At 72.3% G+C, this 111,077-nt stretch carries 105 protein-coding genes and 1 pseudogene (1 of these 106 cut by a window edge); 58 read left to right on the forward strand and 48 right to left on the reverse strand.

Going from position 1 to position 111,077, the window contains the following annotated elements; translation table 11 throughout:
• The 9 genes from ACIRF8_RS12945 to ACIRF8_RS12985 all read left to right on the forward strand — a co-directional run.
• Positions 1 to 386: the 3' end of a phage tail protein gene (locus ACIRF8_RS12945; protein WP_404213966.1), read on the forward strand. 3,379 nt of this gene lie to the left of the window's left edge; the window shows 386 of its 3,765 coding nt (coding positions 3,380–3,765); the start codon falls outside the window, past its left edge; the stop codon is at positions 384 to 386.
• A 1-nt stretch (position 387) separates the two neighbouring features.
• Positions 388 to 3,063, forward strand: a complete 2,676-nt coding sequence (locus tag ACIRF8_RS12950) for a hypothetical protein (RefSeq protein ID WP_404213968.1) — start codon at positions 388 to 390, stop codon at positions 3,061 to 3,063.
• 8 nt (positions 3,064 to 3,071) lie between these two features.
• Positions 3,072 to 3,593 carry a hypothetical protein gene (locus ACIRF8_RS12955; protein WP_404213970.1) on the forward strand — a complete coding sequence of 174 codons (522 nt, stop codon included), beginning with the start codon at positions 3,072 to 3,074 and terminating at the stop codon, positions 3,591 to 3,593.
• Positions 3,594 to 3,602: 9 nt separating this feature from the next.
• Entirely contained in the window at positions 3,603 to 3,821 is a 219-nt protein-coding gene (locus tag ACIRF8_RS12960) for a hypothetical protein (protein WP_404213972.1), read from the forward strand.
• 14 nt (positions 3,822 to 3,835) lie between these two features.
• Positions 3,836 to 4,645, forward strand: a complete 810-nt coding sequence (locus ACIRF8_RS12965) for an N-acetylmuramoyl-L-alanine amidase (protein WP_404213974.1) — start codon at positions 3,836 to 3,838, stop codon at positions 4,643 to 4,645.
• Positions 4,646 to 4,658: 13 nt separating this feature from the next.
• Positions 4,659 to 4,889 (forward strand): hypothetical protein, encoded by a 231-nt coding sequence (locus ACIRF8_RS12970; protein ID WP_404213976.1) that lies wholly within the window; start codon positions 4,659 to 4,661, stop codon positions 4,887 to 4,889.
• A 2-nt stretch (positions 4,890 to 4,891) separates the two neighbouring features.
• Positions 4,892 to 5,158 carry a hypothetical protein gene (locus ACIRF8_RS12975; protein WP_404213978.1) on the forward strand — a complete coding sequence of 89 codons (267 nt, stop codon included), beginning with the start codon at positions 4,892 to 4,894 and terminating at the stop codon, positions 5,156 to 5,158.
• 30 nt (positions 5,159 to 5,188) lie between these two features.
• Entirely contained in the window at positions 5,189 to 5,455 is a 267-nt protein-coding gene (locus ACIRF8_RS12980; protein ID WP_404213980.1) for a hypothetical protein, read from the forward strand.
• Between the two features lie 758 nt (positions 5,456 to 6,213).
• A complete protein-coding gene (locus ACIRF8_RS12985) occupies positions 6,214 to 6,876 on the forward strand; it encodes an HAD family hydrolase (RefSeq protein ID WP_404213982.1) in 663 nt (220 codons plus the stop codon).
• Here the strand turns inward: ACIRF8_RS12985 and ACIRF8_RS12990 are convergent.
• On the reverse strand, positions 6,857 to 8,074 hold the full coding sequence (locus tag ACIRF8_RS12990; RefSeq protein WP_404213984.1) for a helix-turn-helix transcriptional regulator: 1,218 nt from the start codon (positions 8,072 to 8,074) through the stop codon (positions 6,857 to 6,859). The two genes, ACIRF8_RS12985 and ACIRF8_RS12990, sit on opposite strands and share 20 nt — an antisense overlap.
• A gap of 174 nt (positions 8,075 to 8,248) precedes the next feature.
• Here ACIRF8_RS12990 and ACIRF8_RS12995 point away from each other — a divergent pair, with 174 nt between their 5' ends.
• Both ACIRF8_RS12995 and ACIRF8_RS13000 read left to right on the forward strand, forming a co-directional pair.
• Positions 8,249 to 8,629: a hypothetical protein gene (locus tag ACIRF8_RS12995; protein WP_404213986.1), complete on the forward strand. Its 381-nt coding sequence runs from the start codon at positions 8,249 to 8,251 to the stop codon at positions 8,627 to 8,629.
• Positions 8,626 to 8,949 carry a hypothetical protein gene (locus tag ACIRF8_RS13000; RefSeq protein WP_404213987.1) on the forward strand — a complete coding sequence of 108 codons (324 nt, stop codon included), beginning with the start codon at positions 8,626 to 8,628 and terminating at the stop codon, positions 8,947 to 8,949. The genes ACIRF8_RS12995 and ACIRF8_RS13000 overlap by 4 nt, the downstream gene beginning before the upstream one ends.
• A 451-nt stretch (positions 8,950 to 9,400) precedes the next feature.
• Here the strand turns inward: ACIRF8_RS13000 and ACIRF8_RS13005 are convergent, their stop codons facing one another.
• Positions 9,401 to 9,616 carry a helix-turn-helix domain-containing protein gene (locus ACIRF8_RS13005; RefSeq protein ID WP_404213989.1) on the reverse strand — a complete coding sequence of 72 codons (216 nt, stop codon included), beginning with the start codon at positions 9,614 to 9,616 and terminating at the stop codon, positions 9,401 to 9,403.
• Between the two features lie 823 nt (positions 9,617 to 10,439).
• Between ACIRF8_RS13005 and ACIRF8_RS13010 the strand changes: the two genes are divergently transcribed.
• The 4 genes from ACIRF8_RS13010 (at position 10,440) to ACIRF8_RS13025 (ending at position 14,057) form a co-directional block, all read left to right on the forward strand.
• Complete coding sequence (locus ACIRF8_RS13010; RefSeq protein WP_404213991.1) at positions 10,440 to 10,616, forward strand: hypothetical protein; 177 nt, start codon at positions 10,440 to 10,442, stop codon at positions 10,614 to 10,616.
• Positions 10,617 to 11,137: 521 nt separating this feature from the next.
• Entirely contained in the window at positions 11,138 to 11,566 is a 429-nt protein-coding gene (locus ACIRF8_RS13015; protein WP_404213993.1) for an STAS domain-containing protein, read from the forward strand.
• An 83-nt stretch (positions 11,567 to 11,649) separates the two neighbouring features.
• On the forward strand, positions 11,650 to 11,835 hold the full coding sequence (locus tag ACIRF8_RS13020; RefSeq protein WP_404213995.1) for a CsbD family protein: 186 nt from the start codon (positions 11,650 to 11,652) through the stop codon (positions 11,833 to 11,835).
• Positions 11,836 to 12,032: 197 nt separating this feature from the next.
• The gene (locus tag ACIRF8_RS13025) at positions 12,033 to 14,057 is read left to right on the forward strand and encodes an NPCBM/NEW2 domain-containing protein (RefSeq protein ID WP_404213997.1); all 2,025 of its coding nucleotides are present in this window, start codon (positions 12,033 to 12,035) and stop codon (positions 14,055 to 14,057) included.
• A 230-nt stretch (positions 14,058 to 14,287) separates the two neighbouring features.
• Here ACIRF8_RS13025 and ACIRF8_RS13030 read toward each other — a convergent pair whose 3' ends face one another.
• A complete protein-coding gene (locus ACIRF8_RS13030) occupies positions 14,288 to 15,250 on the reverse strand; it encodes an ROK family protein (protein ID WP_404213999.1) in 963 nt (320 codons plus the stop codon).
• 217 nt (positions 15,251 to 15,467) lie between these two features.
• Here ACIRF8_RS13030 and ACIRF8_RS13035 point away from each other — a divergent pair, with 217 nt between their 5' ends.
• A complete protein-coding gene (locus ACIRF8_RS13035) occupies positions 15,468 to 16,502 on the forward strand; it encodes a LacI family DNA-binding transcriptional regulator (RefSeq protein ID WP_404214271.1) in 1,035 nt (344 codons plus the stop codon).
• Between the two features lie 52 nt (positions 16,503 to 16,554).
• Here ACIRF8_RS13035 and ACIRF8_RS13040 read toward each other — a convergent pair whose 3' ends face one another.
• The 5 genes from ACIRF8_RS13040 to ACIRF8_RS13060 form a co-directional block, all read right to left on the reverse strand.
• Positions 16,555 to 17,853: a DUF6986 family protein gene (locus ACIRF8_RS13040; protein WP_404214001.1), complete on the reverse strand. Its 1,299-nt coding sequence runs from the start codon at positions 17,851 to 17,853 to the stop codon at positions 16,555 to 16,557.
• A gap of 170 nt (positions 17,854 to 18,023) precedes the next feature.
• Positions 18,024 to 18,986 (reverse strand): electron transfer flavoprotein subunit alpha/FixB family protein, encoded by a 963-nt coding sequence (locus ACIRF8_RS13045; RefSeq protein WP_404214003.1) that lies wholly within the window; start codon positions 18,984 to 18,986, stop codon positions 18,024 to 18,026.
• A gap of 69 nt (positions 18,987 to 19,055) precedes the next feature.
• Positions 19,056 to 19,844 (reverse strand): electron transfer flavoprotein subunit beta/FixA family protein, encoded by a 789-nt coding sequence (locus ACIRF8_RS13050; RefSeq protein ID WP_404214005.1) that lies wholly within the window; start codon positions 19,842 to 19,844, stop codon positions 19,056 to 19,058.
• Between the two features lie 237 nt (positions 19,845 to 20,081).
• Positions 20,082 to 20,588, reverse strand: coding sequence for a flavin reductase family protein (locus tag ACIRF8_RS13055; RefSeq protein WP_404214007.1), 507 nt, complete (start codon positions 20,586 to 20,588; stop codon positions 20,082 to 20,084).
• A gap of 223 nt (positions 20,589 to 20,811) precedes the next feature.
• Positions 20,812 to 21,132, reverse strand: a complete 321-nt coding sequence (locus tag ACIRF8_RS13060) for a thioredoxin family protein (protein WP_404214009.1) — start codon at positions 21,130 to 21,132, stop codon at positions 20,812 to 20,814.
• A gap of 237 nt (positions 21,133 to 21,369) precedes the next feature.
• Here ACIRF8_RS13060 and ACIRF8_RS13065 point away from each other — a divergent pair, with 237 nt between their 5' ends.
• Complete coding sequence (locus ACIRF8_RS13065; RefSeq protein WP_404214011.1) at positions 21,370 to 22,098, forward strand: lysophospholipid acyltransferase family protein; 729 nt, start codon at positions 21,370 to 21,372, stop codon at positions 22,096 to 22,098.
• A 12-nt stretch (positions 22,099 to 22,110) separates the two neighbouring features.
• Here ACIRF8_RS13065 and ACIRF8_RS13070 read toward each other — a convergent pair whose 3' ends face one another.
• The 6 genes from ACIRF8_RS13070 to ACIRF8_RS13095 form a co-directional block, all read right to left on the reverse strand.
• On the reverse strand, positions 22,111 to 22,797 hold the full coding sequence (locus ACIRF8_RS13070) for a B3/4 domain-containing protein (RefSeq protein ID WP_404214013.1): 687 nt from the start codon (positions 22,795 to 22,797) through the stop codon (positions 22,111 to 22,113).
• An 8-nt stretch (positions 22,798 to 22,805) separates the two neighbouring features.
• A complete protein-coding gene (locus tag ACIRF8_RS13075; protein ID WP_404214015.1) occupies positions 22,806 to 23,405 on the reverse strand; it encodes a transglutaminase domain-containing protein in 600 nt (199 codons plus the stop codon).
• 89 nt (positions 23,406 to 23,494) lie between these two features.
• The gene (locus ACIRF8_RS13080; protein ID WP_404214017.1) at positions 23,495 to 24,565 is read right to left on the reverse strand and encodes a threonine aldolase family protein; all 1,071 of its coding nucleotides are present in this window, start codon (positions 24,563 to 24,565) and stop codon (positions 23,495 to 23,497) included.
• Between the two features lie 11 nt (positions 24,566 to 24,576).
• Positions 24,577 to 25,362 (reverse strand): SDR family NAD(P)-dependent oxidoreductase, encoded by a 786-nt coding sequence (locus ACIRF8_RS13085; RefSeq protein ID WP_404214019.1) that lies wholly within the window; start codon positions 25,360 to 25,362, stop codon positions 24,577 to 24,579.
• Positions 25,359 to 26,768, reverse strand: a complete 1,410-nt coding sequence (locus ACIRF8_RS13090; RefSeq protein ID WP_404214021.1) for a DUF6421 family protein — start codon at positions 26,766 to 26,768, stop codon at positions 25,359 to 25,361. The genes ACIRF8_RS13085 and ACIRF8_RS13090 overlap by 4 nt, the downstream gene beginning before the upstream one ends.
• A gap of 81 nt (positions 26,769 to 26,849) precedes the next feature.
• The gene (locus ACIRF8_RS13095) at positions 26,850 to 27,875 is read right to left on the reverse strand and encodes an alpha/beta hydrolase (protein ID WP_404214023.1); all 1,026 of its coding nucleotides are present in this window, start codon (positions 27,873 to 27,875) and stop codon (positions 26,850 to 26,852) included.
• Between the two features lie 156 nt (positions 27,876 to 28,031).
• On the opposite strand from ACIRF8_RS13095, the gene ACIRF8_RS13100 reads away from it, so the two are divergent.
• Positions 28,032 to 28,577, forward strand: a complete 546-nt coding sequence (locus ACIRF8_RS13100; protein WP_404214025.1) for an FABP family protein — start codon at positions 28,032 to 28,034, stop codon at positions 28,575 to 28,577.
• 153 nt (positions 28,578 to 28,730) lie between these two features.
• On the forward strand, positions 28,731 to 29,414 hold the full coding sequence (locus ACIRF8_RS13105; protein ID WP_404214026.1) for a glycerophosphodiester phosphodiesterase: 684 nt from the start codon (positions 28,731 to 28,733) through the stop codon (positions 29,412 to 29,414).
• A 3-nt stretch (positions 29,415 to 29,417) separates the two neighbouring features.
• On the opposite strand, the gene ACIRF8_RS13110 is transcribed toward ACIRF8_RS13105, so the two are convergent.
• Entirely contained in the window at positions 29,418 to 29,969 is a 552-nt protein-coding gene (locus ACIRF8_RS13110; RefSeq protein WP_404214028.1) for a GNAT family N-acetyltransferase, read from the reverse strand.
• Between the two features lie 80 nt (positions 29,970 to 30,049).
• Between ACIRF8_RS13110 and ACIRF8_RS13115 the strand changes: the two genes are divergently transcribed.
• Both ACIRF8_RS13115 and ACIRF8_RS13120 read left to right on the forward strand, forming a co-directional pair.
• Complete coding sequence (locus ACIRF8_RS13115; protein WP_404214030.1) at positions 30,050 to 30,442, forward strand: VOC family protein; 393 nt, start codon at positions 30,050 to 30,052, stop codon at positions 30,440 to 30,442.
• A 128-nt stretch (positions 30,443 to 30,570) separates the two neighbouring features.
• Positions 30,571 to 31,983: an NAD(P)/FAD-dependent oxidoreductase gene (locus ACIRF8_RS13120; RefSeq protein ID WP_404214032.1), complete on the forward strand. Its 1,413-nt coding sequence runs from the start codon at positions 30,571 to 30,573 to the stop codon at positions 31,981 to 31,983.
• Positions 31,984 to 32,004: 21 nt separating this feature from the next.
• Here the strand turns inward: ACIRF8_RS13120 and ACIRF8_RS13125 are convergent, their stop codons facing one another.
• Positions 32,005 to 32,541, reverse strand: coding sequence for a MarR family winged helix-turn-helix transcriptional regulator (locus ACIRF8_RS13125; RefSeq protein WP_404214034.1), 537 nt, complete (start codon positions 32,539 to 32,541; stop codon positions 32,005 to 32,007).
• Positions 32,542 to 32,575: 34 nt separating this feature from the next.
• The gene (locus tag ACIRF8_RS13130; RefSeq protein WP_404214036.1) at positions 32,576 to 34,288 is read right to left on the reverse strand and encodes an FUSC family protein; all 1,713 of its coding nucleotides are present in this window, start codon (positions 34,286 to 34,288) and stop codon (positions 32,576 to 32,578) included.
• A gap of 184 nt (positions 34,289 to 34,472) precedes the next feature.
• Between ACIRF8_RS13130 and ACIRF8_RS13135 the strand changes: the two genes are divergently transcribed.
• The 5 genes from ACIRF8_RS13135 to ACIRF8_RS13155 all read left to right on the forward strand — a co-directional run bounded on the left by ACIRF8_RS13135 (position 34,473) and on the right by ACIRF8_RS13155 (position 38,403).
• Positions 34,473 to 35,024 (forward strand): DUF5134 domain-containing protein, encoded by a 552-nt coding sequence (locus ACIRF8_RS13135; RefSeq protein WP_404214038.1) that lies wholly within the window; start codon positions 34,473 to 34,475, stop codon positions 35,022 to 35,024.
• A gap of 86 nt (positions 35,025 to 35,110) precedes the next feature.
• Positions 35,111 to 36,046 carry a M56 family metallopeptidase gene (locus ACIRF8_RS13140; protein ID WP_404214040.1) on the forward strand — a complete coding sequence of 312 codons (936 nt, stop codon included), beginning with the start codon at positions 35,111 to 35,113 and terminating at the stop codon, positions 36,044 to 36,046.
• 34 nt (positions 36,047 to 36,080) lie between these two features.
• A complete protein-coding gene (locus tag ACIRF8_RS13145; RefSeq protein WP_404214042.1) occupies positions 36,081 to 36,752 on the forward strand; it encodes a phosphatase PAP2 family protein in 672 nt (223 codons plus the stop codon).
• A 39-nt stretch (positions 36,753 to 36,791) separates the two neighbouring features.
• Entirely contained in the window at positions 36,792 to 37,490 is a 699-nt protein-coding gene (locus ACIRF8_RS13150) for an HAD family hydrolase (RefSeq protein WP_404214273.1), read from the forward strand.
• A gap of 205 nt (positions 37,491 to 37,695) precedes the next feature.
• Positions 37,696 to 38,403 (forward strand): TetR/AcrR family transcriptional regulator, encoded by a 708-nt coding sequence (locus tag ACIRF8_RS13155; protein WP_404214044.1) that lies wholly within the window; start codon positions 37,696 to 37,698, stop codon positions 38,401 to 38,403.
• Here ACIRF8_RS13155 and ACIRF8_RS13160 read toward each other — a convergent pair.
• Positions 38,391 to 39,896: an LVIVD repeat-containing protein gene (locus tag ACIRF8_RS13160; protein WP_404214046.1), complete on the reverse strand. Its 1,506-nt coding sequence runs from the start codon at positions 39,894 to 39,896 to the stop codon at positions 38,391 to 38,393. The two genes, ACIRF8_RS13155 and ACIRF8_RS13160, sit on opposite strands and share 13 nt — an antisense overlap.
• A gap of 74 nt (positions 39,897 to 39,970) precedes the next feature.
• On the opposite strand from ACIRF8_RS13160, the gene ACIRF8_RS13165 reads away from it, so the two are divergent.
• Positions 39,971 to 40,639, forward strand: a complete 669-nt coding sequence (locus ACIRF8_RS13165) for a DUF305 domain-containing protein (RefSeq protein ID WP_404214048.1) — start codon at positions 39,971 to 39,973, stop codon at positions 40,637 to 40,639.
• A 219-nt stretch (positions 40,640 to 40,858) separates the two neighbouring features.
• On the opposite strand, the pseudogene ACIRF8_RS13170 reads toward ACIRF8_RS13165, so the two are convergent.
• Positions 40,859 to 41,083: pseudogene (locus tag ACIRF8_RS13170) on the reverse strand (hypothetical protein); the annotation flags it as partial.
• A 185-nt stretch (positions 41,084 to 41,268) separates the two neighbouring features.
• Here ACIRF8_RS13170 and ACIRF8_RS13175 point away from each other — a divergent pair.
• Complete coding sequence (locus ACIRF8_RS13175) at positions 41,269 to 42,618, forward strand: NADP oxidoreductase (protein WP_404214050.1); 1,350 nt, start codon at positions 41,269 to 41,271, stop codon at positions 42,616 to 42,618.
• A gap of 110 nt (positions 42,619 to 42,728) precedes the next feature.
• On the forward strand, positions 42,729 to 44,117 hold the full coding sequence (locus ACIRF8_RS13180) for a nucleobase:cation symporter-2 family protein (protein ID WP_404214052.1): 1,389 nt from the start codon (positions 42,729 to 42,731) through the stop codon (positions 44,115 to 44,117).
• Here the strand turns inward: ACIRF8_RS13180 and ACIRF8_RS13185 are convergent.
• Positions 44,031 to 44,411, reverse strand: a complete 381-nt coding sequence (locus ACIRF8_RS13185) for an ArsR/SmtB family transcription factor (RefSeq protein ID WP_404214054.1) — start codon at positions 44,409 to 44,411, stop codon at positions 44,031 to 44,033. The genes ACIRF8_RS13180 and ACIRF8_RS13185 overlap by 87 nt on opposite strands.
• 104 nt (positions 44,412 to 44,515) lie before the next feature.
• On the opposite strand from ACIRF8_RS13185, the gene ACIRF8_RS13190 reads away from it, so the two are divergent.
• Positions 44,516 to 45,595 carry an NADH:flavin oxidoreductase/NADH oxidase gene (locus tag ACIRF8_RS13190; protein ID WP_404214056.1) on the forward strand — a complete coding sequence of 360 codons (1,080 nt, stop codon included), beginning with the start codon at positions 44,516 to 44,518 and terminating at the stop codon, positions 45,593 to 45,595.
• Positions 45,596 to 45,642: 47 nt separating this feature from the next.
• Here the strand turns inward: ACIRF8_RS13190 and ACIRF8_RS13195 are convergent, their stop codons facing one another.
• From ACIRF8_RS13195 to ACIRF8_RS13205, 3 genes are read right to left on the reverse strand one after another with little or no spacing between them, the layout of a single operon-like run.
• A complete protein-coding gene (locus ACIRF8_RS13195; protein ID WP_404214058.1) occupies positions 45,643 to 45,885 on the reverse strand; it encodes a non-oxidative hydroxyarylic acid decarboxylases subunit D in 243 nt (80 codons plus the stop codon).
• 31 nt (positions 45,886 to 45,916) lie between these two features.
• Positions 45,917 to 47,344, reverse strand: coding sequence for a non-oxidative vanillic acid decarboxylases subunit C (vdcC, locus tag ACIRF8_RS13200; protein ID WP_404214060.1), 1,428 nt, complete (start codon positions 47,342 to 47,344; stop codon positions 45,917 to 45,919).
• A gap of 2 nt (positions 47,345 to 47,346) precedes the next feature.
• Positions 47,347 to 47,949, reverse strand: coding sequence for a non-oxidative hydroxyarylic acid decarboxylases subunit B (locus ACIRF8_RS13205; protein ID WP_404214062.1), 603 nt, complete (start codon positions 47,947 to 47,949; stop codon positions 47,347 to 47,349).
• A gap of 84 nt (positions 47,950 to 48,033) precedes the next feature.
• Between ACIRF8_RS13205 and ACIRF8_RS13210 the strand changes: the two genes are divergently transcribed.
• From ACIRF8_RS13210 to ACIRF8_RS13225, 4 genes are all read left to right on the forward strand, one after another.
• Complete coding sequence (locus tag ACIRF8_RS13210) at positions 48,034 to 48,960, forward strand: helix-turn-helix domain-containing protein (RefSeq protein ID WP_404214064.1); 927 nt, start codon at positions 48,034 to 48,036, stop codon at positions 48,958 to 48,960.
• 36 nt (positions 48,961 to 48,996) lie between these two features.
• Positions 48,997 to 49,440, forward strand: coding sequence for an RrF2 family transcriptional regulator (locus ACIRF8_RS13215; RefSeq protein ID WP_404214066.1), 444 nt, complete (start codon positions 48,997 to 48,999; stop codon positions 49,438 to 49,440).
• Between the two features lie 74 nt (positions 49,441 to 49,514).
• Positions 49,515 to 50,705: a globin domain-containing protein gene (locus ACIRF8_RS13220; RefSeq protein WP_404214068.1), complete on the forward strand. Its 1,191-nt coding sequence runs from the start codon at positions 49,515 to 49,517 to the stop codon at positions 50,703 to 50,705.
• Positions 50,706 to 50,839: 134 nt separating this feature from the next.
• Positions 50,840 to 51,928 carry a WD40/YVTN/BNR-like repeat-containing protein gene (locus tag ACIRF8_RS13225; protein WP_404214070.1) on the forward strand — a complete coding sequence of 363 codons (1,089 nt, stop codon included), beginning with the start codon at positions 50,840 to 50,842 and terminating at the stop codon, positions 51,926 to 51,928.
• Positions 51,929 to 51,953: 25 nt separating this feature from the next.
• Here the strand turns inward: ACIRF8_RS13225 and ACIRF8_RS13230 are convergent, their stop codons facing one another.
• Positions 51,954 to 52,631, reverse strand: coding sequence for a uracil-DNA glycosylase (locus ACIRF8_RS13230; protein ID WP_404214072.1), 678 nt, complete (start codon positions 52,629 to 52,631; stop codon positions 51,954 to 51,956).
• Positions 52,632 to 52,795: 164 nt separating this feature from the next.
• Here ACIRF8_RS13230 and ACIRF8_RS13235 point away from each other — a divergent pair, with 164 nt between their 5' ends.
• Both ACIRF8_RS13235 and ACIRF8_RS13240 read left to right on the forward strand, forming a co-directional pair.
• A complete protein-coding gene (locus tag ACIRF8_RS13235; RefSeq protein ID WP_404214074.1) occupies positions 52,796 to 53,797 on the forward strand; it encodes an N-acetylglucosamine kinase in 1,002 nt (333 codons plus the stop codon).
• Positions 53,798 to 53,926: 129 nt separating this feature from the next.
• Positions 53,927 to 54,862: a sirohydrochlorin chelatase gene (locus ACIRF8_RS13240; RefSeq protein WP_404214076.1), complete on the forward strand. Its 936-nt coding sequence runs from the start codon at positions 53,927 to 53,929 to the stop codon at positions 54,860 to 54,862.
• 88 nt (positions 54,863 to 54,950) lie between these two features.
• Here the strand turns inward: ACIRF8_RS13240 and ACIRF8_RS13245 are convergent, their stop codons facing one another.
• The 5 genes from ACIRF8_RS13245 to ACIRF8_RS13265 all read right to left on the reverse strand — a co-directional run bounded on the left by ACIRF8_RS13245 (position 54,951) and on the right by ACIRF8_RS13265 (position 62,732).
• Positions 54,951 to 56,009, reverse strand: a complete 1,059-nt coding sequence (locus tag ACIRF8_RS13245) for a lactonase family protein (protein WP_404214078.1) — start codon at positions 56,007 to 56,009, stop codon at positions 54,951 to 54,953.
• 125 nt (positions 56,010 to 56,134) lie between these two features.
• A complete protein-coding gene (locus ACIRF8_RS13250) occupies positions 56,135 to 57,634 on the reverse strand; it encodes an FUSC family protein (protein WP_404214080.1) in 1,500 nt (499 codons plus the stop codon).
• Positions 57,635 to 57,850: 216 nt separating this feature from the next.
• Positions 57,851 to 59,455, reverse strand: a complete 1,605-nt coding sequence (locus ACIRF8_RS13255) for an amino acid ABC transporter substrate-binding protein (RefSeq protein ID WP_404214082.1) — start codon at positions 59,453 to 59,455, stop codon at positions 57,851 to 57,853.
• Between the two features lie 39 nt (positions 59,456 to 59,494).
• Positions 59,495 to 61,678 (reverse strand): hypothetical protein, encoded by a 2,184-nt coding sequence (locus ACIRF8_RS13260; RefSeq protein ID WP_404214084.1) that lies wholly within the window; start codon positions 61,676 to 61,678, stop codon positions 59,495 to 59,497.
• A 187-nt stretch (positions 61,679 to 61,865) separates the two neighbouring features.
• Positions 61,866 to 62,732 carry an NAD(P)H-binding protein gene (locus ACIRF8_RS13265; protein WP_404214086.1) on the reverse strand — a complete coding sequence of 289 codons (867 nt, stop codon included), beginning with the start codon at positions 62,730 to 62,732 and terminating at the stop codon, positions 61,866 to 61,868.
• 115 nt (positions 62,733 to 62,847) lie between these two features.
• On the opposite strand from ACIRF8_RS13265, the gene ACIRF8_RS13270 reads away from it, so the two are divergent.
• On the forward strand, positions 62,848 to 63,555 hold the full coding sequence (locus tag ACIRF8_RS13270) for a TetR/AcrR family transcriptional regulator (protein WP_404214088.1): 708 nt from the start codon (positions 62,848 to 62,850) through the stop codon (positions 63,553 to 63,555).
• Between the two features lie 69 nt (positions 63,556 to 63,624).
• On the opposite strand, the gene pulA is transcribed toward ACIRF8_RS13270, so the two are convergent.
• A complete protein-coding gene (pulA, locus tag ACIRF8_RS13275; protein ID WP_404214090.1) occupies positions 63,625 to 68,937 on the reverse strand; it encodes a pullulanase-type alpha-1,6-glucosidase in 5,313 nt (1,770 codons plus the stop codon).
• 253 nt (positions 68,938 to 69,190) lie between these two features.
• Between pulA and ACIRF8_RS13280 the strand changes: the two genes are divergently transcribed.
• The gene (locus ACIRF8_RS13280; protein ID WP_404214092.1) at positions 69,191 to 71,260 is read left to right on the forward strand and encodes a carbohydrate-binding module family 20 domain-containing protein; all 2,070 of its coding nucleotides are present in this window, start codon (positions 69,191 to 69,193) and stop codon (positions 71,258 to 71,260) included.
• Positions 71,261 to 71,318: 58 nt separating this feature from the next.
• Here ACIRF8_RS13280 and ACIRF8_RS13285 read toward each other — a convergent pair whose 3' ends face one another.
• The 4 genes from ACIRF8_RS13285 to ACIRF8_RS13300 all read right to left on the reverse strand — a co-directional run bounded on the left by ACIRF8_RS13285 (position 71,319) and on the right by ACIRF8_RS13300 (position 76,351).
• Entirely contained in the window at positions 71,319 to 72,980 is a 1,662-nt protein-coding gene (locus ACIRF8_RS13285; RefSeq protein WP_404214094.1) for an alpha-amylase family glycosyl hydrolase, read from the reverse strand.
• A 62-nt stretch (positions 72,981 to 73,042) separates the two neighbouring features.
• Complete coding sequence (locus tag ACIRF8_RS13290) at positions 73,043 to 73,963, reverse strand: sugar ABC transporter permease (RefSeq protein WP_404214096.1); 921 nt, start codon at positions 73,961 to 73,963, stop codon at positions 73,043 to 73,045.
• Positions 73,964 to 73,982: 19 nt separating this feature from the next.
• Complete coding sequence (locus ACIRF8_RS13295; RefSeq protein ID WP_404214098.1) at positions 73,983 to 74,978, reverse strand: carbohydrate ABC transporter permease; 996 nt, start codon at positions 74,976 to 74,978, stop codon at positions 73,983 to 73,985.
• 98 nt (positions 74,979 to 75,076) lie between these two features.
• Positions 75,077 to 76,351, reverse strand: coding sequence for an extracellular solute-binding protein (locus tag ACIRF8_RS13300; RefSeq protein WP_404214100.1), 1,275 nt, complete (start codon positions 76,349 to 76,351; stop codon positions 75,077 to 75,079).
• A 328-nt stretch (positions 76,352 to 76,679) separates the two neighbouring features.
• On the opposite strand from ACIRF8_RS13300, the gene ACIRF8_RS13305 reads away from it, so the two are divergent.
• From ACIRF8_RS13305 to ACIRF8_RS13330, 6 genes are all read left to right on the forward strand, one after another.
• Positions 76,680 to 77,774, forward strand: coding sequence for a LacI family DNA-binding transcriptional regulator (locus tag ACIRF8_RS13305; protein WP_404214102.1), 1,095 nt, complete (start codon positions 76,680 to 76,682; stop codon positions 77,772 to 77,774).
• 518 nt (positions 77,775 to 78,292) lie between these two features.
• A complete protein-coding gene (locus tag ACIRF8_RS13310; protein ID WP_404214104.1) occupies positions 78,293 to 79,480 on the forward strand; it encodes a hypothetical protein in 1,188 nt (395 codons plus the stop codon).
• A complete protein-coding gene (locus ACIRF8_RS13315) occupies positions 79,477 to 81,684 on the forward strand; it encodes a tetratricopeptide repeat protein (RefSeq protein WP_404214106.1) in 2,208 nt (735 codons plus the stop codon). Before ACIRF8_RS13310 ends, ACIRF8_RS13315 begins: the two co-directional genes overlap by 4 nt.
• Positions 81,681 to 82,238, forward strand: a complete 558-nt coding sequence (locus ACIRF8_RS13320) for a flavin reductase family protein (protein ID WP_404214108.1) — start codon at positions 81,681 to 81,683, stop codon at positions 82,236 to 82,238. Before ACIRF8_RS13315 ends, ACIRF8_RS13320 begins: the two co-directional genes overlap by 4 nt.
• A gap of 121 nt (positions 82,239 to 82,359) precedes the next feature.
• A complete protein-coding gene (locus tag ACIRF8_RS13325) occupies positions 82,360 to 82,842 on the forward strand; it encodes an Lrp/AsnC family transcriptional regulator (protein ID WP_404214110.1) in 483 nt (160 codons plus the stop codon).
• A 53-nt stretch (positions 82,843 to 82,895) separates the two neighbouring features.
• The gene (locus ACIRF8_RS13330; protein ID WP_404214112.1) at positions 82,896 to 83,615 is read left to right on the forward strand and encodes an HAD family hydrolase; all 720 of its coding nucleotides are present in this window, start codon (positions 82,896 to 82,898) and stop codon (positions 83,613 to 83,615) included.
• Here ACIRF8_RS13330 and ACIRF8_RS13335 read toward each other — a convergent pair.
• The gene (locus tag ACIRF8_RS13335) at positions 83,563 to 84,267 is read right to left on the reverse strand and encodes a TetR/AcrR family transcriptional regulator (RefSeq protein ID WP_404214114.1); all 705 of its coding nucleotides are present in this window, start codon (positions 84,265 to 84,267) and stop codon (positions 83,563 to 83,565) included. The two genes, ACIRF8_RS13330 and ACIRF8_RS13335, sit on opposite strands and share 53 nt — an antisense overlap.
• A 75-nt stretch (positions 84,268 to 84,342) precedes the next feature.
• Between ACIRF8_RS13335 and ACIRF8_RS13340 the strand changes: the two genes are divergently transcribed.
• Complete coding sequence (locus tag ACIRF8_RS13340; protein WP_404214116.1) at positions 84,343 to 87,474, forward strand: carboxyl transferase domain-containing protein; 3,132 nt, start codon at positions 84,343 to 84,345, stop codon at positions 87,472 to 87,474.
• Between the two features lie 30 nt (positions 87,475 to 87,504).
• Positions 87,505 to 88,506 carry a Ppx/GppA family phosphatase gene (locus tag ACIRF8_RS13345; protein WP_404214118.1) on the forward strand — a complete coding sequence of 334 codons (1,002 nt, stop codon included), beginning with the start codon at positions 87,505 to 87,507 and terminating at the stop codon, positions 88,504 to 88,506.
• 13 nt (positions 88,507 to 88,519) lie between these two features.
• Here the strand turns inward: ACIRF8_RS13345 and ACIRF8_RS13350 are convergent, their stop codons facing one another.
• From ACIRF8_RS13350 to ACIRF8_RS13360, 3 genes are all read right to left on the reverse strand, one after another.
• Positions 88,520 to 89,581, reverse strand: a complete 1,062-nt coding sequence (locus tag ACIRF8_RS13350) for an LLM class flavin-dependent oxidoreductase (RefSeq protein WP_404214120.1) — start codon at positions 89,579 to 89,581, stop codon at positions 88,520 to 88,522.
• A complete protein-coding gene (locus ACIRF8_RS13355; RefSeq protein ID WP_404214122.1) occupies positions 89,581 to 90,099 on the reverse strand; it encodes an SRPBCC family protein in 519 nt (172 codons plus the stop codon). Before ACIRF8_RS13355 ends, ACIRF8_RS13350 begins: the two co-directional genes overlap by 1 nt.
• Before the next feature lie 130 nt (positions 90,100 to 90,229).
• Complete coding sequence (locus ACIRF8_RS13360) at positions 90,230 to 90,727, reverse strand: winged helix-turn-helix transcriptional regulator (protein ID WP_404214124.1); 498 nt, start codon at positions 90,725 to 90,727, stop codon at positions 90,230 to 90,232.
• Between the two features lie 169 nt (positions 90,728 to 90,896).
• On the opposite strand from ACIRF8_RS13360, the gene ACIRF8_RS13365 reads away from it, so the two are divergent.
• Both ACIRF8_RS13365 and ACIRF8_RS13370 read left to right on the forward strand, forming a co-directional pair.
• Positions 90,897 to 91,754, forward strand: coding sequence for an AAA family ATPase (locus ACIRF8_RS13365; RefSeq protein WP_404214126.1), 858 nt, complete (start codon positions 90,897 to 90,899; stop codon positions 91,752 to 91,754).
• Complete coding sequence (locus tag ACIRF8_RS13370; protein WP_404214128.1) at positions 91,751 to 93,103, forward strand: VWA domain-containing protein; 1,353 nt, start codon at positions 91,751 to 91,753, stop codon at positions 93,101 to 93,103. The genes ACIRF8_RS13365 and ACIRF8_RS13370 overlap by 4 nt, the downstream gene beginning before the upstream one ends.
• Before the next feature lie 16 nt (positions 93,104 to 93,119).
• On the opposite strand, the gene ACIRF8_RS13375 is transcribed toward ACIRF8_RS13370, so the two are convergent.
• Positions 93,120 to 94,376, reverse strand: coding sequence for an amidohydrolase (locus tag ACIRF8_RS13375; RefSeq protein ID WP_404214130.1), 1,257 nt, complete (start codon positions 94,374 to 94,376; stop codon positions 93,120 to 93,122).
• 165 nt (positions 94,377 to 94,541) lie between these two features.
• Here ACIRF8_RS13375 and ACIRF8_RS13380 point away from each other — a divergent pair, with 165 nt between their 5' ends.
• The 4 genes from ACIRF8_RS13380 (at position 94,542) to ACIRF8_RS13395 (ending at position 99,048) form a co-directional block, all read left to right on the forward strand.
• Complete coding sequence (locus tag ACIRF8_RS13380; RefSeq protein WP_404214132.1) at positions 94,542 to 95,042, forward strand: two-component system response regulator; 501 nt, start codon at positions 94,542 to 94,544, stop codon at positions 95,040 to 95,042.
• A 120-nt stretch (positions 95,043 to 95,162) separates the two neighbouring features.
• On the forward strand, positions 95,163 to 96,494 hold the full coding sequence (locus tag ACIRF8_RS13385; protein ID WP_404214134.1) for a uracil-xanthine permease family protein: 1,332 nt from the start codon (positions 95,163 to 95,165) through the stop codon (positions 96,492 to 96,494).
• Entirely contained in the window at positions 96,491 to 97,816 is a 1,326-nt protein-coding gene (locus ACIRF8_RS13390) for an amidohydrolase family protein (protein ID WP_404214136.1), read from the forward strand. The genes ACIRF8_RS13385 and ACIRF8_RS13390 overlap by 4 nt, the downstream gene beginning before the upstream one ends.
• A gap of 221 nt (positions 97,817 to 98,037) precedes the next feature.
• Entirely contained in the window at positions 98,038 to 99,048 is a 1,011-nt protein-coding gene (locus tag ACIRF8_RS13395) for an isopenicillin N synthase family dioxygenase (RefSeq protein WP_404214138.1), read from the forward strand.
• Positions 99,049 to 99,063: 15 nt separating this feature from the next.
• Here ACIRF8_RS13395 and ACIRF8_RS13400 read toward each other — a convergent pair whose 3' ends face one another.
• From ACIRF8_RS13400 to ACIRF8_RS13415, 4 genes are read right to left on the reverse strand one after another with little or no spacing between them, the layout of a single operon-like run.
• Complete coding sequence (locus ACIRF8_RS13400) at positions 99,064 to 100,185, reverse strand: XdhC family protein (protein ID WP_404214140.1); 1,122 nt, start codon at positions 100,183 to 100,185, stop codon at positions 99,064 to 99,066.
• The gene (locus ACIRF8_RS13405; RefSeq protein ID WP_404214142.1) at positions 100,178 to 102,376 is read right to left on the reverse strand and encodes a xanthine dehydrogenase family protein molybdopterin-binding subunit; all 2,199 of its coding nucleotides are present in this window, start codon (positions 102,374 to 102,376) and stop codon (positions 100,178 to 100,180) included. The genes ACIRF8_RS13400 and ACIRF8_RS13405 overlap by 8 nt, the downstream gene beginning before the upstream one ends.
• On the reverse strand, positions 102,373 to 103,365 hold the full coding sequence (locus tag ACIRF8_RS13410; protein WP_404214144.1) for an FAD binding domain-containing protein: 993 nt from the start codon (positions 103,363 to 103,365) through the stop codon (positions 102,373 to 102,375). The genes ACIRF8_RS13405 and ACIRF8_RS13410 overlap by 4 nt, the downstream gene beginning before the upstream one ends.
• Complete coding sequence (locus ACIRF8_RS13415) at positions 103,362 to 103,916, reverse strand: (2Fe-2S)-binding protein (protein WP_404214145.1); 555 nt, start codon at positions 103,914 to 103,916, stop codon at positions 103,362 to 103,364. The genes ACIRF8_RS13410 and ACIRF8_RS13415 overlap by 4 nt, the downstream gene beginning before the upstream one ends.
• 256 nt (positions 103,917 to 104,172) lie before the next feature.
• On the opposite strand from ACIRF8_RS13415, the gene ACIRF8_RS13420 reads away from it, so the two are divergent.
• Positions 104,173 to 104,775, forward strand: coding sequence for a TetR/AcrR family transcriptional regulator (locus ACIRF8_RS13420; protein WP_404214147.1), 603 nt, complete (start codon positions 104,173 to 104,175; stop codon positions 104,773 to 104,775).
• A 9-nt stretch (positions 104,776 to 104,784) separates the two neighbouring features.
• Here ACIRF8_RS13420 and ACIRF8_RS13425 read toward each other — a convergent pair whose 3' ends face one another.
• On the reverse strand, positions 104,785 to 105,582 hold the full coding sequence (locus tag ACIRF8_RS13425; protein ID WP_404214149.1) for a LysR substrate-binding domain-containing protein: 798 nt from the start codon (positions 105,580 to 105,582) through the stop codon (positions 104,785 to 104,787).
• Positions 105,583 to 105,650: 68 nt separating this feature from the next.
• Between ACIRF8_RS13425 and ACIRF8_RS13430 the strand changes: the two genes are divergently transcribed.
• The gene (locus ACIRF8_RS13430) at positions 105,651 to 106,058 is read left to right on the forward strand and encodes a DUF5997 family protein (protein WP_404214150.1); all 408 of its coding nucleotides are present in this window, start codon (positions 105,651 to 105,653) and stop codon (positions 106,056 to 106,058) included.
• 23 nt (positions 106,059 to 106,081) lie between these two features.
• Here ACIRF8_RS13430 and ACIRF8_RS13435 read toward each other — a convergent pair whose 3' ends face one another.
• Both ACIRF8_RS13435 and ACIRF8_RS13440 read right to left on the reverse strand, forming a co-directional pair.
• A complete protein-coding gene (locus ACIRF8_RS13435; protein WP_404214152.1) occupies positions 106,082 to 107,320 on the reverse strand; it encodes an MFS transporter in 1,239 nt (412 codons plus the stop codon).
• Positions 107,317 to 107,886: a helix-turn-helix domain-containing protein gene (locus ACIRF8_RS13440; RefSeq protein ID WP_404214154.1), complete on the reverse strand. Its 570-nt coding sequence runs from the start codon at positions 107,884 to 107,886 to the stop codon at positions 107,317 to 107,319. The genes ACIRF8_RS13435 and ACIRF8_RS13440 overlap by 4 nt, the downstream gene beginning before the upstream one ends.
• Here ACIRF8_RS13440 and ACIRF8_RS13445 point away from each other — a divergent pair.
• On the forward strand, positions 107,885 to 108,406 hold the full coding sequence (locus ACIRF8_RS13445; RefSeq protein ID WP_404214156.1) for a GNAT family N-acetyltransferase: 522 nt from the start codon (positions 107,885 to 107,887) through the stop codon (positions 108,404 to 108,406). The genes ACIRF8_RS13440 and ACIRF8_RS13445 overlap by 2 nt on opposite strands.
• 26 nt (positions 108,407 to 108,432) lie before the next feature.
• On the opposite strand, the gene ACIRF8_RS13450 is transcribed toward ACIRF8_RS13445, so the two are convergent.
• A complete protein-coding gene (locus ACIRF8_RS13450; RefSeq protein ID WP_404214158.1) occupies positions 108,433 to 108,720 on the reverse strand; it encodes an ANTAR domain-containing protein in 288 nt (95 codons plus the stop codon).
• A 210-nt stretch (positions 108,721 to 108,930) separates the two neighbouring features.
• Here ACIRF8_RS13450 and ACIRF8_RS13455 point away from each other — a divergent pair, with 210 nt between their 5' ends.
• Together ACIRF8_RS13455 and ACIRF8_RS13460 are read left to right on the forward strand one after the other, a co-directional pair.
• Positions 108,931 to 109,890: a helix-turn-helix transcriptional regulator gene (locus ACIRF8_RS13455; RefSeq protein WP_404214160.1), complete on the forward strand. Its 960-nt coding sequence runs from the start codon at positions 108,931 to 108,933 to the stop codon at positions 109,888 to 109,890.
• 73 nt (positions 109,891 to 109,963) lie between these two features.
• Positions 109,964 to 110,389: an ANTAR domain-containing protein gene (locus ACIRF8_RS13460; protein WP_404214162.1), complete on the forward strand. Its 426-nt coding sequence runs from the start codon at positions 109,964 to 109,966 to the stop codon at positions 110,387 to 110,389.
• 33 nt (positions 110,390 to 110,422) lie between these two features.
• Here the strand turns inward: ACIRF8_RS13460 and ACIRF8_RS13465 are convergent, their stop codons facing one another.
• The gene (locus ACIRF8_RS13465; protein ID WP_404214164.1) at positions 110,423 to 110,845 is read right to left on the reverse strand and encodes a YjbQ family protein; all 423 of its coding nucleotides are present in this window, start codon (positions 110,843 to 110,845) and stop codon (positions 110,423 to 110,425) included.
• Positions 110,846 to 110,956: 111 nt separating this feature from the next.
• On the opposite strand from ACIRF8_RS13465, the gene ACIRF8_RS13470 reads away from it, so the two are divergent.
• A complete protein-coding gene (locus ACIRF8_RS13470; RefSeq protein WP_349817350.1) occupies positions 110,957 to 111,040 on the forward strand; it encodes a putative leader peptide in 84 nt (27 codons plus the stop codon).
• Positions 111,041 to 111,077 lie beyond the last annotated feature (37 nt).

Raw genomic sequence — 111,077 nt, forward strand, 5'->3', positions numbered from 1 at the left:
TGGTCACGGCCTTGACGCGGCAACAGAACAGCCTGGAGAAGTCCATGGACCGGCTGGCCGCCGCGATCGAACGGTCGGTGAAGCGTGCCATCGGCGGCAAGGGCACGGGCGGCATCATCGGCGCGGCGACCGGCGGCGCCCGCGGCGGCCTTACCTGGGTCGGTGAGCACGGCCCCGAGCTGACCCGCCTGCCGTACGGCTCGCGGGTCTATCCCGCGCACACCTCCCGCCGGATGGCCGGTGAGGCTGCCGGGCCGGGCGCGCCCATCATGGCCGTCATCCAGCTCGACGGGCAGACCCTCGCACGCGTGCTCATCGACCCGCTGCGCGGCGAGGTTCGCAGGGTGGCCGGCGGCAACGTGCAGCGTGCGCTGGGGGTGAGCTGACATGGTGTTCCCGCAGACCCCGCTGAATTTCACGGTCGAGCTTTGGTACGACGGCGCGTGGCAGAACATCACCTCGGATGTCCGCCACAGCGACAAGATCACGATCACGCGCGGGCGGCGCGCCGAGTCCGGACAGCCTGAGCCGGGCTCCTGCCGGATGACGCTACGCAACCGCGACGCGAAGTACACGCCCGGCAACCCCACCTCTCCTCTGTACGGAAAGATCGGCCGCAACACGTTGTTGCGCGTCATGGTCAACGGCGTCGGCCGGTTCGTCGGCGAGGTGTCCACGTGGCCGCCGCAGTGGACCGAGGGCGGCAAGGACGCGTGGGTATCCATCGAGGCCTCAGGGATTCTGCGCCGCATCGACCAGCGCAAGAGCCCGTTGCAGTCCACGCTCCGGCGCCGGATCACGTCCGATTCGTCGGTCCTCGGGTACTGGCCGATGGAGGAGGACGCGGGCGCGACGAGCGCGTACTCGCCTCTGCCCGGCGTGCCTCCGCTGCGTGTCTCCGGGTTCATTTTCGCCGCTGAGGACTCGCTCGCCGGATCGGCACCGCTGCCCTCTCTCATGGCGACGGCGTCCATGCAGGGAACGGTACCCGCGGCGACATCCACAGGCGAGTGGACGGCGACGTGCCTGTTCAACGTGGCATCCGCCCCTGCGGTGACAACGTCCCTGCTGGAGATCACTACGTCGGGTACCGCGGGCCGCCGCTTCCTTGCTCAGATGTTCCCGGGCACGATCCGGCTGACGGCGCTCGATCCGGACGGCGTAGAAACGATCTTGTTCAACTTTTCGCCGACCCAGTTCTACGGGGGCTGGGTGCGGCTGGAGGTCACCGCCAAAGAGATCGGCGGCGGCACCACCCGGATCCACTTCGGATGGCGTGTCCTGGCCAACGACTCGGGGTTCGGTGACGACTACCTGCTCGCCGGAACAAGCGGCACGGTCACGGGTGTCACCAGCAACTTCAGCCCCGCCATCGCGGGCGCGAAGCTCGGCCACCTCGGCGTGTTCTCCTCAGCGTCCACGCTGATCTACAGCAATGCTGAGAGCGGCTTCGTCAACGAGGCTGCACACACCCGGTTCCAGCGCCTGTGCACCGAGGAAGGCATCTCCTCAGTGCTGCTCGGTTCGGACGGTGCCCTGATGGGCCCGCAATCCCGGGGCCGTCTCCTCGATCTGCTCTACGAGTGTGCCGACGCGGACGGCGGCATCATCTACGAGTCGCGGGTCGAGGCCCGCCTCAACTACCGCACCCGCGCGTCCCTGTACAACCAGCCGCCGAAGCTGGCGCTCGATTACCGGCAGCACCTCATGCCGGGCCTCGCACCGGTCTCCGACGACCAGACCATCGTCAACGACTTCACCGTCTCCCGGACCAACGGCTCCAGCGCCAGGTACGTGCAGTCGACGGGCCCCCTGTCCACGCAGGACGCCCCGGCCGGTGTCGGCAAGTACGACCAGGCGGCGACGGTCAACGTGGCCACGGATGCGCAGCTCCCCGACATCGCGGCGTGGGAGGTGCACCTCGGCACGGTCGACGAGCCGCGGTACCCGACCATTCCCATCAACTTGGCACGCAACTACACGTTGGCCGCCGCCGCGATGGAGCTGGTCGCAGGCGACCGCATCACGATCAGCAACACCCCGTCCTGGCTGCCGCCGGATGGCGTCGACGTGATCGTGCAGGGCTTCACCGAGACGGTGGCATCGGACGAGTGGACGATACAGTTCGTCGGGTCTCCGGCGTCACCGTGGACGGTCGCCGATACAGGCACGCCTTCCACACCGGGGACGTGGACGGACACCGACGGGTCTGTCCTCGCTGTGGCGATGACGTCCGCGCAGACGACCGCGCTCGTACACACCACGAGCGGCCCCGTGTGGTCCACCAACCCCGTAGACATGCCCTGCGCCGTGCGCGTGGGCGGCGAGGTCATGCAGGCCTCGGCGATCGCCAGCGCAGGCCTGGACACGTTCACACGCACCGTGTCGTCCGGTTGGGGTACAGCGAACACCGGGCAAACGTGGGTGCTGGCAGGCGGGTCGGCGTCGGAGCGTTCCACCGACGGGACTCGTGGAGTCGTCACCATCCCGAACGCTTCGGTCAGCACCGCCCGGTTCCAGACCCTGGGGTTGACGCTCGACGACTGTGAGATCCGTGTCCGTGTCTCGCCCGGGCAAGTCTCGACCGGCAACTCGATGCTGCCCTCCGTCGTGCTCCGATACGTGGACTCCGCAACGAATTACCGGGCCCGGATCCATCTCGGGACGGGTGGGGCCATGGGCGTCTCCGTCACCCTGGGCGCCACCCAGCTCGGCACGGCGCCGCTCCCGTACACGTACGCGGCGAACGACACGTTCGAGATGCGGGCCCGAGTCGACGGCAACCGTGTTCGCGCCCGTGTCTGGCCGACCGCGTCTACCGAGCCGACGGTCTGGCACATCGACCAGACCGTCACCACCAGTCCCGTCGCCTCCGGCGCGGTCGGCGTCGTCGCGTCCGGCTTCTCCGGCAACACCAACACGAATCCGATTCTCACCTTCGACAACTTCGAGATCGTCACGCCACAGCTCTTCACCGTCACACGGTCCGTCAACGGCGTCGTGAAAGCCCAGAACGCGGGCGCGGACGTGCGCCTCGCCACCCCCGCGATCGTCGCCCTGTAGGAGGCGCCATGTCCCTGTACCCGCCCATCCCAGCCGGGAGCCGCATCACGTCCGGGCTCCTGTCGTCGATGCTGCCGCAGATCATGTGGAAGACGGTCAACACTGACCGCGCCGCGACAACGGCCTTCGCCGACGACCCCGATCTGACATGCGTGCTGGAGGCCAACGCCACCTACCACGCGATCTTCTACATCCACTTCGCGGCCCTGGATTTGGCCCGCTTCAAAACTATGTGGAACGTCCCCTCTGGCGTCAGCGGCAACCGCTCCGCGATGGGCCCCGATCAGGGCGTGGTCCTGTCGGGCACCTCGACCGGCGGCACCGGCCGCTGGGGTGTCCACAACTTCACGACGAGCGTGACCTACGGCACCCGCGATTCCGGATCGAACCAGTGTGCGGCGATCGAGGAGGCCGTCTTCACCACCACCGGCGCCGGGACGCTCGCCCTCCAATGGGCGCAGGTCACCAGCAACGCGACCCCGAGCCGCCTCGGCGCGGGCTCCTCGCTCCACCTCAGACGACTCGCCTAGGAGGCACACATGGCTGACCAGATGCCCTACCCGTACTACCGGCTGTCCGCGCAGGGACGGTCGGAGAGCGGCTTCACGTTGACGCTCCGCATCGAGGAGGGGGCGGGCGGGCCACTGCCCGGCATGACGACGGAGTCGGTCCTCGACGGCATCCGGCAGCTCCTCGCGGGTGAGGACGTGACGACGTCGCTGTCCCGCTCCGAGATCACGACCACCAACAGCCTGTAGAAGAGAGGTCCCTCATGGCCCGTATGCCCGGCGCGATCTGGCGCCCTGTCGTCAACGTCCACCCGAAGGGCACACGCGAGCGCAGAGGACTTGCGCTGCATGTGCAGGCGGGCAACAACTCGCCCTTCGGCTGGTTCAACAACCCGGCCTCGCAAGCTTCCAGTGACTTCTGGGTGTCGAAGAAGGGAGTCATCGAGCAGTACGTCAACACCGGTACCGACTACGCGTGGGCGCAGGCGGCCGGTAACCCGTACTACGCGAGCGTCGAAACGGAAGGGCACCCGTCGGAGCCGCTGACCGCTGAGCAGATCGAGGGCGTCGCCAAGATCTACGCGTGGGGGCACGGCGAGTTCGGATGGCCGTTCGCCGTCGTCAACTCGACCACGAAGCACGGTCTGACCTATCACGGCGCCGGGGGCTCCTCGTGGGGCGGGCACGCCGCCTGCCCGGGGGATCTCCGCAAGGGCCAGCGTTCCACGATCGTCGACCGTGCGCAGGTGCTCGCCGGAGGCTCGGCGCCCGCGACGAAGAAGGTGTCCCTCAAACACATCATCGCCGCGGTCACCGCCGACACCAAGGGCGCGCAGGGTCACACCACGTACAAGGCCGAGGCCCTCATCTGCGAGCAGGCCCTGTACGCGGAGGGCCTCCTCGCGAAGAAGTGGGTGGACGGCTCGCTCGGCACGTCGTTCGTGACGGGCTACGGCAAGTGGCAGCGCAGCAAGGCTGGCGGCTCGTACTCCGGTAAGGCCGCGGATGGCGTCCCCGGCCGTGACTCCCTGGCTCGGCTCGGTGCCCGGCACGGGTTCACCGTCACCGCCTGAGAGGACTGATCCGATGACTGCACCTCGTCTCTTCACTCTCGACCGCGATCGCGATGTCTCTGGCGTCTCCGGGACCGGCACGGTCGCCGACGGCGTCGTGTGGCCCGACGGCACCGTCTCGATCCGCTGGCGCGGGCCCCGTCCGTCCACCGTGTTCTGGGACTCCCTGGAACACGCCGAGTTTGTCCACGGCCACCAGGGAGCGACGCGCTTCATGTGGGCCGACACCCCGAAGGAGAACTGACCATGTCCGAGATCCACATCCCCCACGCCAACACCGTCGTGAAGACCGCGGCCAGCTACGGCCGCGACCTTGCCGAGCGCGTCGGCGCCACATTCGTCGTCGCTGCGGGCGGCATCGCCGTGGCCGCAGGCCCGGGCGACATGTTCCACGCCTCGTTCTGGCAGACCATGGGCGCGGCCGGGATCGCCGCGGCGGGCAGCCTCCTGAAGGGGTTCGTCGCCAGAGCGTTCGGCACCAGCAACAGCGCATCCCTCGCCAAGGGCGTCTGACCTGCCCCATGTTCACGCCCCGGAGGTGGTATGGACGCCGCCATGGTCACGGCCGTCGCCGCGCTGATCGGCGGGCCCGTGGCCGCGGTGGCGGCCATGTACGGCACCCGCGGCGCCACCAGGTCAGCCCGGGAGGGCAACGCAGTGAACGGCTTCAACAGCCTGACGGACCAGCTACAGGAGGAGCGGAAGGAGCTACGCGCCGACCTCGCGACCGTGCGCGCCGAACTGGCCGCAGAGAAGATGGAGACAGCCCGGCTCCGACTGCTCGTGCAGCAACTCGGAGGGACATCGTGACCCGCACCGAGCAAGTTCTGTACCGCTCGCGGCACTTGCTGTGGATGACGGCCGCGCTCCTCATGCTCGGGGGCGGCGTCGCACTGTCACTCCTCCTGATCCACCGCGAATCGTCGGCACGGCAAGAGGTGTCCCGCGAGGCAGACCTGCGCGGCGCCGCCGTGTCCACCCTCGCCGGGGACGTACGGACGCTGCGGTCGCAGCTCCAGGCCGAGGGGAAGACGCCGGCGGCCCCGGATCCGTCGAAGGCCGTCGATGATTTGCCTGCGCGTGCCGAGGTTCCTGTCCCGGTTCCGGGGCCTCCTGGCCCGTCGGGGAAACCCGGTAGGGCCGCGCCGACCATCACGCCTTCGCCGGGTTCGTCTGGTGCGCCCGGCCGTGACTCGACGGTGCAGGGTCCGCCGGGTGCGGACTCGACGGTGCCGGGTCCTGTCGGGCCGACTGGCCCGGCAGGGCCCGCCGGTCCGGTTGGCCCGGCCGGGCCCGCAGGGCAGGACGGCACGGACGGGCGAGACGGTCAGGACGGGCAGACGACGTGCCCCGACGGCTACTCATGGCAGGCCCCGGAGGGTGACCCGGACGCCCTGGTCTGCCGCCGTACGGACGCGCCACCGCCGGAACAGCCGGATCCGTCGGACGATACGCAGCCGCTCGCGGCGGCCCTGGACCCGACCAGACGCCAGTACGTATGAGTGTGGCCCTCATCGCCCTCGCGGGCGGTGGGGGCCGTTTCTTCATGTCCAAGTACTCTGCCGTCCATGATTCGCGCAGTGGTGTTCGACGTCGGTGAGTGCCTGGTGGACGAGACCAAAGAGTACGGAACATGGGCCGACTGGCTCGGCGTGCCTCGACATACGTTCGCGGCGATGTTCGGCGCGGTGATCGCACAAGGACGGGACTACCGCGAGGTTTTCCAGGAGTTCCGGCCCGGCTTCGACCTATACGCCGAGCGCGAGCGCCGTGCCGAGGCCGGGCAACCGGAGCACTTCGGCGAGGAGGACCTCTACCCGGATGTGCGTCCGGCGATGGCCACACTCCGGGCCGACGGCCTGTGGCTCGGCATCGCGGGCAACCAGACGGTCCGCGCAGGAAAGCTCCTGCGCGAGCTGTTCATGGACGACGTGGACTTGATCGGCACCTCGGACGACTGGGGCGCCTCGAAGCCAGACGCGCTGTTCTTCGAACGGGTCGCCGAGGTCGTACCGCACACCGTCGATGAGATCCTCTACGTCGGCGACCGCGTCGACAACGACCTTCGCCCCGGAGCGCAGGCGGGCATGCACACCGCGCTCGTCCACCGGGGCCCCTGGGCAACGATCCAGTGGAACACCGAGGAAGCACAGTCGCTGCCGACCTTCCGCATCGACAGCCTCCTCGAACTGCCTTCGCTCATTGCCGAGTTCAACGCGCAAGAGCACTGACTGTCGTCCGCCATCCGTACAACCGGTCATCGAGGTCACGGACACAGCGTTCGTTCTGGTACGGGGCGAGCGCGCGCCGTACCTCGGTGACCCGGTCCATCCCCGTCGCGTACCACGTGCGCTCGAGCTGCTCCAGCGCCTGCACCGCGTTCCGGCATGCGGCTTCCGGCTCGCCCGCGGCGGCCTCGACAGCGGCAAGATCACCAAGGAGAACAGCCCGCTGCTTCTCTTCAGTGGGCTCCAGTTGGTCGAGCGCGTTGAGGAGCGTGGTGCGCGCCTGCGGCAAGTGCCCGGCCGTCAACTGGGTGTTGCCCTTGAACGCGGCGAGACGTCCGGGCGTGAACCAGTCGAACCACTCCGGGACCTCGCCCGCTGCTCCGCCCGCGAGGGTCTCCTCCGCATGCCTGATCAAGTGGAGCGCAGTCGCTGTGTTGCCGCACCGGGTTTCGCACTCCGCCTCGACCGCGTCGAGCCACGCCCACAGTGCGGCCGGGGCCGGGCCGCGGCGCGCGTAGGTCCGCGCGGCGATCATCCGCTCGACCGCCTTGTCGCGCAGGCCCGCCCACCCGGGAATGAACGCGGAGTGCGCGAGGATTGCGGCGCCGAGGAGGACATCGTCGGCCTCGCCTGCCGCCTGGAGTGCGTGGGTGAGCGTCGCTGCGGCAGCGTCGGGCTCTTGCTGGTCGAAGAACTCGACACGCCCGGCGAGGAGATAGGTCTCCGCGAGCGCTGATGCGATCCGCCGCCGGGTCTCCCCGGCAGTCTGCGGGAGCAGGGCGCAGCCGAGGGTGGCGTGGGCGATCGCGGCCGGATGCAGCATCGATGGGGCCACCGACCAGTAAAGGCGGCGGTGCGAGCGAGTCACGGCCTCATAATCCCGGGCCACGGTTGCTGGCTGCATTGACGCTGCGGCCTCACTCGGCACGACGGCGAGCGCGCTGCCCACCGCGGCGGCGAGCATGACCTGCCGCGGCTGACCCACGTGGTCGGGTGCGAACCCAAGCTGTTCGAGTGTCTGTCCGAGCATCTGCGCGAGACGCTGGCCTACCTCCGGATGCGGGGTGGGTGGCGTTGCGCTTTCCCACCGTCGCACCTGCCTCACTCCGACGCCGAGCGCCTCAGCGAGTGCGTTCTGGCTCGTGTATCCGGCCGCAATCCGTGCGGACCTCAGGCGTACGTTTCCTGCGCTGCGCGTCATGGCGGGCACCTCCGTGATATGCCGCCAGTGTCGCCAACAAGGCCTCTGCCGTACAGGGTTCACGCCTTACGGGTGATCAAAAGCCCGGATCGCTTACGCAAAGAGGCCTCTTCAAGTCCTCGGAACTGCCGGTAGAGAGGGCCAGTCTGGACACCCACCAGACAGGAGCCCCGCATGGACGACTATCCACTCCGTACCGCCGGGGGCTGCTCGATCCAGCACGCGGGCGCGGCATGGGATGCCGTACGCGTGCCCCACGAGTTCGGCCTCCGCGCTCTCAGTATCCTCGGCCCCCGCACCGGCGCCGTCGTCGAGACCACCTGCTTTGTCTACTGGTTCGTGCCCGCGGGCACCGCCGATAGTTGGGACGTGGCTGGCACGCGCGCGGTGGGCAGGGGCTCGTGGGTGAGCGTGCCGCCGCACCGGCGTACGGAGGGGCCCGGCCCGCACTGGCGGGTGTGCCCAGCCGAGGAGGCGTGGTTGACCGATCCGGCCGGGCTCCGGGCCGCTCTTGATGATGCCCGCACGACGGCTCCCGTGACGGTGGCGTCATGACCAGCCTCGCCGAGACCCTGCTCGTACAGACCCCGCCCCTGAGCGGGTTGACCGAGGTACAGAGGTGCGGCCGCCACTGCGTATGGTGCGGTGCCGCTCTCCGCGCCGGGCGCAGTGTCGACCTCGGCGAGCGCGACGACGGGGCCGGCCGCCGCATCTTCCCGCGGGCCTGCCCGCCGTGCACGACGCTCAAGGCCTACCACCAGCTCATCAATCACGCTGCGACCTGCGAGCAGTGTGTGGACAACGCGGCGCTGTGCCCGGCCTCTGCCGGGATACGGCGCGCGCTGAAAGAGGGGCGGCGCCAGTGCCGTCGGTGACGTACTGCTATCGATGCGATCAGCCGATCCGGCCGGGCGAGGCCAGCCGGGCAGCGCTCGCCGTGTCGATGAGCGGCCCGGGCAGGGTCGTCTCCCAGCACGAGCACTGCCCGGTAGCCCCGGATGGTGCCGTTCGGGTTCTGCCCCGCGATCACCACTAGACCCCCGTCGCTGGGCTCGGCACGGAGCTTGACGACGGGAGGGCGGTCGCTCGGTACCTGCGATGCCGGGCGACCGCCGTTGCCCCCCGCCGTCTTCTTGCGCTCCTTCAAGGCGGCGGGACAGCGGGCCGCGCTTCACCGCGGCCCGCGCCCGGCTCGGTACCTCGGCAGGCCCCGAGCTGGAAGGGGCGGCCCCGCACCCTGTCCCGCGGGGTCGCCTCGCAGACTCCCGCGCCTTCCGGTGCGGGCGGGCGGCGGCGGTGTATGCGCGAGGGGCGTCGCCGCCCAACTCACAGAAGATCACGGAGCGGAACGTTGAGCGCGTGGGCGATAAGGAGGAGGTCCGCGAGGTTGGGAACGCTCGTCGCCGTTTCGAACCGGTGGATCGTTTTGTGGTCCCGACCGACGAGTTCACCAAGCTGGACCTGGGAGAGCTGCGCGTCAAGGCGGGCGGTGCGGATGCGTGCCCCGATAGCCCGGCGGCTGGTGGCTACCCAGTCGGGCATGGGGTCGAGTGGCACTGGACCACAGTTGAATGATCTTGACCGTAAGTCTTTACCTGGCCAGGTAAATCTTGTGATCTTGGGTAAGTGGGGCAGCAGACCGCTATCTGACCTCTACTCCTAGCCGAACAGTGCGCAGTCGAATCGCACCCCGTGCACTCAAAGCGCGGCCGGCTACCCCTTGCACGCACTGGCCTACGACGCTGGCCAGCGATTCAGTGGGGACCACCCCACACACACGCCCGGCGCGGGCCTAGACCCCGCACGCGCCATTGGGGCCGTTCGTCCGCCGTGAGTACCCCCTTGTCGGCGGACGGACGGTTATAACCGAAGGCCGACCGAAGGGAACCTCACTCGAACGAGTGAACGATTTTGCCGTGACGGATGTATGGGCCATGCGTTAGAAATAGTGGCCAGGGTGGGGCAATGTCCGCCTCCCCGGGTGGCAGCCCCGCCCTGGTCCCAGGCCCCCGGTTCGCAAAAGCGCCGGGGGTCGACGCATGCCTATGGGAAACAGATGGGAGAAAGATCTTGCCCACCAGGGCTAACAAAAGCTAACGAAAGCTAAGCCGGGCGAACAGGCAAGCCCCTGACTTCCTGCTCGGGCCCCTGACCTGCAAGGCCGATGGACGCACCGTTGACCCAGACGATCACGGTTCCCCCTCATCCATCGGCCCCCAGAGGCTTGCCCGCAACACCCCGCCCTGAAAACCAGCCGCAGATGAGGAGCGCGTCACCGGCCGAGGGAGACGGAAGGTCACACCGCGGTTCCTCACGGTTCATAACTCGGCAGCGCGTTGTCAGTGCGGCCCGCTAGTCTCTTCACATGATCCCCACCGAGAACCGTGCCCCCGCGCGGTCCGCCGACGAGCTGAACGAGCGGATCCGCGGCCTCATGGCGCGCTCCGGCGGCCGGTTGAGCGAGTCGCAGCGCCGCGAGTACGAGGTCCTGGTCGTGGAGTGGGCGGCGGCGGTACGCGGAGACATCGTGAAGGCCGCCTGACCCCGACGCTCGACCGCCTGACCCCGACGCTCGACCGCCTGACCCCGACGCTCGACCGGCAGACGCCGACACTCGACCGGCAGACGCCGTCGCGGGCCCGCGAAGCCGGGAATTTCGGTCGTACGGACCCCTGGGGCCCGGGAGGCCGGGGCGTCCACCGCTGCCCGGCGGCGGACCACCGGCCCATGTCCGGCCCCCCGGTTTTCCCGGTACGCAGTCAAGCGCAGCCGCACGGACGACGGAAGCGTGTGCGGGGCCGCCGTCGCGGCACACGCTTCACACCGGGTGTGCGGCGCTTTTGCCAGTGACCCCTTTAAAAGTCAAGCACTTCCCTTTTAATTCACCCCATCAAGTGATGTGAGACCGTCGGGAATCGTTACGCCACAACGCGGTGCGGAAAGTCCCGCTAGCGTGGCCGACCAGGCGCCCCAGCCCCCGGTGGCCTCCCGATTCGTTCGCACGCAACACGAGGCAGCGCGCGGCTCCCAGGAGCTGGACAAGTGCTCGGCCCGGGGGGACCGATGCGACAGGGCAACAAACAGGACCACCTCGACGACGGCTTCGGTGACTTCGGCGACTTCGACGGCATCGTCGATCTGAACGGGTCCGACGGCTATGTGCACGCACCCGTCGTGCACACCGACGGCGACTGCGCCGTCGTCGAACTCACCGGCGAGATCGATCTCCTCGCCGTCCAGCGGATGACCCCGCTGCTCGACACGGTGGCGGCGGGCCCCTATCGCGTCGTGGCGATAGACCTGACCGGCACCACCTTCTTCGACTGCTCCGGGATCTCCCTCCTGGTGCGCGCCCACCGCAGAGCAGCCGGCCGCGGCGGCCGGGTCACCGTGGTCTGCCGCCACCGCCTGACGCTGCGCATCATCGAACTCTCCGAGCTGACTCCGATCCTGACCCCGGTGGCGACCCTGGAGGAGGCCCTTCGTCCGTGACACTGCGTAGTTCTCCGGGATGCGGTTCGCCCGCGCCGCTCATAGCGTGACAGGCGTCCGTACCCACCAACCGAGGAGCCGTCATGGGCGAGAGCGCGATGGACAAGGCCAAGGGCAAGGCCAAGGAGATGGCCGGCAAGGCCACCGGCAACGAGCGCCTGAAGTCGGAGGGCAAGGTCGACCAGGCGAAGAGCGACGCGCGCAACGCCGCCGACAAGGCGCGCGGCAAGGCCGAAGGCATGCGCGACTCGTTGACCGACGACAAGTAGCAGCGCGCCACATGGGTCACCTTTAGCGAGCAGTGCTGTGTGTGCCCCCTCGTCACCGAGGGGGCACCGGCATGTCCGGCGCATCCACCGTTACCGCACCTCTTCCAACAGACTCCAACAAGGCCTACCGTAACGCGCGTCGATTGACACGTACATGCAGTAGTCCAGCTTGTTCGGGAGTTCGGAGGAACGTAACCATGCGTCGTCTTCCCACCCGCGCCACCGGTGCCGTCCGGCGAAGAGTCGTCACGACGGTGGCCGTGGCGGTGCTGTGCGCAGGCGGAGTCGTGGCGGTACCCGCGTCCGCCGATCCGCCGCCCGCCCTCGACGACGGCCTGGCCCTCACCCCGCCCATGGGCTTCAACAACTGGAACTCCACGCACTGCCGCGCGGAGTTCGACGAGACCATGGTGCGGGGCATCGCCGACCTGTTCGTCGACAAGGGCCTCAAGGACGCCGGATACCAGTACGTGAACCTGGACGACTGCTGGGCCCTGCCCGCACGGAACGCGGACGGCAAGCTGGTGCCCGACCCGGCCCGGTTCCCCCATGGGATCAAGGCGGTCGCGGACTACGTCCACTCCAAGGGCCTCAAGCTCGGCATCTACACGAGCGCCGGGACGAAGACATGCAGTGACGTGGGCTTCCCGGGCGCGCTCGGCCACGAGTACAGCGACGCGCGGCAGTTCGCCGACTGGGGTGTCGACTACCTCAAGTACGACAACTGCAACAACCAAGGGGTCGACGCGAAGCAGCGCTACACGACGATGCGCGACGCCCTGCGCGCCACCGGTCGTCCCATCGTCTACAGCATCTGCGAATGGGGGCAGAACAAGCCGTGGGAGTGGGCCGCCGACGTCGGCCATCTGTGGCGCACCACCGGTGACATCAGCGACAACTGGGGCTCGATGCTCTCGCTGCTCAAGCAGAACCTGCCGCTGGCCCGCTACGCCGGTCCCGGCCACTGGAACGACCCCGACATGCTGGAGGTCGGCAACGGCGGCATGACGGACACCGAGTACCGCACCCACTTCTCCATGTGGTCGGTCATGGCGTCGCCGCTGCTGATCGGCACGGACCTGCGCACGGCGTCCGACACGACGTACGAGATCCTCGCCAACCGTGACGTCATCGCTGTCGACCAGGACCCGCTGGGCAAGCAGGGTCTCGAGGTCTCCTCCGAGGGCGGGCGCTGGGTCGTGTCCAAGGAGATGCAGGACGGCAGCCGCGCCGTGGCCCTGTTCAACGAGACGGGCTCCGCACAGCACATCGCGACCACGGCGAAGGCGGTCGGGCTGCCCGCGGCCCCCGCGTACGTGGCCCGTGACCTGTGGCAGCACAGGAACGTCAACACCGCGGGCACGCTCGCCGCGACGGTCCCCGCCCACGGCACGGTGCTGCTGCGCGTGGCGGCGGACCCGAAGTGGGCCGCGTATCCCCCGGCCGCCGACGTCGCCCTGGACGAGGGGGTGTTCGCCGAGCCGGGCACGACGGCGAAGGTCTCCGGCGCGTTCACCGATCTGGGCCGCACCCCGGCCCGTGACGTCTCCGTCTCGCTGAGCGGGCCGGCCGGCGAGGGCTGGAAGGTCGTGGCGCGCGGGGCGACGAAGGCCCCGGTGGTGCCGGCCGGCGGCGCGTTGCGCACCGGGTGGACGGTGAGCGTTCCCGCGGGCACGGCGACGGGCACCTACGATCTCACGCTGCGCGCCACCTACCGCTCCCCGCACGGCACGAGGGTGACGAGCACGGTACCGGTGACGGCCGCCGTGGCGACGGCACCACCGCGCGGCATCTCGGCTCTCGGTGATCTCCCCTGGCTCGCGAGCACCAACGGGTACGGGCCGGTGGAGCGCGACACCAGCAACGGCGAGAGCGCGGCGGGCGACGGGAACCCGCTCACCGTCGGCGGTGTGGTGTACGCCAAGGGCCTGGGCGTCCACGCGAGCAGTTCCGTCGACTACTACACGGCCCGCGGTTGCGAACGCGTCACGGCGCAGGTCGGCGTCGACGACGAGAAGGGCACGAAGGGCACGGTCGCGTTCGAGGTGTGGGCCGACGGCCGCAAGGTCGCCTCGACCGGTGTGCTCAGCAACTCCGATGCCCCGCAGGCCCTTTCGGCCGATGTGACGGGTGCTCAGGTGGTCCGGCTCGTCGTCACGGACGGCGGCGACGGCATCGACTCCGACCACGCGGACTGGGGCGACGCGCAGGTGAGCTGCTGAGGTCGGAACCCGGCCGGGGGGGGGGGGGGGGGGGGGGGGGGCCCCCCGCCCCGGGGGGGGGGGGGGGGGGGGGGGGCGGGGCGGGGGGGGGGGGGGGGGTTGGGGGGGGGGGGGGGGGTGGGGGGGGGGGGGGGGCGGGGGGGTGGTGGGGGGGGGGGGGGCGGGGGGGGGGGGGGGGGGGCCCCCCCCCCCCCCCCCCCCCCCCCCCCCCGGGAGGGGGTGACGGCCCGTCAGGCGACCTGCGGGTGGGCCTCGTTCAAGGCGGAGCCGGGCCGCAGGGCCGCCGCGGCGGCGCCCACGAGGCCCGCGTCGGTGCCCGTCGAGGCCGGGGCGAGGGTGAGGCGCTGCACGAAGGACAGCGTCGCGTAGTCGCGCAGCGCGCGGCGCAGCGGGGCGAAGAGGACGTCCCCGGCCTTGGCCACTCCCCCGCCGATCACCGCGATGTCGATCTCCACGAGCGTCGCGGTCGCCGCGATCCCGGCCGCGAGGGCCTGCGCCGCCCGCTCGAAGGAGGCGAGGGCCACCCGGTCACCGGCGTGCGCGGCGCGGGCCACCGCGGCGGCGGACGCGTCGCCGTCGGCGCCGGGACGCCAGCCGTCGGCGAGGGCGCGGCGGGCGATGTTGGGACCGCTGGCGATGCGCTCGACGCAGCCGCGCGCCCCGCACGGGCACGCGTCACCGTCGAGGTCGACGCTGATGTGACCGATGTGCCCGGCGTTGCCGGTGGGGCCGGGGTGGAGCTGGCCGTTCAGGATCAGGCCCCCGCCGACACCCGTGGAGACCACCATGCAGAGCGCGTTGTCGTGCCCGCGGGCGGCGCCCTGCCAGTGCTCGGCGGCCGTCATCGCCACGCCGTCGCCGACCAGTTCGACCGGCAGGCCGCCCGCGCGCGTCCGGACGCGCGCGACCAGCGGGAAGTCACGCCATCCCGGCACGTTGACCGGGCTGACGGTGCCCGCCGTGCGGTCCACGGGGCCCGCGCTGCCGATGCCGACGGCCCTCGCCCTGGGCCACAACTCGGACCCGGTCAGCTCGGTGAGGACCGCGTCCACCGCGCCCATCACGGTCTCCCCGTCCTCCTGCGCGGGGGTCGGCCGCTGGGCCCGCGCCAGAATGCGGCCCCGGTCGTCCACCAGGGCGCCGGCGATCTTGGTGCCGCCGATGTCGAGCGCGGCGACGAGGTCCATGTGCATCAGTGTCAGATCCCCTGGGAAAAGGCAGGTCGGAGAAGCGAAGTCTAGGAAGCGATGAGGAGCGGGGACAGTCTCTCCCGAGTATGACAACGTTGTCCAGGCCCTATGCTCGACGCCACACGCCCGTGCAGGATGATGAGCCGTGACGCATCGGGCCCGTCACCTCCCGCGGGTGGCCGGCCTTCCCGGCAGCGACGACAGGACAGGACAGCGCATAGTGGACCGCACCGCCCGCCGCACGGAGAACCGCTACGGCAATCGCCCCACCATGAAGGACGTCGCCGCGCGTGCCGGGGTGGGTCTGAAGACGGTGTCCCGGGTCGTCAACGGCGAGCCGGGCGTCACCCCGGACACGGAGCGCCGCGTACAGGAGGCCATCGCCGCCCTGGGCTTCCGGCGCAACGACAGCGCGCGGGTCCTGCGCAAGGGGCGTACGGCCAGTATCGGTCTGGTCCTGGAGGATCTGGCGGACCCGTTCTACGGTCCGCTGAGCCGTGCCGTGGAGGAGGTCGCGCGGGCGCACGGCGCGCTGCTCATCAACGGCTCCAGCGCCGAGGACCCCGACCGAGAGCAGGAGTTGGTGCTCGCGCTGTGCGCCCGCCGGGTGGACGGCCTCGTCGTGATCCCGGCCGGTGACGACCACCGGTACCTGGAGCCGGAGATCGCGGCCGGTGTCGCGACCGTCTTCGTCGACCGGCCCGCCGGACGGATAGAGGCGGACGTGGTCCTCTCCGACAGCTTCGGCGGCGCGCGGGACGGCGTCGCGCACCTCATCGCGGGCGGCCACCGGCGCATCGGCTTCATCGGCGACCAGCCGCGCATCCACACGGCCGCCGAGCGGCTGCGCGGCTACCGGACGGCGATGGAGGACGCGGGGATACCGGTCGACGAGCGGTGGATGTCGCTGGGGGTCACCGATCCCGAGCGGGTGCGCCGCGCCGCCGAGGAGATGCTGAAGGGGCCGGAACCGGTCACGGCGATCTTCGCGGGCAACAACCGGGTGACGGTGACGGTGGTCCGCGTCCTCGCCGGACTCGACCGCGGTGTCGCCCTGGTCGGCTTCGACGACATCGAGCTGGGCGACCTGCTCCAGCCGGGTGTCACCGTGGTGGCGCAGGACGCGGCCCAGTTGGGCAGGACCGCGGCCGAGCGGCTGTTCCGCCAGCTCGACGGGGTGACGCTGCTGCCGGAGCGCATCGAGCTGCCGACGCGGCTGATCAAGCGCGGGTCGGGCGAGCTGCCGCCGGCGTGACGAAGAGCCTGGCGCCGTCGAGGCGCCGGGCCCTTGAGTCCTTTCCGCCGCTCTACTGGGCCTTCGCCGTGAGGTCGCCCCGGCGCGGACCCGCGTACCCCTCCAGGTCCGCTCGCGTGAGGCCACTGAGGCGGGCCACCTCGGCGACGTCGAGCGCGCCGCAGTCCAGGCCGCGCAGCAGGTACCCGGCGAGGGCCTTGGCGGTGGCGGGCTCGTCGGCGATGTCGCCCGAGGACTGGCGCGCGTAGGCGGAGAGGCGGGCCGCGGCCTGCTCGAACCCTTCGCGGTAGAAGGCGAAGACGGCCGCGTAGCGCGTCGGGATGTGGCCCGGGTGCATGTCCCAGCCCTGGTAGTAGGCGCGGGCGAGGGCGCGGCGCGTGAGGCCGTAGTGCAGGCGCCAGGCGTCGTGCACCTTGGCGGTGGGGCCGACGGGCAGCACGTTGGTGGAACCGTCCGACACGCGTACTCCCGTACCGGCGGCGGCGACCTGCATGACGGCCTTCGCGTGGTCGGCGGCCGGGTGGTCGCTCGCCTGGTACGCGGCGGAGACACCGAGGCAGGCGCTGTAGTCGAAGGTGCCGTAGTGCAGGCCGGTCGCGCGCCCCTCGGCCGCGTCGATCATGCGGGCGACGGCGGCGGTGCCGTCGGCGGCGAGGATGGACTGGCTGGTCTCGATCTGGATCTCGAACCCGAGCCGCCCCGCGTCGAGGCCGTGACTCTTCTCGAAGGCTTCGAGGAGCCGGACCATCGCCGTGACCTGCTCCGGGTACGTCACTTTCGGCAGCGTCAGGACGAGCCCGTCGGGCAGTCCGCCGTGCTCCATGAGGCCGGTGAGGAAGATGTCGAGGGTGCGGATGCCGCGGTCGCGGACCGGGGCCTCCATGCACTTCATGCGGATGCCCATGTACGGGGCGGCGGTCCCTTGCGCGTACGCCTCGGCGATGACGCGCGCGGCGCGTGCGGCCGTCTCGTCCTCGTCGGCGTCGGAGGCGGGCCGGTAGCCGTCCTCGAAGTCGACGCGCAGGTCCTCGACGGGCTCGCGCTCCAGCTTGGCCCGTACGCGGCTGTGGACCGGCTCGGCGAGTTCGTCGGACAGTCCGAGCACCGCGGCGAACGAGGCGGCGTCCGGGGCGTGCTCGTCGAGCTGCGCGAGGGCCTGGTCGCCCCAGGAGCGGACGGTGCCCGCGTCGAAGGCGTCGCCGGGGACGTAGACCGTGTGGACCGGCTGGCGGGTGCCGGGGTCTCCGGGGTAGCGGCGGTCCAGCTCCGCGTCGACCGGGGCGAGCGAGGCGCTGATGCCCTCGCTGACCGCGCCCGCGAGGCTCGTCGACACCTTCTCCTGCTGACCCATCCCTGCACCCTCCATACGCTCACTGTTTCCGCTTCACGGAATCAACAATCCGTATAGCGAAGTTAACGGGCGGGGTGATCGGCGTCAATGGTCTCTCGCATGGTCCCGGTACGCGGACGGGGCCGCGCGGCGATGAACGCCACGCGGCCCCGTCGAAGCGGCGGAGGTGGTCAGCCCTTGCGGGTCTTGATCTCCTCGGTGAGCTGGGGGAGGACGTCGAAGAGGTCGCCGACGACGCCGTAGTCGACGAGGTCGAAGATCGGGGCTTCGGCGTCCTTGTTGACCGCGACGATGGTCTTCGAGGTCTGCATACCGGCCCGGTGCTGGATCGCCCCGGAGATACCGTTGGCGATGTAGAGCTGCGGCGAGACGGCCTTGCCGGTCTGGCCGACCTGGTTGGAGTGCGGATACCAGCCCGCGTCCACCGCCGCCCGGGAGGCACCCACGGCCGCGCCCAGCGAGTCGGCCAGCGCCTCGATCACGGAGAAGTTCTCCGCACCGTTCACACCCCGGCCACCGGAGACCACGATCGCGGCCTCGGTCAGCTCCGGGCGCCCGCTGGACTCCCGCGGGGTCCGCCCGGTCACCTTCGTACCCGTCGCCGCCTCGGAGAACGACACCTCAAGCGCCTCGACCGCACCCGCGGCCGGAGCCGCCTCGACCGGCGCACTGTTCGGCTTGACGGTGATGACCGGCACCCCGGAGGAGACCCGCGACCTGGTGGTGTAGGAAGCGGCGAACACCGACTGCGTGGCCACCGGACCCAGCTCACCGGCCTCCACATCGACGGCGTCGGTGATGATGCCGGAGGCGATCCGCAGCGCCAGACGCGCCGCGATCTCCTTGCCCTCCGCCGACGACGGCACCAGGACCGCGGCCGGCGACACCGCCGCGACCGCCGCCTGCAGCGCCTCCACCTTCGGCACCACCAGATAGTCGGCGTACTCGGCCGCCTCGTGCGTGAGCACCCGGACCGCACCGTGCTCGCCCAGCACACCCGCCGTGTCACCGGCACCGGCACCCAGCGCGACAGCGACCGGCTCACCGATCCGGCGGGCCAGCGTCAGCAGCTCCAGCGTGGGCTTGCGGACCGCACCGTCCACGTGATCGACGTAGACCAGAACTTCAGCCATGGGACTTCAATCTCCTGCAAGTCAAAGAAGGATGAGAGAGAGGGGGGAAACGGACGGAAACGGCCCGCCTCAGATGAACTTCTGGCCCGCGAGGAACTCGGCGAGCTGCCTGCCGCCCTCACCCTCGTCCTTCACGATCGTGCCCGCCGTGCGCGCCGGACGCTCGGCCGCCGACTCCACCGCGCTCCAGGCACCCTCCAGACCCACCTGCCCGGCCTCGATACCCAGATCCGACAGATCCCAGGACTCCACCGGCTTCTTCTTCGCCGCCATGATCCCCTTGAACGAGGGGTAGCGCGCCTCACCGGACTGGTCGGTCACCGACACCACCGCCGGCAGCGCCGCCTCCAACTGCTCCGAGGCACTGTCCCCGTCCCGGCGCCCGGTCACCGTCCCGCCCTCGACCGCGACCTGCGACAACAACGTCACCTGCGGCACCCCCAGACGCTCGGCCACCAGCGCCGGCACGATCCCCATCGTGCCGTCCGTCGACGCCATCCCCGAGACCACCAGATCAAAACCGGCCTTCTCGATCGCCTTGGCCAGCACCAGCGACGTCCCGATCGCGTCCGTGCCGTGCAGATCGTCGTCCTCGACATGGATCGCCTTGTCCGCACCCATCGACAACGCCTTGCGCAGCGCGTCCTTCGCGTCCTCGGGACCCACCGTCAACACGGTGATCTCCACATCGTCATCGGAGTTCTCCGAGATCTGCAGCGCCTGCTCCACCGCGTACTCGTCCAGCTCCGACAGCAGACCGTCCACGTCATCACGGTCGACAGTCAGGTCATCAGCGAAGTGCCGGTCGCCGGTGGCGTCGGGCACGTACTTCACAGTGACAACGATCCTCAAGCTCACGCCGGCTCTCCTACTGCAATCGTCTTGTACGGGGCGGCCCTGCTGCCACGGCCGACAGCGCCTTCTAGCAGGCAGCATAGGCGCCCGATGCGGACTCCTCCGGTCGGGGCGGCCCGCGCTCCGAACGAAATATTACTCGTCAGTACATCCAGTTCATGCCCGCTAAGCAAGCGCTTTGAACTGTGACCTTGCCAACGCTGAGTAATCGTCCGGAGCAGGAACTTTCCGCCGGCCTTCTCAGTCCCGCAGCCCGTTGAAACGACCCTGGTGGTAGAGGAGCGGGCGGCCGGCTCCCGCCGGGTCCCCGCAGACGGCTTCCGCGAGCACGATGCGGTGGTCCCCTGCCGGGATCCGCGCGATCACTTTGCAGACCATCCAGGCGAGGACGCCGTCGAGGACGGGGACGCCCTCGGGGCCCTCGAACCATCGGGTGGGAGCGCCGAACCGGTCGGCGCCGCTCTTGGCGAAGGTGGCGGCGAGAGCGGCCTGATGCTCGCCGAGTATGTGGACGCCGACGTGGTCGGCCTCGGCCACGGTGGGCCAGCTCGACGCGGTCAGGCCGATCCCGAACGAGATCACCGGAGGTTCGGCCGAGACCGAGGTGAGGGAGGTGGCGGTGAAGCCCACGGGCGCGGCGCCGGCGGCCGTGATCACCGCGACCCCGGCCGCGTGCTGGCGGAAGACCGAGCGGAGCAGATCGGGGGTGGCGGGCTGGGCGGAGCGCAGGTCGGGCGAGGCCGTCATGGAGTTGTCCTTCTGCCGGAGGGTTCGAGCGGGGTCCGTGGCTGCGTCAGGAGACGGGACAGCGCGCGCTCGAACAACGGGCCAGGTCGACATGGACCCGCTCGGTGAGAAGGAGTTCCGAAGGCATAGGGTCAGCCTGACGATACGTGGCGCGTGCAGTCAAGTGCGTTCCGTCATGTGGGAGATGCGTCACGAGCCCTTCTCCACCGGGCATGGAGCGGCCTCAGACCGCCGCGCCGAGCGCGGCGATGACGTCCGCCTTGCGCGGCTGTCCTGCGGCTCGGCGTACTTCGCGGCCGTCGGCGGCCAGGACGAGCACGGTCGGCGTCTTGTGGACGCCGCTTCGGCGTACGAGGTCGAGTCTGGCCTCGGCGTCGATCTCGATGTGGGAGACGCCGGGCACCATGGCGGCGACCTCCGCGAGGACCCGGCGCGTCGCGCGACAGGGGGCGCAGAACGCGCTGGAGAACTGCACGAGCGTGGCCCGTTCCCCCAGCTCCTCACCCAATTGCTCGGCATCGAGCGTCACTTGTCCCACGGTCATCCTGCGCCTCCTCGGTCCGCCGCTCCCACCGCAGCGCCGAAACGTCCCGCCGTATTCCCGTCACGTGACGAGGATCTCGCGCACGGCCGGAACCAGGACTGGTCACTCGGCCGTTCTTGGGGCACGATCTGCGCAAGCCGGAAAACCTACGGCTGCGTAACTTACCGCTGGGAGCCACCTCCCCCGGAATCCTCCGGAAGAGACTCCCCACGGCACTAAGAAGGGTCCACCCCCTCCATGGCAGAGCTCGTCTACCGTCCGGTCATCGGCGCCGCGAAAACGATGTTCAAGGCGCTCGACCTGAAGATCGACTGCAAGGGCTCGGAGAACATTCCGCGCTCGGGCGGGGCCGTCCTGGTCAGCAATCACATCAGCTACCTGGACTTCATCTTCGACGGCCTCGCAGCCCTGCCCCAGAAGCGGCTGGTCCGCTTCATGGCGAAGGAGTCGGTGTTCCGGCACAAGATCTCCGGCCCGCTGATGCGCAGCATGAAGCACATCCCGGTGGACCGCGCGCAGGGTGAGCACGCCTACCAGCACGCCCTCAGGTCGCTGCGCTCGGGCGAGATCATCGGCGTCTTCCCGGAGGCGACGATCTCGGAGTCCTTCACGCTCAAGAGCTTCAAGACGGGCGCCGTGCGCCTCGCGCAGGAGGCCGGGGTGCCGTTGATCCCCATGGCGCTGTGGGGCACCCAGCGGGTGTGGACCAAGGGTCGCCCGCGCAACTTCAAGCGGCAGCACATTCCGGTCACGATCCGGGTGGGCGAGGCCATGGAGGCGCCGCGCGACCAGTACGCCGGGGCGATCACGCGCCGGTTGCGCGACCGCGTGCAGGAACTGCTCGAAGCGGCGCAGCGGGCCTATCCCGTACGCCCCAAGGGGCCGGACGACACGTGGTGGATGCCCGCGCACCTCGGTGGCACGGCCCCGACCCCCGAAGAGGTCAGGGCCGCCGAGGCCGGCTGAGGCGGCTTCGCGTCAGGCCGCCGGGTGGACGACGAGCCGTGCGCCGGGGCTGAACTTCTGGAGCAGTTCGGCCAGTTCGGCGCCGGCCTGCTCCAGGCCCGCGTGCGGGCCCATGCCCTCCAGGAGGAACAGGGCGTCGACGGAGGTGTCGGTGAGCCGGGTGCGGGTGCCCTGGCGCCAGTTCCAGCGGCGGCACGTGACGCCCTCGTCGTCGCACCAGACGACCTCGCCCGCGTCCGGGTGCTCGACGGCGGGCTCCCCGGAGGCGACGGTCACGAAGTCCTCCGTGCCGGTGGCCCGCACGAGCCGCATGCCGCCCTTGATGTGGCCGAGGTCCTCGCCGCCGACGGGGACGAGGTGGGCGACGCTGATGGCGTTGTAGACGTCCACCAGGGTGTTGATGCGCGGCAGGCCGCCGTCGGCGAGGGCCCGCTTGGCCAGGGCCTCGGCGGAGTTGCGGGTGCGGTTGGGCTTGGCGCCGAACGCCGTGTAGGCGGCGCGCCAGGCCACCATGTGCGGGTCCTCGTGCGGGGCGCGCCCGTCGAGGCGGGCGGCCAGGCGGCGGGCCGCGTCGTCGAGGAGGGCCGACGTCTCGTCCGTACTGGGCGTGTTGACGAGTCCGTACGCCTCGACGGCGATGTGGTGGAAGTCCGGGGCGATCGCGCGGACGTCGTCGGAGACGGTGAGCTGGAGGGGCATGGCCTGCCTTACGGATCGAGCGAGTCGGGAAGGTTCTCCCAGAGGTACGGGCGGTCCGGGGCGCTGCGCATGACGGCGAGCACCTTCGGATGCGGTACATCAAAGAGTACCGGATAGTCCAACTCACTGGACTTGGCATCAGGTGTCCACGCCAGCCTCTCCCCGTCGAGCGAGAACTGGGCGTCGACCCCGGGTTTGTTGCCCCGCGCGTCCTGCCGGTGCCACGCCCCGCGGAACCGTACGGCGACCAGGCCGTGGACGCACCAGCCCGTCCCCGCGTCGTACGCCAGCCGCTGATAGCAGAGGGCGGTCGGGATGTCCTCCGCGCGCAGGAGAGCGGCCAGCGCATGGGCCTTGGCGTGACAGATCCCGGTGCGCCGGTCCAGGACGTCGGAGGCCCGCCAAGTGACCCGCAGGTCACCGCTGTCCGCCGAGTGGGGGATGGTGTCACGGACGAACTCGTACGCGGCGCGGGCGTAGGCGTAGGAGTCCTCGGCGTCCTTCGCCAGGCGCGCCGCCGTCTCGCGGACCAGCGGATGGTGATGGTCGATGACGTCGTCCGCGGCCAAGTAGGCCGACAGGTCGGGGTTCTGCTGGATCAGCTCCATGGCACGCGAGCATAGAAAAGCGACCGGCCGCAGGCAATACCTTTACGGTCGGTCGCATATCTATGCAGTCGCTTGCGCGGCCCGGTCGGCTATCGGGCCATCTCCTCCTTGAGCGCCGCGACGAACCCGTCGACGTCCTCCTCGCGGGTGTCGAAGGCGCACATCCAGCGGACGTCCCCGGCGGCCTCGTCCCAGAAGTAGAAGCGGTAGCGCTTCATCAGCCGCTCCGCGACGTCGTGGGGCAGGCGGGCGAAGACGCCGTTGGCCTGCACGGGGTGGAGGATCTCCACCCCGCCGACGGCGCGGACGCCCTCGGCGAGGCGCTGGGCCATCTCGTTGGCGTGCCGGGCGTTGCGCAGCCACAGGTCCTTGGCGAGCAGCGCCTCCAACTGCACCGAGACGAAGCGCATCTTGGACGCGAGCTGCATGGAGAGCTTGCGCAGGTGCTTCATCCGGCGGACGGCGTCCTGGTCGAGGACGACGACGGCCTCGCCGAACACCGCGCCGTTCTTGGTGCCACCGAGCGAGAGGATGTCGACCCCGACCGCATTGGTGAACGTACGCATCGGCACGTCGAGGGACGCCGCCGCGTTGGCTATGCGCGAGCCGTCGAGGTGCACCCTCATGCCGCGCTCGTGGGCGTGGTCGCAGATGGCGCGGATCTCGTCGGGCGTGTAGAGCGTGCCCAGTTCGGTGGATTGCGTGATCGAGACGACCTGCGGCATCGCGCGGTGCTCGTCGTCCCAGCCGTACGCCTGCCGGTCGATGAGGTCGGGCGTGAGCTTGCCGTCGGGGGTGGGGACGGTGAGCAGTTTCAGGCCGCCCATGCGCTCCGGGGCGCCGCCCTCGTCGACGTGGATGTGCGCGGACTCGGCGCAGATCACCGCGCCCCAGCGGTCGGTGACCGCCTGGAGCGCGACGACATTGGCGCCCGTGCCGTTGAAGACCGGGAACGCCTCCGCGGTCGCACCGAAGTGGCTGCGGATGATCTGCTGGAGGTGGTCCGTGTACTCGTCCTCGCCGTACGCGACCTGGTGCCCGCCGTTGGCCAGGGCCAGGGCGGCCAGGACCTCCGGGTGGGCGCCCGCGTAGTTGTCGCTGGCGAAGCCCCGGATCGTGGGGTCGTGATGCCTGCGGGCGTCGGTCCTGGGCGGATTCACGGCTTCGCTGTCTACTCGGTCAGCCACAGACGGGTCCCGTTCACTTCTGCGGCGGGCCTGCTCCAGACGCCGACGATGGCCTCGGCCAGTTCCTTGACGTCGGTGAAGCCCGCGAACTTCGCGTTGGGGCGTTCGGCGCGCATCGCGTCGTGCACCAGCGCCTTCACCACCAGGATCGCAGCCGCCTGCGTGGGCCCCGCGTCGCCCCCCGCCTTGCGGAAGGCGTCACCGAGGGCGAGCGTCCATGCCTCGGCCGCGGCCTTGGCGGCGGCGTACGCGGCGTTGCCCGCGGTCGGCTTGCTCGCGCCCGCCGCGCTGATCAGCAGGTAGCGGCCCCGGTCGGAGCGGGACAGGCCCTCCTGGAAGGCGAGCGAGGTGTGCTGCACCGTGCGGATCAGGAGCTTTTCGAGCAGGTCCCAGTCGGCGAGGTCGGTCTCGGCGAAGCTCGCGCTGCCGCGCCAGCCGCCGACGAGGTGGACCAGGCCGTCGACCCGGCCGAAGTCCTTCTCGACGCGGCCGGCCCACGCGCGCGTGGCCTCCAGGTCGAGCAGGTCGACGGTGTCGCCGATGACCGTGGCGCCGCCGTGCGCGTACCGCGCCGCGTCGACGGCCTCGGCGAGGCGCTCGGGGTCCGCGTCGGCGCCGACGACCGTGGCGCCCGCCTCGGCGAGCCGCTTCAGCGTGGCGCGTCCTGCGGGCCCGGCGGCTCCGGCGACCGCGATCACGGCCCCGTCGAGCGAGTCGGTGGTGAGGTGGGTCTCGGTCATGGCAGTCGCCTCCTGTACGGGGTCGCTCATGCGGCCACCCGCTCGGCGCCCGCCGCGGTGATGCCCTTGGTGGAGGCGATCACGTTCTTCAACTTCTTGGACAGCGCCTCATAGAACATGCTGAGCGGAAACTCGTCCGGAAGCACCTCGTCCACGAGCTTGCGCGGCGGCAGGCTCACGTCCAGGGCGTCGGGGCCCTTGGCCCAGCGGGAGCCGGGGTGCGGGGCGAGGTAGGTCGACACGAGGTCGTAGGCGGCGAACCAGTGCACCAGCTTCGGGCGGTCGATGCCGTCCCGGTACAGCTTCTCGATCTCGCCGCAGAGCTGATTGGTGACCTCGGGGGCGCGCTGCCAGTCGATGTGCAGCTTGTTGTCCGTCCAGCGCAGGACGTCGTGCTTGTGCAGGTAGGCGAAGAGGAGCTGGCCGCCGAGACCGTCGTAGTTGCGCACGCGCTCGCCGGTGACGGGGAAGCGGAACATCCGGTCGAACAGCACGGCGTACTGGACGTCGCGGCCCTGCGGGACGCCGTCGGCCTCCAGCTTCACGGCCTCCTTGAAGGCGGTGAGGTCGCAGCGCAGCTCCTCCAGGCCGTACATCCAGAACGGCTGGCGCTGCTTGATCATGAACGGGTCGAAGGGCAGGTCGCCGTGGCTGTGCGTACGGTCGTGCACCATGTCCCACAGCACGAACGCCTGCTGGCAGCGGTCCTGGTCGCCGACCATCTCGGCGATGTCCGCGGGCAGGTCGACGCCGAGGATCGAGACGGCCGCCTCGGTGACACGGCGGAAGCGGGCCGCCTCCCGGTCGCAGAAGATGCCGCCCCAGGAGAAGCGCTCGGGGGCCTCGCGCACGGCGATCGTCTCGGGGAAGAGCACGGCCGAGTTCGTGTCGTAGCCCGAGGTGAAGTCCTCGAAGGTGATGCCGCAGAACAGCGGGTTGTCGTAGCGCGTGGCCTCCAGCTCGGCCAGCCACTCGGGCCAGACCATGCGCAGCACGACGGCTTCCAGGTTGCGGTCCGGGTTCCCGTTCTGCGTGTACATCGGGAAGACCACCAGGTGCTGGAGGCCGTCCCGGCGCTCGGCCGCGGGCTGGAAGGCGAGCAGCGAGTCCAGGAAGTCGGGCACCTGGTAGCCGCTGTCGGACCAGCGGCGCAGGTCGCCGACGAGCGCCTGGTGGTAGGCGGCGTCGTGCGGCAGCAGCGGGGCGAGCTGCTCCACCGCGGCCATGACGCGGTCCAGGGCCAGGTCGACGGTGGCCCGGGAGGGGGCGCCGTCGGCGTCGAAGTCGATCGACCCGTCCTTCTCCTGCCAGGTCCTGATCTCCTCCACGGCGTCCTTGAGCACGGGCCACGCCGGGTGGTCCACCACCCTGTCGCCGACCGTTCGAGCCGGAGGAACGATCCCCTCCGCGCCCGCCTGCACAAGAATTTCCGTCATGTCCCATCCTCCACAGGAGAACCTCGCGTCAGAACACCGTATGCGTGCGAGGTTCTCCGGGACAAGGGGGGTCGCGGGAAATTATCCTGCGCGCCCCCAGGTACCACCGTCGTTTTTCCCGTCTTCCGCGCTCGAAACGATGACCTTTGCCACATCAGCCCGGGCCCGCCGGGCATCGGCGAGAAGGTCGGGGAAGCCGAAGAACCCGTGGAACATGCCCGGGAAGTGGCTCTCGGTGACCGGGACCCCGGCGTCGCGCAGGGCCCGCGCGTAGGCGCGCCCCTCGTCGCACAGCGGATCGCAGCCCGCCGTCACGACGTGGGCGGGCGGCAGCCCGCTGAAGTCCTCGGCGAGCAGCGGCGAGACATGCGGGTCGGCCGGATCGCCGTCGGCCCCCAGGTACTGGTCGCGGAACCAGCGGGAGTGCGCGGCGGTCAGGAAGTACCCGGCCGCGTTCGCCTCCGAGGAGCCGGTCCCGCGGTGGGCGTCGGTCGCCGGGTAGATCAGGACCTGCCGGGCGATGCGGGGGCCGCCGTTGTCGCGGGCGAGGTGGGTGACGACGGCGGCGAGGTTCCCGCCGGCGCTGTCGCCCGTGACCGTCAACGCGCTCTCGTCGGCGCCGAGTTCACGGGCGTGGCCCGCGACCCAGCACAGCGCGGCGTACGCGTCCTCGACCGCGGCGGGGAACGGTGACTCGGGGGCGAGCCGGTAGGCCACGGAGACGACGACCGCCCCGGCGTCGCGGCACAGGCCGCGCGCGATGCCGTCGTGCGTGTCGAGGTCGCACAGCGCCCAGCCGCCCCCGTGGAGGAACACGACGACGGGCCGCGGCGCCACCGGGTCCGCGCCCGCCGGATCCGGCTGGTACATCCGTACGGGGATCGGGGGCGCCCCGGGCGGCCCCGGTATCTCCCGGTCCTCGACCGCGCCGACGACCGGCACGGGGAACGGCGCGGCGGGGGCGGCGGCGAGGATCGCGCGGGCCTCGGCGGCGTCGGTGACCGCGCCGCCGAGATCGGGGAAGAAGGCGGCCATCGCGTCGACGAGGGGCCGGGCCTCGGGGTCGAGGCGGTCGGCGGCGTCGCCGGACGGTGCGTCGCTGGACATGGGCGTCTCCTTCGCGGGACGGGCTCACGCGCGCGGGTGCGGCGGCGCATGCGGTCGCGGGGAGAGTGCACCGGAAGCACCCAACAGGGAAGGGCCGCCGCCCTCGGGCGCTCTAGGCTGTGCTCGCCCCCCTCCCCCGGCCACAGGAGCCCATCCATGTTCGATCCCGTACCGGAGTACCCGTACCAGGAGAGGGAGCGGGCCGACGGTGCGCCCGCGCCGCATGCGCTGCTCGCGCCCGTGCTCGGGCTGCTGGGGCGCTGGCGGGGGCGCGGGCGCGGCGGGTATCCCACGATCGACGGCGAGTTCGGCTACGCGCAGGAGGTCACCTTCGGGCACGACGGGCGCCCCTTCCTGCGGTACGAGGCACGCGCCTGGCTGCTCGGCGCCGACGACACGCCGCTGTGCCCCGCGGCGCGGGAGAGCGGCTGGTGGCGGCTGCGGCCGGACGGCGGCGTCGAGGCGCTGATCACTCAGCCCACCGGTGTCGCGGAGATCGCCGTCGGTCGCGCGGCCGACGGCTCGATCGACCTCGCGACCGACAGCGTGGCGCTCGCGCCGACGGCGAAGGAGGTCGAGGCGACCAGGCGCCGCTACACCCTGGCCGACGCCGACACCCTGACGTTCGCGCACGACCTCGCCGCGGTCGGACAGCCGTTGCAGCACCACCTGTCGGCGCGGCTGCGACGCGTGACCGGCTAGCGACGCCCGTCACCTCCCTGCCCGTTCGATCCTTCCGGTGGTCCCTCGCGCCGGAGCGGCCCGCTCGCGGAAGCGGACCGTTAGTCTCGGGAGCCTGCCGCGTGCGTGCCGCACGCAGGCAGCCGAGTCGCCGTCGACGGAAGCGGGTCCACCGTGAACTTCCTGACCATCGGGCATCGCGGAGCCATGGGTGTCGAACCCGAGAACACCCTGCGTTCCTTCGTCGCAGCCGAGCGGGCGGGACTCGATGTCATCGAACTCGACCTGCATCTGAGCAAGGACGGCGCCCTCGTCGTCATGCACGACGCCGACGTGGACCGCACCACGGACGGCAAGGGCCCGATCGCCGAGAAGACGCTCGCCGAACTGCGGACGCTGGACGCCGGGCGCGGCGAGCGGGTGCCGGTCTTCGAGGAGGTCCTGGACGCGGTGAGCGCTCCGATCCAGGCGGAGATCAAGGACACCGCGGCGGCCCGGGCGCTCGCCGAGGTGCTGCTGCGCCGCGATCTCGTGCACCGGGTCGAGGTGATCTCGTTCCACGACGAGGCCGTGGCCGAGATCGCGCGGCTCGTGCCGGGGGTGCGCACCGCGCTCGTCGCCAGCCGCTACGGCACGGACGTCGTGCAGCGGGCCCTCGCCGTCGGCGCGACGACCCTGGTCCTCAACATCCGGCGCCTGACCCAGGAGATCGTGGAGCACGCCCGCAAGGCCGACCTGCGGATCATCGGCTGGGTCGTGAACACCCAGGACGATCTGCGGCTCGTACGGGCGCTCGGTCTGGACGGGGCGACCACCGACTACCCGGAGATCAAGCGGACCGGCCGCTTCACCGCGTAGCGGTCAGACGAGCGGCTTGACCAGCAGTTCGAACGCCAGGTCCGGGCGGCGCGGAATGCCGAAGCGCTCGTCGCCGTACGGGAAGGGGGTCGTCTTTCCCGTACGGCGGTAGCCGCGGCGCTCGTACCAGGCGATGAGCTCCTCCCGGACGGAGATCACCGTCATGTGCATCTCGCGCACACCCCACGTCGCGCGCGCCGCGCGCTCCGCCTCCGCGATGATCACTTTGCCGAGGCCCGCGCCCTGGAGGGCGGGGCTGACGGCGAACATGCCGAAGTAGGCGTGGTCGCCGCGGTGCTCGAGCTGGCAGCAGGCGACGAGCGCGCCGTCCCGCTCGACGGTCAGCAGGCGGCTGTCGGCGGCCTTGACGATGTCGAGGACGCCCTGCGGGTCGGTGCGCTGTCCCTCCAGGAAGTCCGCCTCCGTGGTCCAGCCCGCGCGGCTGTCGTCCCCGCGGTAGGCGGACTCGACGAGCGCCACGAGCGCGTCGACGTCGGCCTCGGTGGCGTCGCGGAAGCTCAGGCCATCGGTGGCGGGGGGCGGGGCGGCGGTCATCGGCGGCTCTCCGATCTCGTACGGGTGCGGGGTCTGTCGGCGCCGTCGAGGTTAACCCGGTCGCACTACTGTGCATCGTCATGGTTCACGTACTGAGCAGCAGGGTTCTGATCAGGCCCGGCGATCCCGAGCGGTCGCGGGCGTTCTACGGCGAGGCGCTGGGGCTCGCCGTGTACCGCGAGTTCGGGACGGGGCCCGAGCGGGGCACGGTGTACTTCCTGGGCGGCGGGTTCCTGGAGCTGTCGGGACGGGCGGAACCGCCGGTGAGGCCGGGGTCGCAGCTCTGGCTCCAGGTGGCGGACGTGCGCGCGGCGCACGAGGAGCTGTCCGCGCGGGGCGTCCCGGTGCTGCGGGAGCCGCTGAAGGAGCCGTGGGGGCTCCTGGAGATGTGGATCGCGGATCCGGACGGCACCCGCATCTGTGTGGTCGAGGTGCCGAAGGACCATCCGATCCGCTCGCGGCCGGGCATCTGACGTGCGGTGACGCCGGGCTCGTCGCAGGATGGCGCTGAGTCAGGGGATTCGGCGGCGCCGATCCGGATACATGACCGGGAACGCTCCTCGCCTGTCCGCACACTGTCCAGCCCAGGAGAGATCCGACCATGACCGCTCCCCGTACCTCGACCGTGCCCCGAATTCTGATCATCGGCGGTGGGTTCGCCGGCATGGAGTGCGCCCACAAGCTGGAGAAGGAGCTGAAGCCCGGCGAAGCGGTGCTGAAGCTCATCAGTCCGATGGACCACCAGCTCTATCTGCCGCTGCTCCCCCATGTGGCGTCCGGCGTCCTCACACCGCAGTCGGTGGCGGTGCCGCTGCGCCGGATGCTGCGGCGCACCTCCATCATTCCCGGCGGCGCCGTCGGCGTGGACCCGAAGGCCAAGGCCGTCGTCGTCAGGAAGATCAACGGTGAGACCACCGTCGAGCGCTACGACCATCTGGTGCTGACGCCCGGCAGCGTGACGCGCCAGTTCGACATCCCCGGCATCGACGAGCACGCCGTCGGCGTCAAGACGCTCGCCGAGGCGGCCTGGATCCGGGACCACGTGATCTCGCAGCTCGATCTCGCGGCGGCCAGTTCCGACCCGGCCGAGCGGGAGGCGCGGCTCCAGTTCGTGGTGGTGGGCGGCGGTTACGCCGGCACCGAGACGGCCGCGTACCTCCAGCGGCTGACGACCGCGGCGGTCAAGCGCTACCCCGGGCTCGATCCGCGGGACATCAAGTGGCACCTGGTCGACGTCGCTCCGAAGCTGATGCCGGAGCTGGGCCCGAGGCTCGGTGACAAGGCCATGGCGATCCTCCAGCAGCGTGGTCTCCACGTCTCGCTCGGGGTGTCGGTGGCGAAGGTCACCGAGTCGACGGTGACGCTCACCGACGGACGCGAACTGCCCTGCCACACCCTGATCTGGACGGCGGGTGTCGCGCCCAGCCCGCTCGTGGCGACCCTGGAGGCGGAGACGAACCGGGGCCGCCTCGTCGTCACCCCCGAACTGACCGTGCCGGGGCTCGACGGCGTCTTCGCGCTCGGTGACGCGGCGGCGGTGCCGGACCTCGCCAAGGGCGGCGACGCGATCTGCCCGCCCACGGCCCAGCACGCGATGCGGCAGGGCTGGGCGGCGGCGCGCAATGTGCTCGCGGCGGTCCGCGGGACGCCGATGACGCCGTACCGCCACAAGGACCTCGGTCTCGTCGTGGACCTGGGCGGCATCCAGGCCGTCTCCAAGCCGATGGGCGTCCAGCTCACCGGGCTGCCCGCGCAGATCGTGGCCCGCGGCTACCACCTGGGGGCGCTGCGCACCCTGACGGCGCGCTTCCGTACGGCGGCGAACTGGGGGCTGAACGCACTCGCGGGCGACGACTTCGTGCGCACAGGGTTCCAGCGCAACCGGCCCGCCACGCTCAAGGACTTCGAGATGACGGACGCGTATCTGTCGCCGGAGGAGATCCACCGGGTGATGGCCGAGCAGGCCGACGGCCGGACGATGGCGCCGCAGAAGCCGGACCTGCCGATCGCCTGAGACCCCGCGGCGGCCGGGCTCTCAGACGCGGGGGCCGCCCAGGCGGCCCTCCAGTTGGGAGAGCAGTTCGCCGAGGAGTGCGCTGAGTTCGGCGTCCCGGCCGCCGTCGAGGCCCGCGAGGACCGTCGCCTCGTACGAGAGCTGGCGCGGCAGGATCTCGTCGACGAGGGCGCGGCCCTCGTCGGTGAGGCTCAGATGGGACACCCGCCGGTCCCTGGTGTCGCCGCGCCGCGCCACCAGGCCCCGCTCCTGCAACTGCTTGAGCCGCTTGGTGACGGCCGCGCCCGAGGCGAACGTCTCGCGGGCCAGATCGCCGGGGGTGAGCTCCCGTCCGGTGCGGCGCAGGGTGCCGAGCAGGTCGAACTCGGAGCGGGTCAGTCCCGCGTGCCGCAGGGGCGCGTCCTCGGCCTGCTGGAGCAGCGCGGCGCACCGGTTGATCCGGCCGATGATCTCCATCGGGCCGGTGTCGACGTCGGGGCGCACGGCCTGCCACTGCCGGACGACCGAGGAGACGGTGTCGGGCGGCCGGGCCTCTGCCGTCTCGGCTTTCCTGCTCATGCTGGCCAAACCGGACCTTCCTCGACCGATGCCGCTAGGCGCGGGCGCCGCTGGGGTCGCCCGCCGTGTCACCAGTGTCCTCGACGGCGCTCTCCCGCGCCGCCACCGGTCCGGGCGCCTGCCTGCGGACCGTCGCCGCGAGCGTACGGTGTCCGCTCCGCTCGGCCGCGAGCACCCGCTCCTCGGGCAGTGCCCGCTGCCACCATTCCCCGGCCGCCGTGTCGGCGGCGGCGCGCAGCTCGACCAGGGCCCCGGCGAGCGAGCGCCTGGCCGTCTCCAGGGCGGCGGGGCCCGGCTCGGCCGAGGCCAGGGTGTGCTCGGCGGCCTCGCGGGCGGTGTCGACCCGGGCGAGGGCCTTCTCGATGTGGTCACCGGCGCGCCGGTTGGTGACGACGACGGCGGCGGCGACGCCGAGGACCGCCCCGATCAGGGTGTCCACGATCCGGTCGGCGATCAGTTCGCCGGGCTCCTGGAAGCGGGCGAACTCGGTGACGAGCAGCGCCATCGGTGTCACGCACAGGCTGCCGAGCCAGTAGTTGCGGGTGATGAGGGCCTCGGCGCCGAAGCTGAAGGCCAGGCAGCACACGACCAGCGCGGCGGGTCCGAGGTGCGCGAACGGGACGACGGCGGCGAAGACGAGGACCCCGGCGAGGTTGCCGACGACGCGCTGGACGCCCCGGTTCCAGGTCAGGGTGGTGTTGGCCTGGTAGAGCGAGGCGGCGGTGACCAGCGCCCAGTAGGGCCGTCCGACGCCGAGGGCGAGGGAGGCGTACCCGGCGAGCGCGCAGCCGACGACGGTGCGCAGGGCGACCGGGAGCAGGGGTGAGCCGGGGCCGAGTCGCCGCCACAACGAGGGGGTGCCGTCGGCGAGTTCGGCCTCGATGCCGAGCAGTTCGTCGTCGATCCCGGCGATCGGGGCGGGCCTGGGCACGGCTTTGCTGCCGCGCAGTCCCGCGGCCCAGGCGCGCAGTCGCGCGGCGTCCGCGTCGTCCGGCGCGGCGATGGCCACTTCGGCCCGCACGACGAGTCGCTCCAGGGCGCGGCGCGCGGCGGTCCGTGCTCCGGTGGCGAGCAGGGACTGCCAGGCGGCGTGCACGGCCGCGGCGGCGGCGCCGCGGGTGGGCGCGTGTCCGGGCCGCTCGGCGCAGGCGGCTGCCGCGTTGAGGGCGCGTGCGGTGGCCCGCCGCTCCGGGCCGTGGGGGCGTACGAGCGCGGGTGCCATGCCGACGAGCCAGGCGACGGCGCCGGCCGCGGCGGTGAGCGCGAGATGGCCCGGCACCTGGCCCAGGGTCTGGGGCGCGAACAGGGAGGCGGAGCTGATGAACGTGAAGATCAGGTGGCCGGGCGGTCCGATCCGGGTGGCGTCGCACAGCGTCTTCTGGGCGGCGGCCAGCAGGGCGCCGATCGCGACGAGGACGGCGGCGGACGAGGTGAGCGAGGCCGAGACGAGGGCGACGGCGACGCTCGCGAACATCCCGAGCACGACCCAGGCGAGGGCGCGGGCCCGGGCCGCGTAGGGCAGGTTGTGGCCGTACAGGGCGCAGAAGCTGCCGGCCATCGTGTACATCACCAGGTCGAGGCGGTCGAGGGCGAGCAGCGTCAGGTTCGGCAGCGCGGCGGAGACGACGACGCTCGTGGCCGGTTTGAACCAGATGTCCGAGGGCTTGTTCGGACGCAGCACTCCCGCCAGGGGGAGTCGGCGGACGGTGGTGCGTGTCACGGGAGGGGCGGGGGGTGTACTGCTCATACCTAAAACCTTAACAGGTGTTTTACTCGTAAAAGACTGCTCGGCGTGACGGAGCTCGGCGTGAGGGAACTCGGCCTGGGAGCGCTCGGCGCCGCCGCGCGACCGCCAGTGCTCCCTTGCGCCGCCATACGCACCCGCGTGCCCGGGCATCTCCCCCAGAGCCGCAGGAAGAGGGGGAACCGGGGTGCACGGACCGCTGTCGGCCGCCTGGCTGCTCGTCGCGCTGTGCGCGGCGACCGGCGCGTACTGCCTGCTGCGCATGCGCAGCACGGTCGAGGAACAACGCCGCACGGCGGGCGGCGAGGCGCTCATGGGGTTCGGGATGGCGCTGATGGCCGTACCGGCCGCCGTCCTGACACCGCCGACTTGGGCCTGGCTGCTCTACGCGGCCGTCTTCGGGACCGCCGCGCTGCGCGCCCTGTGGGCGGCGCGACGCGGCGCCCACCACCTGCACCACCTGGTGGGCACGTTCGCCATGGCCTACATGGCGGTGGAGATGGCGGCGCGCCCGGCGGCCCACGCCCATCCCGGCGGCGCGGGCACACCGGCCCTCACCGGGGCGCTGCTCGCGTACTTCGGGGGGTACGTCCTGTGGTCCGGGGCGCGCCTCGTGCCCGCCGCCGCCACGACCGGCGCCGCCCCCGCCCTCACCGGCTGGGGCGACCGTCCCGAGCTGGCGCGGGCCTGCCGGCTCTCCATGGGGATCGGCACGCTGGCCATGCTGCTGACCATGTAGAGGAGCACCGTTCGAAACCGTGGCGTAGGTCACTTGCCGCGCCAGGTCGTATCCCCGGCGCGGGCCCGCCTCATAGGCTGACGACCATGACGGTCCCCGTGGCGCTGTTGCTGCTCGGCACCCTTCTCGCTGTTGTCGCCCCGCGCCTGCTCGCGCGCGCCGACTGGCCCGAGCGGGAGCCGGTCGTCGCGTTGTGGACGTGGCAGTGCGTGGTGGCCGCCGTGCTGCTCTGCTGCGCCCTGTCCATGGCCCTGAGCGCGGCCTCCGCGTGGCAGGCGGTGCGCGGCCATCTGTTCGCGCCCGCCCCGCACGCGGTCGTGGACGCCTACGCGTTGCGTACCACCGGGCCCTGGGCGGCCGGGGTCGCCGTGGCGCTCGCGCTCGGCGGGGTCTGGACGGCCGCCATGCTGGTGCGTGAGGTGCGCGGGGCGCGGGCCCGGCGCCGGCGCAGCCGGGCCGAACTCCAGGCACGGGCGCCCCTGTTGCCCGGCGAGGAGCCGGGGCCCGACCGGCTCGTGGTGCTGGAGGGCGGGCGGCCCGACGCCTGGTGGCTGCCCGGCGCGACGCCCCGACTGGTCATCACCACCGCCGCGTTGCGCCGCCTGAAAGGGCATCAGCTCGATGCGGTGCTCGCGCACGAGCGGGGCCACGCGCGGTGGCGGCACGACTGGCTGCTGCACTGTTCCGGCGCGCTGGCCGTCGGGTTCCCGCAGGTGCGGGTGTTCGCCGCGTTCCGCGACGAGATGCACCGGCTGGTCGAGCTGGCCGCCGACGACGTGGCCTCGCGCCGTTTCGGCCGGCTCACGATCGCGCTGGCACTGGTCGAACTCAATGAGGACAGGGGCGTGTTCGGGCCCTGCCCCACGCCGCACACGCATGTCCCGCAGCGCGTGCACCGGCTCCTCACGCCGCCCTCGCGGCTGACACCGGCCCATCGGCTGCGGCTGACCGCGGCGGCGGCGCTGGTGCCGCTGGCCCCCCTGCTGGTGACCTTCGTGCCGGGACTGCGCGCGTTGGGATAGTGTGCGCCGCCCGAAACGGGTCAGGATCTTCCCCATGTACCCGGCGCGACTCCCTCCCCCGCCCCGGCCGCACGCCCCGCTCGCGGCGGCGCTCGCGACGGCCTGCGTCCTGCTGCTGCTCCTCGTGGCGGCCCGGTGGAGCCCGCTGACGGCGGCGGACACCGACATCGCCCGGGCCCTGCACCGCGAAGCGGTCGCCGCGCCCGGGCTCACCCACGCCAACCGGGTCCTGTCCGACTGGGTCTGGGACCCGTGGACGATGCGCGCCCTGTGCACGGCGATCGCGGCGTTCGTCGTGTGGCGGCTGCGGGACCGGGTGCTCGCGGCGTGGCTGCTGGTGACCTGCGGGCTGGGCGCGCTCGTCCAGCAGTTCCTGAAGGCGGCCGTCGACCGGCCCCGGCCGGTGTGGCCCGACCCGGTGGACTCGGCGCACTACGCGGCGTTCCCCTCGGGCCACGCGATGACGGCGACGGTCGTGTGCGGGCTCGCGCTGTGGCTGCTGCGCCGCCACGGGGCCGGGCCCGCCCTGTGGGGCACGGCCCTGGCCGCCTCGGTGGTGTCGGTGCTCGGCGTGGGCCTGACCCGGGTCTGGCTCGGGGTGCACTGGCCCTCGGACGTGCTGGGCGGCTGGCTGCTCGGGGCCCTGACGGTGACCGTGTCGACGGCGGCGTACGAGAAGTGGCGTGGTCCGGACGGCCGCCCTTGACCGGCCGGTTCGCGGCCCCACAGGATCGCACGCATGGCGATCGAAGCGGTGCTCTTCGACTTCTCGGGGACTCTGTTCCGTATCGAGTCCACCGCGTCGTGGCTCCGCGCGGGGCTCGACGAGATCCGGCTGACGCTGTCCGACGCGGAGTTCACGCGCGCGGCGCGGGCCCTGGAGGAGGTCGGGGCGCTGCCCGGCGGCACGACGGCGCACCCCCCGGTCCCCGCGCACCTCGCGGAGCTGATGGCCGTCCGTGACGTGGACGCCACCCGGCACCGTGCCGCGTACACGGGCCTGGCCCGCGAGGTCCCGCTCCCCGACGAGCGGCTCTACGACGCCCTGTACGACCGCCACATGCGGCCGGCGGCCTGGCAGCCGTACCCGGACGCGCCCGACGTGCTGTCGGCGCTGCGCGGGCGCGGGGTCCCGGTGGCCGTCGTCAGCAACATCGGCTGGGACGTCCGCCCCGTCTTCGCGGACCACGGACTCGACCCGTACGTCGACGCCTACGTCCTGTCGTACCGGCACGGCGTCACGAAGCCGCACCCCCGCCTGTTCGCGGCGGCGTGCGAGGCGCTGGGCGTGGACCCGCGCTCGACCCTGATGGTGGGCGACGACCGGCACGCGGACAGCGGCGCGGCGGCGCTCGGCTGCGCGGTGCACTTCGTGGACCATCTGCCGGCGGCCGACCGCCCGGACGCCCTGCGCCCGGTGCTCGACCTGCTCGCCACCCGGTGACCCGTCGACCGCGCGCTCCGGCGGCCGGATCGCCCCCCGGGCAGCGCCGACACCGTCCGGAGGACGACCCCATGAGGCGGCCGTATCGGACGATCCCCCGCGTCGCCCGATACGGCCGGCCCACCCGTGCGCACCGCGCCCTGAGGGCCGTGCCCGGGCCGCGCTGAGTATATTGGCTGTGAGCCAGTCAACGCAGGAGTCAAGAATGTCCCCCCGCAGCCCAGAGGTCAATGAGGAGTTGCGTCGGCGTTCCCGTGAACGGCTCCTTCAGGCGACGCTCGAACTCGTCGGGGAGCGCGGGTACGACGCGACGACCCTCGGCGCCATCGCGGACCGGGCCGGCTCGGCGCGTGGTCTGGTCTCGTACTACTTCCCCGGCAAGCGGCAGCTCTTGCAGTCCGCCGTGCACCGGCTGATGCACAGGACCCTGGAGGACGCCCTGGAGTGCGAGCCGCGGACGCAGGACGGGGACGAGCGGCTGGCCAGGGCCGTCGACGCGATCCTGGGCCTGGCCCGGGACCAGCCGCTCCTCATGCGTACGCACATGGCGGGCATCCTCCAGGCCGAGGGGTTCGTGCAGTGCCCCGAGCAGCAGCGGCTCGCGGCGCTGTTGCGCGACACCGTCCTGCGCCACGGCACGCTCGACGTGGAACGGGACTATCCGCTGCTGCGCGCCGTCCTGATGGGCGCGGTGTACGCGATGCTCGTACCCGGTGCGCCGATGCCGATGGCGACGCTGCGTGCCGAGCTGTTCCGCCGCTACGGCCTGGAATGGGAGCGGGGCTTCCCGCCGGGCGACGGGGAGTCGCCCGGGGAGAGCCCCGCGCACGGCCGGCCGGCCGATTTCTCACGCTACTTCGAGCGGTCGCGGCCGGCCGCCGACCTCGACGGTGGGACGGATCAGTCGAAGTAGTCGGGCTGCGTCTGGACGTTCAGCTCGTCCAGGCGGATCCGCTTGGCCGGATCCGTGCGCTTGTCGTTGACCTTCAGGACGTCGAAGCCCTTGCGGATGTCGTTGGAGTAGATGTAGCCGTTGTAGTAGTACGCCGACCAGGAGCCGCCGACGACCAGCGCGTCGGTGGTGGCCGGGCCGCGCTCGAAGTAGCCGATCTCCTTGGGCTTGGCCGAGTCGGTGAAGTCCCAGACGGAGACGCCGCCCTGGTACCAGGCCTGGACCATGAGGTCCTTGCCCTTGACGGGGATCAGCGAACCGTTGTGCGCGACGCAGTTCTCGGTGTCGGCCTGGTGGCGCGGGATCTTGAAGTAGCTCCTGAAGACGAGCTTGCGCTTCTCGCCCTTGCCGACGATGTCGTAGATGCCGTCCGCGCCGCGGTCGGGGCCGATCGTGGCGTTGCAGGTGGCGGCCGAGCCGCCCCCGAGCTCGTCGGTGAAGACGACCTTGTCCGCCTTCTGGTTGAAGGTCGCCGAGTGCCAGAACGCGAAGTTCACGTTGTCCTGGACCTGATCGATGACCTTCGGGTTCTCCGGGTCCTTGATGGAGAAGAGGATGCCGTCGCCCATGCAGGCACCGGCGGCCAGATCCTTGGAGGGCAGCACGGTGATGTCGTGGCAGCCCGTGGTCTTGGAGACGCCGGGGTTGGTGGGGGCGCCCGGGTTGCCGCCGCCGTCCGCGCCCTCACCGGGGAACAGGACGGGGAAGTTCACCACGGCCGCCTTCTGCGGGGCCTTGCGCGGCACCTTGATGACGGAGATGCCGTCGTGCGGTGGCTGGCAGTCGGGGAACGTCGCGTTCGGCGAGTACGAGGAGACGTAGATGTAGACGTCTCTCTTCTCCGGCACCAGGGTGTGGGTGTGCGAGCCGCACGCGGTCTCGACGGCGGCGACGTACTTCGGGTTGCGCTTGTCGCTGATGTCGAAGACCTTCATCCCCTCCCACGACGACTTCTCGGTCGCGGGCTGGGTCGTGGAGGCACAGGAGTCGTCGCTGCGCGAGCTGTCCGTGGAGAGGAACAGCAGGTTCCCGGAGACCGAGACGTCGTTCTGCGAGCCCGGGCACAGGACCTGCGAGACGGTCCTGGGCGCCTTCGGGTCGCTGATGTCGTAGATGCGGAAACCGTCGTAGTTCCCGGCGAAGGCGTACCTGCCCTGGAACGCGAGGTCCGTGTTGAGACCGGGGAGCACGTCCTTGGGGACGTTGGTGAGGTGCTCGATGTTCGCCGAGTGGACGATCTCGTCCTGGCCGGGTATCTCACCGGCGGCGATCGCCGTCCGCGCCTCGGTCTCGGCGCTCTTCGACACGCTCTTGGGCGCGGCGGGCCTGTCGCCCGGATCGGGTGTGGCCGACACCGGCCCCGCGGCCAGGAGGGCGGCGAGGAGGCCGGCCGCGGCCACCCCGACTCCCAGGCGTCTGCGGCGCGTTCGGGTGGAGTCCTGCAACAGGGTCACTGGTGTCTCCCTGACTGACGATGACGTCGTCGGTAGGTGAACGGTTCACGGATCCCCCGAGTATCGTCTGCATCATGCACAGATCAACAGATGGCAACGAACTCGTCATCAAAGTTGCTGTTCCCGCGCTCCTCGCGGCGCTGACCTTGGGGTTGACCGCGTGTGACGCGGGGGGCTCGGCGGACCACAACTCCGCTGCGTCGAGCGGCCCTTCGGTCATCGCGCCGGGCAGACCGGGAGAGGCCGCGGAGACGCTGTCGGCGCAGGACGCGCAGCGGCGCGGCGCGGACGACCGGCCCAATACGGCCGACGTCCGATACGTGCAGATGATGATGCAACACCATCAGCAGGCGTTGAAGATGACCGAACTCGCCCCGGAACAGGCCGAGTCGGGTGCGCTGAAGCGTCTCGCCGAGCGGATCGCCGCCGCCCAGGGGCCCGAGATCGAGTCGATGCGCGGCTGGCTCAAACAGCACGGGCGCGAGGAGACCCCCTCGGGGCACGCCGCTCACGCGTCGATGCCGGGGATGGCGAGCGCGGCGCAGTTGAAGGAGTTGCGGGCGGCGCGCGGCAAGGACTTCGACGCGCTGTTCCTGAAACTGATGATCACACATCACCAGGGGGCCGTCACGATGGCCACGGAGGTCAAGAGCGAGGGGAACGACGTACAGGTCGAGGAGATGGCGGACGACGTGATCGCGCAGCAGACGACGGAGATCAGCCGGATGCGCGACTTGGTCTGAGCCTGCCCCTGCCTCAGCCGGCGAGCAGAGCCCGCAGCCACCGCTCTTCGCGTCGCTCGATGTACGGCGCCCCGGCACAGGGACCAACCGACGGCGCTCCGACTCGGCGAGACCGTAGGCGTCGGGTAAGACGCGCAGTCGGTCCGCCGCGTCCGGGCTCCGCCGGTCCGGATGCGCGGACAGCGGGACGAACCCGTGGACGGCGTAGGCGACATCCCACAGGCGTGAGCCGGGAGCCGCCGTGTCCCGGTCGATGAAGGCCCACCGCACCTCACCCGCGACCACAAGGTTCCAGGGGGCCAGGTCGTTGTGGGCGATGATGTCGCTGCCCTCGGCGGGGATCAGCGGCTGCCACCGCGCATCGGACGGCGGCGTGAAGTCCCGCACGGAGTCGTGGAGGCGCTGCGCCGAATCCCCCCTCGTGCAGGTGGGCGAGCAGGGCATGCACGGCGGGAGTCCATGGCCCGGCCGGACGGCGAACGGTGTCCCCGACGCGAGGCGTCGGAGAGCCGTTCCCGCGTCCCCGTCCGCGCGAAGCGACCGGCTCCCCGTCCCGGCCCGGGGCCTCCCCCGTGGCGGCCACCGGTGTCATGCTGAGGACAGCAGCGCACCCGCGGAAGGAGCCGCCAGTGCCGCACATCGCCGTCGTCGGTTCGGGGCCGAGCGGGGTCTACACCGCCCAGAGCCTCGTACAGCCGGGCGGGCTCCCGGGCGCCCGCGTCGATGTGCTCGACCGGCTCCCGTGCCCGTACGGCCTTGTGCGCTACGGCGTCGCGCCCGACCACGAGAAGATCAAGTCGTTGCAGGGCACCTTGCGCGCGGTGCTCCAGGACGAGCGGGTCCGCTTCCTCGGGGGCGTCGAGGTCGGCCCCGCGCTGCCGCCCGCCAAGGTGCTCGAACTGTACGACGCGGTCGTGTACTGCGTGGGCGCCGCGGCCGACCGGCGGCTCGGGATACCCGGTGAGGACCTGCCGGGGAGCTGGTCGGCGACCGACTTCGTCGCCTGGTACAGCGCCCATCCGGACGCTCGCGACGAGGGTTTCGTCCGGGGCGTGCGCACGGCCGTCGCGATCGGCGTCGGCAATGTGGCGGTCGACGTGGTGCGCATGCTGGCCCGCGGCGCCGCCGAGCTCATGCCCACCGACATGCCGCAGGCGGCGCTCGGCGCGCTGGCCGCGAGCGAGGTGCGGGATGTGTACATGGTGGGCCGGCGCGGCCCGTCGCAGGCCCGCTTCACCACCAAGGAACTACGGGAGCTCGGCGCCCTGCCGGACACCGAACTCATCGTGGAAGAAGCCGAGTCGGCCCTCGACGGCGGCTACCGCGAGCCCGCCGGGCTGCCCGCCGCCGCCCGCCGGAACGTGGAGGTGCTGCGCGGCTGGGCCGGCCGGCCGCGCCGGGGCGCCGCCCACCGGATCCACCTGCGGTTCTTCCTGCGGCCCGTCGAGATCGTCGAGGGGCGCGGCCGGGTCGCGGGGGTGCGTTTCGAGCGGACCCGGCCCGACGGGCTCGGCGGCGTGAGCGGGACGGGCACGTACGAGGAGGTCGGCGCCGAGCTGGTGCTCAGGTCGGTGGGGTATCGCGGGGTGCCGGTGGAGGGGCTGCCGTTCGACGCGGTGCGCGGGACGGTGCCGCACGCGGCGGGGCGGGTGCTGCGCGGCGGCCTCGTCTCCCCCGGCGAGTACGTGGCGGGCTGGATCAAGCGGGGCCCGACCGGGGTCATCGGCACGAACCGGCCCTGCGCCAAGGAGACCGTGGCGTCCCTGGTGGCCGACGCTCCCGCGCTGATCGGCGCACGATCCGCGCGGGACCCGCTGGAGGGACTGGTCGCCGCCGGGGCGCGGCCCGTCGAGTGGGACGGCTGGCGGGCGATCGAGCGGGCCGAGGCCGCGCTCGGGGCGTCGCTGGGGCGCGGCTCCGTCAAGATCCAGGACTGGGCGGGGCTGTTGGGCGCCGCGCGGGAGGACCGGCGGGCCTGACACCTGTCGGCAACACCGCCGAAATCAACAAATCGTTTAAGCCGAATACGGTCTCGTGCTGCCGCCCCTCCCCACCCCGTCCTCGTGACGACCCCGGTCTTGGAGCACGTATGACGCATCCGGTCGATCAGGTCCCGCCCACCCGCCATCTGCTGACGTTCGGGCTCCAGCACGTGCTCGCGATGTACGCCGGCGCGGTCGCCGTGCCGTTGATCGTGGGCGGCGCCATGAAGCTGTCGCCCGCCGATCTCGCGTATCTGGTCACCGCGGATCTGCTGGTGTGCGGGATCGCGACGCTGATCCAGTGCGTGGGCGTGTGGCGGTTCGGCATCCGGCTGCCCATCGTGCAGGGCTGTACGTTCGCCGCCGTCTCCCCGATGGTGCTCATCGGCACCACGGGCGGCGGGCTGCCCGCGATCTACGGTGCGGTGATCGTCGCGGGTCTCGCGATGATGCTGCTCGCCCCGCTCTTCGGACGGCTGCTGCGCTTCTTCCCGCCGCTGGTGACCGGCACCGTGATCCTCATCATCGGGGTGTCGCTGCTGCCGGTCGCCGGCGACTGGGTCGCGGGCGGCGCGGGCGCCGAGGACTTCGGGGAGCCGAGGAACGTCGGGCTCGCCGCGCTCGTCCTGCTGGTGGTGCTCGCCGTGCAGCGCTTCGCCCCCGCGTTCCTGAGCCGGATCGCGGTGCTCGTCGGCATCGTCGTCGGCATGCTCGTGGCGATCCCCGCCGGCTTCACGGACTTCGGCGGGGTCGGCGACGCGGACTGGGTGGGCGTCAGCACGCCGTTCCACTTCGGGGCGCCGGAGTTCCACGGCGCGGCGATCGTCTCGATGCTGGTCGTCGCGCTGGTCAGCATGGTCGAGACGACCGGTGACTTCATCGCGGTCGGCGAGATCACCGACCGGCCGGTGTCACCGCGCGCGCTCGGCGACGGACTGCGCGCCGACGGCTTCTCGACCCTGCTCGGCGGCGTCTTCAACACCTTCCCCTACACGGCGTTCGCCCAGAACGTCGGCCTCGTGGGCATGACCCGCGTACGCAGCCGCTGGGTCGTCGCGGCGGCGGGCGGCATCCTCGTCCTGCTCGGTCTGCTGCCCAAGCTCGGCGCGGTCGTCGCGGCGATCCCGGCGCCGGTGCTCGGCGGCGCGGGCCTGGTCATGTTCGGCACGGTCGCGGCGAGCGGCCTCAGGACCCTCGCCGAGGTCGACTTCCGGGGCGGCCACAACCTGACCGTGGTGGCCGTATCGGTCGCGGTCGGCGTGCTTCCGGTGGGCGTGCCGGAGGTGTACGCGGGGTTCCCCGACTGGTTCCGCACGGTGATGGACAGCGGGATCAGCGCGGGCTGCGTCACCGCGATCGCGCTGAACGTCCTCTTCAACCGCCTGCCGGGCAGGGCCGGTGCGGCGGGATCAGCCGGCGTGACCGTCGAGCCGGTCGGCCTGCCGGGTGGCCGCGTCGAGCACGCTGTCGAGCAGCCCGGGAAACAGGGCGTCTAGATCGTCCCTGCGCAGCCCGTTCAGCTTGGTCGTGCCGCGGTAGACCTGCTCGATCACGCCGCTCTCGCGCAGCACCCGGAAGTGGTGCGTGGAGGTGGACTTGGTGACCGGCAGGTCGAAGTGCGAACAGGAGAGCCCCGGGGAGTCGGCCCCCTGGGCGGTCGCCATCTCGCGGACCACGGCGAGCCGCATCGGGTCGGACAGCGCGTGCAGCACCGCTTCGAGGCGGATCTCCGCACGGTCGGGGTGCGCCAGGGTGCGGCCTGCTGGGGTGCGCGCTGCGGCGGTCGTCATGGCGCTCATTGTACGAGGTTCTTCGTAGTTTGACAGTTGCCGTACTACGAGGCCTATCGTACGAGGTACGCATCCGAGCCGTACCCGTACGAATGGAGCCCGCCGTGAGCGCGCTGTTCGAGCCTTACACCCTGCGATCGCTGACCGTCCCGAACCGCCTCTGGATGCCTCCGATGTGCCAGTACAGTGCCGCCCCCGAGGGCCCGCTGACCGGCGCCCCCACGGACTGGCACCTCCAGCACTATGGCGCCCGGGCGGCCGGCGGGACCGGCCTGATCATCGTCGAGGCGACGGGCGTCAGCCCCGAGGGCCGGATCTCCCCCTACGACCTGGGGATCTGGAACGACGAGCAGGTGGACGCCTTCCGCCGGATCACCTCGTTCCTCAAGTCGCAGAACACCGTCGCGGGGATCCAGCTCGGCCACGCCGGGCGCAAGGCGTCGACCGACCGCCCCTGGAAGGGCGGCAAGCCGCTCGGCGCCGAGGAGCACGGGTGGCAGGCCGTGGCGCCGAGCGCGGTGCCCTTCGACGAGGAGCACCCGGTGCCGACCGAGCTGACGGTCGACGGCATCGAGGAGATCGTCGAGCAGTTCGCGGACGCCGCGCGGCGGGCGCTCGACGCCGGGTTCGAGGTCGCCGAGATCCACGGCGCCCACGGCTATCTGATCGGCCAGTTCCTCTCCCCGCACAGCAACCGGCGCACGGACGCGTACGGCGGCAGTTACGAGAACCGCACCCGCTTCGCCCTGGAGGTCGTCGACGCGGTGCGCGCCGTGTGGCCGGACGGGCTCCCCCTGTTCTTCCGCATCTCCGCGACCGACTGGCTGGAGGAGAACGGCTGGACCGCGGACGACACGGTGCGCTTCGCCGCCGAGCTCAAGGCGCGCGGCGTCGACCTGATCGACGTGTCGACCGGGGGCAACGCCGCGGGCGTCCGCATCCCGGTGGGGCCCGGCTACCAGGTGCCCTTCGCGGCGCGGGTGCGCAACGAAGCGGGCGTGCCGGCCGCGGCCGTCGGCCTGATCACCGAGGTGCAGCAGGCCGAGAAGATCATCGTGGACGGCGAGGCCGACGCGGTGCTGCTCGGCCGCGAGCTGCTGCGCGACCCGTCCTTCGCCCGGCACGCGGCGCGCGAACTGGGCGCCGACGTGCACGTGCCGGACCAGTACCACCGGTCCGTCTGAGCCGTACCGCGGCGGGCGGCGCCCTCGTGGCGCCGCCCTCGTCGTTCTCACACGGAGCGCAGCGGCGGTATCGCCGGCACCTCGATGGCCTGGTCGATGTCGGCCTGCGTCAGCTTGAAGCCGTCCGGGTAGGCGTCGCGCCGGGTGCGCCGGGCGGGCTCGGTGGTGCGCCAGGTGTAGAGGCAGCGCTCGCACTGGAGCACGTCCCAGACGCCGGGGACGGGCGAGGTGGCGAGCCGGCCGATCTCCTCGTAGGCGCAGCGGGGGCACTCGGTGGGCCTGTCGTTCACGGGAGTTGACCTTCCTGAGGGCGGTACGGGTTCAGTGGCGGGCCGCGATGAGGCGCTGGAGGCGGGCCGCCCATTCGGCGGTCTCCGGCAGGTCCTTGGCCGGGGTGGAGAAGTTGCCGCGGACGTCGGGGGCGACCGGTGTCGTGGCGTCAATGATCATCTTGCTGGTGATGCCGGCGGGCTGGGCGGCGGGCGCGAGTTCGAGGACCGAGAGGTTCGGGATGACGACCACGTCGTCCCTCGGGTTGACCTTCGCGGACATCGCCCACATGACCTGCGGCAGGTTGAAGGGGTCCACGTCCTCGTCGACGAGGATCACCTGGGAGACGTAGCCGAGTCCGTGCGGGGTCGTCATCGCGCGCATGCCGACGGCCTTCGCGAAGCCGCCGTACCGCTTGGCGGTCGAGATCACCACCATCAGACCGTGGGTGTACATGGCGTTGACGGCCTGCACCTCGGGGAACTCCGCGCGCAGTTGCTTGAGCAGGGGCACGCAGGTGTTGGGGCCGACGAGGTAGTCGACCTCGGTCCACGGCATGCCCAGGTAGAGCGACTCGAAGACGGGGTTCGTGCGGTACGAGACGCGCTCGACGCGGATGACCGGCATCCGGCGGCCACCTGAGTAGTGCCCCGTGAACTCCCCGAAGGGGCCCTCGATCTGCCGCGTGCGCGACTCGATGACGCCCTCGATGACGACCTCGCTGCCCCAGGGCACGTCGAAGCCGGTGAGCGGCGCGGTGGCGATCGGCGCGGGCGCTCCGCGCAGGGCGCCGGCCATCTCGTACTCGCTCTGGTCGTACGCCATCGGCATCCCGGCGACGATCGCCATGACGGGGTCGTTGCCGAGGGTGATCGCGATGGGCAGGTCCTCGCCGACCTCCTCGGCCTTGCGCAGGTGCTGCGCCACGTCGTGCATGGGGACGGGCTGGAAGGCGAGGCGGTCGCGGCCGATGACCTGGATGCGGTACGTGCCGACGTTCTGCTTGCCGAAGTCGTCCGGGGCCTCGGGGTCGCGGGAGACGACGGCGGCCTTGTCCAGGTAGAAGCCGCCGTCGCCGTCGTTGAGGCGGAAGAGGGGCAGCACGGAGAAGAGGTCGACGTCCGCGCCCTCCTGGGTGTTCTCGCGCCAGGGCGCGTCCTCGCGGCGTTCGGGCGCGACGGGGAAGGCGTCCCAGCGCCGGGCGAACTCCTCGACCTGCTCCTTGACCGGCGTGTTGCGCGGCAGTCCGAGGGCGAGCGCGTGATTGGCCCAGGAGCCGTGCACGTTCAGGGCGATACGGGCGTCCGTGAAGCCCTTGACGTTGTCGAAGTACAGGGCGGGGGCGTTCTCCCCGATGCGGCCCGTCGCGTTGGCGGCGGCGGCCAGATCGGGCTCGGGCAGCACCTCGTCGGTGATGCGAAGGAGTTGCCCCTCCTTCTCCAGCGTGGCGAGGAAGCTGCGCAAGTCGTCGTAGGCCATTCTCAAGTCCTTTGTCCGGTACGGGGATTGTCGGCGCGGGCGGCGCGCATGCCTGCCCAGCGCCGGGCGGCGGGCGCGGGCAGCTCGAACTGGTCGAGGATGCGGGCCGTGACGTGGTCGACGATGTCGTCGACGCTCCGCGGATGGTTGTAGAAGGCGGGCATGGGCGGCACCAACTGCACGCCCATGCGGGCGAGTTCGAGCATGTTCTGGAGGTGGATCTCGCTCAGCGGCGTCTCGCGCGGGACGAGGACGAGCTTGCGGCGCTCCTTGAGGACGACGTCGGCGGCGCGTGCCACGAGCCCGTCGGCATAGCCGGTCCTGATGCCCGCGAGGGTCTTCATGGAGCACGGCACGATGACCATGCCGTCGGTGCGGAACGAGCCCGAGGAGATGGTGGCGCCCTGGTCGTCGGGGTGGTGCGTGACGTCGGCGAGCGCGGACACGTCGGCGACGGACAGGCCGGTCTCCAGCTCGATCGTGGTGCGCGCCCAGCGGGAGAGGACCAGATGGGTCTCCACGTCGGGCAGCTCGCGCAGGTTCTCCAGGAGGCGGACACCGAACGGCGCGCCCGTCGCTCCTGTCATGCCGACGACCAATCGCACGGGACCTCTCCTCACACGTCGCTGACCTGTGCTTTCACGCTAGGCGGCACGGCGGCACCGGCAGCGGTACGCTCGGGACTCGACATGGGGAAAATCGGACAGGATGCGGGCGCGGTACCGGGCGCGGACGTCAGGGAGCTGGCGTACACGCCGAATGTCGGCGCGCCCGCCGGGGTCGAGGTGATGGAGCTGGCCGGCCTGTACGAGCGGGCGCGGCGGCACGGCAACGACCCGTACGTCCCCTCGCGCCCCGCCTTCCACCAGCTCATCGGCGCCCGGGGCCGGCCGGTGCGGATGGGGGTGGACTTCGTCGAGCAGGAGCTGCGGCCCGGGTCGTGGCTGTGGATCCGGCCGGGGCAGGTGCAGCGGTTCCGTGCCGACCTGGCGGCGGCGGACGGGGTGATCGTGCTGTTCCAGCCGGGCTTCCTGCCGCCCGCGACCGTCTCGGCCGCGCACATGGACCCGCCGTACGAGCAGCGCCCCCTGACACCGCGCGGAGCCGACGCCGAGGCGGTGGCGCGGGCCCTCGACCATCTGCGCCACGAGTACGGGGCGATGGCCTCGCTGCCGCTGAAGGCACACACCGAGGTGTTGCGCGCCCTGCTCTCCGTGCTGGTGGTGCGCCTGGCGGCGGTGCGTGATCCGGCGCCGAACGCGGCGGCGGTCTCGGGGACGTTCCGCCGCTTCCACGCGGCGGTCGAGCGGGACCACGCGGTGACCCGGCGCGTCGAGGACTACGCGGCGGCCCTCGGCTACAGCCCGCGCACGCTGACCCGGGCGACGCTCGCGGCGACGGGCCGCACCGCCAAGCAGTACGTCGACGACCGGGTCCTGCTGGAGGCCAAGCGCCTGCTGTGGCACAGCGGTCTGTCGGCGCGGGAGGTGGCGGGCCGGCTCGGGTTCGCCGATCCGAGCGACTTCACCAAGTTCTTCCGGCTGCGGGCGGGCGAGACTCCGGGTGCGTTCCGCGGCGGCGGGCGGGACGCTCCCGCGACCGGTGACGCACCGTAATTTGCCTTGGGTATGCAACTTTCATAGCGTGCGGTCATGCGGCTGACACGCTTCACCGACCTGGCCCTGCGGGTGCTGATGCGCCTCGCGGTGGAGCGCGGCGATCTCCCCACCACACGCGAGGTCGCGGGCGCCCTGGACGTGTCGTACACGCACGCCGCCAAGGTCGTCGCCAGACTCCAGCACATGGGCCTCGTCGAGGCGCGGCGCGGCCGGGGCGGCGGGCTCGCGCTCACCGCGGCCGGCCGGGACGCCTCCGTGGGCGCCGTCGTCCGGGAGCTCGAAGGGCCCGGCGACGTCGTGGACTGCGAGGGGACGACGCCGTGCCCACTGCGTTCGGCGTGCCTGCTGCGCGGGGCGCTGCGGCAGGCGCAGGAGGCGTTCTTCGCGTCCCTCGACCCGCTGACACTGCGCGAGCTGGTCGAGGCACCGACCGGGCCGCTCCTCCTGGCCCTCTCCCCCACGCCACCGGCGGACTGACCGCACCCCCGCGCGCGGGCGGCGTCGTCGCGCGCCCTAAAATGCGACTCTCACATTCACATTAAGGGGCGTCGATGCTCACCGAACCCTCGGCCCTGGTCGTCCGCGCCACGCTTCCCGCTGTCGGCGCCGCCATCGAGGACATCACCGGCCTCTTCTACGAGAAGCTGTTCGCCGCCCACCCCGAACTGCTGCGGGACCTGTTCAACCGCGGCAACCAGGCGGCGGGGTCCCAGCGGCAGGCGCTCGCCGGTTCCGTCGCGGCGTTCGCCACGTACCTCGTGGACCACCCGGAGGACCGGCCCGACGTGATGCTCCGGCGCATCGCGCACAAGCACGCCTCCCTCGGGGTGCGGCCCGAGCAGTACCCGGTCGTGCACGAGCACCTCTTCGCGGCCATCGCCGAGGTCCTCGGGGACGCGGTCACCCCGGAGGTGGCCGCCGCCTGGGACGAGGTGTACTGGCTCATGGCCAACGCCCTCATCGCGATCGAGACCCGGCTGTACGAGCAGCGGCAGGTGGTCGACGGGGACGTGTGGCGGGAGTGGGAGGTCGTGGCCCGCACCGAGGAGACACCGGACGTCGCCTCCTTCCGGCTGCGTCCCGCCGACGACCGCCCCGCGCCCGATTTCCGCGCCGGACAGTACGTCTCCGTACAGGTGCGACTGGCCGACGGGGCACGGCAGATACGTCAGTACAGCCTGACCGACGCGCCCGGCCCCGAGACCCGGTCGATCGCCGTCAAGCGGGTGCACGGCACCGCCGCGACCCCCGACGGCGAGGTCTCTTGCCACCTCCACGAGCACGTACGCGTCGGCGACCGGCTGCGCCTCTCCGCCCCCTACGGGGAGCTGACCCTCGACCCGGACGGCGCGCCCCTGCTGCTCGCCTCGGCCGGTATCGGCAACACGCCGATGCTGGCGATGCTCGGCCAGTTGCACGCCGACGGGCACACCGGCCGCGTGACGGTCGTGCACGCGGACCGCTCCCCCGACACGCACGCGCTGCGCGCCGAGCACGAGGCGCTGACCGCGAAGCTGCCCGGCGCGACGGCGCACTTCTGGTACGAGCGGCCCGGCTCCGGTCACCGCACCGGCCTCGTCGACCTCGCGGACGTGCCGGTGGCGGCCGGTACCCGCGCCTACCTGTGCGGCCCGCTGCCCTTCATGCGGGCGGTGCGCGGACAGTTGCTCGACAAGGGCGTGGCCGCCGCCGACATCCACTACGAGGTGTTCGGCCCCGACCTGTGGCTCGCCGCGGGCTGAGCGCACGGGCGGACCCGCCGTCCGCCCGCGGGTGACCGCCCCGCCCGCGGTACAGCCACGTCCACGGCCATTGTCAGTGGCGGGGTGCAGACTGACCGACACCTGGAGACAACGACGTTTCGGAGGTGTTCGGCATGACCGATGTACTGCTGGCCGTGGGCACGCGCAAGGGCCTGTTCCTGGGGCGCAGGCGGGGCGGCGCCGCCTGGGAGTTCGACGAGAGTCCCTACTTCAACGCGCAGGCGGTGTACGCCGTCGCTCTCGACACCCGCACGGACCGGCCGCGGCTGCTCGTGGGCGGGGACAGCGCGCACTGGGGACCCTCCGTGTTCCACTCGGACGACCTCGGACGCACCTGGACCGAGCCGTCCTCGCCCGCCGTCAAGTTCCCCAAGGACACGGGGACTTCGCTGGAGCGGGTGTGGCAGCTCCACCCGTCGGCCGCCGAGCCGGACGTCGTGTACGCGGGCACGGAACCGGCGGCGCTGTACCGCTCGGCGGACCGGGGCGAGACGTTCGAGCTGTGCCGCCCGCTGTGGGAGCATCCGACGCGGTCCCGGTGGGTGCCGGGCGGCGGCGGTGAGGGCCTGCACACGGTCCTCACGGACGCGCGGGACGCGCGCGCGCTGACCGTGGCGGTGTCGACGGCCGGGGTGTTCCGCTCCACGGACGGCGGCGAGAGCTGGTTCCCGTCCAACTCCGGGGTGTCCGCCGTCTTCCTGCCCGATCCGGACCCCGAGTTCGGGCAGTGCGTGCACAAGGTGGCGCGGGACGCGGCCGACCCGGACCGGCTGTATCTGCAGAACCACTGGGGCGTGTACCGCAGCGACGACGCGGGCGCGAAGTGGACCGACATCGGGGCGGGGCTGCCGTCGACGTTCGGCTTCGGCGTCGCCGCGCACCCGCACCGCGGCGACACCGCGTACCTCTTCCCGATCACCGCGGACTCGGACCGGGTACCGGCGGAGCGCCGGTGCCGGGTCTACCGCACGCAGGACGCGGGCGGGAGCTGGGAGCCGCTGACCAAGGGGCTGCCCGAGGGCGACCACTACGGCACGGTCCTGCGGGACGCGCTGTGCACGGACGACGCGGACCCGGCGGGCGTCTACTTCGGGAACCGGAACGGGGAGGTCTACGCGTCGACCGACGACGGTGACAGTTGGCGGCAGGTGGCGTCCCATCTGCCGGACGTGCTGTGCGTACGGGCCGCCGTCGTGGGGTGAGACCCGGGAGCGGTCCTGGCAGGGTTCAGGGCAGGCGCCAGTCGACAGGCTGCGCGCCGAGCCCGGTCAGCAGTTCGTTGACCCGGCTGAAGGGACGGGAGCCGAAGAAACCCCGGTCCGCCGACATGGGCGAGGGGTGCGCGGACTCGATCGCGGGCAGGTCCCCGAGCAGCGGGCGCAGATTGCGCGCGTCCCGCCCCCAGAGCACCGAGACGAGCGGCCGGTCACGGGCGACCAGGGCGCGGATCGCCTGCTCCGTGACCTCTTCCCAGCCCTTGCCGCGATGGGCGCCCGGGGAGCGCGGCGCGGTCGTCAGCGCCCTGTTGAGCAGCAGCACGCCCTGCCGCGTCCAGGGCGTGAGGTCACCGTTGGACGGCCGGGGCAGCCCCAGGTCCGCGTGCATCTCGCGGAAGATGTTCTCCAGGCTGCCCGGCAGCGAGCGGACCTCGGGCGCCACGGCGAAGCTCAGCCCGATCGCCATGCCCGGGGTGGGGTACGGGTCCTGGCCGACGATCAGCACCCGGACCTCGTCGAAGGGCTGCTGGAACGCGCGCAGCACGTTCGCCCCGGCCGGGAGATAGGTACGACCGGCGGCGATCTCGGACCGCAGGAAGTCGCCCATGGTCGCGATGCGTCCGGCCACGGGCTCCAGGGCTTTCGCCCAGCCCGCTTCGACAAGTTCGTTCAAAGGTCGCGCTGCCACGACGCGTCACTCTACTGCCCCGCGGCGAACCCGTGACCGACGGGGAAGGCCCCGCACACGCGGGCGGCGGGCAGCGCTACTCTTCCTCCTCGACCGTGCCGTCCTCGCTCCTGCCCGTGAGGGGCCGGACGCGGGGAACGGACGGGAAACAGAAGGGAATCCGGGTGCGCTCAGCGAACCAGACGCGGGCCGCGGCGACCGCGGCCGACGCGGAGCGCTGGGTGCTCGGTGTCGACTCCGGCGGTTCGGGCCTGCGGGTCGCGCTCGCCCGCGCCGGCGACCTCACCGGGGCCGCGACCACCGTGTCCCGCGAGCCGGTACGCACCGGGGCGACCGGCATCGACCCGGACCATCTGCTGGAGCAACTGCTGCCCATGGCACGCGCGTTGCTCGACACGACCGGCGCTCCCGCGCCCGCCGCCGTCACCGTCGGGGCCGCCGGGATGGCGACGCTCGGGGACGGACTGCGCGCCGAGCTGCCGGACGTCCTCAAGGGCGAGCTGGGCGTGGTGCGGCTCGCGTTGGCCGGGGACGCCGTGACCGCGTACGCGGGCGCCCTCGGTCAGCGGCCCGGCGCGGTCGTCGCCGCGGGCACCGGCCTGATCGCCCTCGGCACGGACCTCGCCACCTGGCGCCGGGCCGACGGCTGGGGACACCTGCTCGGCGACAGCGGCGGCGGCGCCTGGATCGGCCGGGCCGGACTCGACGCGGCCATGCGGGCCCACGACGGGCGGCGCGGGGCGAGCGCGGCGCTGCTTGCGCTGGCCGAGGAGCGGTTCGGGCCGGCCGGCGAGCTGCCGGGGCGGATCTATCCGCGTACCGACCGGCCCGCCGCGCTGGCCTCGTTCGCGCCGGACGTGGCCCGTTGCGCCGGGCACGACCCGGTCGCCGCCGGGATCCTGCGCGAGGCCGCGCGGCACATCGCCGACGCCGCGGCGGCGGCCCGCCCGGCGGAGGGCGGCGACGTCGCGCTCACCGGCGGCCTGTTCAGGATGGGCGAGCCTCTGCTCGCCCCGCTCCGCGCGGAGCTGGCGGACCGGCTCCCGGGCGCCACGGTGACCGACGCCGTCGGCGACCCCCTCCACGGGGCGCTCGTGATCGCCGCCGCCCTCGCCGCGGACGACCTCAGGCTGCCGCGGGAGGGGCGCCTGCTGCACGTCCCGTAGGTCTCCTCGCACCCTGTCGGACCAGGACACTTGAAGCATCCGTAACTGAACGGACAATCACGGACGGATACCGCTCAGCTCCCCCCTGACCGCGCAACGGGGCCGGGCGAGCCAGTAGCATGCGGCGCCATGAGCTCCCCCACTGGGCCCGCTTCCGGCCTGCCTGTACGAATGCCGCGACCTCGACAGCCCGGACGCCACCGCCGTCCGGAACCCGTGGCCGCCCCCGAGGGCGCACCGGCCCTCGTGCTGGCCGTGCCCGGCACGCCCAGCGCCGCGACGCGCATGCTCGCCGACGAGGTCGTGAGCATCGCCCGCTCCGAGCTCCCCGGTCTGGACGCGCGCGTCGGCTTCGTCGACGGGGAGACCACCGACTTCCCGGTGTCCGCCGAGTTCCCCTCGCTGGCGTCCGTGCTCGCGTACGCCGCGAAGGAGCGCACGGCCCGCTACGAGCGGGCACTCGCCGCCGGTGTCGAGGCGACGGCGCCCGAGGGCCCGGTCGCGGTCGTCGTACCGCTGCTCGCGGGCCCTGACGGCGCGCTGCTGCGCCAGGTCCGCCAGTCCATCGCCGACAGCCGCGTCGCGGCCGAGCTGACGGACGTCCTCGGCCCGCACCCGCTGCTCGCGGAGGGGCTGCACGTGCGGCTCTCCGAGGCCGGTCTGGCCCGCGCCGACCGGGCCCGGCTGTTCACCGTGGCGACGGCCGCGGACGGCATCATCCTCGCCTCGGTGGGCGGTGACGAGGCGGTGCAGGCCGCCGGGATCACCGGGATGCTGCTCGCCGCGCGCCTGGCCGTGCCGGTGATCGCCGCGGCCCTGGACGAGGAGGGCGCCATCGCCGCGACCGCCGAGCAGTTGCGCGGTTCCGGCTCGCAGCAGCTCGCGCTCGCGCCGTACCTGATCGGGCCCGAGCTGGACCCGAGCGTGTGGCAGGAGGCCGCCAAGGACGCGGGGTGCTCGGCCGCGGAGCCGCTCGGGGCGTACCCGGCGATGGGGAAGCTGGCGCTCGCCAAGTACACGGCGGCACTGGGGATCACCCCCCAGCCGGTTGCCTCCGGCGGTTGAGCGGCCCGACGTGGGGCCCGGGGCGCGAAGCCCCGGGCCCTTCGTCGTTGCGGCGCCGTCCGCGCGGCCTGTCCTCGAAGGCGGGCTCTCAGGCGCAGGACGGGCGTGCCGCCGCGAACGCCACGCAGGACGCCGCCGGGACGCGGGCCGAACCGGATCTGGTGGGGGTGCCCGTCTCGGGGTCCACGGTGAACCAGGTGACGTCGCCGGAGCGTTCGTTCGCCGCGTAGAGGTGGCGGCCGGAAGGGGCGAGGGCCAGGTCGCGGGGCCAGTGGCCGCCGCAGGGGGTCGTGGAGCGCAGGGTGGGCCGCTCGCCCGACGCGTCCAGCGTGAAGAGGGAGATGACGTCCTCGCCGCGGGTCGCCGTCCACAGGAAGCGGCCGTCGGGCGAGACGACGATCTCGGAGGGGTAGGCGTCGCCGCGCGGGCCCTCGGCCAGGACCGGGACTTCGGTGAGGGCCTTGAGGATGCCGGTCGTGGCGTCCCACTGGCAGACGGTGAGGGTCGGGGCGAGTTCGTTGAGGACGTACGCGTACCCGGCGGACGGGTGGAAGGCCAGATGGCGGGGGCCCGAGCCGGGGCGCAGGGCGGTCTCGTGGTGCAGGGTCAGGCGGCCGTCGGTGAGGACGCAGACCCGGACGGAGTCCGTGCCGAGGTCGACGCTGACGGCCCAGCGGCCACTGGGGTCCGGCACGACCTGGTGGGCGTGCGGGGCCTGCTGGCGCTGCGGGTGCGGTCCTGAGCCGGTGTGCCGCAGCACGTCACGGCCGGCCGCGTCCGGGGTGCCGTCGGCCCGCAGGGGCAGCGCAGTGACGCTGCCGGAGCCGTAGTTGGCGGTCAGCACGTGGTGGTCGCCCCAGAGGGACAGGTGCGTGGGGCCGTCGCCGTCGACCGGCGCGGGGCGGCCGGCCGGGGTCACGGGCGTGGTGTCCGTGCGGAACGCGGTGACCGCGCCCTCCGCCGTCTCGCTGACCGCGTACAGCAGACCACCGGAGACCGCCAGGTAGGAGGGGTCGGGGGTCGCGTCGGTGGCGGCGAGGAGGGTCAGCGAACCGTCCGAGGCGTCGACCTCGGCGGTCACGATGCCTGGTCCGCCCGCCGCGGTGAACGATCCGATGTAGACCCGCCCTGACTGGCTGCCGGTCACTGCTTCCCCTTTCGGCGTGCGGGCCGGGTGCCCGTGCGCCGACGGTAGCAGCGGGTCCGCGCCAGGTCGTGCCGGGGAGCGGGGCACCGGGGGGCGCACCGCCGCGCGGATCGACCGGAGCTGTCCTACGCGCCCAGGCTCGCGCGCCGGTCGCCGCGCAGCGGTACGGCCAGTTCGACGAGGGCCTGTTCGAGGGCGTGCAGGTGGGCCAGGACCGGTTCGGCCTCGGCCGGCCGGGGTGCGGGGTCGACGCCGTGGGCGCGGGAGGCGGGTGTGGTGAGGGCTTCGACGGCGGCCTCCACGCGCCAGCAGGCGGCGGCCAGCCGGGCATCGTGGGAGGCCTCCGGGTCGGCGGCCACGGAGGCGAGCCCGCGTACCTCGCGCGCGCAGTCGTCGAGGAGGGCGAGGACCTGCCGGGCCCTGCCCTTGCGGGCCCGCAGCGGGCTGAACGGGTGCACGAGCGGCGCGAGGGAGAGCCGGACCCGGCCGAGCAGGGCCTCCAGCTCGGCGACGCGGGGCGCGGGGTCGGCGGTGGTGTCCCCGGCGAGCCGGGCGGCGGCCTCGGCGGTGCAGGCGTGGACGCATCGCAGGGCGCGCTCCACCCAGGCGTCGGTGACCGCGTGCGTGGTGACGGGCAGGACGACGAGGACCGCGAGGACGGCGCCCAGCGCGCCGACGGCCGTCTCCGTCACCCGCAGGGCGAGGAGGGCGGGGTCGAGAACGCCGAGGAGCCCGTACAGCATGCTCGCCATGACGGTCACGGCGAGCATCATCCAGGTGTAGGAGACGGCGGCGGTGTAGAAGATCCCGAAGACGCTGACCGCGATCACCACGGCGGCCGCGACCGGCTCGTCGTGCAGGGGTACGGCGACCAGGAATCCCAGGCCGATGCCGAGCAGGGTGCCGAGGAACCGGCGGAACCCGCGGACCAGGGTCTCGCCGCGCGAGGTGGTGTTCACGAACACCCACCAGGTGGCGCCGACCGCCCAGTACCACCGCTGGTCGGAGAGCACCTGACCGACGGCGAGGGCGAACCCGGCGCCCGCGGTCGCCTGGACGGCCTGCCGGGTCGTGATCCGTGCCAGGCCCGTCCCGAAGGCGGGCGCGGGCACGCCCGGTGGCACCGGGATGCGGCGTTCGTAGCACCAGGCGCCGAAGCGGACCGCCGATGCGACGGCGAGCGACATCAGCATCGCCGCGTACAGCTCGGGCAACTGGGCCGGGGCGGTGTGCAGGAACTGCGCCGCGAAGTAGGTCATGAAGGCGAAGACGCCGAGGGAGTGCCCGCGTGGTCCCCACCGGCGCGCGTACACCCCTGCCCCGACGACGGCGAGGAACGCCAGGTCGCGGGCGAGGGGCGTCGCGTGCAGCAGGGCGGCGAGCGCCAGGACCGGCAGCCCGACGACCGGCAGCAGGGCCGTCGTCACCGCCTGCCCGCGCACGGTCGGGTCGGCCACGGTGAACAGGGCGAGCAGCGCGGCCAGGCCGCCGGTGACGGCCCCGGTCAACGAGTGTCCGGCCGCCCCGCAGACCGCCACGGCGAGGCTGATCCCGAGCACCGCGCGGCTCGCGAACCGCAGCCTGGCCCGTCCGGGATCCGGTGCCACGAACGCCCTCTTCAACAACGTGTCCCGCCCCTTTCCGCACACCGGGTGCGCCGTGACATGAGTAAGGCGCCGCGGAGACCCGGGAGGGGTCCGCAGCGCCATCGACACGCTCATCTCAGCATCTGTGGGGCTGGTGGTTCAACAGGGGACGGAAGTCCTGAGCCATTGGCTCAGGTCGGGGCGGTGCACGGCGGCCGATGGAGGGCCAACGGACCACTCGTCGGGCACCTGCGGTCAGCCGTCGCCGCTCGGCACCACGCAGTCCTTCGGCTGCGGGCGCCCTGTGGGCCAGCCGATGCCGACGAAGTCGACCCGGCGGGTCTTCGGATCGAGTTCGACGACGGAGACGGGCTTGTCGTAGGCGTTGCCCGCGTTGGTGAGGCAGATCCAGCCGCTGGCCCCGGTGACGTGGTGGCGGGACTCCAGGCGGGGCCATTCGGCCGTGATCCGGCGCAGGGACGGGACCGCGCCCTCGGTCCCCGGACGGGCGAGGAACACGGCCGCGGCGATCGTCTTGACGCCGTCGTGGACGAGCATGGTGCGGGAGTCGTCGAGGCGCACGGGGCCGATGTCGCCCGCGGTGCCGCTCCCGATCAGCCTGCGCAGGGCCGCCAGTTCCTTGCGGGGCTCCGTGAGATATTCGGGGCGGGAGGCCGGGTCGGGGTGCTCGCGGTCCCAGTCGCGCAGTGCCTTGTCCCAGGCCTGCGGATGGCCGGGGGCCGTGTACTGGACCTTGACGAGGGGCGCGGACGCGCCGGGACCGCCGCGCAGCGTCTCCCAGTCGCTGTCCTTCATGTAGCGGTCGAGGGTGGCGGAGCCGGAGCCGCTGACGATCGTGTACTTCTTTCCGTGGCAGGGCGTGTCGGCGAGTTTCAGGGCGAACAGGCGCAGGTGGACGGGGCGGCCCGCGAAGTACACGTAGTGCGCGTCGGAGTCGCAGATGTTGAGGCTGATCTGGGCGAAGTCGTTGCCTGTGGCGCCGAGTTCGGTGAGCGAGGGCGAGCGGAAGGGCTGGTCCTTGGGGCCCGGCGGACCGGCCTCCTTGTGGCTGAAGGCACGGGCGAGGGAGGCGTTGTAGATGTCGCCCGGGCGGGTGTCCTTGACGAGGACGGTCTCCGCGTCCTTCAGCCCGCCGTGGAAGTCCGCCAGGGCGGCGGCCTGGTCGCTGTTGGTGGAGTTGATGCGGGCCAGACCCGGGTAGGGCTGCCGGTCGGCGCCCGGTTCGGGGTTGGCCGGTTCGTCGCCGCTGATCCGGCTGGCGAGGACGGGGATGCCGAGGTCCTTCGTCAGATGGGCGACGGCGGCCTTGGTCTCCTTGAGGCTCAGGTTGAACCCGGTGACGGCCCGCAGGTTGTCCCGCTTGTCGTGCGCCATGTCCGCCAACTGGTCGACCACCTTGGCCTGTTGGCGGTAGTCGGTGCCCGGGTTGGCGAGGACGAGGCGCAGCAGGGGCACCTGTTCGGAGCGGTTGGCGCGGTACTGGGCCAGGTAGGCGCCCTGGATCTCGCTGCGCAACTGCTTGCGTTCGGCTTCCAGTTGGGGGTGCAGGGGAAGCACCATGGCGACGGTCACGTGGGGCTTGTCGCCGACGAACTTCTCGTTCTCCGCGGCTATCGCCCGGGCCACCGCGGTGATCTCGCGGGTGCCGAAGTCGTAGCCGGAACCGTTGGCGCCGATGCACTCACCGGCGCTCTTCTCGACGCCGGGGGCGCAGCTCTCCGGCGCCTTCGGGCCCGGCCACAGGAGGACGGCGGCCACGATCATCGCGACGGCCGCGGCCACCGTCACGATCCGCCTCAGCAGGGTCGCCCAGAAGACGACGTACAGCGAGTCCCACATGTTCGCCCACCCCTCCTCGTGCCGCTTCGTCCCGCCCGGTCAGCCGAATCCGATGTGCTGGGTGCACGTGCAGCGCTTGAGCGGCTGCCGCGCCTGTGCCCGGTCCCCCCACTCGCGGGCCACGCGGGCGAGTTGCTCGGCGCCCTCGGCCGCCTTGTCCGCGTCGGCGCCCTCGGGACCGCGCCCCGCCACGGTCTCGTCCGCGATACGGGCCAACTCCTCGCTGAGCCCGCCCAGTTCGTCCCTGAGGATGCCCGGGACCGTGTCGGCAAGGGGCCAGGTCCGTTCGCCGCTCAGCCATGCGGCGTGCAGCAGCCGGTCGATCCTGCGGCGCCGGGCGTCACCCGGCACATGGATCTCGCCGTGGGCGCGGTCGAGGCGGAGGTCGTCCCTGCCGAGCAGGGGCGCGTCGGCGATGGCCAGCAGCTCCTCGCACCAGGCGCGCGCGGAGCGGGTCAGGAAGGTCTCCGACAGGTAGCGCGTGACGTGCTCCACGCCGTCCGAGGCGAGCAGATGGTGCATGCGGTGGGCGGCGGCGGTGCCGAAGCGGCCGTCGGCGTGGTCGTCACCGAGGTCGCGGTAGTGCCCCTGGAGGACGGCGTGGGCGGTGTGCCAGGCGCCGCCCTCCGGCCGCATGCGGTACAGGCGGCGCATGAGCAGTCGGCGCAGGCCGAGGTCGCCGATGAAGTGCCGGGGGCAGGGCGCCCAGCCGCTGTCCTCCAGGAGTTCCGCGGCGCGGTACGCGGTCAGCGGGTTCTCGCGGCCCTCCTGCGCGGCTCGCAACACGGCCTGGGCGCACTCGGCGTCGTGGGCGACCGAGAGATGGCTGAGCAGGTCGAGCCAGCGCGCGCGGTGGGCGGGCGGCAGCTCCTCGGGGTGCTGCCGTACGACCAGTTCGTCGAGGAGCGTGTCGGCCACCTGAGCGCATTCGGCGCCGGGAAGGCGGCTGTCCAGGAGCGACCAGTCGGTGCACCGCTCCCACTGCTCCACGGGCAGGGCGGCGGTCGCCTCGCCGAGCCGGGTGACGATCAGCGGCCGTCCGGCGCTGAGCCGGTGGATGCCGGTGTCGATGCGCAGGCGCGCGGCGTGGCCGGGGTCGATGCCGACGTACCAGCGCTCGCTCGCGGTGCGCTGCTCCTCGCGTGTCAGGCGGGGCATCCGGACCAGCAGCACGCCGTGCCACAGGGGGGCGCCGTCGGGGGCGGTGCCGGTGGGGCGCGTCCAGCGCGGGAGTCCTCCGGCGGAGGCGTCCCACACCGCCGGGGCCGCCGGGTCGTCGCCCGCGTGGTACAGGAAGCGGCCACCGTCCTCCCGGCGGGCCGTCGCCATGATCACGAGGCGGTCGAAGCGCTGCCGCTCGCGGTCCTCCAGGACCGGTCTCAGTATCTGGCGGCCCAGGGCGGTGTCGGCGTGGTCGAGCAGCAGGACGGGCCGGCCGGAGCGGGAGACCCGCCCGCGCATCGAGCGGTGGGCGGCCTCGATGTCCTCGCGCAGGGCCCGGAACAGGAAGCCTTCCGCGACCCGGCGCGCCTCCCCGCCCCGCTGGAAGTCGGCGGCGAGGCCTCTCAGGCCCGAACGGGGTTGGCCGCCCGCGCCGGGGTAGGTCCCGTAGAACTCGGTGAGGGTCTTCCTGCCGTCGGTGGAGGTGCGGGCAAGGAGTCCGTCGATGAGCGCGTTGACGAACGGGCCGAGTACGGGGTTGGTGACGAGGCCCGCGAGGAAGCCGGCGTAGTTCTTGACGGTGCCGCGCAGCACCCCGCGCCAGAACGAGGCCGGGGGCAGCAGTTCGTCGAGCCGGCGCACCTCGTCCACGAGGAGGTGCGCGGCGGCGCGGCCGTCGCTGGCCGCCACGGCCGCGAGACCGGCGTACAGCCGCGGCACCGGGATCGGCCCCCCGTCACCGTCCCAGTCGTGGAAGTCCAGGGCTATCTTGCGCAGCACTTCGGTCGACTCGGAGCGGGTGCGCACCGGTTCGTCCGGCGGGATCCGTAACTCGGCCGCGGCGCAGTCGACGTGGGCGACGGGGACGCGCGGCTTGAAGTGGTGCTGAACGGATCTGAGCAGCCGCCCCTTGCCCATGCCGGGGCCGCCCACCAGCAGCACGACGGGCAGGTCGGGGCCGAACAGGGGCTCTTTGTTGCGTCCTGTCCGTGTCCGCCCGACGAGCCGCGCGATCAGGCCGTCGTGGGCGAGCAGCGCGTCGAATCCGAGATCGTCCCCCACTGGCTCCTCAGCCCTCAGCCCTCAGCCGGTGCGGGTGCCGTCGTCGGCGCCGCCTCCGGTCGGATCTTCGTGCGATCGGCCGTCAGGTTAGCGAAGAGGCGGGGTTCGTGCGCCGCATTCGCGCAGGTCTGCGCGAATGCGGCGGGGCCACCGGAGCGTCGTGCCGCCGCCGCGCGGGCCCGCGCGGTCAGCCGGCCGCGGCGATCGCCTCCTTCAGTACGTCGCGCAGGGGCGTCGGCACGTGTCCGGTGAGGGTCGCGAGGGCGGGGTCGACCGCCGCGAACTCGCCTCGGCGGCTCGCCGCGAACAGGCCGGTGAGCAGGTCGGCTTGGTCCTTGGGCAGCCCGTGCGCGACGAGCCCCGCGCGGTACTCCTCGTCGGGGAGGACGATCCGCTCGACGGGGCGTCCCGCGACGTCGGAGGCGAGGGCCGCGATGTCGGCGAGGTCGAGGGCCTCGGCGCCGGTGAGCGCCGGGGTCGGGCCGTCGAGGCGGCCCTCGTCGGCCAGGAGGAGCGCGGCGGCCTCGGCCAGGTCGGCGTGGGCGGTCCAGGAGACCGGCCCGTCCTGCGGGGCGACGAGCCGCCCGGTGCGGACGGCGTCGCCGAGCAGCATGACGGCGGAGGACGCGTAGAACCCGTTGCGCAGGGCCGTGTAGGCGACGCCCGTCTCGCGCAGCGCCCGCTCGGTGGCGGCGTGGTCGGGCATGGGGGCGAAGAGCGAGGTCGGGCTCGCGCCCATGTGGCTCGTGTAGAGGACGCGGCGGGCGCCCGCGGTCACGGCCGCCTCGATCGCGGCGCGGTGTCCGGTGACCGCGGCTCCGCCGGTCGCGTCGGTGGAGACGATCAGGACCTGGTCGGCCCCTTCGAAGGCGTGGGCCAGGGTCGCGGGTTCGGCGAAGTCGCCGCGACGGACGCGTATACCGCGTTCACGCAGGTCGCGGGCGTTGTCGGGGGTGCGGACGCTGACGCCGATCCGGTGGGCGGGGACCCGGTCGAGCAGCCGCTCGACGATCTCCCGGCCGAGCCGGCCGGTGGCTCCGGTAACGATGATCATGACGCCTCCAGGGGCGGGGAAAGAGGGAGGGGCGGTCGCGATTAGCGCCGCTAACGCTATCTACGCTAACACCGATACGTTATCGGCGCTAACGGTTCACTGTTACCGTTGCCGCATGAGCGTCGACGAAGTCACCGCCGAGGGCGGCCCCCGCGCACGGATCCTCGCGGCCACGACCGCGTTGCTGGCCGAGGGCGGCGAGGAGGCCGTGTCGACGCGCGCGGTCGGCGCGGCGGCCGGGGTGCAGGCCCCGACGATCTACCGCCTCTTCGGCGACAAACAGGGGCTGCTCGACGCGGCGGCGGCCGAGGGCTTCGCGGCGTACCTCAGCGACAAGAAGGAACTCGAACCGACCGACGACCCGGTGGCGGACCTGCGCGCCGGCTGGGATCTGCACCTCGGCTTCGGGCTCGCCAATCCGGCGCTCTACCGGCTCATGTTCGGCCGTCGGCGGGCCGGCACCGCGCCGCCCCCGGCCGCCGTGGCCGGTTTCGAGGTGCTCGCCGGGCACATCCGCCGGATCGCCGAGGCGGGCCGGCTGAAGGTCACGGAGGAGCGGGCCGCGCAGCTCGTGCACGCCGCGGGCGGCGGTACGACCCTCACCCTGCTCGACCAGGACCCGCAGCGGCGCGACCTCGGCCTGTCGGTGCTCGCGCGGGAGGCGGTCGTCGCGGCGATCACCACCGACGCCCCGACGGCCGAGGCGCCGGGCCCGGTCGGCGCGGCGGTCGCACTGCGCGCGGCCCTGCCGGGGACGACGGCGCTGACCGGCGCCGAGCAGACGCTGCTGCGCGAGTGGCTGGACCGGATCGCCAGGACATAGCGACGGCGCGGACCCGCTCGGGGTCCGCGCCGCGGAAGGGGGGACGGACGCTCGGTCAGCCGGGGCGGCTCACTTGCCCCGGAACACCGCCACCGTACGCGCGGGTACCGTGAACGTTCCCGAACTCGCCTCGTACGACGACGACTTCACGACGTCGTCCGAGCCGCCCGCCTGTGTCGGATGCAGCCGGTACCCGGACCCGGCGAGCGCCGCTACCGTCTGGCTCTGCCGCCGCGGCGTCGCGTTGAGGACGACGACGAGGTCACCGAGGCGCATGGTGATGACGCCCGGCGTCTCGCCCTTGCCGGACAGCGGGAAGGAGAGGGCCTTCTGCACCTCACCGGCCGTGGCCAGGTGGAAGGCCGGCTCCGCCGTACGGATCGCGAGGAGGTCCCGGTACGCGGCGGACGTGGCGCCGATCTCCTCGCAGCCGGGCACCGGAACCGACGCCAACAGGGGCTTCGCGTAAGGCCACTTGGCCTGGTTGTCGGCGGCCGGGGGCAGGCCGCGCCCGAACCCGTTGCCCGACCGGCAGTCCCAGTGGATCGCGTTGAACCAGTCGCCGCTGTCGAACGAGTTCCGGTCCAGGGACTTGGACCGCAGCAGGTCGGTGCCCGCCTGCGAGAGGGCCGGTCCCTGCGACAGCGCGGCCGTCGCCATGGCCAGGACCTGCATGCGCGAGCGGTCCGCCGCACTCGTCGTCGCGGGCAGCTTGTACGTCAGCGCGTCGTACAGGGTCTCGTTGTCGTGCGCGTCGGCGTAGGCGAGGGCGTCACCGGGAGCGTTGGCGTATCCGGCGGGCGCTCCGTTGTAGTCGACGTCGGAGCCCTTCACCCTCTTCCCGTCGCTGTCGGTGAACGCGTAGGCCCCGAGGCTGCCCGACAGGCCCACCTTGATGAGGTCCTGGTAGTGCAGGAGGCGGGCCTTCTGCTGGTCCGGCGTGCCGTTCGCCGCCGAGGAGTTGGGGTCGGTGTAGAGGCCGGACGCGAAGCCCTGCACGCCCGGGTCCTCGTCGAAGGGGCTGCCGCCGCGGACGGCGTCGCGGGCCCGGTCGGCGAAGGTGGCGATGCCGGTCCCCGCCATGTTCTTCTGCGTGGCCTGCACGAAGCGGGCGTCGTCGGCGATCTCGCCGAAGTTCCAGCCCTCGCCGTAGAGGATGATCTTCTTTCCGTCCACGCCGTCCTCGGCGACGGTGAGCGCGTCCAGGGCCTTCCTGACGGCGAGGATGTTGGCCTTGGGGTGATGGCCCATCAGGTCGAAGCGGAAGCCGTCGACCTTGTACTCCTTGGCCCAGGTGACGATGGAGTCGACGACGAGCTTGCCCATCATGGCGTTCTCGGGTGCCGTGTTGGCACAGCACGTGGAGTTGGCCACGGAGCCGTCCGCCATGAGCCGCTGGTAGTAGCCGGGCACGATCCGGTCGAGCACGGACGTCCTGGCCTGGCCCGCGGCGGCCGTGTGGTTGTAGACCACGTCCATGACGACGCGGAGGCCGTCCTCGTTGAGGGACTTGACCATCTGCCGGAACTCGACGGTGCGCCGGGTGCCGTCCGGGTCGGTGGCGTACGAGCCCTCGGGGACCGTGTAGTGGTACGGGTCGTAGCCCCAGTTGTACGCGTCCTTCGCGGCCGTCCCCGCCACGCACTGCTGCTGCCGGTCGCTGTCTGCGGCGTAGGACGTCAGGTCGCAGCCGGGCACGGCCTGGTCGGACTTCCTCTCGGGGACGGTGGCGATGTCGAAGGCCGGCAGCAGATGCACGTACGAGGTGCCGGAGCGGGCCAGTGCGCGCAGGTGCTTCGAGCCGTCGCTGTCCTTGTCGGCGAAGGCGCGATAGGTGCCCCGGTCCTCGCGGGGTGTCGTGGTGTCCCCCACCGAGAAGTCACGGATGTGGAGTTCCTGGATCTGCGCGTCCTTCATCGCGACGGCCTCGGGCTTGCGCAGCGCCGTCCAGCCCTTCGGGGCGAGGGAGGCGTCGTCCAGGTCGACGACGAGGCTGTGCTCCGAGTCCGCGTCGAGGGCCACCGCGTACGGGTCGGTGACCTTGTTCGTGACCGTCCTGCCGGCACTCGGGGCCCAGACGGTCACGGCGTAGCGGTACTGCCGGCCACGCCAGGCCGCCGCCGGACCCGTGACCGACCACACGCCGCTCGCGGCGTCGCGGCGCATCGCCCGCTCCTTGCCGCCGAGGTCGAGACGGACCTGCCGCGCGGTGGGCGCCCACACGGACAAGGTGACCTTGCCGCCCTCGAACACCTGGCCCAGAGCGGCTTTCTCGGCGCGGCCCGCGTACACGTCGTCCAGGACGCCGGGCGTCTGGACGCCGGTGGCCGCGAGCAGGGCCCCGTTCGCCGCGCGCTGCGTCGCGATGAGCTGGCCGCGCAGCGCCTCGCGCACCCGGTCGCGGTCGCGAGGGTCGACGGTGAACGCCGGATAGTCCTTCAAGTGCGGGTACTTCGCCTTCTGGGCGTCGTTCAGCGCGCCGGGGTTCAGCCGCAGCCAGTGGCCTTCGTCGCTCAGGGCTCCGTCCCGGACGGTGATGCCGCCCTCGGGGGCGTAGACGAGCTGCTGGCTGGTGGCGGCGGTGGCCGTCACCTTCCAGACGACGGTGTCCGCGTCGATCCACTGCGCCCGCGCCTCGGAGAGGTCCAGGTCGGCGCCCGAACCGACCGAGGGCACCAGGTAGGCGGCGGCGCCGGAGTCGAGCCACACCTCCTTGCCGTAGGTGGCGAAGTCCAGGGCGCGGTCGGTCGGGATGTCCTTCTCGTCGCCCTTGTGGAGGATGTAGTTGAGGGTCGTCGCGCCGTCGGCGAGCGGCACCTCGAAGATCAGGCCGTAGGCGTCCTTCCCCGTGGGGGCCAGCGGCTTCGACCAGTCGGTGGGGTGCGCGGCACCGGTCCAGGTGTGCAGGCCCCAGCCGTCGTAGTCGCCGTCGGCGCGGTGGACGTGGACGACGGCCTTCTTCTCGTCCTGCGGCGGGTAGGCGCCGTCGGGGCGCGCCGTGGCCTGGCCGTCCTTGCCCTGCTCGACCCAGACCTCGCCGCTCTTCGCGAGGGCGACGGTGCGCCGCGGTCCGTCGGAGACGCCGTCCTTCTCGATGCTGTACGTCAGTGCGCTCGCACCGTCCGGAACCTTGACCCAGGCGAAGGCGCCGTAGGCGTCACGGCCGATGAACCGGCCGGTCTCGTCGCCCGACGTGAGGGTCCAGCCGTCGTAGTCGCCGTCCGTGCGCCTGTAGTGGACGACCAGGTGGTCGCGGTCGACGGCCGAGGGCTTCTCGGGCGTGGGCGGCTGCCCCGCCGTCGAGGCGGCGAGGGCGCTCGCGGTGCGTCCGGCACGGTCCACCACCACCGCCTTGTACCGCAGCGGGGTCCCGGCCGCCACGGTGTCCGGCAGGTACTGGGTGATCCGGTACGGGGCGTGGTCGACGGAGCCGAGGGTGCGCCAGGCGCCGTTGCCGACCTGCGCGGCGAGGACGACGCGGGCGGAGGCGGTGGAGCCGGGGTCGGCGGAGAGGGTGACCGTGCCGGTGGCGCCCGCGGCCGGGGCCGTCAGGGAGAGGGTGGGCGCGCCGGCCGGCGCGGGCAGCTTGTTCTCGGCGCGCAGGACGAGGGACGACAGGGCGGGGACGGTGACCTCGACGTGACCGCCGGACGCGCGGACCGTGCCCGAACCGCCGTACACCGCACGGAACTTCGCGGACTCGACGGGCAGCTCGACCGTCTTCGGCCCGGTCGCGTTGTTGACCGCCACCACGTACTCGCGGTCGGCTCCGGTGCGCGAGAAGGCGTACACCGAGTCCTTGGCGTACAGCTCACGCTGTGCGCCGTCGGCGAGCGCCGGATTGTCCTTGCGAAGCTTCGAGAGCGCCGCGATGGTACGGAACAGCGGGTGCGCGGTGTCGTACGCGTCGTCGGCGTGGGTGCGCCCGGTGCCGAGTTCGTCGTCGTCGAGGTAGTCGGCGACCTTGGAGCCGAACATCGTCTGCCGGGCGTCCTTGTCACCGCCCGCCCCGGTGAAGCCCTGCTCGTCGCCGTAGTAGACGACGGGGTTGCCGCGCGACAGGAACATCAGCTCGTTGGCCAGCTTGTCGCGTCGCAGCAGCTCGGTGTCGGGGGCGGCCGGGTTGTCGGCCTTCAGGAAGGTGCCGACGCGGCCCATGTCGTGGTTGCCGAGGAAGGTGACCTGCTCGTAGGCGTTGGCCTTGTCGGTGGCGTACTTGTAGTCGTCGGCGAAGACCTTGGCCAGCTTGTCGGCGGAGGCGCCCTGGGAGGCGTAGGCGCGGGCCGCGTCCTGGAAGGGGAAGTCGAGCGTCGCGTCGAGGCGACCGCGCGTCACGTAGGGGGCGGTGACGTCGGTGTCGGCGGAGTAGACCTCGCCGAACATGAAGAAGTCATCACGGCCGTGCGCGGCGGCGTACCGGTCGAGCGCCGTCGCCCACTGCGTCCAGAACTCCAGGTTCACGTGCTTCGTCGTGTCGATGCGGAACCCGTCGACGGCGAAGTCCCGCACCCACGTCCGGTAGATGTCCGCCATGCCCCGGACGACCTCGGGCCGCTCGGTCCACAGGTCGTCGAGGCCGGAGAAGTCTCCGTACGTGGTCGACTCGCCCTCCCAGGTGGAGTCGCCGCGGTTGTGGTACATGGTCGGGTCGTTGAGCCAGGACGGGACCAGGCCGCCGGCGCTCTTCGGGGTGTAGGGGAAGGAGTCCGCGTCGACCTTCGCCATGCCGTCCGCGTCGTCGAAGGGGCGGCCCTCGGTGTCGAGGTAGGGGTAGGCGCCCTTGGGGCGGTACGTGTACGTCTTCTCCGCGTAGTCGACGGTGTCGGCGGTGTGGTTGGTGATGACGTCGAAGAAGACCTTCATGCCCTTGGCATGGGCCTTGGCGATGAGGTTCTTCAGGTCGGCGTTGGTGCCGAAGTGCGGGTCGACCTGGGTGAAGTCGGTGATCCAGTAGCCGTGGTAGCCGGCCGACGCGTCCTTGCCCTCGCCCTGCACCGGCTTGTTCTTGAAGATCGGCGCCAGCCATATCGCGGTGGTGCCGAGGTCCTTGACGTAGTCGAGCCGCTTCGTCAGGCCCTTGAGGTCGCCGCCCTGGTAGAAGCCCTTGTCGGTCGGGTCGTAGCCGGTCGCGAGGCGGGAACCGGTCAGGCCGCCCTTGTCGTTGGCGGTGTCGCCGTTCGCGAAGCGGTCGGGCAGCACGAAGTAGTACTGCTCGCGCGTCAGGTCGTGCCGGGCCGGTGCGGCGGCCAGTTTCGCGTCGGACGGCGGCGCGGGCGGTGCCGCGGCGCGGGCCGCGAGCGGCTGGGCCAGTGTCAGCAGGAGCGCGGCGGCCGCGGTGTACGCGGCGACCCGTCTGTGCGGGGTGGGAACGGTGCGGCTCAAGGCGGAACTCCTCGCGGAAACAGGGCTCTTGGAGTGCGTGAATCCGGGGCGCGGGCGGGCGGCACCGGTCCGCCGCGTGACCGTATCGCTTGCGGGAACTTTGCTGCAAGAGTTCTGCAACTCATAGCAAGAACTTTCAGCACAGTTATTGACGGAGCCTTCCGGGCTCCTCCACTCTCACGGTGCGCCACCCGTCCCCCTCCCCCGCGGACCGGCACGGACGGCCGGCAATCCCCACACTCAGGAGCCGCACATGCGACCTATCCCCACCCCGCCACCCCGCAGAAAGCACCGCACCGCCACCGTCCTCGCCGTCGGAGCCCTCGCGCTCGGCGGCGTCGTCACCCTGCCCGCGCAGACCGCGTCCGCCGCCGACACGGGCGTCAGGAACGGCGACGTCATCGCCAACCTGTGGTCATGGAACTGGAAGTCGGTCGCCAAGGAGTGCACCGACGTCCTCGACCCGGCCGGCTACGGCGCCGTGCAGGTCGCCCCGCCGGAGGAGTCCCTGAAGCAGACCGACTACCTCTGGTGGGACGTCTACCAGCCCTACTCGTACAGCCTGGACAGCCGGTTCGGCAGCGCCGCCGACTTCAAGAGCATGATCGACACCTGCCACGCGGCGGGCGTCGAGGTCTACACGGACGCCGTCATCAACCACACGGCCGCCCAGACCGGCACCGGCTACGCGGGCACCAGGATCGGCAACAAGTACGACACCCCCGACTTCGACCCCGCCGACAGCGACGACTGCACGAAGACCATCGCCAACTGGGGGGACCAGCACGAGGTACAGCACTGCGAACTGCTCGGGATGCCCGACCTGGACACCTCCGAGCCGGGGGTCCGCGCCAAGATCGTGGGCTTCCTGAACAAGCAGATAGACCTGGGCGTCGACGGGTTCCGCGTCGACGCCGCCAAGCACATCGACGCGGCCGACATGCGGGCCATGGTGGGAGCGCTGCACACCACGAAGGCGGGCGACGCCCCCTACATCACCCAGGAGGTCTATCCGGGCAACCCGCCCGCCCTGGGCGACTACTACGCGAGCGGTGACGTACTGGACTTCACCTACGCGGCCGCCATGAAAGCGCAGTTCGGGGGTGGCGACATCGCCAACCTCGCCTCCTTCGGCTCCAGTTGGGGGCTCGCGAACGAGGCGGACTCCAACTCGTTCGTCACCAACCACGACACCGAGCGCAACGGCTACTCCCTCAGCTACAAGGACGGCGCCACAGCGGTGCTCGCCAATGTCTTCCACCTGGCCCGCGGATACGGCCGCCCCTCGGTGTACGCCGCCTGGAACTTCGGCCAGAGCGACGAGGCGCCCCCCAACAGCGGCGGCTTCGTCTCCGACACGAACTGCTCCTCCGGCTGGACCTGCCTGGACCGCGACACCGCCGTCTCCGGGATGATCGCCTGGCACAACGCGGTCGCCGGTGCGTCCGTCGCCCACTGGCAGTCGCCCGCCTCCAACGTGATCGGCTTCTCCCGGGGCGGCGGCTTCGTCGCGCTCAACAACTCCTCGTCGGCGCACACGTACACCTACACCACGGGCCTCGCGGACGGCACGTACAAGAACGTGATCGACGGCGGCGCCACCTCCGTCACCGTCTCCGGTGGCCGGGCCGCGCTCACCGTCCCCGCCAAGGGAGCGGTCGCCTTCTACGACGGCACCTACGACTGCAAGGTCAACTGCGGTGGCGGTGACGGCGGTTCGGGCGGTGGCACCACCGTCACGGCCTCCTTCACCGAGTACGCCCCGACAACCCCCGGCAGCGACGTGTACGTGGTCGGCTCGACCGCGTCGCTCGGCTCCTGGAACACGGCGAACGCGGTGAAGCTCTCCTCGGCCGGCTACCCCCTCTGGAAGAAGGACATCGCCGTACCCGCCGCGTCCTCGATCGAGTACAAGTACCTGAAGAAGGACTCCGCCGGGAACGTCACCTGGGAGTCGAACGCCAACCGGACGCTGCGGACGAGCAGTTCGCCGGCCGCGGTGAACAACTCCTGGAACCTGGCCGACGCGAACGCCACGGATGTCAGGTTCACGGCAAGCGCGACGACCGGCACCGGCACGAACGTCTACGTCACCGGTTCGCTGCCCTCGCTCGGCTCCTGGAACCCGGACGACGCGATCCCGCTGTCGTCGGCCTCCTCCCCCTCCTGGGGCAGGACGGTGATCGTCCCCAAGGGCACGACCTTCACGTACAAGTACCTGAAGAAGGACGCCTCGGGGAACGTGACCTGGGAGTCCGGCGCCGACCGGTCCCTCACCACCGGCTCGGGCACCGGATACACGGTGAACGACACCTGGAAGTGATCCGCGGCAGGGCATGAAGGAGGGGGCCGGCGCGACGCCGGCCCCCTCCTTCCGCGTGCTACACCGTCTCCCACCACACCGTGGTGTCCGCGGGCAGGTCGAGGCGGTCGTCCTCCACCGTCACCGGGGCGGAGGCCAGCAGCACCCGGCCGGGCGCGGCGACGCGGACGGGCGCGCCGGTCGTGTTGACCGTGCAGGCGAACCCGGGCCGCTCGAAGAAGAGGACGCCCTCGGGGACGTCGTCGCGCCAGGTCACCTCGGAGCCGGCGCCGAGGCCCGGCTGGGCGCGGCGCAGGGCGAAGGCCGAGCGGTAGAGCTCCAGGGTGGAGTCCGGGTCGCCGGTCTGCGCCTCGACGCTCAGCGCTCCCCAGGTGTCGGGCTGCGGGAGCCAACTGCCGCCGTCGCCGAAGCCGTACGACGGACCCTCCACGGTCCACGGGATCGGCACCCGGCAGCCGTCGCGGAAGCCGTCCTGGCCCTGGGCGCGGAAGAACGACGGGTCCTGGCGCGCCTCGTCGGGCAGGTCGGTGACGTCGGGCAGGCCGAGCTCCTCGCCCTGGTAGACGTAGGCGGAGCCGGGCAGGGCCAGCATGAGCAGGGTGGCGGCGCGGGCGCGGCGCAGGCCGAGTTCGCGGTCGCCGGGGGTGCGGATCTGGGTGCCGCCGGGCGGGTTGGCGTAGCGGGTGGCGTGCCGGGTGACGTCGTGGTTGGAGAGCACCCAGGTGGCGGGGGCGCCGACCGGCCGCATCGCGTCGAGGGTGTTGTCGATGATGGCGCGGAGTTCGGCCGCCTCCCACGGGGCGGACAGATACTGGAAGTTGAACGCCTGGTGCAGCTCGTCGGGGCGGACGTAATGGGCGGTGCGCTCGACGGTCGGGGTCCACGCCTCGGCGACGAACACCTTGTCGCCGTCGTACTCGTCGAGGATCTTGCGCCAGGAGCGGTAGATCGCGTGGACGCCGTCCTGGTCGAAGAACGGCATGACGTCGTTGCCGAGCAGCTTCACCTGGTCGTGCGCGCCGAGGTCCGGCAGCCCCTCGGCCTTGACGAGGCCGTGGGCGACGTCGATCCGGAAGCCGTCGACGCCCATGTCGAGCCAGAAGCGCAGGATGGAGCGGAACTCGTCGGCGACGGCCGGGTGCTCCCAGTTGAAGTCGGGCTGCTCGGGCGCGAAGAGGTGCAGGTACCAGTCGCCGTCGGGCAGCCGCGTCCAGGCGGGGCCGCCGAAGATGGACTCCCAGTCGTTGGGCGGGAGTTCGCCGTCCGCGCCCTTGCCGGGGCGGAAGTGGTAGCGGTCGCGCAGCGGCGATCCGGGGCCCTCGGCGACGGCTCGCCTGAACCACTCGTGCTGGTCCGAGGAGTGGTTGGGCACGAGGTCGACGATGACGCGCAGACCGAGTCCGTGCGCGTCGCGGATGACCGCGTCGGCGTCGAGGAGCGTGCCGTACATGGGGTCGACGGCCCGGTAGTCGGCGACGTCGTAGCCGCCGTCGGCCTGCGGGGAGGCGTAGAAGGGGGACAGCCACACCGCGTCGACACCGAGGTCGCGCAGGTAGGGCAGACGGCGGCGGACGCCTTCGAGGTCGCCGGTGCCGTCGCCGTCGCTGTCGGCGAAACTGCGCGGGTAGACCTGGTAGATGACCGCGTCGCGCCACCAGTCGGTGGTCTCGCGGGTCGTGGTGGCGAACGCCGGGGACTCGTCGGTGGAGTGCTGAGTCATGGTGTCCTTGCTGCGTAAAGGAGCCGGCTACGGGTCGGTGTGCGTATGGGTCTTCTGGGTCCTCAGCCCTTGGTGCCGCCTGCCGTCAGGCCGGTGACCAGGTGCTTCTGGACAAGGTAGAAGAAGGCGGTGACGGGGACGGCGATCAACACCGCGGTGGCGGCCATGAGGTTCCACTGCGCGTCGTGCTCGCTGATGAAGCTCTGCAGGCCGACGGCGAAGGTGTACTTGGAGTCGTCGAGCAGGAACGTGGAGGCGAACGCGACCTCGGCGAACGCGGTGATGAAGGCGTAGAACGCGGCGACCGCGATGCCCGGCTTGGCCAGCGGCAGGATCAGCCGCCAGAACGTGCCGAACGGCGAGAGCCCGTCGATCCGGCCCGCCTCGTCGATGTCGACGGGCACGGTGTCGAAGTAGCCCTTCATCAGCCAGGTGCAATACGGCACGATCGTCGTGCAGTTGACGAGGACGAGCCCGAGGTAGCTGTCGATGAGGCCGAGTTCGGAGAAGATCTCGTACATCGGCACGATCAGGACGGCGATGGGGAACGCCTGCGTGAGCAGCAGGACCCACATCAGCGGCCGGTAGCCGGGGAAGCGCATCCGTGAGACGGCGTACCCGGTGGTCGCCGCGAACAGGACGCCGACGAGGGTGGTGCCGAGGGCGACGACCAGGGTCGACTTCATCCAGTCGAAGAAGCCGGTGTGCTGGAGCACGTACGCGTAGTTGTCGAGCGTCGCCTTGCCCGCGATGCCGCCGGGGTGCAGGTAGTCGTCCTTGTCGGGTCCGGCCGACAGGTAGACCAGCCACACGATGGGGAAGAGGGCGATCAGGCTCGCGACGGCGAGGACACCGTGCGACAGGGCGCTCGCCAGCGGTCCGCGCTCGCCGCGGCGGCGTGCGCGGCGCGCCTTCTCCGGGGCGGTCCGCGGCGTGGAGCGCTGCGCGGGGACCTTCGGTGCGGAGGCGGTGGTGGTGCTCATGGTGGGGGCTCCTGCGGCGTCAGACGGCGAGCTGCTCATTGCGCTTCAACCAGCGGTAGTAGAAGGACGTGAAGACGGTCAGGATCGACAGGAGCAGTACGCCGTACGCGGCGGACTGCGCGAAGTCCCGCGGTTGCTGTCCGAAGCCGAGGCGGTAGGCCCAGGTCACGAGGATCTGCGCGTCCGGGGCGGTGTTGCCGAACAGCAGGAAGATGATGGCGAACTGGTTGAACGTCCAGATCACGCCGAGCAGGACGACCGTGGAGCTGACCGAGCGCAGGCCGGGCAGGGTGATGTGCCGGAACTGCTGCCAGGCGCTGGCACCGTCCATCTCGGCGGCCTCGTACAGGGAGGCGTCGATGGACTGGAGGCCGCCGAGGAGCGAGATCATCATGAAGGGCACGCCGCACCAGGTGTTGACGAGGACCGCGGCGGCCTTCTGGAAGAAGGGGTCCTCCAGCCATTGCGGCTGGGGCAGGTGGAGCGAGCCGAGGGTCACGTTGATGATGCCGGAGTCGGCGAGCATGATCCGCCACGCGAAGACGGTGACGAAGGTGGGCACCGCCCAGGGCAGGATCAGCATGAGCCGGTAGAAGGTGCGTCCGCGCATCTTCTGGTTGAGCAGCAGGGCGAGGCCGAGTCCGATGCCGTAGTGCAGGGCGACGCACAGGGCGGTCCAGACGATGGTCCAGATGAAGTGCGACCAGAAGCGGTCGTAGGAGGCGGGACCCCACAGGATGTCGGCGTAGTTGTCGAGGCCGACGAACTTGTAGGTGGCGTCGATGTGGTTGACGCCGATGGTGCGGGCGGAGTTGAGGCTGTTGGCGTCGGTGAGCGTCAGGTAGAGGCCCCGCACCAGCGGGTAGCCCACGAGAACGCCGAGGACGACGACGACCGGGGCGATCATCACGTACGCGTACCAGTACCTGCGGTACGAGTCCTTGAGGCGCTGGATCGGTCCCCGGCGCGGCGTCGTGGGAACTCGGCGCGTCGGTCGGTCGACGGCGATGGTCATGGCGGAGCACCTTCTGGTCAGGGCGACGCCGGTCCGCGCCTTCCCCTCCGGGGCGCGGACCGGCCGAACTACGAGGCCGCACTACACGGCCGGGGCCGTCACTTGGAGAAGTCGGGCACGAGCTTGGCGAACGCGGTCTCCAGCGTGCCGAGGCCCTTGTCCAGGGGCTCCTTGCCGGTGGCGACCTTCGGGAGTTCCTGATCCATCGGCGTCCACAGCGAGCTGTACTCGGGCAGCTCGGGGCGGGGCCGGGCGGCGGTCAGCACCTTCTGGTAGCCGGCGATGCCCGGGTCGGCGGTGACCTTCGCGGTGTACGCGTCCGCGCGCGTGGGCAGCGTCGAGTTCTTCAGGGCGATCTGCTCCTGCGTCTTGGCCGACGTCATCCACTTCACGAACTTCAGCGACGCGCTCTGGTGCGCCTTGTCGGAGCCCGCGTAGACGGAGAGGTTGTGGCCGCCGGTCGGGGCGCCCGCCTTGCCGGTCGAACCGGCCGGGACGGTGGCGATGCCGAGGTTGGCCTTGTCCTTGAACGCGGAGCCCTTGTAGAAGTTGGTGATCTCCCACGGGCCCTGGACGATCGAGGCGACCTTGCCGTTGACGAACGCGTCCTGGATGTGGGCGTACGCGTCGGCGGTGGCGTCGGCCTTGTGCAGGCCCTTGCCGTCGAAGAGGCCCTGCCAGTCGGTCAGGCCCTTCTTCGCCTCGGCGGAGGCGATGGTGATCTTCTTGCCGGTGGCGTCGACGGTGTCGGTGCCCTCGCCGAAGAGGAACGGCTGGGCGTAGTAACCGGCCGTGGAGCCCCAGTAGCCGTCGGCGCCGGTCTTGTCCTTGATCTTGGCGGCGGCCGACTTCAGCTCGGCCCAGGTGGTGGGCGCCTTCGTGATGCCCGCCTTCTGGAAGAGGGCCTTGTTGTAGACGAGGGCGAGGGTGTCGGTGACCAGGGGGACGCCGTAGGTCTTGCCCTCGAACCGGGCCTGCTCGACGAGGCTCGCCTGGAACTTGTCCTGGTCGGCGAGGGCCTCGGTGCCGTCCAGCGGCAGCAGGTAGCTCTTCTTGGCGAACGCGGGGGTCCAGCCGACCTCGGCGCGCAGCACGTCCGGGGCGCCGCTGGCGCCGGCCGCCGTGTCGAACTTGTTCTGCGCCTGGTCGAAGGGGACGTTGACGTACTTGACCTTGACGTCGGGGTTGGCCTTCTCGAAGTCCTTGACCAACGCCTTGTACGTGGGCGCCTCGTTGGTGGCGTTCGACGTGTCCCACCATGTGATGGTGGTGGGGCCCGACGCCTTGCCGCCGTCGTCGTCGCTTCCGCCGCACGCCGTCGCCGCGAGTGCGAGGGACGCCACCACCGCGGTGGCCGCTATGCCACGCCGCATGAGATCTCCTAGAGGGTGAATGCCCGTGAGTGGGCGAGGAGAGGTCCCGTCCGCTCCTCTGGCCTACTTGCCGACCGCGCCGTCGCCGCCGCCGGGCGACGTGAACGTAACAGCGCGACAGGCCCGGCGAAAGACCTTGCAGCAAAATTTTGCAGCCACCGTGGCGAGTTATCGCTTCGTGACCCACAAGGAACGGACAAAAGGGGGGAGTTATGCCCGATTATTCACCGTTAGGTCGCTGTGCAAGGTCCTGCAAGCTCTTGCCACACGGTGGTGGCCCGGGGATCATCGGGACTCTTGACCTCAGAATGTCCCCTCAAGGAGTGCGATGACGCAGTTGCCCGCACAGGCGGCCCGGCGACCGGCCCCGTCCCCGCCCGGGACGGCGCGCCTCGCCGACATCGCGGCCCAGGCGGGCGTCAGTGAGGCGACGGTCAGCAGGGTTCTCAACGACAAGCCGGGCGTCGCGTCGGCCACCCGCCAGTCGGTGCTCGCCGCCCTCGACGTGCTCGGCTACGAGCGGCCCGTGCGGCTGCGCCAGCGCAGCGAGGGACTGGTCGGCCTGATCACCCCGGAGCTGGAGAACCCGATCTTCCCGGCCCTCGCCCAGACCATCGGGCAGGCGCTGACCCGCGAGGGCTACACACCGGTCCTGGCCACCCAGACCCCCGGCGGCTCCACCGAGGACGAGCTGACCGAGATGCTCGTCGACCGGGGCGTCACCGGCATCATCTACGTCTCCGGGCTGCACGCCGACACCACCGCCGACCCCGAGCGCTACGAGCGACTGCGGGCACAGGGCGTGCCCTTCGTGCTGGTCGACGGGTTCTCGCCGAAGGTACGGGCGCCGTTCATCTCGCCGGACGACCGGGCCGCGATGCAGTTGGCCGTCACGCACCTCGCCTCGCTCGGCCACCGCCGCATCGGGCTCGCGCTCGGCCCGAAGCGGTTCGTGCCGGTGCAGCGGAAGATCGAGGGGTTCGTGCGCTCGATGCAGGAGCGCCTCGGCCTCCCGCCCGACGAGGTCGAGCGCGACCTCGTCCAGCACTCCCTCTACACCCTGGAGGGTGGTCAGGCCGCGGCGTCCGATCTGATGGACCGCGGCTGTACGGCCGTCGTCTGCGCCAGCGACATGATGGCGCTCGGCGCGATCCGGGCGGCCCGGCAGCGCGGCCTCGAGGTCCCCGACGACATCTCGGTGGTCGGGTTCGACGACTCCCCGCTGATCGCGTTCACCGATCCGCCGCTGACCACGGTGCGCAAACCCGTGCAGGCGATGGGCCGGGCGGCGGTCCGGGCGGTCCTGGAGGAGATCGGCGGCACGCCCGCGCCGCACACCGAGTTCGTGTTCATGCCGGAACTGGTGGTGCGCGGTTCCACCGCGTCGGGGCCCGGAGTCAGAACACTGGGGGCGCGCGCCTGAACGCTACGCGCCCCTGCTCCGTACGGTGCGGTGAGTCCGGCTCAGGCCGGAGCAACGGGGGCCGTGCGGGAGGTACGGATGGTGCGCAGAGCGCTCCGCTGAGGCGGGCGGTACGGCTGTCGACGACGGCCGACCGTCCGCCTGATCATTTCTCACCCTTTCTCAGGTAATTCCTGAATTTCATTTTTCGAGCCCGGAGTGCCGCTTCGCGCTGCCCGAAAACAGTCAGGAATACCCTCTGAAAAATAATTACCGGATGCCTCTGTTCCCCGTTGACAGGCCGGATTACCGGCCTCAATGCTGGGAACACAACAGCGATTCCGGAACTTCGCAGAACTCCAATGCCCCGGAAGGGGGAAACGCCATGAAGAAGATTTCCGTCCGCAAGGCCGGTCCGATCCGTCTGACCACCGCCTGCTACTACCTCTGCGGCGACGCCGCGTAATCCGCCTCGCCACCGGTCGGAGCCGGACCGCCTTCGGGGTCCGGCTCCGATCATTCTCAGGGAGGTGCGCCTGATGGGCGCGACCGTATCTCTGCACCGGCTCACCATGGTGGCCGAGGACGACGGCGTGATGGTCGGCCGGCCCGACACCGGCTCCTACGCGGTGTTCCCCGACGAGGGCGCGCAGGCGCTGCGGATGTTCGCCGGGGGGGCGCCTGTCGAGGAGGTCACCGCCTGGTTCGAACGCACCTGCGGGGCACCCCTCGACCTGGACGACTTCCTGGAGACCCTGGCCGAACTGGGGTTCCTGCGCACCGACGACGCCGAGGTGGAGCAGCCGACCGTGCGCTGGCAGCGCTTCGCGCGGCTGCTGTTCTCCTGGCCCGCGGGGCTCGCCTACGGCGCCCTCGTCGCGGCCGCCGTGACCGAGATGGTCCGCGAGCCCGGGCTGCGGCCCTCGTACCACCACATGTTCTTCACGCACTATGTGTCGCTCATACCGATCATCGTCTTCGCCGTCGCGATCCCGTGCATCGTCCTGCACGAGGCGTTCCACGCGCTCGCCGGACGCCGCCTCGGCCTTCCCTCGACGCTCGGACTCGGCCGCAGGCTCTACTATCTCGTCGCCGAGACCCGGCTCGATTCCCTGCTCAGCGTCGAGCGCCGGAAACGCTATCTTCCGTTCTGCGCGGGCATGCTCGCTGATCTCATTCTGCTGAGCGGACTCACTCTTCTGTCGCATGTTCTCGACGGGCACGGTATTCCGTCGTGGATTCACAAACTCATGCTCGCTGTCGCCTTCACCTGTGTCCTGCGCCTCATCTGGCAATTCCTGTTCTATCTGGAAACGGACCTCTATTACGTGGTGACGACCGCGGCCCGCTGCACCGATCTCCAGAACGCGACCCGGTTCAGGCTGCGCACCGGCCTGCGGAAGTTGCTGCGTCTGACACCGCCCGTACCGGACACGCAGTGGTCCGCGCGCGATCACGCCGTGGCGCGCTGGTACGCGCCGCTGCTCGTCGCCGGGTACGGGTTCTCGCTGGCCTCGCTCGCCTGGGCGGGCCTGCCGACCGCGCTGCACTTCTGGTCGACGATCACCGACCGGCTGAGCGGCGCGCACACCCCGTTCTGGGACCTGGTCGACGCGGCCGGCTTCATCGCGCTGTCCGGGCTCCAGCTCGGGCTGCTCGTCCACGTCACCCTGCGGGACCGGCGCGGCCGGTCCCGGACCACCGCACCGCAAGGAGCCCTGACATGACCGCACTGCCGACCCGCGTGCCGACGCGTCACTGGTGGCTGGAGGCCGCCGCCGAGACCACGGACGCCGCACCACCGCCCACCGCGCACTTCCAGGTGCGCTGCCACCGCCGCCTGCGCGGCCCGTTCACCGCCGCCCACTTCCTGCTGCACCAGGCCGTTCCGCAACTGGTCGCGCGCGACAGCGAGTTGGTGGCCGCGGCGCGCGCCGCCGAGGTGGAGGCGATCGCACCGGAGCTGATGGCGATCGTGCCGACGCCGCCACAGACCCTCACCAACCTCGCCGACGCCAGGGAGCGCACCCGCTTCTATCCGGCGACGCGGGCGCTGCGCATCGCGCACGGTGTCGCCGAACTCCTCATGGACTGGGCCCGCGCCGCCCACCCCCGCGGCCTGACGCTCTCCTTCCGCGGCCTGGACGACGCCGACCCCACCGACCGCGATCTCGTCGCCGTACTGCTGCGGCGCTGCGACCCGGCCGTGCTGACCGTGGTCGTGGACGGCGCGGGGGCCGCCACCGACCCGCTCGGCCGGGCCCTGGCCGCACACGCCCACCGCGCGCCCCGCCTCCCGGTGGTCGATGCCGCGCTGCTGCCGGACACCGATCTCGCCCAGCTCTACATCGACATGGAGGGCACCAGCGAGGACGCCCGGCTGCGCCGCGCCTACGACGCACTGCCCGCCGACGAGCGCGCCCGCCGGCACACCGCGCGCGCCGCGCTGCTCGCCGGACGTGACGAGCCGACGCTGCGGCTCGCCGCAATCCCCTACCACCTGGAGCACGGCACGGACCCGGCCGGTGCCGGCGTCGCCGCGATCGCCGAGGCCGTGCACACCTGCTTCGACAAGGGGTTCTACGAAGCGGTCATCGACCTCGCCCGGCGCGGACGCGCCCTGCTCGACGCCGCCGAGCCCTCCCGTACGTACTGGAACCTGACGCACAAGATCGGTGCGTGCCTCTGCTACCTGGGGCGCGGGGCGGACGCGTTCGCCTACTTCGAGGAGATGCGGCGCGGCTCCACCTCCGCCGACGCCCACATGGGCACCGCGTATCTCATGGCGATGCTGTACACGCGGTTCCTGCCGAAGGAGGACCACGACGAGGACCGCGCCCTGGCCTGGGTGAACACCGCCATCTCGATCGCCGACGTGCACCCCGACCCGGACAAGCGGGTGCTGGTGCGAGCGTTCATGCGCAACGCGCGCGCCCTGGTCGAACTGCACCGCGGCAATGTCGACGGCTCGCTCGCGCTGGTCGACGAGGCAATGGCGATCACCGACTCCGACTTCGGCCCGGACGAGCAACTCCTGCACCGTTCCGTCCTGTTGTACAACCGGGCCCAGGTGCGCGGCGCCCGCCGCGACCACGCCGCCTCGCTCGCCGACTACGACGAGGTGATCCGCCGCGACCCGGACTACGGGGACTACTACTTCGAGCGGGCCGCCCAGCACCGGGCCCTCGGCAACACCCGCGCGGCGCTCGCGGACTACGCGGCGGCGATCCGGCTGACCCCGCCCTTCTACGAGGCCCACTTCAACCGGGCGGACCTACTGCGCGAACTCGGCGACGACGCGGGCGCCCTGCGCGACCTCGATCGCGCCCTGGACCTCGACCCGGACCATGTGGACTCCCTGGTGCACCGCGCCGACCTGCATCTGAGCCGCGGCGGTCTCGACAAGGCCCGCGCCGACATCGAGCACGGCCTGTCCCTAGCTCCGGCGCAGCCCCAACTCCTCGCGGCACAAGGCACCTTGCGCTCCGAGCTGGGCGACAGCAAGGCGGCGTACGCCAGTTACTCGGCGGCGCTGCGGGCCGACGCGCGCTGCGTGGCGGCCTGGGCGAACCGGGCCGTGCTCGCCTTCGAGGCGGGCCGGGCCGCGGACGCCGTCGAGGACCTGGACGCGGCGCTCGCGCTCACCGACGACACCGAACTGCGGGCCAACCGGGCCGTGGCGCTCCAGTCGCTCGGCGAGCACCGCCGGGCCGTCGCCGACCTGGACCGGGCCGTCGCGGCCCTCGACCACGACGCGGACCCGGAGCTGCTGTACCTGCGGGGCGTCAGCCGGTTCGCCCTGGACGACGAGAGCGGCGGCCTCGCGGACTGGCACGCGCACTGCGCGGCGTACGGCTCGGCCGACGCGTCGCCGCACGCCGAGGAGGTCCGCGCCCGTGTCGGGGCCGCGCCGCGGGAGGGCGCCGCGTGAGCCGGACCGAAGCCAGGCGCACCGAGGTGACCCGGCGGCTGACGTCCGTTCCGGCGGCCGGGCCGGTCGAACCGGCCCCGGCGGATCTCGTCCGGTCCGGCTTGCGCCGGCACGCCAAGGGCGTCGCCGTGGTGACGGTCGGCGGTGAACCGCCCGCCGGGTTCTGCGTGACGTCGCTGGCCTCGCTCTCCCTCGAACCGCCGCTGATGTCGTTCACGGTCGGCCTGCGCTCGGCGTCCTGGACCGCGGTGCGGGGAGCGACCTGGGTGATGGTGCAGCTCCTCGCCGCCGGTCAGGAGGAGGTGGCGCGGACCTTCGCGGGCCCGCGCCCCGCCCGGTTCGCGGCCGGCACGTCCTGGCACCGGGACCCCCTCGGGCTGCCCGCGCTCGACGGGGTGCTGGCCCGGTTCGTCCTCACCCCGGTCAGCTTCCGGCCGGTCGGCGACCACGCCCTGGTCATCGGGCTCGTCGTACGGGCCGCCCGGGTGTCGGACGCCGGACCGCTGGTGCACCACGACGGCCAGTTCGTCGGCCTGCCGGGGCCGGTCCGCTGACCGGCCGCCGCCACCCGGACGGGTCGGGCGCCGGACAACTGGCCGGGAAACCGGCGTACCGATCGGGCCATTGGTACAGTCAGCCGTGATCGTGGACGGAACCGGAGGGACCCGCACGCCCATGGCCGTGGACCAGCTCGACACCCGCATCCTGCGCCTGCTCCTCGAACAACCGCGGACCAGCGTCCGTGAGTACGCCCGCATCCTCGGGGTCGCCCGCGGCACGCTCCAGGCCCGGCTCGACCGGCTCGAACGGGACGGCGTGATCACGGGCGTGGCGCCGTCCCTCTCCCCCGCCGCCCTCGGCCACCCGGTGCTCGCCTTCGTGCACATCGAGGTGACGCAGGGCCATCTCAGCGAGGTCGGGGACGCCCTCGCCCAGGTGCCGGAGATCATCGAGGCGCACTCCATCACCGGCGGCGGCGATCTGCTGGCGCGGGTGGCGGCGCGCGACGCCGGTCATCTGGAGGACGTGGTCCAGCAGCTCAACCGGCTGCCAGGGGTGGTCCGTACCCGCACCGAGGTCGCGCTGCGCGAGCGCGTCCCGCACCGGCTGCTTCCGCTGGTCGAGGCGATCGGGCGGGCGGCACCGGAGCGCGGGTGAGGACGCCCGTGCCGGGGCCGCCCGACCACCGCCGGTCCCCCATGCTGGACGGCATGAACGCCTCGCACCACGACTCCCCGTACCGTTTCGGCGCCACAGCCGTCGTCCTCGACCTCGACGGCACCCTCGTCGACAGCGAACCCACCTACTACCGGGCGTCGCTCGCCACCCTGGCCCGGCACGGCGTCACGGACTTCACCTGGGCCGACCACGAGGCGTACGTCGGCATCTCGACGCTGGAGACCGTCAGGAGCTGGCGGCGCACGTACGGCATCGAGGCCCCGGCCGCCGCGCTCCTGGACGAGCTGAACGCCCGCTATCTGGACCTGGCCCGCACGGACACGCACGTCTTTCCGCAGATGCGGTTGTTCGTGGAGCGGCTGCACGCGGCGGGCGTCCCGATGATCGTGGCGTCGGGCTCGTCACCGCGGGCCATCGAGGTGGTCCTGAGCGGCACCGGCCTCAAGGCGTGGCTCACGCGGTACGTGTCGGCGGACGAGGTCGAGCACGGCAAGCCCGCCCCCGACGTGTTCCTGGAGGCGGCCCGCCGCCTCGGCGTGCCACCGGCGCGCTGTGTGGTCCTGGAGGACGCGGTGCCGGGCGTCGCCGCGGCGCACGCGGCGGGCATGCGCTGCATCGCGCTGCCGTACGTCGCCGCGCAGGCGGACGATCCGGCGTTCGCCACGGCGGACCTGCTGTTCGAGGGCGGCCAGGGGGAGTTCACGGCGCGGGAGGCCTGCGCGTGGCTGGAGCGGACGGCGCCGTCCGCCTGAACGGCCCCGGATCCGCCGCGTCCCCCGCGTCGGCACCGAGGAGGTGCAGGTACATGGCGGTGACGTCGCGCACCGCCTCGTCGTACGCCGCCGGGCGCGCGGCCACGAGCCGGGCGAACTCCACGCTCATGCCGCCGACGGCCCGGGCCAGGGTGAGCGGATCGACGACCGGCCGGGCCCGCCCCTCCTCCGCCACGCGGCGCACATACCGTGCGGCACGGCGCACCGGCCGCTCGCGGATCTCCTCCCACAGCGCGCGCACCTCGTCGTCGGCGCGGGCCTGCTGTTCGAGCAGACCGAGCAGGGGGAGATGGCGGGCGTAGGCGGCGATGAACGCGGCGGTGGAGGCCCCGGCGACCGCGGCCACGTCGTCGGGGTCGACGCCGGGCACGTCCTGCGCGGCGAGGAAGGCGTCGCGCACCCGCGCCGCGAGAACCCGGAACACCTCGTCCTTCGACGCGAAGTACACGTAGAAGCCGGCCCGTGAGATGCCTGCCCGCGCGGTGATGTCGGCGATGGTCGTGGGCCCGTGGCCGAGCCGCCCGAACACCTCCTCCGCCGCGTCGAGCAGCCGTCCGCGCGCCGGTGCGCCGGTCCGGTCCCGGGCGGTGCGCGTCGCCCATTCCTGTCGCTCCTGCCGCCTGCGTGCCACAGCGCCAGAGTATTGACGTTGACGTCAGTGTCAATGAGCATGTCGGCACCCGACCACGACCGCTCCGGAGGGCTCATGGGGTCTGCCGCCGTACTCGTCGCCAACCGCGGGGAGATCGCCGTACGGGTGCTGCGCGCCGCCGCCGAGCTGGGGCTGCGGGCCGTGGCGGTGCACGAGCCGGGCGACGAGGACCACCTGCAACTCGCCGACGCGGCCGTGCCGTTGGCTGCCGGGGGGTATCTCGACGCGGCGGCGCTCGTGGCCGCCGCGCGCCGGACGGGCTGTACGTATCTGCACCCCGGCTACGGTTTCCTCAGCGAGTCGGCGGTGCTCGCCCGGAGCTGCGCCGAGGCGGGCGTCGTCTTCGTCGGGCCGCCTCCCGAGGTGCTGGAGCTGTGCGGCGACAAGGCGCGCGCCCGCGCATCGGCGGCGCAGGCCGGGGTGCCGGTGCTGCCCGGGACGGACGGTGGGGCGAGCGTGGAGCAGGCGCGGGCGTTCCTCGCGTCCGGCCCGGTGATGGTGAAGGCGCTCGGTGGGGGCGGTGGCCGCGGGATGCGGGTCGTGCGCACGGCCCAGGAGCTGGACGAGGCGTGGGAGCGGTGCCGCTCCGAGGCGCACCAGGCCTTCGGCCGGGGCGAGTTGTTTGTGGAGCGGCTGTGGGAGGGGGCTCGTCACATCGAGGTGCAGATCGTCGCCGACGGCCACGGCGGCGTGGGGCATCTGTGGGAGCGGGACTGCAGCGCGCAGCGCCGTCAGCAGAAGCTGATCGAAATCGCTCCGGCGCCCGCGCTCGACCCCGCCGTCCGGGACCGGCTCCTCGACAGTGCGCTGCGGCTGGCGCGGGCCGCCCGTCTCGAAGGGCTCGCCACGGTCGAGTTCCTGGTGCGGGGCGAGGAGTTCGTGTTCATCGAGGTGAACCCGCGGCTCCAGGTGGAGCACACCGTCACGGAGGAGGTGACGGGCGTCGATCTGGTCGCGGCGCAGCTACGGATCGCCGCGGGCGAAAGCCTGGCCGATCTGGGTCTGGCCGGGGAGCCGCCCGCGCCCCGCGGTTTCGCCGTGCAGGTGCGGGTCAACGCGGAGACCGCGGCGGCGGACGGGACGGTGCGCCCCTCGGCCGGGCGGATCGCGCGGTTCGACGTCCCGACGGGGCCCGGCGTCCGCGTCGACACGGCCGCGCGGACCGGCACGGAGATCGGGGCGCGTTACGACTCGCTGCTCGCCAAAGTGGTGACGCACGCGCCGGGCGGCACCTTCGAGGCGGCGTGCGCGCGGGCGCGGCGGGCCCTCGACGAGTTCACGGTCGACGGCGTACGGACCTCGATCCCCGCTCTGCGTGCGGTACTCGGGCATCCGGAGTTCACGGCGGGCGGCACCGGCACCGCCTTCGTGGAGCGGCATCTCGCCGAGGCGGCCCCGCCCGGGGAGCCGGCGCCCACCGGCCCGGCGGGCACGGTGACGGCCCCCATGAGCGGGACCGTGGTGGCGATGGAGGCGGAACCCGGCCGCCCGGTGGCCGCGGGCTCCGCGCTGCTGGTCCTCGAAGCCATGAAGATGGAGCATGTCGTGCGCGCCGAGCACGCCGGTGTCGTCCGCGCCGTCGGCCCGGGTGTCGGGGAGACCGTCGCGGAGGGGGCCGTCCTGGTCCTCCTCGACGTGAGCGAGGACGGGCCCGCCCAGCAGGCCGCGGCCGTCGACGCCGACCCGGACGCGGTCCGTGCCGACCTCGCCGAGTCCCGGGCGCGGCACGCGTTCGGCCTGGACGAGCACCGCTTCGAGGCGGTCGCCAAGCGGCACGCGGCCGGGCGCCGGACGGCCCGCGAGAACATCGAGGACCTGTGCGACCCCGGCAGCTTCACCGAGTTCGGGGCGCTCGCGGTGGCGGCGCAGCGGCAGCGCAGATCGCTCGACGACCTGATCCGGTCGACGCCCGCCGACGGCATGGTCACCGGCACCGGTCTGATCGGCGGCGCGCCCGCGGTCGCGATGTCGTACGACTACACCGTGCTCGCCGGGACGCAGGGGCTAAACAATCACCGCAAGACCGACCGCATGCTGCGCGTGGCGGAGCGACGCGGCCTGCCCGTCGTGCTGTTCGCCGAGGGCGGCGGCGGGCGGCCGGGCGACACGGACACCACGTCGGTCGCCGGTCTGAACGTGACGACCTTCCATCAGATGGCGCGACTGAGCGGCCGGGTCCCGCTGGTGGGGATCGCGTCGGGCCGCTGCTTCGCGGGGAACGCGGCGCTGCTCGGCTGCTGCGACGTGGTCATCGCGACGCCCGAGGCGACCATCGGCATGGGCGGTCCCGCGATGATCGAGGGCGGCGGTCTCGGTGTGCACAGGGCCGAGGACATCGGCCCGCTGTCCGTGCAGGTGCCGAACGGGGTCGTCGATCTCCCGGTCCCCGACGAGGCGGCGGCGGTGCGGGCGGCCCGCGCGTACCTGGCGTACTTCCAGGGCCCGGCGGAGAGCTGGGAGGCACCGGACCAGCGGCTGCTGCGGCACGCGGTGCCGGAGAACCGGCGGCGCGCCTACGACGTACGGGCCGTGATCGCGGGGCTCGCCGACACGGACTCGGTGCTCGAACTGCGACGCGGCTTCGGCGCCGGTGTCCTCACGTCGCTGGTCCGGATCGAGGGCCGGCCGATGGGTCTGATCGCCAACAACCCGGCGCATCTGGGCGGGGCGATCGACCGGGACGCCGCCGACAAGGCCGCGCGGTTCCTGCGCCTGTGCGAGGCGTTCGGGCTGCCGGTCCTCTCGCTCTGCGACACGCCGGGGTTCATGGTCGGCCCGGAGGCCGAACGCACCGCCACCGTGCGGCAGTTCGCGGAGTTGTTCGTCGCGGGCGCGCGGCTCACCGTGCCGCTGGTCTGTCTCGTGCTGCGCAAGGCGTACGGGCTCGGCGCGATGGCGATGATGGGCGGTTCGACACGGGCGCCGCTCGCGACGGCGGCCTGGCCGAGCGGCGAGTTCGGCGGGATGGGCCTGGAGGGCGCGGTCCGGCTCGGCTACCGGCGGGAGCTGGCGGCGATCGCCGATCCCGCCGAGCGGGAGCGGGCCTTCGAGGCGCGGGTCGCCGAACTGTACGAGCGCGGCAAGGCGGTGAACGCGGCGGCCGCGCTGGAGATCGACGCGGTCATCGACCCCGCCGAGTCGCGGAGTTGGATACGGGCGGCGCTGAACGCGCCGGTCCGGCTTTGACCAGCACGCCATCCGGGTACTCGAACGATCATGCGGATCAGTGTGGTGGATGTGGGATCGAACACGGTGCGCCTTGCGATCGCGGACGCGCGGGACGGCGCGCCGCTGCCGGTGCACACGGCCAAACGAAGGCTGCGGCTCGCGGAAGAGGTGGGCGGTGACCGAAGACTGGGGCCGCGGGCCGTCGAGCGGATCGTGGAGTCGGTCGCGGACGCGTACGGCGTGGCCGAACGGTGGGGCAGCGAGCAGCCGTTCGCCTTCGCCACGGCGATCGTGCGCGACGCGCCCAACCGGGACGAGGTGCTGCGCACCGTGCGGGAGGAGACGGGAGCGCGGCTCCGGGTGCTGCCCGGTGAGGTGGAGGCGGAGCTGACGTTCCTCGCGGCGCGGCGCTGGATGGGCTGGCGGGCCGGGCCCCTCGGGGTACTCGACATCGGTGGCGGCACGCTCGAGGTCGCCTTCGGGCGGGGCCGGTTGCCGGACTTCGCGATCTCGCTGCCGCTCGGCGCCCGGCGTCTGACCCGGGAGTTCCTGCCCACCGGGGACCTGGCCCCGGAAGCGGCCCTCAAGGAGTTGCGCCGCCATGTGCGCCACCAGTTGCGGGACGTCGCGGCGCGGGTCCGTTGGGAGGGGCCGGTCACGATGACCGCCACGTCCCGTACGTTCACGCAGCTCGCCCGGTTGTGCGGGGCGCCGGCCGGACGGCACGGCCCGTTCGTCGGCCGGACGCTCACCCGCAAGGCGCTGCGCGCGGCCGTCGCGGAGCTGGCGGCGCTGCCCGCCGCGCGCCGGGCCGAGCTGCCCGGCATCTCGGCCCCGCGCGCGACCCAGTCCCTGGCCGGGGCGCTCGTCGGCCACACGGCGATGAAGCTGATGAACATCCGCGAGGTCACCATCTGCCCCTGGGCGATCCGCGAGGGCATTCTGCTGCGGCGGATCGAGGGCGACGCGGACTGGTGGACAGGGGAACTAGCCGCCGCCCCGCACCGGCCCGCCGAGGTCGCGAAGCTGCGGCTCGCGGCGCAACCGTGAGGTCGGGGCCCGCTCAGGTGGCCGGCGTCCGGTCCACGTCGCGTACGAGGTCGATGGCGCGGCCGAGCGTCGTGAGCCGCTCGGCCGGTGTCTCGCCCGCCGGGTAGAGGCGGACGGTGTCGACGCCCGCGTCCCGCCACACCTTCAGGCGCTCCCGCACCATGGGCTCGGTGCCGATGAGGGTGGTCGCGAGGACCATGTCGTCGGTGACCAGGGCGGCGGCGCCGTCCCGGTCACCGGACTGCCAGCGCTCCCGTACGGCGGCGGCGACCTCGGCCCAGCCCTGCCTGCTGTAGGCCTGGTTGTAGAAGTTGGTCGACGCGGAGCCCATGCCGCCGAGGCTGAACGCCAGCTCCTTCTTGCGGCTCGCGACGATGCTCCGCAGGGACCCCTCGTCCTGTGCGAAGTTGACCTCGGCGCCCTGGCAGATGTCGAGGTCGGCGCGGGTCCGGCCGGCCGCGGCGAGCCCGGCGTCGAGGTGGTCGAAGTAGGCGGCCTTGGCTCCCTCGGGCACGAAACTGGTGCCGAGCCAGCCGTCGGCCACCTCGCCGGTCAGCCGGAGCATCTTCGGGGAGAGCGTCGCGAGGTACACCGGCAGTTCGTGCTCCGCGCGCATCGACAGCCGCATGGGCCGCGCCTCGCCGCCGGGCAGCGGGATCGTGAACTCCCGCCCGTCGTAGCGAAGTTTCTCGCCCGCCACCGCCATCCGCACGATCTCCACCGTCTCCCGCATCCGCGCCAGCGGCCGGGCGAACGGCACCCCGTGCAGACCCTCGATCACCTGCGGTCCCGACGGGCCGAGGCCGAGCAGGAAACGGCCGTCGGAGAGGTTGGAGAGGGTGATCGCGGCGCGGGCGATGGCGGCCGGGGTGCGGGTGGCGAGCTGGATGATGCCGGAACCGAGCAGCATCCGGTCGGTGCGCGCGGCCAAGTAGCCCAGTGCGGAGGGCGCTTCGGAGCCCCACGCCTCGGCGACCCAGCAGATGTCCAGGCCGAGCTTCTCGGCCTCGGTCACGAAGTCGACCGTCTCGCGCCAGTCGCCGCCGGACGCCTCGATCGTCGTGGAGGTACGCATCAGAGCTCCGCCCCTTCGGCCAGCGCCTTCAGGGCGTCGAGGGTCGCGCCCATGGAGTGCTCGAACTCCCGCAGCCGCACGAAGACGATCTTCTGTTCCTTCTCCGGCATCCGGTCGATGGCGGGCGAGAGCCCGGAGCGGCCGGGGCCGAGCTGCATCCACTGGGTCAGCTCCGTGGCCCCGTCGTCCTGCTCGTCGAGCGTGAACCGCCAGACGGCGCTGGGGTGTGCCACGTCCGAGACCGCCCAGGCGAACACGCGCGGGGCGGTGCACTCGATGACGTGCGACGTGGTCTCCCAGGAGCCGAACGCGTCGTGGCGGCTGCGGCCGACGAAGCGCGCGCCGACCGCCGGCCCTGTCGCCTCCCCCAGCCACCGGACCGACTGGAGCTCCGCGCTGAGGCGCGGCATGAGGCCGATGTCCGACACCAGCTCCCAGACGCGTCCGGGCGGCGCCTCGATCCTGCGCCGCACCTCGACGGTCGGGGTGTCCGCGTACCGCGCGCCCGTCCACTCCATCGTGGCCCACCTCTCTGCATCAACGAACGACAGCACACACCGAAACAGCGCGCACAAACGGCTCTGACCACGAGAGTTTCGTAGATGGACTCACTACGTCAAGAGCGGCACCCGAGTACGGCGCACCGGCTCACCGCTCGAAGCGCTCGCGGATGCCGGGGCGCTCGGCGAGCCGCTCCGGGTAGCCGGGGCCCATCCGGGCCCGGGTGTCGTCGGCCGTCATCGGCTCGCCGCACTCCGCGCAGACGACCGCGGCCTCGGCACGGTGACCGCAGCGCTCGTGCGCGAAGACGACGGGCGCGCCCGCCTCGCCGGACAGCCAGCGGTTGCCCCAGGCGTTCATGGCGGCGAGCACCCCGAAGAAGTCCCGGCCCATCTCGGTGAGGACGTAGTCGTGGCGCACCGGCTCCGTCTGGTAGGCGCGCTTCTCCATCAGCCCCGCGTCGACGAGCCGGCGCAGCCGCTCCGCGAGGGTGGTGCGGGCGATGCCGAGCTCCTGCTGGAAGCCGTCGAAGCGGGTGATCCCGTAGAACGCCTCACGCAGCACGAGCGGCGTCCACCAGTCACCGAGGAGATCCATGGTGCGGGCGATGGAGCAGGGCCAGTCGGCAAAGGAAGTGCGCCTCATGTCGTCAGGATACGAAAGGGAGCGCCAGTGGGTCCTTGTACGAGACTCAGCAGCGTCCCGCCGGGTTCGGCGGGACGTGACGTTCGCCATGAACGGCCCGGGCCTGTTGTGGGGAGCGCGGGGAGCTGATCAGCTTGAGGCCCCGCGACGCAAAGAGCTGGAGGCCCCGTTGTTCGCTTCCGTGGACGATGTCACCGCACGTCTGGCCGAGACCGGCTATCTGGCCTCGCCCGCGGTCGCGACCACCGTGTTCCTGGCGGCCAGGCTCGGCAAGCCCCTGCTCGTGGAGGGCCCGGCGGGCGTCGGCAAGACGGAGCTGGCGAAGGCGGTCGCCGCGATCAGCGACGCGCGCCTGATCCGCCTCCAGTGCTACGAGGGCGTCGACGAGTCGCGCGCGCTGTACGAGTGGAACCACGCCAAGCAGCTCCTGCGCATCACGGCGGGCCGCGACGAGTCCTGGGACCGGACACGCACGGACGTCTTCGGTGAGGAGTTCCTGCTGGCGCGCCCGCTGCTCAGCGCGATCCGCGGCGACGACGCGAAGGTCCTGCTGATCGACGAGATGGACAAGGCGGACGTGGAGGTGGAGGGGCTGCTCCTCGAAGTGCTCTCCGACTTCCAGGTGACGGTGCCGGAACTGGGCACGATCACCGCCACGCGCCGCCCCTTCACCGTGCTCACCTCGAACGCGAGCCGTGAACTCTCGGAGGCGCTGCGCCGCCGGTGTCTCTTCCTGCACATCGGTTTCCCCGAGGAGGAGCTGGAGCGCCGCATCGTGGCGCTGAAGGTGCCGGAGCTCGACACGGTGCTCGCCGAGTCCCTGGTCCGGGTGGTGGGCGCGCTCCGCGCGATGGACCTGCGCAAGGTGCCGTCGGTGGCGGAGACGGTCGACTGGGCGCGCACCCTGATCGCCCTCGGCGCCGGCCGGCTGGACGAGGAGGTCGTACGGCAGTCCCTCGGTGTCGTCCTCAAGCACCAGGAGGATGTGCAGAAGGCCGCCGCCAAGCTCGATCTGGACGCGGTGTGAGCACGGAGTCCGTCGCGGACCGGGTGACGTCGCTGGTCCGGGCGTTGCGGACGCATGGCATCCGGATCGGTACGGGCGAGAGCGTGGACGCGGCGCAGGCCGTGGCCGCGCTCGGCCTCGACCACCGTGAGCATCTGCGCGAGGGCCTGGCCGCGGCGCTCCTGCACGACCAGGGCCAGCGCGCCGTCTTCGACCCGGTCTTCGACCTGTACTTCCCGCGTGAGGTCGGGGCGCCCGAGCGGCCGCGGGGCGAGGTCGACCGGGACGAGTTGCGCGAACGGCTGGCGCGGGCGCTGGCCGCGAACGACCGGGCGGCGATGTCACGGATCGCCGCCGAGGCCGTCGACCGGTTCGGCGGGTACGACGCGGGCGGCTTCTCCTCAATGCAGACCCTCGACCGGCTGCGCCCCCAGACTCTGCTGGCCGGGATCATGGCGAGTATGCGGGGGCAGGGCGGGGGTTCCGGCGCGTTCACCGACCGCATCGAGGCCGACGAGATCCGGCGCCGTATCGAGGAGTTCCGCGAGCAGGTCCGCTCCGAGGCGCGGCGCCGGGTCGCCGAGCGGCGCGGCACGGACGAGATGGCCCGCCGCGTCCCGGTCCTGACCCCCGACCGCACCGTCTTCCTCTACGCGGGCAAGGAGCAACTCGCCGAGCTGCGCAGGACCGTGCATCCGCTGGCCCGCAAGCTGGCGACGCGTCTCGCGGCCCGTCGGCGCCGCGCCGCGCGCGGCCACATCGACCTGCGCCGCACACTGCGCGGCTCGCTGTCGACGGGTGGCGTCCCGATGCGCCCGGTGCTGCGCAGGCGCCGCCCGGCCCGCCCCGAACTCGTCCTGCTCTGCGACGTGTCGGGCTCGGTCGCGGGGTTCGCGAACTTCACGATGCTGCTGGTGCAGGCGCTGCACGACGAGTTCAGCAAGGTCCGCGTCTTCGCCTTCGTCAACAGGATCGACGAGGTCACCGACCTCATCGCCCGCGGCACCGCCGACCCGGAGGGGCTCGGGGAGCGCATCGCCACCGAGGCGACGGTCACCGGCTGGCACGGCAGCAGCGACTACGGCTCGGCCCTCGGCGAGTTCGTCGAACGCTACGAGACGGCCGTCACCCCGCGCACCTCGGTCTTCGTCCTGGGCGACGCCCGCACCAACCAGATGGACCCGAACGTGCCGGCGCTGCGCCGCATCGCCCGCTCGGCCCGCCGCGTCCACTGGCTCAACCCCGAGGCGCGCTCCCAGTGGGACACGGGCGACTCGGCGGCCGGGGCGTACGCGGAGGTCGTGGCGATGCACGAGTGCCGCACCGCCCGCCAACTGAGCACGCTGGTCGGGCGGTTGCTGCCGGTCTAGGCCGGGTGCGGGAGCGTCACGCGGCGGGGCCGAGCCAGGTCAGGGCGGCGACCACGAGCGCTTCGACCCCCGTGCTGAGGGTCGGCTCGACGAGGGGCGCGAAGTGCGGCGAGTGGTTGCTCGGCAGGGCGTCGAGGCGGCCTTCCCGCAGCGCGTCGACCACCGTCCGCGTGTCGAGGCCGCCCCAGAACCAGAAGACCGTGGGCACGCCGAGGACCTCGCCGAACACACCGACGTCCTCGCTCGCGTTGACCTGCGGCATCCGCATCATGCGTTCCTGCCCGAAGTACGCGGCGAACGCGGCCACCGTCGTCCGGGTGCTGTCGGGGTCGCTCACGAGGGCGGGCGCGCTGGAGAACCAGCGGAAGGTGGGCTCGGCGACCGCCGCGCTCGCCTGCGACTCGGCGCGCACGACGCGCTCCACGGCCGCGCGGACCAGCGTGCGGACCTGCGGCGTGTACGTGCGGATGTTGACGCCGAGCTCTGCCGTGGCCGGGATGATGTTCTCCTTCGTGCCGGCCTGGAGCCGGCCGACGGTGACCACGGCGGTCTCGGCCGGCGGCACCTCCCGGCTGACGATGCCCTGGAGCCGGGTGACGACGTTCGCGGCCATCAGGACGGGGTCCACGGACGCCTCCGGGCGTGAGCCGTGGGAGCCGCGGCCGTGCAGGGTGATGTCGAGGGAGTCGGCGGCGGCCATGACCGGTCCCGCGCCGTGGCCGATGAACCCGGCGGGCAGCGGGCCCACGTGCTGGCCCAGCACGATGTCCGGCTTCGGGAAACGTTCGAAGAGACCGTCCGCGACCATGTCCCGGGCGCCGCGCACCAACTCCTCGGCGGGCTGGAACACGACGAGCAGCGTCCCCGACCACTGCTCGCGCGCCCCCGCCAGCAGGGTGGCGGCGCCGACCAGGCAGACGGCGTGCATGTCGTGTCCGCAGGCGTGCATCACGGGCACGTCGCGGCCCTCGTGGTCGACGCCGCGGACCCGGCTCGCGTACGGCAGGTCCGTCATCTCCTCGACGGGCAGCGCGTCGATGTCCGCGCGGACCATGACGACGGGCCCGTCACCGCTTCGCAGGAGGCCCACCACGCCGGTCCCGCCGATGCCCTCGGCCACCTCGTCGAACCCGGCGTCCCGCAACCGCCCGGCGAGCAGGGCGGCCGTCCGCGTCTCCTGGAGGGAGAGCTCCGGGTGTTCGTGCAGGTCCCGGTAGAGGGCGGCCAGGTCGTCCTTGAGGGCGGTCAGTCCCGCCGTCACCGTCTGTGTCATGTTCCAGCCTCCTCACACGCCGACGAGGGAACGCTATCGCCGTGATGGTCATGTCGCCGGCGCCGCAAGGGGCCGGTGAGCACCGGACGGGGGCCGTCCGGCCCCTGTCGGGCGGCCGTCCCGGCCCCGCATCGTGGCAGCGGATCTCTTGCCGAGGACGGTGACATGCCGACGGAACTCACGGTCCTCCTCGTGGACAACCACGAGGAGACCCTCTTCGCCCTGGAGAGCGCCCTGGCCCCGCTCGGCTGTCCGACCGAGCGGGCGCAGAGCGGCGAGGAGGCGCTCAAGGCGGTGCTGCGCGGCGGCATCGACCTGGTCATCCTGGATGTGGTCATGCCGGGCATGACCGGGCTGGAGGTGGCCCTGCATCTGCACCGCCTGGAGCAGACGTCCGACATCCCGGTGATCCTGCTGACGGGCCTGTTCCGGCACGCGCGACTCGCCGAGGAGGCGTACGGGCTCGGCGTGTCGGACATCCTCACCAAGCCGGTCGACCCCTGGCTGCTGCGCCTCAAGGTCACCGCCCATCTGCGCTCCCTGCGCCGCCTCAGGTCCCTGGAGGACGAACTCGCGCGGCGGTCGGGGGCCTCGCGGAACGGCGCGGCGCGGGCCGAGGGCGGCGGGCGCGGTTCCGCGGTGGAATCCTGGCGGCAACGCGGGTGAAACACCGCGTCCCTACGGTCGCCCGTACACCGGTCATGGCTGCAACGGCCGGTGCGTGCCACGGCGCTCACCCGCACCGGCGCTAACCAGCCGTCTTCCACCGAGCTTTCAGGAGGAACGATGGCTGTGCTCACGCGTGCCGTCGCGCCCGCCCCGGGCCCGCACCCCGTCGACGCCCGGCCGCCGCTGCGCCGCCTGGTGCCGCTGAGCCTTCAGCATCTGCTCGTCGCGTACGCGGGCCTCGCGACGATGCCGCTCCTCGTCGGCACCGCGTTGCACCTCCCCGAGGACCGCATCCGGCTGCTCATCAGCGCCAACCTGCTGGTCAGCGGAGTCGCCACGCTCCTTCAGTCGCTGGGCGTGAAGTGGCTGGGGGCGCGGCTGCCGATCGTGATGGGATCGACGTTCACCGCCATCACACCCGCCGTCCTGATCGGCGCCGAGCACGGGCTCACCGCCGTGTTCGGTGCGACGATCGTGTCCGGCCTGGTGACGGTGGCCGTCGCGCCGTGGTTCGGCAGGTGGCTGCACCTGTTCCCGCCGCTGGTCACCGGCACCGTCATCGCCGTGATCGGGTTCTCGCTGGTCCCGTCGGCGGCCGGGCTCGTCACGGGCGGGCACGGGTCCGGCGGCGGCCGGGGCCTCGCCCTGGCCGCGGTGACGGTGCTGCTCGTCGTGGTCGTGGAACGTCTCGCGCCGCCCGCGCTCGCCCGCTTCTCGGTGCTCGTCGCGATGGTCGCGGGCACCGTGCTCGCCGTGCCCCTCGGCCTGTTCGACGGGTCGGGCGTGGCGGACGCACGCGTGGTGACGGCGCCGGACCCGACCGCGTTCGGAGCGCCCACGTTCGTCGTCCCGGCGATCGCGGCGATGCTGGTGGTGCAGCTCGTGAACATGGTCGAGTCCGTCGGCGACACCCTCGCCGTCGGGCAGATCGTCGGACGCGGCGACGACGCGCCCACGGTCGTACGGGCGCTGCGCGCGGACGGCGCGGCCACCGCGGTCTCGGGGGCGCTGGCCTCCTTCCCCGTCGTGACGTTCGGCCAGTCGGTGGGTCTGGTGAGCGTGACCCGGGTCCGCAGCCGCCATGTCGTGGCGCTGTCCGGCCTGCTGATGGTGGTGCTCGCGTTCGTGCCGGTCCTCGGCGCGGCCGTCGCCGCCGTACCGGGCCCGGTCCTCGGCGGGGTCTCCCTCGTCATGTTCGGCATGGTCGGCGCGGTCGGCCTGCGCATCCTGGCCCGCGCCGACCTCACCGACTCCCGCGACCTGCTGACCGCTGCCCTCGCCTTCGGGCTCGGCATGATCCCGGTCGGCGCCCCGGACTTCTACGCGCCGCTCCCCTCGTACGTCCGCACGGTCCTGGACAGCGGCATCGCCGTCACCGGGATCGTCGCCTTCGCCCTGAACCTGCTGTTCCACCACACGTCCCGCCCCCGGAAGGACCAGGCCCGATGACGACGCCCGACCTCGACACGATCACCGACGTCACCGTCTACAGCGAGGGCCGCTGGCACCCCGGCACGGACGTCCACCTCGCCGACGGGCGGATCAGCGCCCTCGTCCCTGCCGGTGGACTCCCGCGCGGGCGCCGGGTGCTGGACGGGTCGGGCGGCCATCTCACGCCCGGCCTGGTGAACACGCACACCCACCTCTTCCAGGCGGGCCTGCGCGGCATCGGGGAGGGGCTGCCGCTGCTCGCGTGGCTCAGCGCGGTCGGCGAGGAGGCCGCGCTGCTGACCCCCGAGCGGGCCTACGCGACCGCTGCCGCCGCCGCTGCCGAGGCGCTGCGCAGCGGCACCACCACGCTGGTCGAACACATGTGGCCGCACCCCTCCCCCGCCGTGCACGACGCGGTGCTGCGGGCGCTGCGCGACAGCGGCGTACGGGCCGTGCTGTGCCGGGGCGTCGCCGACCGGGCCGACCGCAGCCGCAGGTGGGGCTTCGACCCGCGTCTCATGCAGCCGCTGAAGGAGGCCCTGGCCCACACGGACGAACTGATCGCCGCCGCCCGCGGCAGCCGGGTCGAGGTGGGCGTCGCCGTGCCCAACCCGCGGTGTCTGACGCCCGAGGGGATGACGGCCGTACGCGCCTACGCCGACGAGCGGGGGCTGCCTGTCTCCCTGCACCTGGCGGAGACCACGACGGACGACGCGATGTGCCGTACGCACGCGGGGGTCGGCGCCGTCGCCCATCTGGAACGGGCCGGCTTCTTGTGGGAGCGCCTTCTCGCGGTGCACTGCGTGGAACTGGACGCGGCGGGCCGCGCGACCCTCGCCCGGCACGGCGTCGGCGTGTCCTACAACCCGCTCAGCAACATGCGGCTCGGCAGCGGCATCGCCCCGGTGCCCCAGATGCTGGCCGACGGGTTGCGGGTGGGGCTCGGCGTCGACGGCGCGGCCAGCAACGACACCCAGGACATGCTGGAGGCCCTGCGGATCGGCGCGTACCTCCAGCGGGCCGCGCACCGGAAGGCGGATCTGCTCGGGTTCCCGGAGATGTTCGCGCTCGCGTCGAACGGCGCGAACCGGGTCCTCGGCCTGGAGGAACGCCCGGACGGGGTGCGTCCCGGCATGCAGGCCGACCTCGTCCTGCACCGCTTCGGCCGGGACTACGCGTGCCTGCCCGTACACGATCCGGGGGCCACGCTGCTGACGTGCGCGGGCCCCCGCACGGTGGCGGCGGTCATGGTCGGCGGGGAGGTGCTGGTGCGTGACGGGGAGCATGTCCGCCTCGCCTCCGGGGAGTTGGCGGCCCGCTTGAGCTTTACGGCCGCGTAACACCGCGGTCCCCGGCCGAAACACCGGCCGGGCAGGCTGGACCCATCGCGTACGGACCCCGGGCCCACGAAGGCCCCGGGTCCGTGCCAGTCCACGGCGCCGGGCCCGCGAGGGGTCCGCCGCGACCGTGCCCGCGGGCCTCTGCGCGTCCGCGGTGGGGATAGCAGGGGCGGTGACTGCATCCCGGGAGACCCACGAGCGCTTCGAGGAGCGGCACCGCGATGACAGAGACGACGACCGGGAAGACGACCGACGGCGCTTACGGCCTGGCCGAGTTGGCCAAGGAGACGCGGATGGGCGGTGCCGGCACGGAGACGACCGCCCGCGAGATCCGCCGGATCGACCTCGGCGACTTCGAGGCCCGCAAGGCGGACATCACCGAGGAGCTGTGGGCCGCCGCCACCGACATCGGCTTCTTCCAGCTCGTGCACCACGGCATCGACCAGGAGCTGGTCGACGGGGCGTTCGCCGACGCCGAGCGGTTCTTCGCGCTGCCGCGAAGGACCAAGGCGCGGCACGCCCTGCGGAAGGGGCTCAACTCGGGCTGGGAGTCGATGACCCAGGTCCGTCCCTCGGTGGGGACACCGGACCAGAAGGAGTCGTACCAGGTGACCCGGCCGCACATGGACGGGCTGTGGCCCGAGGACGCGCTGCCCGGGTTCCGCGAGCGCACCCTCGCCTTCGAGGCGCGCTGCCGGGAGCTGGCGATGCGCGTGCTGTCGTGCTTCGCGGACAAGCTGGGCCTGCCCGACGGGTTCTTCGCCCACGCCCACGACCCGGCGCGCGAGCAGTACCAGTCGACGCTGCGCATGCTGCACTACTTCGCCGTCCCCGAGGACGCCGTGATCCCGGCGGACGTGTGGCGGGCGGGCGCGCACACGGACTTCGACTGCCTGACCCTGCTGTTCCAGCGGGACGGACAGGGCGGCCTCCAGGTCTGCCCCGGGAAGGAGGCGCAGGCGCAGGAGTGGACGTCCGTCGAACCGGCCGACTCGGTGATCACCTGCAACATCGGGGACATGCTGATGCGGTGGAGCGACGACCGGCTGCCGTCGAACTTCCACCGCGTCAGGTCACCGGGCCCGGGTGAGGACCGGTCCGCCCGCCACAGCATCGCCTTCTTCGCGCAGGCCGACCGCGACGTGGTGATCGAGGGCCCCGCGGGCCGCTACCCGCCGATCACCGCGGCCGACTACATCCAGCAGCGGATCGCCGCCAACTTCGCCCGCTAGAGCGGCAGTCGATGGTCAGGCGCGGGGGCCCGCATGGATCGGTCCCCGCGCCCGCGTCAGGGGCCCGCCGCTGCCGCCCCGCCGCACGGCGACGATCTCCGCCGCGATCGACACCGCCGTCTCCTCCGGCGTACGGCCGCCGAGGTCCAGGCCGATGGGCGAGCGCAGCCGGGCCAGTTCGTGCTCCGTCAGCCCGGCCTCCCGCAGCCTGCCGAGCCGGTCCTCGTGCGTGCGGCGCGAGCCCATCGCGCCGACGTAGGCCACGGGCAGCCGCAGCGCCACCTCCAGGAGGGGCACGTCGAACTTGGCGTCGTGCGTGAGGACGCAGAGCACCGTCCGCTCGTCCGTGTGCGTGTCCCGCAGATAGCGGTCCGGCCACTCGACGACCACCTCGTCCGCCTCCGGGAAACGGGCCCGCGTCGCGAAGACGCCCCGCGCGTCGCACAGCGTCACATGGAAGCCGAGGAGCTTGCCGACGCGGACCAGGGCGCCCGCGAAGTCCACCGCGCCGAAGACGATCATCCGGGCGGGCGGCACGCTCGATTCGACGAACAGGGTGACGTCGCCGCCGCACCGCGCCGTACCTTCCGGCACCTCGCAGACGCCGGTCCGCCCGAGGTCGAGCAGGGCGCGGGTCTGCGCGGCGAGGGAGGGATCGTCCGCCGAGCCGATCCCGCTCTCGTACGAGCCGTCGGGCGCGACCAGCAGCAGGCCGCCGCCGCCCGCGAGTGCGCCGGGCCCGTCGAGGACCCGGGCGAGCGCCACCGACGCACCGCCCGCCGCCGCGGTGAGCGCCGCCTCCACGACGGCCCGGGACGGGGAGTCGCAGCGCACCGGGACGACGTGCACCTCGACGGTGCCGCCGCAGGTGAGGCCCACCGCGAAGGCGTCGTCGTCGCTGTAGCCGAACCGCTCGCGGCGGGTCGTGCCGTCACTCAGGGCTTCGACGCACAGCTCGTAGACCGCGCCCTCGACGCAGCCGCCGGAGACGGAACCGATGACCTCCCCCGCGGCGTCGACGGCCAGGGCCGCGCCGGGCGGGCGAGGTGCGCTGCCGCTCACCGAGACGACGGTGGCGACGGCGAACTCCCGGCCCTGCGCGGCCCACCGGCTCAGCTCGGCGGCGAGGTCAAGCATCCCGGCGCGCCTCGGCGAGCAGCACCCGGTCGGGCCGGATCGGCAGATCGCGGTGGCGGACGCCGGTCGCGTGCCACACCGCGTTGGCGATGGCGGCGGCCGTGCCCACGATGCCGATCTCGCCGATGCCCTTGATCCCGACGGGGTCGTCGGGGTCCGGGTCGTCGATCCAGTCCGCCTGGAGGTCCGGCACATCCGCGTGCGCGGCGACGTGGTAGCCCGCGAAGTCGGCGCCGACATGGGAGCCGAACGCCTCGTCCCGGACGGCCTCCTCGTGCAGCGCCATGGAGATGCCCCAGGTCATGCCGCCGGTGAACTGGCTGCGGGCGGTGAGCGGGTTGATGATCCGCCCGGCCGCGAAGATGCCGAGGAGGCGCCGCACCCGTACCTCGCCGGTCAGCACGTCCACGGCGACCTCGGCGAACTGCGCCCCGAACGAGTACCGCTCCTTCTGCGAGAGCGCGGCGATCAGCTCGGCCGTGTCGGTCCGGGCGGTGATCCCGTCCGGCGGGATGTCGCCGGACGCGAGCGACAGGCGCTCGCGCAGCTCACGCGCGGCCACCATGACGGCCCAGCCCCAGGACCGGGTGCCCATGGAGCCGCCCGCGACCCAGGCGGGCCCGAAGTCGCTGTCGGCGATCCGCACCTCGACCTGCTCGGGCACCACGCCGAGCGCGTCGGCGGCGATGAGGGTGAGGGCGGTGCGGGCCCCGGTGCCGACGTCGGCCGCGGTGACCCGGACGGTGAAGGTGCCGTCCTGCTCCGCGGTCACGGAGGTCGTGGTGGGGGCCACGCCGGACGGGAACGTGGCCGCGGCCGTGCCCGTGCCGAGCAGCCAGCGGCCCTCGCGGCGCACGCGCGGACGCGGGTCGCGGTCGGCCCAGCCGAACCTGCGGGCACCCTCCTCGAAGCAGCCCAGCAGATTGCGGCTGCTGAACGGCAGCCCGGAGACCGGGCCCACCGCGGGCTCGTTGCGGGCGCGCAGCGCGATCGGGTCCATGCCGAGCCGCTCGGCGAGTTCGTCGAGCGCCGACTCGACGGCGAAGGAACCCGGTGCCTCGCCCGGCGCCCGCATCCAGGTCGGCGTCGGGACGTCCACGGGCACGACCCGGTTGACGGTGTGGTGGGCGGCGGCGTCGTACATGCTGCGCCCGAACCCGGCACCGCCCTCGACGAACTCCCGCAGGTGCGAGGTGAGGTTCTGGTGCTCGTGCGCGAAGGCGCGCAGCCGCCCGTCCCGGTCGGCGCCCAGCCGCACCCGCTGCGCCGTCGGGCTGCGGTAGCCGGTCGCCGCGAACACCTGACGCCTCGTCAACACCACGCGCACCGGCCGCTGGAGTTCGGTGGCGGCCATGACGGCGGCCACGTGGTGCGCCCGCAGCCCCTTGGAGCCGAAGGCGCCGCCGACGTGCTCGGAGCGGACGTGCACGGCCGACAGGTCGAGGGAGAACAGGCCGGCGAGGTCGTCGGCGATCCACTTGCTGCCCTGGTTGGAGTCGAAGACCTCCAGGCGGCCACCGTCCCAGCGCACGGTCACCGCGTGTGGCTCCATGGCGCCGTGGTGCTGCTCCGGCGTCGTGTAGGAGGCGTCCAACACGACGTCGGACGCGGCGAGTTCGGCGTCCAGGTCGCCCTTGGTGACCTCCGTGTCCTGCGGCGTGTACACGCCCGGCCGACCGGGGTAGAACGCGACGTCGTGCGGCTCCTGGTCGTACTCGACGACGAGCGCCTCGGCGGCCTCCCGCGCCTGCTCGGACGTCTCGGCGACGACCAGGGCGACCGGCCAGCCCGCGTGCGGCACCCGGTCGTGCTGGAAGACCTCGACGATGGGGTCCGGGCGGCCGAGCGCGCCGACGACGCCGTCGTTGACGCGCGGCGCGTTCTCGTGGTGCAGGACGGCCAGGACGCCGGGCAGGGCGAGGACCGCCTCCTCGTCGATCGCGCGCACGCGCCCGCGGGTGACGGTCGACAGCACCAGCCAGCCGTGGGCGAGGTCGGCGAAGGGGATCTCACCGGCGTAGCGGGCGGCGCCGGTGACCTTGTCGCGGCCCTCGACGCGGCTGCGCGCCACCCCGATCCCGGCCGGTTCGGCTCCGGTGGACCGAGCCTGCGTCGTCTGCGTGGTCTCCGTCGTCCGGGTGGTCTGGGTGGTCTGCGTCGTCTGCGTCGTCTGCGTCGTCTGCGTCGTCATCGAAGCGCCTCCTGCGTGAGTTCGGTGAGCTGCGCGACGACGAGGTTGCGCATCAGCGACACCTTGTAGGCGTTGCGCGGCAGCGGCTCGGCGGCGGCGAGTTCGGCGTCGGCCGCGGCCGCGAACGCCGCCTCGTCCGCGGGCGAACCGATCAGCGCGCGCTCGGCGGCACGGGCCCGCCAAGGCCGGGACGCGACCGCGCCGAAGGCCAGCCGCACATCGCGCACGACGCCGTCCTCGACATCGAGGGCGGCGGCCACGGACCCGATGGCGAAGGCGTACGAGGCGCGCTCGCGGACCTTGCGGTAACGGGAGTGGGCGGCGACGGGCGCGGGCGGCAAGGTGACCCCGGTGATGAGCGCGCCGACGGGCAGCGCGGTCTCCAGGTGCGGGGTGGAGCCGACGGGCCGGTAGAACTCGGCGAGCGCCAGCTCGCCCGCCCCGGCCGCGGTCTCGTAGTGCACGACGGCGTCGAAGGCGGCGAGCGCGACGCCCATGTCGGACGGGTGCACGGCCACGCACGCCTCGCTCGCGCCGAGGATCGCGTGGTTGCGGTGCTCGCCCTCGATCGCGGGGCAACCGCTGCCGGGCTCCCGCTTGTTGCACGGCTTGCTGACGTCGGTGAAGTAGCCGCAGCGCGTGCGCTGCAACAGATTGCCGCCCACGGTGGCCATGTTGCGCAGTTGCCCCGAGGCCCCGGCGAGCACGGCCTGCGTCAGCGCCGGGTAGCGGCGCCGTACGTCGGGGTGCGCGGCGAGGTCGCTGTTGGTGACGGTGGCCCCGATGCGCAGCCCGCCGTCCTCGGTCGACTCGACCCGGTCCAGAGGCAGTTCGCGTACGTCGACCAGATGCGCGGGGCGTTCCACCCCGGTCTTCATCAGGTCGACGAGGTTGGTGCCGCCGCCGAGGAAGCGGGCTTCGGGGTCGGCGTCGAGCACCGCCACGGCACCCCGGACGTCGAGCGCCCTCTCGTACCCGAACTCCTTCACGCCACTTGCTCCTTCGTGTTCTCGGCGGCCTGGGCGACGGCCCGGACGATCGACACGTACGCGCCGCAGCGGCACAGGTTCCCGCTCATCCGCTCCCTGATCTCCTCCGGCGTCAGCGGTGGCGGTCCGGCCTCGGGCCGCACGTCCTCGGTCGCGGCGCTCGGCCAGCCGGCCGCGTGCTCCTGGAGGACGCCGAGGGCCGAACAGATCTGGCCGGGGGTGCAGTAGCCGCACTGGAAGCCGTCGAGTTCGACGAAGGCCTCTTGCAGCGGGTGCAGGGTGTCGCCGTCCGCGACGCCCTCGATGGTGGTGATCTCGCGGCCCTCGGCGGCGACGGCCAGTTGCAGGCACGACACGGCGCGGCGCCCGTCGACGAGTACGGTGCAGGCGCCGCACTGCCCCTGGTCGCAGCCCTTCTTCGTGCCGGTCAGATCGAGCCGCTCGCGCAGGGCGTCGAGCAGGGTGGTGCGGTGGTCGACGGGCAGCGTGTACTTCTCTCCGTTGACGTGCAGGGTGATCGAGCTGGACGTAGAGATGCCCGCTGGGGCCATGAGCAGCCTTCTTTCGCGTATCCGGTGCGAGGAGAAACAGCGCTGTGCAACGAGGAAGGGTGGGGTTCGGCGTCGGATTCGGTCACGGTCGCCGCTAAGGTGGGGGGTCGGAAACGAAGCGGACACGTGTCCACTCTCTGGTCCCGACCGTAGTGGACAACTGTCCGCCTAGGCAAGGACCTTTTGACGCCGCGACCGCCCCGACCTGTCCGAACTGTCTGACCTGTCACGACGCGCCACGACTTGAGGAGGAGGCGTGCACCGTCCCGAGAAACAGCCGGCGCTGCGCTCCGACGCGCAGCGCAACCGCGAGCGCATCCTCGAGGTGGCCCTCGTCGAGCTGACCCGCTCGGCGGACACGCCGCTGAGCGCCATCGCGCGCAAGGCGGGCGTCGGCCAGGGCACGTTCTACCGCAACTTCCCGAGCCGCGAGGCGCTCGTCCTGGAGGTGTACCGCTACGAGGTGCACCAAGTCGCCGAGGCCGCGGCCCAGTTGCTGTGCACCCGCCCGCCCGAGGTGGCGCTGCGCGAGTGGATGGACCGGCTCGCCCAGTACGCGATGGCCAAGGCGGGCCTCGCGGACGCGCTGCGTGAGGCGACGAGCGCCCGCGGCGCTTTCAAGAGCCTGTCGCACGGCCCGCTGACCGAGGCGGTGACGTTGCTCCTCACGGCGAACACGGAGGCGGGCACGATCCGGCCCGGTGTCACCCCGGACGACTTCATGCTGGCCATCGCCGGCCTGTGGCTGGTGGACCCGCACAGCGACTGGCAGTCCCGCGCGAGGCGGCTGCTGGATCTGGTGATGGACGGCTTGCGGGCCGGGGCGCCCGGTCCTCCCGGTCCTCCCGCGAAGGAGTAGGCCCGCCCCTTACGAGCGCTTCCGGGGCTTGCCGCGCTTGCCGGGCTGCTGCTTGGCGGTCTGCTTGCCCGCCTGCTTCCCGGCCTGCCGGGCGCCGGGCTTGGGGCGGCCCGCGCTCCGCGCCGGCGCCTTCCTCGCTCCCCCGGCGGCAGGCTTCTTCTTCTCCTGCTGGGCCGGGGCCTGGGCGCGGCCCCGGGAGCTGTTCACCGTCCGGCCGCGCACGATCCCGATGAAGTCCTCGACCTGGTCGGTGGTCCGCTCCTCGGGCCAGACGAGCGCCACGTCCGAGCCGGGCGCGTCCGTGACCGGCCGGTAGGTGAGGTCCCTGCGGTGGTGCAGCCGGGCCAGCGACTGGGGCACGACGAGCAGGCCCACGCCCGCGGCGACCAGCTCCACCGCGTCGGCCGTGGTGGCCGGACGCTCGAACGCGGGCCGCCCCGGCGGGCGCTCCCAGTCCATGACGTCGTCGAGGGGATGCTGCACGATCTCGTCGGCGAGGTCGGCCAGCGCGATCTCCTCCACTGCGGAGACGACGTGGTCCTTCGGCACCAGCACCACGGTGGTCTCGGTGTAGAGGGGGATCGCGCTGAAGAACGTACGGTCCACGGGCAGGCGCAGCAGACCCGCGTCGGCGTCACCGCGCCGCAGGACGTCCGCGGCCTCCTCGGCCGCGACCGGGACCAGGGTGAGCGGGATGCCGGGCAGCCGCTCGTTCCAGATCCTGACCCACTTGGCGGGGGTCGCTCCGGGAACGTACGCGAGCCGGAACGAGGGGGTCGCCGCGGGGGTCTTCTCCGTGCCTGTCACTCCGCAAGGCTACCCGGCGTCCCCGGACGTGGTCGGCCGCGTCCCGCGCGCTCGATACCCTTGACCTCATGAGTTCGCAATCGAACACCCAGAACATGAAGCCCGCCACGGCGGCGAAGAAGCTGGGTGTGTACCTCGAGGCCACGCCCGCCGAGTTCCGTGAGGGCGTCGTCTCGCGCGATGAGCTGAGCGCGTTGCAGACCGATCCGCCGCAGTGGCTGCTCGACCTGCGCGCGAACGGCCCGCACCCGCGTCCGGTGGTCGCGGAGAAGCTCGGCGTCTCCATCGCGGGCCTGGCCCGCGGCGGTGTCACCGAGCCGCTCACCACGGAGCAGATCGCCGCACTGAAGGACGAGAACCCCTCGTGGCTGCGGAAGGAGCGGGCCACGCAGGCGGAGGTCCGCAAGGAGAACGTCCGCGTCAAGAAGCTGCACGCGGAGCAGGCGGAGAAGCGGGCGCGGCGGTCCGAGGACTGAGGGCCCGCCGCTGAGGGGTCGCCTCAGCGCCACCGCACGAAACGGCCGGGACGTTCGCGTCCCGGCCGTTTCGTGTCGTGCGCGGAGGCTTCGGTGTCGGGGCGCAGCGCCAGCAGCCCGGCGAGGAGCAGCGCGCCCAGCACCGCGCCGGACGCCGCGGGCCAGCCGCCCGACGCGATGAGGGGGGCGGCGAGCGCGGAGCCGACGACGCCCGCGAGGAAGTAGAGCAGCAGGTAGACGCCGCTGAGGCTGCCGCCGCGGCGGGGGTCGATGGCGAGGATGCGGGCCTGGTTGGCGGCCTGTGCGGTGAAGCAGCCCGCGTCGACGAGGGCGAGGCCCGCCGCGGTGACGGCCGGGGTGTCGAGGCCGGTGCACAGCAGCGCGGCCCCGGTGGCGCCCGCTCCCATGCTCGCGCAGATCACCACGCGCTGCCCGAAGCGGTCGCCGAGGCGTCCGGCGACGGGCAGCGCCGCGAACCCCAGGACTCCGGCGAGACTGTAGAGGCCGATGGCGGCGGCGTCGAGCCCGTACGGGGGCTGGGCGAGGCGCACGGTGAGCGCGACCCAGACGAGGCTGAACGCGAAGTACCAGAGGCTGCCGGTGAGCACGGCGCGGCGCAGTGTGCGGTGGCGGCGCAGGAGGCCGGGCAGCGCCGTCAGCGTGGCGAGGTAGCCGCCGGTGGGCGCGGGCCGCTCGCCCGGCAGCCACAGCCGGGCCCCTGCGGCGCACAGCAGGACGAGGCCGGCGAAGGTGAGCAGCATGCCGCGCCAGCCGAACGCGTCGGCGAGGGCTCCGCCGACGAGGCGGCTGAGCAGGATCCCCGCGGACATCCCGGCGGCCACGAGCGCCACGGCCGACCCGCGCCGCTCCGCCGGCACCCCGCGTCCGGCGATCGTGGAGGACTGCGCGCCGACGCTCGCGCCCGCGCCGATGATCACGTACGCGACGAGCAGGAGGCCTAGCCCGTGCGCCGCCGCGGCGAGCACGAGGCCGGTGGCGAGCAGGAGGAGTTGTGCGGTGACGAGGCGGCGCGGCGCCGTGCGGTCGGCGAGCGGCAGCAGGAAGGCGAAGCCCGCGATGCAACCGGCGAGCGCGGCCGTGGTGACGAGGCCGATCGCCGCCGTGGAGGTGCCGGTGGAGCGGGCGACGTCGCCGAGGGCGGGCTGGACGGCGTAGTTGTTGGCGAGGGCGGTCCCGGCCGTGCAGGCGAGCAGCCCGACGCCGCCGCGGCGCAGGCTCACGACGTCTCCCGGGGCGCTCACGGCGCCTCCCCGCGGACGAGGACGACGGCGTAGCGGCATGCCCGGTCCGTGGCGTTGACGAAGACACACGGCGCGGGCCGGCCGAGTTCGACGGTGTCCCCGGCGCCGAGCTCGTGCACCGTCTCCCCCTCGTGGAAGGTGAGGCGGCCGTCGATGACCCAGATGAGCTGGCGGTGGAAGGCGAACGCGGCGGCGGGGTAGGGCACGCGGGCCCCGGCGGGCAGCCGGATCTCCGCCATCTCGGCCGGGAAGCCGGGGCCCGAGAGCTGCCGTCGTTCGTAACCGGTCGCCGGGTCCAGCCATCGCGGTGTCGCCTCCCCGCGTCGTACCCGCTGCGTGTCCGCGTCGGGGTCGAGGAGCGTGGCGACGCTCAGCCGGAACGCCGCCGACAGTTTGCCGAGGACCACGGCGGTGGGGTTGCTCTCACCCCGCTCGATCCGGTTGATCATCGCGCGCGAGACCCCCGACGCCTCGGCCAGCTCCGAGAGCGTCCAGCGGCGCCGGTCCCGCTCGGCGCGGATCCGCGCGCCGATCCGCTCCACCAGGGGGTCTACGATGTTGGACATGAATCCACCATACGAGACGGGGACGCGGGCGGTGACCGTCCGCCCGGCGCTTTCCGGGGACCTCGACGCGGTGCTCGCCATCCGCAACCACGCCATCGAGCACGGGACGGCGCTGTGGACGGACACACCGCAGACCCGTGACGAGGGCGCGGCCTGGCTCGGCGCGCACCTGACGCGTGGCTCCGCGTACGTGGCCGAACGCGGCGGCACCGTCGTCGGCTTCGGGGTCTACGGCCCGTGGAAGGACTACTCCGGCTTCCGGCACACCGTCGAGAACTCGGTGTACGTGGCCGAGGGCCACCACGGTCACGGCATCGGTTCCGCCCTGCTGGCCGCGCTCGTCTCCTCGGCGCGGGCCGCGGGGCTGCATGTCATGATCGCCGGGATCGAGGCGGGCAACACGGCGTCGGTCCGGCTCCACGAGCGGCACGGGTTCGAGCACGCGGGCACGGTGCGGGAGGTCGGCACGAAGTTCGGGCGCTGGCTCGATCTGACGCTGATGCGGTTGCCCCTGGACTGATCGCGCCCGGCGGGTCCGTCGTGGGTCTACCGCGCGCGGGTGAGCGCCGCGTCCAGCGCGCCGCGGGTGTGCTCGGGCAGCGTCCCGCCGTTCGCCCAGCCCACGACCTGCTCCGCGACCTCACGGAGCTTGGTGTTGGTGTGCTGCGAGACCTCTTTGAGGACGTCCCAGCCCTGCTTCGGCGTGAGCCGTCCGAGCACCAGGACGATTCCGATCGCCTGGTCCACGACGATGTGCGAGGCGATCGCCTGGTGCAGTTGCCGTACCTCGGCCTGGAGCAGGGCGATGCTCTCGACCGATTCGTCGCCGTCCATCGCGCCCCGCTGCCTCTCCTTGTGCCGACGTGTCTCTCGACGATGCCGGGCCGCGGGCGGTCACCGCCGCACCCAGAGCGAACAGTCCGGAGGTGGCTGTCCACAAAACGAACCCTCCCGGCCACTCTCCTCACCCGGCGTGACGAGGCACCGCCCGCGAGTCGTACTCTCGTCCAGGGGGTTCGAGCACGGAACGGACGAGGTGAAGGCATGCAGACCCTGCACTTCGACAGCAGCGACATCGGAGCGACCGAGGAGTTTCTCAGCCGGGCCTACGCGCGCATGCGCATCGGCAACGGCACACCCGACGCCAGCCGGGCGCGCATCCGACGCGATGTCATGCCCGGCGTGAGCGTCGACGAACTCGATCTCGACTTCGACATGAGCTACTCGGTCACGCCCCTCGGCAGGATCTGCCTGTGCGTCGTGCACGAGGGCACGATCCAGGACCACGGCTACGCCAGGGTCCAGGACGCCTTCGGCCCCGGCGACGTGGTCTCCTTCGCCCCGCCCGAGCTGCCCTACCAGGGCCGTGTCTGTGCCGCCCGCTACAACATCACGATGCTGGACCCGGCTCTCCTGAGCCAGGTCGCCGCCACCGACCCGAAGGCGGCCCCGGGCCCCGTCCGCCTCACCGGGCACCGGCCCGTCTCCGCGGCGGCGGCCCAGCATCTGACGCGCACCATCGCCCACATCCGCGATCACGTGCTGGCCGATCCGGACGTGGCGGCGCAGCCGCTGGTCACCGCCACCGCGAGCCAACATCTGGCCGCCGCCGTCCTGGCCGCGTTCCCGCACACCGCGCTGACCGAGCCGACCGCGACCGACCGCAACGACGCGCATCCCGCGTCCCTGCGCCGCGCCGTCACCTATATCGAGGAGCACGCCCACGAGCCGCTGAACGTGGCGGACATCGCGGCCGTGGCCCATGTCACGGTCCGCGGTCTCCAGTACGCGTTCCGCCGCCACCTGGGCACGACACCCCTCGCCTACCTGCGCCGGGTCCGGCTGTCCCTCGCCCACCGCGACCTGCTGGACGCCGATCCGTCCCAGGGCGCCACGGTCACGGGTATCGCGGCCGACTGGGGTTTCTACCATCCCGGCCGGTTCGCCTCCCTCTACCGCGCGGCCTACGGCCACGCGCCCCATCGCACCCTCGCCGGCTCCTGACAGACCTGCCGGCCGTCCCCCTTTCGTGCTCTTCTTTTCCGCTCCCCCTTCTCCCCAGCCCCCGGAGGATGCCTTGCCGTCGAACGAACCGCGCCACCGACCACAGCCCCGCCCGGAGGCGGACGAGAACGCCTCGCCGGCTCAGGTGCAGGCGGAGCTGGCGGCCGAGGTCGCCCATCTCCGCCAAGTGGTGCACGGCCGCGCCGTCGTGGACCAGGCCGTGGGCGTCCTCATCATGCTGGGGCAGATATCGGTGGACGAGGCCTGGGACGTCCTGCGCGAGGTGTCCATGCACGTCGACGTCCCGCTGCGGGAGGTGGCCCAGCACCTCGTCGAGTTCCCCCGCTCCGGTGAACTCCCGGACGCGGTCCGCGCGGAACTCGACCGCCACCTCACCGAGGCCCGGCGCCCCGCCCCGCCGCACGAGGAGCCCCGCGACGGACGCGGGTCCGCGCGTGGCGACCAGGCGGAGGCGCCCCGTCCGCCACGCCGGAAGTAGCGGCCTGCCCCGCACGGCCGACGGCGCCCCGCGTCATCCGAGGAACGACAACCGCACCTTCCGCTCCGGGTTGTCCCGGTTCGTGTCGACCAGGCACACCGACTGCCACGTCCCCAGTTCCAGCGCTCCCCCGACCACCGGCAGCGTCGCGTGCGGGGGCACGAACGCCGGCAGGACGTGGTCGCGGCCGTGGCCGGGGCTGCCGTGGCGGTGCTGCCAGCGGTCGTCCGCGGGGAGCAGGGTGTGCAGGGCCGCGAGAAGGTCGTTGTCGCTGCCCGCCCCCGTCTCGATGACGGCGATACCGGCCGTGGCGTGCGGCACGAAGATGTTGAGCAGGCCGTCGCGGCCCCCGGCGGCCTCGCGCAGGAAGGACTCGCAGTCGCGGGTCAGGTCGACCACCCGCTCGTCGGAGCCGGTGGAGATGTTCAGGACTCGGGTCGTGAATGCGTCGGACATGGGGCCATTGTCGTACGGGCCCCTGCGTGGCGCCCTGCGGCGGTGGCGCCCCGGGTCCACCCGGTGAGACGCCATTGACCGCGTGTCGACAAAGTGGCTACGTTCTGCCGCATGTTGCGTTCAGCCCTGCTCACCACGCGCGGTCACATCGACCTGCTGCGGGTGGCCTCCGCCGCGTGTCGCCGCGGCTGCTGACGCCTTCTCGAACCACCTCTCCTCTTCCCCGCCGCTC

Origin of the sequence: Streptomyces sp. NPDC102406, from assembly GCF_044765725.1 — a bacterium.
Classification (GTDB): domain Bacteria; phylum Actinomycetota; class Actinomycetes; order Streptomycetales; family Streptomycetaceae; genus Streptomyces.

Bases quoted from the DNA above. Each gene is read 5' to 3' on its own strand.
- ACIRF8_RS12950 (WP_404213968.1), top strand. From the start codon at position 388: ATGGTGTTCCCGCAGACCCCGCTGAATTTCACGGTCGAGCTTTGGTAC.
- ACIRF8_RS12955 (WP_404213970.1), top strand. From the start codon at position 3,072: ATGTCCCTGTACCCGCCCATCCCAGCCGGGAGCCGCATCACGTCCGGG.
- ACIRF8_RS12960 (WP_404213972.1), top strand. From the start codon at position 3,603: ATGGCTGACCAGATGCCCTACCCGTACTACCGGCTGTCCGCGCAGGGA.
- ACIRF8_RS12965 (WP_404213974.1), top strand. From the start codon at position 3,836: ATGGCCCGTATGCCCGGCGCGATCTGGCGCCCTGTCGTCAACGTCCAC.
- ACIRF8_RS12970 (WP_404213976.1), top strand. From the start codon at position 4,659: ATGACTGCACCTCGTCTCTTCACTCTCGACCGCGATCGCGATGTCTCT.
- ACIRF8_RS12975 (WP_404213978.1), top strand. From the start codon at position 4,892: ATGTCCGAGATCCACATCCCCCACGCCAACACCGTCGTGAAGACCGCG.
- ACIRF8_RS12980 (WP_404213980.1), top strand. From the start codon at position 5,189: ATGGACGCCGCCATGGTCACGGCCGTCGCCGCGCTGATCGGCGGGCCC.
- ACIRF8_RS12985 (WP_404213982.1), top strand. From the start codon at position 6,214: ATGATTCGCGCAGTGGTGTTCGACGTCGGTGAGTGCCTGGTGGACGAG.
- ACIRF8_RS12990 (WP_404213984.1), bottom strand. From the start codon at position 8,074: ATGACGCGCAGCGCAGGAAACGTACGCCTGAGGTCCGCACGGATTGCG.
- ACIRF8_RS12995 (WP_404213986.1), top strand. From the start codon at position 8,249: ATGGACGACTATCCACTCCGTACCGCCGGGGGCTGCTCGATCCAGCAC.
- ACIRF8_RS13000 (WP_404213987.1), top strand. From the start codon at position 8,626: ATGACCAGCCTCGCCGAGACCCTGCTCGTACAGACCCCGCCCCTGAGC.
- ACIRF8_RS13005 (WP_404213989.1), bottom strand. From the start codon at position 9,616: ATGCCCGACTGGGTAGCCACCAGCCGCCGGGCTATCGGGGCACGCATC.
- ACIRF8_RS13010 (WP_404213991.1), top strand. From the start codon at position 10,440: ATGATCCCCACCGAGAACCGTGCCCCCGCGCGGTCCGCCGACGAGCTG.
- ACIRF8_RS13015 (WP_404213993.1), top strand. From the start codon at position 11,138: ATGCGACAGGGCAACAAACAGGACCACCTCGACGACGGCTTCGGTGAC.
- ACIRF8_RS13020 (WP_404213995.1), top strand. From the start codon at position 11,650: ATGGGCGAGAGCGCGATGGACAAGGCCAAGGGCAAGGCCAAGGAGATG.
- ACIRF8_RS13025 (WP_404213997.1), top strand. From the start codon at position 12,033: ATGCGTCGTCTTCCCACCCGCGCCACCGGTGCCGTCCGGCGAAGAGTC.
- ACIRF8_RS13030 (WP_404213999.1), bottom strand. From the start codon at position 15,250: ATGCACATGGACCTCGTCGCCGCGCTCGACATCGGCGGCACCAAGATC.
- ACIRF8_RS13040 (WP_404214001.1), bottom strand. From the start codon at position 17,853: ATGGGTCAGCAGGAGAAGGTGTCGACGAGCCTCGCGGGCGCGGTCAGC.
- ACIRF8_RS13045 (WP_404214003.1), bottom strand. From the start codon at position 18,986: ATGGCTGAAGTTCTGGTCTACGTCGATCACGTGGACGGTGCGGTCCGC.
- ACIRF8_RS13055 (WP_404214007.1), bottom strand. From the start codon at position 20,588: ATGACGGCCTCGCCCGACCTGCGCTCCGCCCAGCCCGCCACCCCCGAT.
- ACIRF8_RS13060 (WP_404214009.1), bottom strand. From the start codon at position 21,132: ATGACCGTGGGACAAGTGACGCTCGATGCCGAGCAATTGGGTGAGGAG.
- ACIRF8_RS13065 (WP_404214011.1), top strand. From the start codon at position 21,370: ATGGCAGAGCTCGTCTACCGTCCGGTCATCGGCGCCGCGAAAACGATG.
- ACIRF8_RS13070 (WP_404214013.1), bottom strand. From the start codon at position 22,797: ATGCCCCTCCAGCTCACCGTCTCCGACGACGTCCGCGCGATCGCCCCG.
- ACIRF8_RS13075 (WP_404214015.1), bottom strand. From the start codon at position 23,405: ATGGAGCTGATCCAGCAGAACCCCGACCTGTCGGCCTACTTGGCCGCG.
- ACIRF8_RS13085 (WP_404214019.1), bottom strand. From the start codon at position 25,362: ATGAGCGACCCCGTACAGGAGGCGACTGCCATGACCGAGACCCACCTC.
- ACIRF8_RS13090 (WP_404214021.1), bottom strand. From the start codon at position 26,768: ATGACGGAAATTCTTGTGCAGGCGGGCGCGGAGGGGATCGTTCCTCCG.
- ACIRF8_RS13095 (WP_404214023.1), bottom strand. From the start codon at position 27,875: ATGTCCAGCGACGCACCGTCCGGCGACGCCGCCGACCGCCTCGACCCC.
- ACIRF8_RS13100 (WP_404214025.1), top strand. From the start codon at position 28,032: ATGTTCGATCCCGTACCGGAGTACCCGTACCAGGAGAGGGAGCGGGCC.
- ACIRF8_RS13110 (WP_404214028.1), bottom strand. From the start codon at position 29,969: ATGACCGCCGCCCCGCCCCCCGCCACCGATGGCCTGAGCTTCCGCGAC.
- ACIRF8_RS13115 (WP_404214030.1), top strand. From the start codon at position 30,050: ATGGTTCACGTACTGAGCAGCAGGGTTCTGATCAGGCCCGGCGATCCC.
- ACIRF8_RS13120 (WP_404214032.1), top strand. From the start codon at position 30,571: ATGACCGCTCCCCGTACCTCGACCGTGCCCCGAATTCTGATCATCGGC.
- ACIRF8_RS13125 (WP_404214034.1), bottom strand. From the start codon at position 32,541: ATGAGCAGGAAAGCCGAGACGGCAGAGGCCCGGCCGCCCGACACCGTC.
- ACIRF8_RS13130 (WP_404214036.1), bottom strand. From the start codon at position 34,288: ATGAGCAGTACACCCCCCGCCCCTCCCGTGACACGCACCACCGTCCGC.
- ACIRF8_RS13140 (WP_404214040.1), top strand. From the start codon at position 35,111: ATGACGGTCCCCGTGGCGCTGTTGCTGCTCGGCACCCTTCTCGCTGTT.
- ACIRF8_RS13145 (WP_404214042.1), top strand. From the start codon at position 36,081: ATGTACCCGGCGCGACTCCCTCCCCCGCCCCGGCCGCACGCCCCGCTC.
- ACIRF8_RS13155 (WP_404214044.1), top strand. From the start codon at position 37,696: ATGTCCCCCCGCAGCCCAGAGGTCAATGAGGAGTTGCGTCGGCGTTCC.
- ACIRF8_RS13165 (WP_404214048.1), top strand. From the start codon at position 39,971: ATGCACAGATCAACAGATGGCAACGAACTCGTCATCAAAGTTGCTGTT.
- ACIRF8_RS13180 (WP_404214052.1), top strand. From the start codon at position 42,729: ATGACGCATCCGGTCGATCAGGTCCCGCCCACCCGCCATCTGCTGACG.
- ACIRF8_RS13185 (WP_404214054.1), bottom strand. From the start codon at position 44,411: ATGACGACCGCCGCAGCGCGCACCCCAGCAGGCCGCACCCTGGCGCAC.
- vdcC (WP_404214060.1), bottom strand. From the start codon at position 47,344: ATGGCCTACGACGACTTGCGCAGCTTCCTCGCCACGCTGGAGAAGGAG.
- ACIRF8_RS13210 (WP_404214064.1), top strand. From the start codon at position 48,034: ATGGGGAAAATCGGACAGGATGCGGGCGCGGTACCGGGCGCGGACGTC.
- ACIRF8_RS13215 (WP_404214066.1), top strand. From the start codon at position 48,997: ATGCGGCTGACACGCTTCACCGACCTGGCCCTGCGGGTGCTGATGCGC.
- ACIRF8_RS13220 (WP_404214068.1), top strand. From the start codon at position 49,515: ATGCTCACCGAACCCTCGGCCCTGGTCGTCCGCGCCACGCTTCCCGCT.
- ACIRF8_RS13225 (WP_404214070.1), top strand. From the start codon at position 50,840: ATGACCGATGTACTGCTGGCCGTGGGCACGCGCAAGGGCCTGTTCCTG.
- ACIRF8_RS13240 (WP_404214076.1), top strand. From the start codon at position 53,927: ATGAGCTCCCCCACTGGGCCCGCTTCCGGCCTGCCTGTACGAATGCCG.
- ACIRF8_RS13255 (WP_404214082.1), bottom strand. From the start codon at position 59,455: ATGTGGGACTCGCTGTACGTCGTCTTCTGGGCGACCCTGCTGAGGCGG.
- ACIRF8_RS13265 (WP_404214086.1), bottom strand. From the start codon at position 62,732: ATGATCATCGTTACCGGAGCCACCGGCCGGCTCGGCCGGGAGATCGTC.
- ACIRF8_RS13270 (WP_404214088.1), top strand. From the start codon at position 62,848: ATGAGCGTCGACGAAGTCACCGCCGAGGGCGGCCCCCGCGCACGGATC.
- ACIRF8_RS13280 (WP_404214092.1), top strand. From the start codon at position 69,191: ATGCGACCTATCCCCACCCCGCCACCCCGCAGAAAGCACCGCACCGCC.
- ACIRF8_RS13285 (WP_404214094.1), bottom strand. From the start codon at position 72,980: ATGACTCAGCACTCCACCGACGAGTCCCCGGCGTTCGCCACCACGACC.
- ACIRF8_RS13290 (WP_404214096.1), bottom strand. From the start codon at position 73,963: ATGAGCACCACCACCGCCTCCGCACCGAAGGTCCCCGCGCAGCGCTCC.
- ACIRF8_RS13295 (WP_404214098.1), bottom strand. From the start codon at position 74,978: ATGACCATCGCCGTCGACCGACCGACGCGCCGAGTTCCCACGACGCCG.
- ACIRF8_RS13300 (WP_404214100.1), bottom strand. From the start codon at position 76,351: ATGCGGCGTGGCATAGCGGCCACCGCGGTGGTGGCGTCCCTCGCACTC.
- ACIRF8_RS13305 (WP_404214102.1), top strand. From the start codon at position 76,680: ATGACGCAGTTGCCCGCACAGGCGGCCCGGCGACCGGCCCCGTCCCCG.
- ACIRF8_RS13310 (WP_404214104.1), top strand. From the start codon at position 78,293: ATGGGCGCGACCGTATCTCTGCACCGGCTCACCATGGTGGCCGAGGAC.
- ACIRF8_RS13315 (WP_404214106.1), top strand. From the start codon at position 79,477: ATGACCGCACTGCCGACCCGCGTGCCGACGCGTCACTGGTGGCTGGAG.
- ACIRF8_RS13325 (WP_404214110.1), top strand. From the start codon at position 82,360: ATGGCCGTGGACCAGCTCGACACCCGCATCCTGCGCCTGCTCCTCGAA.
- ACIRF8_RS13330 (WP_404214112.1), top strand. From the start codon at position 82,896: ATGAACGCCTCGCACCACGACTCCCCGTACCGTTTCGGCGCCACAGCC.
- ACIRF8_RS13340 (WP_404214116.1), top strand. From the start codon at position 84,343: ATGGGGTCTGCCGCCGTACTCGTCGCCAACCGCGGGGAGATCGCCGTA.
- ACIRF8_RS13345 (WP_404214118.1), top strand. From the start codon at position 87,505: ATGCGGATCAGTGTGGTGGATGTGGGATCGAACACGGTGCGCCTTGCG.
- ACIRF8_RS13350 (WP_404214120.1), bottom strand. From the start codon at position 89,581: ATGCGTACCTCCACGACGATCGAGGCGTCCGGCGGCGACTGGCGCGAG.
- ACIRF8_RS13355 (WP_404214122.1), bottom strand. From the start codon at position 90,099: ATGGAGTGGACGGGCGCGCGGTACGCGGACACCCCGACCGTCGAGGTG.
- ACIRF8_RS13360 (WP_404214124.1), bottom strand. From the start codon at position 90,727: ATGAGGCGCACTTCCTTTGCCGACTGGCCCTGCTCCATCGCCCGCACC.
- ACIRF8_RS13375 (WP_404214130.1), bottom strand. From the start codon at position 94,376: ATGACACAGACGGTGACGGCGGGACTGACCGCCCTCAAGGACGACCTG.
- ACIRF8_RS13380 (WP_404214132.1), top strand. From the start codon at position 94,542: ATGCCGACGGAACTCACGGTCCTCCTCGTGGACAACCACGAGGAGACC.
- ACIRF8_RS13385 (WP_404214134.1), top strand. From the start codon at position 95,163: ATGGCTGTGCTCACGCGTGCCGTCGCGCCCGCCCCGGGCCCGCACCCC.
- ACIRF8_RS13390 (WP_404214136.1), top strand. From the start codon at position 96,491: ATGACGACGCCCGACCTCGACACGATCACCGACGTCACCGTCTACAGC.
- ACIRF8_RS13395 (WP_404214138.1), top strand. From the start codon at position 98,038: ATGACAGAGACGACGACCGGGAAGACGACCGACGGCGCTTACGGCCTG.
- ACIRF8_RS13400 (WP_404214140.1), bottom strand. From the start codon at position 100,185: ATGCTTGACCTCGCCGCCGAGCTGAGCCGGTGGGCCGCGCAGGGCCGG.
- ACIRF8_RS13405 (WP_404214142.1), bottom strand. From the start codon at position 102,376: ATGACGACGCAGACGACGCAGACGACGCAGACGACGCAGACCACCCAG.
- ACIRF8_RS13415 (WP_404214145.1), bottom strand. From the start codon at position 103,916: ATGGCCCCAGCGGGCATCTCTACGTCCAGCTCGATCACCCTGCACGTC.
- ACIRF8_RS13430 (WP_404214150.1), top strand. From the start codon at position 105,651: ATGAGTTCGCAATCGAACACCCAGAACATGAAGCCCGCCACGGCGGCG.
- ACIRF8_RS13445 (WP_404214156.1), top strand. From the start codon at position 107,885: ATGAATCCACCATACGAGACGGGGACGCGGGCGGTGACCGTCCGCCCG.
- ACIRF8_RS13440 (WP_404214154.1), bottom strand. From the start codon at position 107,886: ATGTCCAACATCGTAGACCCCCTGGTGGAGCGGATCGGCGCGCGGATC.
- ACIRF8_RS13450 (WP_404214158.1), bottom strand. From the start codon at position 108,720: ATGGACGGCGACGAATCGGTCGAGAGCATCGCCCTGCTCCAGGCCGAG.
- ACIRF8_RS13455 (WP_404214160.1), top strand. From the start codon at position 108,931: ATGCAGACCCTGCACTTCGACAGCAGCGACATCGGAGCGACCGAGGAG.
- ACIRF8_RS13465 (WP_404214164.1), bottom strand. From the start codon at position 110,845: ATGTCCGACGCATTCACGACCCGAGTCCTGAACATCTCCACCGGCTCC.
- ACIRF8_RS13470 (WP_349817350.1), top strand. From the start codon at position 110,957: ATGTTGCGTTCAGCCCTGCTCACCACGCGCGGTCACATCGACCTGCTG.